Source organism: Bacillus sp. FSL M8-0063 (assembly GCF_038005545.1).
GTDB classification, from domain to species: Bacteria; Bacillota; Bacilli; order Bacillales; family Bacillaceae_G; genus Bacillus_A; species Bacillus_A wiedmannii.
This window is the reverse complement of sequence record NZ_JBBOTJ010000002.1, coordinates 541027-656369: the sequence shown is the minus strand read 5'-3', so window position 1 is coordinate 656369 and position 115343 is coordinate 541027. Positions and strand designations below refer to the sequence as shown.

The 115343-nt window shown below is 36.7% G+C and carries 118 protein-coding genes, 1 tRNA gene, 1 other RNA gene, 1 pseudogene, 1 riboswitch and 1 other annotated feature (2 of these 123 only partly in view); of the genes and pseudogenes, 31 read left to right on the top strand and 90 right to left on the bottom strand.

Annotation, left to right across the window (positions count from 1 at the left end; all coding sequences use genetic code 11):
- Positions 1-1482, top strand: partial view of a methyl-accepting chemotaxis protein gene (locus tag MKX31_RS25805; protein WP_064476253.1) — the 3' portion only. Its footprint begins 210 nt before the window's first position; only the last 1482 of its 1692 coding nucleotides appear in the window; its start codon lies off the left edge, out of view; it ends in the stop codon at positions 1480-1482.
- 117 nt (positions 1483-1599) lie between these two features.
- Positions 1600-1917 carry a metal-sulfur cluster assembly factor gene (locus MKX31_RS25800; protein ID WP_000082523.1) on the top strand — a complete coding sequence of 106 codons (318 nt, stop codon included), beginning with the start codon at positions 1600-1602 and terminating at the stop codon, positions 1915-1917.
- Between the two features lie 42 nt (positions 1918-1959).
- On the opposite strand, the gene nprB is transcribed toward MKX31_RS25800, so the two are convergent.
- From nprB to MKX31_RS25765, 7 genes are all read right to left on the bottom strand, one after another.
- Positions 1960-3609 carry a neutral protease NprB gene (gene nprB, locus MKX31_RS25795; RefSeq protein WP_064476331.1) on the bottom strand — a complete coding sequence of 550 codons (1650 nt, stop codon included), beginning with the start codon at positions 3607-3609 and terminating at the stop codon, positions 1960-1962.
- Positions 3610-3766: 157 nt separating this feature from the next.
- Complete coding sequence (locus MKX31_RS25790) at positions 3767-4462, bottom strand: pirin family protein (protein ID WP_064476252.1); 696 nt, start codon at positions 4460-4462, stop codon at positions 3767-3769.
- 51 nt (positions 4463-4513) lie between these two features.
- A complete protein-coding gene (locus MKX31_RS25785; RefSeq protein ID WP_000845460.1) occupies positions 4514-4924 on the bottom strand; it encodes a MarR family winged helix-turn-helix transcriptional regulator in 411 nt (136 codons plus the stop codon).
- 112 nt (positions 4925-5036) lie between these two features.
- Positions 5037-5471 carry a DUF3920 family protein gene (locus MKX31_RS25780; protein ID WP_000422829.1) on the bottom strand — a complete coding sequence of 145 codons (435 nt, stop codon included), beginning with the start codon at positions 5469-5471 and terminating at the stop codon, positions 5037-5039.
- A gap of 137 nt (positions 5472-5608) precedes the next feature.
- On the bottom strand, positions 5609-6202 hold the full coding sequence (locus tag MKX31_RS25775) for a DedA family protein (protein ID WP_340981683.1): 594 nt from the start codon (positions 6200-6202) through the stop codon (positions 5609-5611).
- Positions 6203-6281: 79 nt separating this feature from the next.
- The gene (locus tag MKX31_RS25770; RefSeq protein WP_064476251.1) at positions 6282-7481 is read right to left on the bottom strand and encodes a cation:proton antiporter; all 1200 of its coding nucleotides are present in this window, start codon (positions 7479-7481) and stop codon (positions 6282-6284) included.
- Entirely contained in the window at positions 7482-7979 is a 498-nt protein-coding gene (locus MKX31_RS25765) for a cation:proton antiporter regulatory subunit (RefSeq protein ID WP_001026069.1), read from the bottom strand. It lies immediately after the preceding gene.
- Positions 7980-8388: 409 nt separating this feature from the next.
- On the opposite strand from MKX31_RS25765, the gene MKX31_RS25760 reads away from it, so the two are divergent.
- From MKX31_RS25760 to MKX31_RS25750, 3 genes are all read left to right on the top strand, one after another.
- On the top strand, positions 8389-9822 hold the full coding sequence (locus MKX31_RS25760) for an alanine/glycine:cation symporter family protein (RefSeq protein WP_064476250.1): 1434 nt from the start codon (positions 8389-8391) through the stop codon (positions 9820-9822).
- Positions 9823-10089: 267 nt separating this feature from the next.
- Positions 10090-10530 (top strand): Dps family protein, encoded by a 441-nt coding sequence (locus tag MKX31_RS25755; RefSeq protein ID WP_001041897.1) that lies wholly within the window; start codon positions 10090-10092, stop codon positions 10528-10530.
- Between the two features lie 511 nt (positions 10531-11041).
- Positions 11042-11239, top strand: coding sequence for a hypothetical protein (locus tag MKX31_RS25750; RefSeq protein ID WP_000656328.1), 198 nt, complete (start codon positions 11042-11044; stop codon positions 11237-11239).
- 107 nt (positions 11240-11346) lie between these two features.
- Here the strand turns inward: MKX31_RS25750 and MKX31_RS25745 are convergent, their stop codons facing one another.
- From MKX31_RS25745 to MKX31_RS25735, 3 genes are all read right to left on the bottom strand, one after another.
- A complete protein-coding gene (locus tag MKX31_RS25745; RefSeq protein WP_088047825.1) occupies positions 11347-11850 on the bottom strand; it encodes a DinB family protein in 504 nt (167 codons plus the stop codon).
- A gap of 411 nt (positions 11851-12261) precedes the next feature.
- A complete protein-coding gene (locus MKX31_RS25740) occupies positions 12262-12543 on the bottom strand; it encodes a hypothetical protein (RefSeq protein ID WP_064476248.1) in 282 nt (93 codons plus the stop codon).
- A gap of 142 nt (positions 12544-12685) precedes the next feature.
- Positions 12686-13264, bottom strand: coding sequence for a TIGR00730 family Rossman fold protein (locus tag MKX31_RS25735; protein WP_255788713.1), 579 nt, complete (start codon positions 13262-13264; stop codon positions 12686-12688).
- A 73-nt stretch (positions 13265-13337) separates the two neighbouring features.
- On the opposite strand from MKX31_RS25735, the gene MKX31_RS25730 reads away from it, so the two are divergent.
- Both MKX31_RS25730 and MKX31_RS25725 read left to right on the top strand, forming a co-directional pair.
- Entirely contained in the window at positions 13338-13661 is a 324-nt protein-coding gene (locus MKX31_RS25730) for a MazG nucleotide pyrophosphohydrolase domain-containing protein (protein ID WP_048528217.1), read from the top strand.
- A gap of 53 nt (positions 13662-13714) precedes the next feature.
- On the top strand, positions 13715-14221 hold the full coding sequence (locus MKX31_RS25725) for a ferritin (protein ID WP_061678977.1): 507 nt from the start codon (positions 13715-13717) through the stop codon (positions 14219-14221).
- A gap of 25 nt (positions 14222-14246) precedes the next feature.
- Here the strand turns inward: MKX31_RS25725 and MKX31_RS25720 are convergent, their stop codons facing one another.
- The 5 genes from MKX31_RS25720 to MKX31_RS25700 all read right to left on the bottom strand — a co-directional run bounded on the left by MKX31_RS25720 (position 14247) and on the right by MKX31_RS25700 (position 20860).
- Positions 14247-14480, bottom strand: a complete 234-nt coding sequence (locus MKX31_RS25720; RefSeq protein WP_242289828.1) for a hypothetical protein — start codon at positions 14478-14480, stop codon at positions 14247-14249.
- A gap of 91 nt (positions 14481-14571) precedes the next feature.
- Complete coding sequence (locus MKX31_RS25715) at positions 14572-15753, bottom strand: NupC/NupG family nucleoside CNT transporter (RefSeq protein ID WP_064476245.1); 1182 nt, start codon at positions 15751-15753, stop codon at positions 14572-14574.
- Between the two features lie 353 nt (positions 15754-16106).
- The gene (locus MKX31_RS25710; RefSeq protein WP_000673848.1) at positions 16107-17288 is read right to left on the bottom strand and encodes a NupC/NupG family nucleoside CNT transporter; all 1182 of its coding nucleotides are present in this window, start codon (positions 17286-17288) and stop codon (positions 16107-16109) included.
- 365 nt (positions 17289-17653) lie between these two features.
- Positions 17654-19096 carry an alanine/glycine:cation symporter family protein gene (locus MKX31_RS25705; RefSeq protein ID WP_064476243.1) on the bottom strand — a complete coding sequence of 481 codons (1443 nt, stop codon included), beginning with the start codon at positions 19094-19096 and terminating at the stop codon, positions 17654-17656.
- Between the two features lie 333 nt (positions 19097-19429).
- Entirely contained in the window at positions 19430-20860 is a 1431-nt protein-coding gene (locus tag MKX31_RS25700) for an alanine/glycine:cation symporter family protein (RefSeq protein ID WP_064476242.1), read from the bottom strand.
- Between the two features lie 300 nt (positions 20861-21160).
- Here MKX31_RS25700 and MKX31_RS25695 point away from each other — a divergent pair, with 300 nt between their 5' ends.
- Entirely contained in the window at positions 21161-21799 is a 639-nt protein-coding gene (locus tag MKX31_RS25695; RefSeq protein ID WP_048542416.1) for an NAD(P)-dependent oxidoreductase, read from the top strand.
- Positions 21800-21843: 44 nt separating this feature from the next.
- Here the strand turns inward: MKX31_RS25695 and MKX31_RS25690 are convergent, their stop codons facing one another.
- From MKX31_RS25690 to MKX31_RS25675, 4 genes are all read right to left on the bottom strand, one after another.
- Positions 21844-25032 (bottom strand): putative mucin/carbohydrate-binding domain-containing protein, encoded by a 3189-nt coding sequence (locus MKX31_RS25690; RefSeq protein WP_149173749.1) that lies wholly within the window; start codon positions 25030-25032, stop codon positions 21844-21846.
- A gap of 550 nt (positions 25033-25582) precedes the next feature.
- A complete protein-coding gene (locus tag MKX31_RS25685) occupies positions 25583-26512 on the bottom strand; it encodes a thioester domain-containing protein (protein WP_064476240.1) in 930 nt (309 codons plus the stop codon).
- A gap of 124 nt (positions 26513-26636) precedes the next feature.
- Positions 26637-27476, bottom strand: a complete 840-nt coding sequence (locus tag MKX31_RS25680; RefSeq protein ID WP_000793574.1) for an aldo/keto reductase — start codon at positions 27474-27476, stop codon at positions 26637-26639.
- 15 nt (positions 27477-27491) lie between these two features.
- Entirely contained in the window at positions 27492-28655 is a 1164-nt protein-coding gene (locus MKX31_RS25675) for an MFS transporter (protein ID WP_176542134.1), read from the bottom strand.
- Positions 28656-29050: 395 nt separating this feature from the next.
- On the opposite strand from MKX31_RS25675, the gene MKX31_RS25670 reads away from it, so the two are divergent.
- The 3 genes from MKX31_RS25670 (at position 29051) to MKX31_RS25660 (ending at position 31492) form a co-directional block, all read left to right on the top strand.
- A complete protein-coding gene (locus MKX31_RS25670) occupies positions 29051-29398 on the top strand; it encodes a winged helix-turn-helix transcriptional regulator (RefSeq protein ID WP_000760478.1) in 348 nt (115 codons plus the stop codon).
- A gap of 430 nt (positions 29399-29828) precedes the next feature.
- Positions 29829-30269, top strand: a complete 441-nt coding sequence (locus MKX31_RS25665; RefSeq protein ID WP_001115312.1) for a DUF1641 domain-containing protein — start codon at positions 29829-29831, stop codon at positions 30267-30269.
- Positions 30270-30313: 44 nt separating this feature from the next.
- Complete coding sequence (locus MKX31_RS25660) at positions 30314-31492, top strand: NAD(P)/FAD-dependent oxidoreductase (protein WP_098111089.1); 1179 nt, start codon at positions 30314-30316, stop codon at positions 31490-31492.
- Between the two features lie 196 nt (positions 31493-31688).
- Here MKX31_RS25660 and tyrS read toward each other — a convergent pair whose 3' ends face one another.
- The 5 genes from tyrS to MKX31_RS25635 all read right to left on the bottom strand — a co-directional run bounded on the left by tyrS (position 31689) and on the right by MKX31_RS25635 (position 37821).
- Positions 31689-32948, bottom strand: a complete 1260-nt coding sequence (gene tyrS, locus MKX31_RS25655) for a tyrosine--tRNA ligase (protein ID WP_064476237.1) — start codon at positions 32946-32948, stop codon at positions 31689-31691.
- A 51-nt stretch (positions 32949-32999) separates the two neighbouring features.
- Positions 33000-33215: a binding site (T-box leader), on the bottom strand.
- Between the two features lie 97 nt (positions 33216-33312).
- Positions 33313-34230, bottom strand: coding sequence for a UDP-N-acetylmuramate dehydrogenase (gene murB, locus MKX31_RS25650; RefSeq protein WP_064476236.1), 918 nt, complete (start codon positions 34228-34230; stop codon positions 33313-33315).
- A 388-nt stretch (positions 34231-34618) separates the two neighbouring features.
- On the bottom strand, positions 34619-35014 hold the full coding sequence (locus MKX31_RS25645) for an SET domain-containing protein (protein WP_000573650.1): 396 nt from the start codon (positions 35012-35014) through the stop codon (positions 34619-34621).
- Between the two features lie 211 nt (positions 35015-35225).
- Positions 35226-36728: a DUF4077 domain-containing protein gene (locus MKX31_RS25640; protein WP_064476235.1), complete on the bottom strand. Its 1503-nt coding sequence runs from the start codon at positions 36726-36728 to the stop codon at positions 35226-35228.
- Positions 36729-36762: 34 nt separating this feature from the next.
- Positions 36763-37821 (bottom strand): endonuclease/exonuclease/phosphatase family protein, encoded by a 1059-nt coding sequence (locus MKX31_RS25635; protein WP_000734839.1) that lies wholly within the window; start codon positions 37819-37821, stop codon positions 36763-36765.
- Positions 37822-38042: 221 nt separating this feature from the next.
- Positions 38043-38102, top strand: a riboswitch (Fluoride riboswitch).
- A 54-nt stretch (positions 38103-38156) separates the two neighbouring features.
- On the opposite strand from MKX31_RS25635, the gene crcB (MKX31_RS25630) reads away from it, so the two are divergent.
- Both crcB (MKX31_RS25630) and crcB (MKX31_RS25625) read left to right on the top strand, forming a co-directional pair.
- Positions 38157-38561 carry a fluoride efflux transporter CrcB gene (gene crcB, locus MKX31_RS25630; protein WP_064476234.1) on the top strand — a complete coding sequence of 135 codons (405 nt, stop codon included), beginning with the start codon at positions 38157-38159 and terminating at the stop codon, positions 38559-38561.
- A complete protein-coding gene (crcB, locus tag MKX31_RS25625; protein ID WP_064476233.1) occupies positions 38558-38914 on the top strand; it encodes a fluoride efflux transporter CrcB in 357 nt (118 codons plus the stop codon). Before crcB (MKX31_RS25630) ends, crcB (MKX31_RS25625) begins: the two co-directional genes overlap by 4 nt.
- A 33-nt stretch (positions 38915-38947) precedes the next feature.
- On the opposite strand, the gene MKX31_RS25620 is transcribed toward crcB (MKX31_RS25625), so the two are convergent.
- From MKX31_RS25620 to psiE, 6 genes are all read right to left on the bottom strand, one after another.
- The gene (locus MKX31_RS25620) at positions 38948-39187 is read right to left on the bottom strand and encodes a DUF3947 family protein (RefSeq protein WP_000980964.1); all 240 of its coding nucleotides are present in this window, start codon (positions 39185-39187) and stop codon (positions 38948-38950) included.
- A gap of 100 nt (positions 39188-39287) precedes the next feature.
- The gene (locus MKX31_RS25615; protein ID WP_080349982.1) at positions 39288-39521 is read right to left on the bottom strand and encodes a DUF3955 domain-containing protein; all 234 of its coding nucleotides are present in this window, start codon (positions 39519-39521) and stop codon (positions 39288-39290) included.
- A gap of 159 nt (positions 39522-39680) precedes the next feature.
- Positions 39681-40874 (bottom strand): MFS transporter, encoded by a 1194-nt coding sequence (locus MKX31_RS25610; protein ID WP_064476232.1) that lies wholly within the window; start codon positions 40872-40874, stop codon positions 39681-39683.
- A gap of 5 nt (positions 40875-40879) precedes the next feature.
- Positions 40880-42427, bottom strand: coding sequence for an ABC-F family ATP-binding cassette domain-containing protein (locus MKX31_RS25605; RefSeq protein WP_149173753.1), 1548 nt, complete (start codon positions 42425-42427; stop codon positions 40880-40882).
- A 436-nt stretch (positions 42428-42863) separates the two neighbouring features.
- Positions 42864-43379, bottom strand: a complete 516-nt coding sequence (gene speG / locus MKX31_RS25600; protein WP_000076834.1) for a spermidine N1-acetyltransferase — start codon at positions 43377-43379, stop codon at positions 42864-42866.
- Positions 43380-43740: 361 nt separating this feature from the next.
- The gene (psiE, locus tag MKX31_RS25595; protein WP_000834706.1) at positions 43741-44145 is read right to left on the bottom strand and encodes a phosphate-starvation-inducible protein PsiE; all 405 of its coding nucleotides are present in this window, start codon (positions 44143-44145) and stop codon (positions 43741-43743) included.
- A 294-nt stretch (positions 44146-44439) separates the two neighbouring features.
- Here psiE and MKX31_RS25590 point away from each other — a divergent pair, with 294 nt between their 5' ends.
- Positions 44440-44997: a cysteine hydrolase family protein gene (locus MKX31_RS25590; protein WP_064476230.1), complete on the top strand. Its 558-nt coding sequence runs from the start codon at positions 44440-44442 to the stop codon at positions 44995-44997.
- Between the two features lie 40 nt (positions 44998-45037).
- Here the strand turns inward: MKX31_RS25590 and MKX31_RS25585 are convergent, their stop codons facing one another.
- Positions 45038-45466 carry an Lrp/AsnC family transcriptional regulator gene (locus MKX31_RS25585; RefSeq protein WP_255449790.1) on the bottom strand — a complete coding sequence of 143 codons (429 nt, stop codon included), beginning with the start codon at positions 45464-45466 and terminating at the stop codon, positions 45038-45040.
- A 287-nt stretch (positions 45467-45753) separates the two neighbouring features.
- Positions 45754-46185, bottom strand: a complete 432-nt coding sequence (locus tag MKX31_RS25580; RefSeq protein ID WP_002008929.1) for an Lrp/AsnC family transcriptional regulator — start codon at positions 46183-46185, stop codon at positions 45754-45756.
- A gap of 166 nt (positions 46186-46351) precedes the next feature.
- Here MKX31_RS25580 and MKX31_RS25575 point away from each other — a divergent pair, with 166 nt between their 5' ends.
- From MKX31_RS25575 to MKX31_RS25565, 3 genes are all read left to right on the top strand, one after another.
- Positions 46352-46933, top strand: coding sequence for a beta-class carbonic anhydrase (locus MKX31_RS25575; protein ID WP_000926488.1), 582 nt, complete (start codon positions 46352-46354; stop codon positions 46931-46933).
- 55 nt (positions 46934-46988) lie between these two features.
- Positions 46989-47438 (top strand): cyanase, encoded by a 450-nt coding sequence (gene cynS, locus MKX31_RS25570; protein ID WP_033657709.1) that lies wholly within the window; start codon positions 46989-46991, stop codon positions 47436-47438.
- Between the two features lie 127 nt (positions 47439-47565).
- The gene (locus MKX31_RS25565) at positions 47566-48846 is read left to right on the top strand and encodes a purine/pyrimidine permease (protein WP_340981678.1); all 1281 of its coding nucleotides are present in this window, start codon (positions 47566-47568) and stop codon (positions 48844-48846) included.
- A 51-nt stretch (positions 48847-48897) separates the two neighbouring features.
- Here MKX31_RS25565 and alo read toward each other — a convergent pair whose 3' ends face one another.
- From alo to MKX31_RS25535, 6 genes are all read right to left on the bottom strand, one after another.
- The gene (gene alo, locus MKX31_RS25560; protein ID WP_149173755.1) at positions 48898-50436 is read right to left on the bottom strand and encodes an anthrolysin O/cereolysin O family cholesterol-dependent cytolysin Alo; all 1539 of its coding nucleotides are present in this window, start codon (positions 50434-50436) and stop codon (positions 48898-48900) included.
- A 489-nt stretch (positions 50437-50925) separates the two neighbouring features.
- Positions 50926-51678, bottom strand: coding sequence for an iron ABC transporter ATP-binding protein (locus tag MKX31_RS25555; RefSeq protein ID WP_063263139.1), 753 nt, complete (start codon positions 51676-51678; stop codon positions 50926-50928).
- Positions 51675-52739, bottom strand: coding sequence for an iron chelate uptake ABC transporter family permease subunit (locus MKX31_RS25550; RefSeq protein WP_064476227.1), 1065 nt, complete (start codon positions 52737-52739; stop codon positions 51675-51677). Before MKX31_RS25550 ends, MKX31_RS25555 begins: the two co-directional genes overlap by 4 nt.
- Positions 52736-53752, bottom strand: coding sequence for an ABC transporter permease (locus MKX31_RS25545; protein ID WP_000042060.1), 1017 nt, complete (start codon positions 53750-53752; stop codon positions 52736-52738). Before MKX31_RS25545 ends, MKX31_RS25550 begins: the two co-directional genes overlap by 4 nt.
- A 19-nt stretch (positions 53753-53771) precedes the next feature.
- Positions 53772-54785, bottom strand: coding sequence for a siderophore ABC transporter substrate-binding protein (locus MKX31_RS25540; RefSeq protein WP_000753430.1), 1014 nt, complete (start codon positions 54783-54785; stop codon positions 53772-53774).
- A gap of 434 nt (positions 54786-55219) precedes the next feature.
- A complete protein-coding gene (locus MKX31_RS25535; RefSeq protein ID WP_064476226.1) occupies positions 55220-55897 on the bottom strand; it encodes a response regulator transcription factor in 678 nt (225 codons plus the stop codon).
- A gap of 551 nt (positions 55898-56448) precedes the next feature.
- Here MKX31_RS25535 and MKX31_RS25530 point away from each other — a divergent pair.
- Positions 56449-57078 (top strand): LysE family translocator, encoded by a 630-nt coding sequence (locus MKX31_RS25530; RefSeq protein WP_103655855.1) that lies wholly within the window; start codon positions 56449-56451, stop codon positions 57076-57078.
- A 338-nt stretch (positions 57079-57416) separates the two neighbouring features.
- Here MKX31_RS25530 and ssrA read toward each other — a convergent pair.
- The 7 genes from ssrA to MKX31_RS25495 form a co-directional block, all read right to left on the bottom strand.
- Positions 57417-57771: a transfer-messenger RNA gene (gene ssrA / locus MKX31_RS25525) on the bottom strand.
- Between the two features lie 125 nt (positions 57772-57896).
- Positions 57897-58364: an SsrA-binding protein gene (gene smpB / locus MKX31_RS25520; protein ID WP_001123922.1), complete on the bottom strand. Its 468-nt coding sequence runs from the start codon at positions 58362-58364 to the stop codon at positions 57897-57899.
- Between the two features lie 248 nt (positions 58365-58612).
- Complete coding sequence (gene rnr, locus MKX31_RS25515) at positions 58613-61045, bottom strand: ribonuclease R (RefSeq protein ID WP_097860409.1); 2433 nt, start codon at positions 61043-61045, stop codon at positions 58613-58615.
- A 142-nt stretch (positions 61046-61187) separates the two neighbouring features.
- Positions 61188-61928: a carboxylesterase gene (estA, locus tag MKX31_RS25510; RefSeq protein ID WP_000761972.1), complete on the bottom strand. Its 741-nt coding sequence runs from the start codon at positions 61926-61928 to the stop codon at positions 61188-61190.
- A 161-nt stretch (positions 61929-62089) separates the two neighbouring features.
- Complete coding sequence (secG, locus tag MKX31_RS25505) at positions 62090-62323, bottom strand: preprotein translocase subunit SecG (protein WP_000557263.1); 234 nt, start codon at positions 62321-62323, stop codon at positions 62090-62092.
- A gap of 94 nt (positions 62324-62417) precedes the next feature.
- Positions 62418-63110 carry an LrgB family protein gene (locus tag MKX31_RS25500; protein ID WP_000078299.1) on the bottom strand — a complete coding sequence of 231 codons (693 nt, stop codon included), beginning with the start codon at positions 63108-63110 and terminating at the stop codon, positions 62418-62420.
- Positions 63107-63475: a CidA/LrgA family holin-like protein gene (locus tag MKX31_RS25495; RefSeq protein ID WP_340981677.1), complete on the bottom strand. Its 369-nt coding sequence runs from the start codon at positions 63473-63475 to the stop codon at positions 63107-63109. Before MKX31_RS25495 ends, MKX31_RS25500 begins: the two co-directional genes overlap by 4 nt.
- A gap of 335 nt (positions 63476-63810) precedes the next feature.
- Here MKX31_RS25495 and MKX31_RS25490 point away from each other — a divergent pair, with 335 nt between their 5' ends.
- Positions 63811-64761 (top strand): nucleoside hydrolase, encoded by a 951-nt coding sequence (locus MKX31_RS25490; protein ID WP_340981676.1) that lies wholly within the window; start codon positions 63811-63813, stop codon positions 64759-64761.
- 50 nt (positions 64762-64811) lie between these two features.
- Here MKX31_RS25490 and eno read toward each other — a convergent pair whose 3' ends face one another.
- The 10 genes from eno to MKX31_RS25440 all read right to left on the bottom strand — a co-directional run bounded on the left by eno (position 64812) and on the right by MKX31_RS25440 (position 74357).
- Complete coding sequence (gene eno, locus MKX31_RS25485; RefSeq protein ID WP_000103948.1) at positions 64812-66107, bottom strand: phosphopyruvate hydratase; 1296 nt, start codon at positions 66105-66107, stop codon at positions 64812-64814.
- A gap of 30 nt (positions 66108-66137) precedes the next feature.
- On the bottom strand, positions 66138-67667 hold the full coding sequence (gene gpmI / locus MKX31_RS25480) for a 2,3-bisphosphoglycerate-independent phosphoglycerate mutase (protein WP_001231145.1): 1530 nt from the start codon (positions 67665-67667) through the stop codon (positions 66138-66140).
- Positions 67664-68419: a triose-phosphate isomerase gene (gene tpiA, locus MKX31_RS25475; RefSeq protein WP_001231042.1), complete on the bottom strand. Its 756-nt coding sequence runs from the start codon at positions 68417-68419 to the stop codon at positions 67664-67666. Before tpiA ends, gpmI begins: the two co-directional genes overlap by 4 nt.
- A 32-nt stretch (positions 68420-68451) precedes the next feature.
- Positions 68452-69636, bottom strand: a complete 1185-nt coding sequence (locus tag MKX31_RS25470) for a phosphoglycerate kinase (RefSeq protein WP_002198882.1) — start codon at positions 69634-69636, stop codon at positions 68452-68454.
- 139 nt (positions 69637-69775) lie between these two features.
- Positions 69776-70780, bottom strand: coding sequence for a type I glyceraldehyde-3-phosphate dehydrogenase (gap, locus tag MKX31_RS25465; protein ID WP_000161234.1), 1005 nt, complete (start codon positions 70778-70780; stop codon positions 69776-69778).
- A gap of 26 nt (positions 70781-70806) precedes the next feature.
- Entirely contained in the window at positions 70807-71835 is a 1029-nt protein-coding gene (cggR, locus tag MKX31_RS25460; RefSeq protein ID WP_001258183.1) for a gapA transcriptional regulator CggR, read from the bottom strand.
- Positions 71836-71970: 135 nt separating this feature from the next.
- A complete protein-coding gene (locus MKX31_RS25455; RefSeq protein WP_064476221.1) occupies positions 71971-72216 on the bottom strand; it encodes a glutaredoxin family protein in 246 nt (81 codons plus the stop codon).
- Between the two features lie 9 nt (positions 72217-72225).
- Complete coding sequence (rpoN, locus tag MKX31_RS25450) at positions 72226-73533, bottom strand: RNA polymerase factor sigma-54 (RefSeq protein WP_222655635.1); 1308 nt, start codon at positions 73531-73533, stop codon at positions 72226-72228.
- A gap of 271 nt (positions 73534-73804) precedes the next feature.
- A complete protein-coding gene (locus tag MKX31_RS25445; RefSeq protein ID WP_222655634.1) occupies positions 73805-74101 on the bottom strand; it encodes a hypothetical protein in 297 nt (98 codons plus the stop codon).
- A 180-nt stretch (positions 74102-74281) separates the two neighbouring features.
- Positions 74282-74357: transfer RNA gene (locus MKX31_RS25440), tRNA-Arg, on the bottom strand.
- 204 nt (positions 74358-74561) lie between these two features.
- Here MKX31_RS25440 and MKX31_RS25435 point away from each other — a divergent pair.
- The 8 genes from MKX31_RS25435 to clpP all read left to right on the top strand — a co-directional run bounded on the left by MKX31_RS25435 (position 74562) and on the right by clpP (position 79147).
- Positions 74562-74768, top strand: a complete 207-nt coding sequence (locus tag MKX31_RS25435) for a DUF1657 domain-containing protein (RefSeq protein WP_000216160.1) — start codon at positions 74562-74564, stop codon at positions 74766-74768.
- A gap of 93 nt (positions 74769-74861) precedes the next feature.
- Positions 74862-75347, top strand: coding sequence for a YhcN/YlaJ family sporulation lipoprotein (locus MKX31_RS25430; protein ID WP_103655914.1), 486 nt, complete (start codon positions 74862-74864; stop codon positions 75345-75347).
- 29 nt (positions 75348-75376) lie between these two features.
- Positions 75377-75853, top strand: coding sequence for a stage V sporulation protein AC (gene spoVAC, locus MKX31_RS25425; RefSeq protein WP_000095399.1), 477 nt, complete (start codon positions 75377-75379; stop codon positions 75851-75853).
- The gene (spoVAD, locus tag MKX31_RS25420; RefSeq protein WP_048563458.1) at positions 75854-76870 is read left to right on the top strand and encodes a stage V sporulation protein AD; all 1017 of its coding nucleotides are present in this window, start codon (positions 75854-75856) and stop codon (positions 76868-76870) included. It begins immediately after the preceding gene.
- Entirely contained in the window at positions 76867-77217 is a 351-nt protein-coding gene (gene spoVAE / locus MKX31_RS25415; RefSeq protein WP_000575919.1) for a stage V sporulation protein AE, read from the top strand. The genes spoVAD and spoVAE overlap by 4 nt, the downstream gene beginning before the upstream one ends.
- Positions 77218-77228: 11 nt before the next feature.
- Positions 77229-77435 carry a DUF1657 domain-containing protein gene (locus MKX31_RS25410; protein WP_064476217.1) on the top strand — a complete coding sequence of 69 codons (207 nt, stop codon included), beginning with the start codon at positions 77229-77231 and terminating at the stop codon, positions 77433-77435.
- 20 nt (positions 77436-77455) lie between these two features.
- On the top strand, positions 77456-78325 hold the full coding sequence (locus MKX31_RS25405; RefSeq protein WP_064476216.1) for a DUF421 domain-containing protein: 870 nt from the start codon (positions 77456-77458) through the stop codon (positions 78323-78325).
- A 240-nt stretch (positions 78326-78565) separates the two neighbouring features.
- Entirely contained in the window at positions 78566-79147 is a 582-nt protein-coding gene (clpP, locus tag MKX31_RS25400; RefSeq protein ID WP_001049163.1) for an ATP-dependent Clp endopeptidase proteolytic subunit ClpP, read from the top strand.
- Between the two features lie 252 nt (positions 79148-79399).
- Here clpP and MKX31_RS25395 read toward each other — a convergent pair whose 3' ends face one another.
- The 25 genes from MKX31_RS25395 to MKX31_RS25275 all read right to left on the bottom strand — a co-directional run bounded on the left by MKX31_RS25395 (position 79400) and on the right by MKX31_RS25275 (position 100812).
- Complete coding sequence (locus MKX31_RS25395; RefSeq protein ID WP_000250305.1) at positions 79400-79648, bottom strand: HPr family phosphocarrier protein; 249 nt, start codon at positions 79646-79648, stop codon at positions 79400-79402.
- A 23-nt stretch (positions 79649-79671) separates the two neighbouring features.
- Positions 79672-80622 (bottom strand): DNA-binding protein WhiA, encoded by a 951-nt coding sequence (whiA, locus tag MKX31_RS25390; protein WP_064476215.1) that lies wholly within the window; start codon positions 80620-80622, stop codon positions 79672-79674.
- A gap of 89 nt (positions 80623-80711) precedes the next feature.
- Positions 80712-81665 (bottom strand): gluconeogenesis factor YvcK family protein, encoded by a 954-nt coding sequence (locus MKX31_RS25385; RefSeq protein WP_000712182.1) that lies wholly within the window; start codon positions 81663-81665, stop codon positions 80712-80714.
- Between the two features lie 3 nt (positions 81666-81668).
- Positions 81669-82550, bottom strand: a complete 882-nt coding sequence (gene rapZ / locus MKX31_RS25380) for an RNase adapter RapZ (protein WP_103655917.1) — start codon at positions 82548-82550, stop codon at positions 81669-81671.
- A gap of 20 nt (positions 82551-82570) precedes the next feature.
- Positions 82571-83029, bottom strand: a complete 459-nt coding sequence (locus MKX31_RS25375) for an NUDIX hydrolase (RefSeq protein ID WP_001190080.1) — start codon at positions 83027-83029, stop codon at positions 82571-82573.
- Positions 83030-83257: 228 nt separating this feature from the next.
- Entirely contained in the window at positions 83258-84064 is an 807-nt protein-coding gene (locus tag MKX31_RS25370; protein WP_000455195.1) for a DUF368 domain-containing protein, read from the bottom strand.
- Between the two features lie 162 nt (positions 84065-84226).
- Positions 84227-85183: a thioredoxin-disulfide reductase gene (gene trxB, locus MKX31_RS25365; protein ID WP_001288065.1), complete on the bottom strand. Its 957-nt coding sequence runs from the start codon at positions 85181-85183 to the stop codon at positions 84227-84229.
- An 85-nt stretch (positions 85184-85268) separates the two neighbouring features.
- A complete protein-coding gene (locus MKX31_RS25360) occupies positions 85269-86780 on the bottom strand; it encodes a tetratricopeptide repeat protein (RefSeq protein ID WP_064476214.1) in 1512 nt (503 codons plus the stop codon).
- A gap of 145 nt (positions 86781-86925) precedes the next feature.
- Positions 86926-87432, bottom strand: coding sequence for an acyltransferase (locus MKX31_RS25355; protein WP_149173758.1), 507 nt, complete (start codon positions 87430-87432; stop codon positions 86926-86928).
- Positions 87433-87507: 75 nt separating this feature from the next.
- Positions 87508-88158, bottom strand: coding sequence for a pyrophosphatase PpaX (ppaX, locus tag MKX31_RS25350; RefSeq protein WP_064476212.1), 651 nt, complete (start codon positions 88156-88158; stop codon positions 87508-87510).
- A 67-nt stretch (positions 88159-88225) separates the two neighbouring features.
- Positions 88226-89038, bottom strand: a complete 813-nt coding sequence (gene lgt, locus MKX31_RS25345) for a prolipoprotein diacylglyceryl transferase (RefSeq protein WP_064476211.1) — start codon at positions 89036-89038, stop codon at positions 88226-88228.
- A gap of 24 nt (positions 89039-89062) precedes the next feature.
- Positions 89063-89992, bottom strand: coding sequence for an HPr(Ser) kinase/phosphatase (hprK, locus tag MKX31_RS25340; protein WP_001127246.1), 930 nt, complete (start codon positions 89990-89992; stop codon positions 89063-89065).
- Positions 89993-90148: 156 nt separating this feature from the next.
- Complete coding sequence (locus MKX31_RS25335) at positions 90149-90529, bottom strand: phage holin family protein (RefSeq protein ID WP_001267307.1); 381 nt, start codon at positions 90527-90529, stop codon at positions 90149-90151.
- A 174-nt stretch (positions 90530-90703) separates the two neighbouring features.
- A complete protein-coding gene (locus MKX31_RS25330) occupies positions 90704-91093 on the bottom strand; it encodes a DUF4275 family protein (protein WP_088047809.1) in 390 nt (129 codons plus the stop codon).
- A gap of 60 nt (positions 91094-91153) precedes the next feature.
- The gene (gene uvrA / locus MKX31_RS25325) at positions 91154-94024 is read right to left on the bottom strand and encodes an excinuclease ABC subunit UvrA (protein WP_142315364.1); all 2871 of its coding nucleotides are present in this window, start codon (positions 94022-94024) and stop codon (positions 91154-91156) included.
- 11 nt (positions 94025-94035) lie between these two features.
- Positions 94036-96012, bottom strand: coding sequence for an excinuclease ABC subunit B (gene uvrB, locus MKX31_RS25320; protein WP_064476209.1), 1977 nt, complete (start codon positions 96010-96012; stop codon positions 94036-94038).
- Positions 96013-96163: 151 nt separating this feature from the next.
- Positions 96164-96601, bottom strand: a complete 438-nt coding sequence (locus MKX31_RS25315) for a DUF4362 domain-containing protein (RefSeq protein ID WP_064476208.1) — start codon at positions 96599-96601, stop codon at positions 96164-96166.
- 45 nt (positions 96602-96646) lie between these two features.
- Positions 96647-97267, bottom strand: a complete 621-nt coding sequence (locus tag MKX31_RS25310) for a hypothetical protein (protein WP_088047807.1) — start codon at positions 97265-97267, stop codon at positions 96647-96649.
- Positions 97264-98025 (bottom strand): MerR family transcriptional regulator, encoded by a 762-nt coding sequence (locus MKX31_RS25305; protein WP_142315359.1) that lies wholly within the window; start codon positions 98023-98025, stop codon positions 97264-97266. The genes MKX31_RS25310 and MKX31_RS25305 overlap by 4 nt, the downstream gene beginning before the upstream one ends.
- Positions 98026-98125: 100 nt before the next feature.
- Positions 98126-98353 carry a hypothetical protein gene (locus tag MKX31_RS25300; RefSeq protein WP_064476205.1) on the bottom strand — a complete coding sequence of 76 codons (228 nt, stop codon included), beginning with the start codon at positions 98351-98353 and terminating at the stop codon, positions 98126-98128.
- 16 nt (positions 98354-98369) lie between these two features.
- Complete coding sequence (locus MKX31_RS25295; RefSeq protein ID WP_098111078.1) at positions 98370-98762, bottom strand: ATPase; 393 nt, start codon at positions 98760-98762, stop codon at positions 98370-98372.
- A complete protein-coding gene (locus MKX31_RS25290; protein ID WP_064476203.1) occupies positions 98759-98980 on the bottom strand; it encodes a hypothetical protein in 222 nt (73 codons plus the stop codon). The genes MKX31_RS25295 and MKX31_RS25290 overlap by 4 nt, the downstream gene beginning before the upstream one ends.
- A gap of 18 nt (positions 98981-98998) precedes the next feature.
- Positions 98999-99388 (bottom strand): hypothetical protein, encoded by a 390-nt coding sequence (locus MKX31_RS25285; protein ID WP_098103016.1) that lies wholly within the window; start codon positions 99386-99388, stop codon positions 98999-99001.
- A gap of 11 nt (positions 99389-99399) precedes the next feature.
- Entirely contained in the window at positions 99400-99597 is a 198-nt protein-coding gene (locus tag MKX31_RS25280; RefSeq protein WP_000538364.1) for a helix-turn-helix transcriptional regulator, read from the bottom strand.
- Positions 99598-99789: 192 nt separating this feature from the next.
- Positions 99790-100812: a YeiH family protein gene (locus MKX31_RS25275; RefSeq protein ID WP_064476201.1), complete on the bottom strand. Its 1023-nt coding sequence runs from the start codon at positions 100810-100812 to the stop codon at positions 99790-99792.
- A gap of 151 nt (positions 100813-100963) precedes the next feature.
- Between MKX31_RS25275 and MKX31_RS25270 the strand changes: the two genes are divergently transcribed.
- The 4 genes and pseudogenes from MKX31_RS25270 to MKX31_RS25255 form a co-directional block, all read left to right on the top strand.
- A complete protein-coding gene (locus tag MKX31_RS25270; protein WP_088047802.1) occupies positions 100964-101857 on the top strand; it encodes a LysR family transcriptional regulator in 894 nt (297 codons plus the stop codon).
- A 51-nt stretch (positions 101858-101908) separates the two neighbouring features.
- Positions 101909-102277, top strand: a complete 369-nt coding sequence (locus tag MKX31_RS25265) for a MerR family transcriptional regulator (protein WP_064476199.1) — start codon at positions 101909-101911, stop codon at positions 102275-102277.
- A 4-nt stretch (positions 102278-102281) separates the two neighbouring features.
- Positions 102282-102821: a flavodoxin family protein gene (locus tag MKX31_RS25260; RefSeq protein WP_064476198.1), complete on the top strand. Its 540-nt coding sequence runs from the start codon at positions 102282-102284 to the stop codon at positions 102819-102821.
- Between the two features lie 16 nt (positions 102822-102837).
- Positions 102838-102915, top strand: a pseudogene (locus tag MKX31_RS25255) (macrolide transporter); the annotation flags it as partial.
- A 115-nt stretch (positions 102916-103030) separates the two neighbouring features.
- On the opposite strand, the gene MKX31_RS25250 reads toward MKX31_RS25255, so the two are convergent.
- The 10 genes from MKX31_RS25250 to hpf form a co-directional block, all read right to left on the bottom strand.
- Positions 103031-103342, bottom strand: a complete 312-nt coding sequence (locus MKX31_RS25250; RefSeq protein ID WP_000637523.1) for a heavy metal-binding domain-containing protein — start codon at positions 103340-103342, stop codon at positions 103031-103033.
- A gap of 65 nt (positions 103343-103407) precedes the next feature.
- On the bottom strand, positions 103408-105123 hold the full coding sequence (locus MKX31_RS25245) for an ABC transporter ATP-binding protein (protein WP_340981670.1): 1716 nt from the start codon (positions 105121-105123) through the stop codon (positions 103408-103410).
- A 228-nt stretch (positions 105124-105351) separates the two neighbouring features.
- Entirely contained in the window at positions 105352-106536 is a 1185-nt protein-coding gene (locus MKX31_RS25240) for a PDZ domain-containing protein (protein ID WP_142387439.1), read from the bottom strand.
- Positions 106537-106797: 261 nt separating this feature from the next.
- Positions 106798-108234, bottom strand: a complete 1437-nt coding sequence (locus tag MKX31_RS25235) for a S41 family peptidase (protein ID WP_080349976.1) — start codon at positions 108232-108234, stop codon at positions 106798-106800.
- 118 nt (positions 108235-108352) lie between these two features.
- Positions 108353-109246 carry a permease-like cell division protein FtsX gene (ftsX, locus tag MKX31_RS25230; RefSeq protein ID WP_000645020.1) on the bottom strand — a complete coding sequence of 298 codons (894 nt, stop codon included), beginning with the start codon at positions 109244-109246 and terminating at the stop codon, positions 108353-108355.
- A complete protein-coding gene (ftsE, locus tag MKX31_RS25225) occupies positions 109236-109922 on the bottom strand; it encodes a cell division ATP-binding protein FtsE (RefSeq protein WP_000594325.1) in 687 nt (228 codons plus the stop codon). The genes ftsX and ftsE overlap by 11 nt, the downstream gene beginning before the upstream one ends.
- Before the next feature lie 314 nt (positions 109923-110236).
- A complete protein-coding gene (cccB, locus tag MKX31_RS25220) occupies positions 110237-110560 on the bottom strand; it encodes a cytochrome c551 (protein WP_064476196.1) in 324 nt (107 codons plus the stop codon).
- A gap of 438 nt (positions 110561-110998) precedes the next feature.
- Positions 110999-112097, bottom strand: a protein-coding gene (gene prfB, locus MKX31_RS25215; RefSeq protein ID WP_096001656.1) for a peptide chain release factor 2 whose coding sequence is annotated in 2 segments (ribosomal slippage) — positions 110999-112024 and positions 112026-112097 — 1098 coding nt in all. Because the reading frame shifts where the segments join, the coding sequence is not laid out codon by codon here.
- 144 nt (positions 112098-112241) lie between these two features.
- Positions 112242-114749: a preprotein translocase subunit SecA gene (secA, locus tag MKX31_RS25210; protein WP_000579393.1), complete on the bottom strand. Its 2508-nt coding sequence runs from the start codon at positions 114747-114749 to the stop codon at positions 112242-112244.
- Positions 114750-115024: 275 nt separating this feature from the next.
- A protein-coding gene (gene hpf / locus MKX31_RS25205) for a ribosome hibernation-promoting factor, HPF/YfiA family (RefSeq protein ID WP_000671193.1) crosses the window boundary here: on the bottom strand, positions 115025-115343 show its 3' portion. The gene runs 224 nt beyond the window's last position; 319 of the gene's 543 nt are visible here — the last part of the coding sequence; its start codon lies off the right edge, out of view; its stop codon occupies positions 115025-115027.

The window sequence follows — 115343 nt, the reverse complement described above, 5'->3', positions numbered from 1 at the left end:
TTATTACAACATGATCAAGTCGAATTAGACAAGTTTAATGAGATGAGTAAACGTCTGGAGGATTCAAAAGATAAACTTCTTTCTAATCCAAATGTTTCTCAGTCCATGAAAAATACAATGGAATCAGGATCGACTTGGAGAAAATTTATTGAAGAAAAAGTTTTCACTCTTGCAAAAGAACAAAAGTGGGAAGAGGCTTTACAAGTAGCTTATGCAGAAAATGGTACTGTTTATAAAGTAATTGGTGACTTCACAAATTACAGTAATGAACAAGCTAAGTTACGTGATCAATCTATCAAAAAAATTGATCAATCTTCACTACAAATTGAATATGTTGTCTTCTTATCACTTGTTATTTGTATTATCGTAGCTATGATTCTTGCATGGTGGTTCTCTGGTAAACTTGTAAAACCAATTCAACAAATCGATAGTAAACTAAAAGAATTATCATCTCAAGAAGGTGACTTAACAGCCCGCCTACAAGTAAATAGTAACGATGAAATTGGTACGATTGCAACATCATTTAATAAAATGTTAGAAAACCTACAACATATCATCAATCGTGTTCAAAAAACATCCGTGGAAGTACAAAATGCTTCTGAAAATATGCTAGAAAAGACGAATATATCACGTGAGGCAACAATAAAAGTTCAAAGCACGATGTCTAGCTTAAATGCAAGTATTCAATCGCAAACTGCTAGCATGGAAGAAAGCTCAACTGCAATGGATGATATGGCAGTAAGCGTTCAGCGTATTGCTGAATCAGCTTCATCTGTAACTGAACTTGCTGTAACTACATCGGAACAAGCTAATGATGGAAGTACTGTTATTCAAAAATCCGTTTCACAAATGACAACGATACACGACGCGGTAAATGCTACGTCAGAAGTGGTCGAACGTCTAATCACCCACACGAAATATATTGATACAGCTGTACAATCTATTTCTAATATCGCAGAACAAACAAACTTACTTGCTTTAAATGCATCTATCGAAGCAGCTCGTGCTGGCGAACAAGGAAAAGGTTTCGCTGTCGTAGCTGACGAAGTTCGAAAACTTGCTGAACAATCTAAAACAGCGGCAACGGATATTAACCAATTACTACATCAAATTCAACAAGACACTGAAACTGCTAGTTCGATGATGTCACAAGGCCGTTCTGAAGCATTTGAAGGCATTCATGTCATTCGTGAAGCTGGCAATTCTTTCACAACGATTGTGGAACAAGTAAATAAAGTATCTACTCAAATGCAAGACATCTCAGCAACTGCTGAAGAAATGGCTGCAAGCGCTGAAGAAATGAACGCTTCACTGAATAACATCGCTTCTATTTCGACTGAAGTGTCTAGTGAAACAGCGGCAACAGCACAATCTGCTGAGAAAAAAGTCACTACAATGAATGAGATGACACAAACTGCTAAACAAATGAAACAAACAGTTGAAGAATTAGATCAACTCGTATCTCATTTCAAAACTGAATAGCTTTCAAAAAATATTCCTCTTTCAAGAGGAATATTTTTTTGAGCTCATTCCCTGCATTATATATATATATCCGTTATAATGAGAACCGATATCATTAATATGTAGGGGGTGCTACACATGTCACAACAAGCATTTGAAGAAAAGTTATATGCAAACTTAGAAGCTGTTATTGATCCTGAACTAGGTGTTGATATTGTTAATCTTGGATTAGTTTATGACGTTACAGCAGATGAAAATAATAATGCTGTCATTACGATGACGATGACTTCTATTGGTTGTCCAATGGCTGGGCAAATTGTATCAGACGTAAAAAAAGTATTATCAACGAACGTACCTGAAGTCAATGAAATAGAAGTAAATGTCGTTTGGAATCCGCCCTGGTCTAAAGAACGCATGTCACGTATGGCGAAAATCGCATTAGGTATTCGCGATTAAATAAAGAAAGACCTGACATCCTAGTCAGGTCTTTTTCTCTTATTATTTTACGCCTACTGCATCATAAGCTTTCGTTACAGCTTGTACAGCTTTAGAGTTTTTACCATATAAATCTTCAGCTGACTGCAGAGCAGCTTGACGCATCATCTTAAAGTCAGAGTTTGCAGTTAAGTATTTCGTAAGAGCACGGTAATAAATTTTTTCTGTCGCTTCACGGCCTACTCCAGTTACTTTCACACCGTAATGCTCTCCGCCATCAGATACTAAATATGCAGCTTTATTGTTAATACTACTGTTAATATGAACGCCACCATTATCAGCTGTTCCAGTGTAGCGTTTATTGTAATGATCTGGGTAACCTTCACCTGGTTTTAATGGATTTGGAATAGATGCTGGATCTTTCAGAGAACGAAGTGCATCACCAGGTTTTCCAGGTGTATAAATGTCAGCACCTAAATCCCAGCTCTTCTTCTCAACCATGACACCCATAATATCAGATAACGATTCATTTAACGCACCTGACTCATTTTTATAAACAAGGTTTGCTGTATGTTCAGTTACAGCATGCGTTAATTCATGACCGATAACATCTAATCCAGCAGATAATGGAATAAACGTCGTACCGTCTCCATCACCATACATCATTTGTACACCGTTCCAAGCTGCGTTATTCCAGCTTTCTCCGACGTGAACAGTAGAAATAAGCTTCGCACCTTTATCATCGAAAGAGTTACGATTAAATGTCTTTTTGTAGTAATCATATACTTTTCCTGCATTTACATGCGCATCAACCGCTGCTTTATCTTCGAAGAACTTAGATTTACTCTCAACTTCTTCTCCTGTGTATCCAAGCCATTGTGAGAATAAGTTAAACAAGTTTTCATCCATATTTTCTGCATCAAATGTATGAACACCTTGTCCTCGTTTACCATCAAACAAGTTGAACGCTCCTGTTTTCTCATCTTGAGCAATTTCAAATGATTGTCTATCGCCTAATACTCCGTAACCAAATCCTGTAATGTGATCTACAGCGTTATATTTCTCAATCACATTTCCATTCGTTGCATCAACAAAATAATGCCAGTATCCTGGAGCTGGTTTTGAAATCGATGCTTTAACTAAGTATGCAAGATAGTACTTCCCATCTTTTTCATACACAAATAAATCTTTTTTCACACCGTCATAATTCTTTACTTTACCAACTTCTTTTTCAATATCTGCCTTTGCAATCGTTTCAGCTTGCTCTGCACTAATATTTGCAAACGCAGGAATATTTTTATCCTCTAAATTCGGAATAACTTGTCCGAAGAATGCTTTTACATTATTTTCTTTATCTAGTGTAACAGTCTGATCTGAACCATACACAGGAATATTATTATGTTTTTCAACTAACTTCACATGTGTCGTACCAGATTCAGCATCTTTTTCCTCCCCAACGACATTGAAGTGTTTATCAATATTTCCTGCTAATTTAAACATATCTTTCTTACTCTCTAAATATTGAAAGACCGTCTCTTTTTTATCTAGTCCTTCTGGTGCTTTCCATTCTTCACCTATGTATGCAGGTGTTTTAAATTCTTGATGATATTGAATTTTTTGTTCTTCTGCTTTCGTTGTCGTTGCTCCAAATGTTCCAAATCCCCCGGCTATAACAGTTAACGCTAATGCTGATGAAATGACTTGCTTTTTCACTATAACATTCCCCATTCCCATAAAGATTTTTGACACTTTTATACAATTCTTATTTTTCGGGCTAATACCTTTTTCTAAATATTGAGAAAGTTTTTTTCTGACAATTCCACTCAAAAAAAGAGGACATCAATTCGATGTCCTCTTTTCCATAAACGTTCTATTGTCTTTTCAATTCGATTGCTAAATAGTGTGATTGCTCTTTCGCTTCAATATGAATATCTTCTACTGCTTCTGCTGCATCACGCATAACAAGATTTTCACCATTTATTACACTACTCCCTTCAATTTGTACAAGGTACAATTGACGGCCTTCTTGCACCGGGAAATGAATTTCTTTTCCAGCATCTAACGATAAAGAATATAAATTCGCATCTTGGTGAATACGAATTGGTGCCTCTCCTTCTACTGGAGATACCATATGGAACCATTCATTTTCACGCTTGCTCCAATCAAATGTAAACTCACCATAGTTTGGTTTATGATCCGCACGATCTGGTAAAATCCAAATTTGTAATAAACGTAGTGTTTCATTTCCTAAATTATGCTCGCTATGAAATACACCTGTGCCAGCACTCATATATTGAACATGTCCTCGCTCAATTGTTCCGCGATTCCCCATGCTATCCTCATGTGTTAAAGCACCATCTACAACGTACGAAATGATTTCCATATCGCGGTGCGGATGCATATCAAAACCAGTTTGTGCCGCTACTAGGTCATCATTAATTACACGCAATGCTCCAAAGTTCATGTTATTCGGGTTATAGTAATTCGCAAAGGAAAAATGAAAATGTGTATTTAACCAACCGTGATTTGCTCTTCCCATATTTTTATGATCAACTTTTCTAAACATATCCTTCACCTCATATTATCTCGAATTCAAGATTTATTTTAAAAATTTTTCTCACTGTAATTTTTTTAGTAATTGTAATAATTGATGTTGTTCTTCTACATTTAAATTTTGAAACTGCTCCGCTTGGAACGTTTCTTGAGGCGGGACGATTTCTTCATATAAAGCTTTTCCCTTTTCTGTTAACGAAATATATTTTGTAGTACCTTCTTGTTCACGATGAATCCACTCCAGCTGCTCCATTTTATTTAATAGCTGCGTGATATTTCCCTTCGTAACAAATAGTTTATTTCCGAGCTCTTGCTGCGTTAGACGATTATGTCCTCCAACTTGAGCTAGCACATCAAACTGAGCGGCAGATACATTCCATTCTTTCAAATGCTGATTCGTCTCACGAATACTTTTGTTATAAAAACGTGATAAACGAAACCATAATAGTAATCCGAGTCTATCTTCTGTCTTCATTCTATCACCTCGCTCATTTCATACCATTAGTTTAGAACTAAACTTCATAAAAGTCAATCACTTACTTTTAGTAATCAACAAAGAAAGCACAGTGCCATTTCTCCACTATGCTTTACATTAACTTTCTATTTTTATATTCATCTAACTTCCTCTCCGCGAACTTTCTCGCATCTTTCTCAATCCATCTATCTTCGTACACTTCACTTCCAACATACAATACTTCTCTCTTATGCTGCATCGCATGACGAAACTCATGCAGTAGTGTTTTGAGCACCTGCTCGTACTCTTCCCACATACAAACAAAAATTAATTGTTTTTCTTTATGATAAAAACCACCTACTGGGAATAAGAATTCCTCTTCTTCTTCTCCTAATGATAGAAGCACATGATTCGCATCACACGTATCACAAAAAACAACTGGTGTTTTACATACTTCAATCAGTGAAAACAAATCATCTCTAAGCCTTTTGACATCCCAAGGAAGCTCCGAATCCAACACATACCAATTCTCAACTTGTTGATATACATTTTGAAACTGGAGTTCCATTTCTCTATAATCCCCTTTCCAAACTCCCTTTTCCTATATGTATGCCACAATATGTAAAATATTAAACCTACTCTTTCCCCTTTCGAAAAATGACAATAAAAAAAGAATCTATGTCAGCATAGATTCTTTTTACGTAATCACTTTTTTTTCATCATTTTTTTTAATACAAAGTAACCAATTGCACAAACAATAGCTGCAAGTGCAAAGTATTTCACATATGGCCCAGCTACTTTATTAATACTTTCCCACTCTGTTCCTAATTTAAAACCTAAATATACAAATACAATTGACCATGGAATAACAGCTAATGTAGTTAGCATAATAAACTTAGCATGTGACATTTTCGCAATACCCGCTGGTATCGAAATAGCATGACGCACAACAGGAATAAAACGCGCTGTAAAAATAACACCAGTTCCGTAACGATTAAACCAATCTTCAGCATAATCAATATGTTTCTTTTGAATTAAAATATATTTTCCATATCGCTCAAGGACGGGTCTTCCTCCGTACCGACCGATCCAATAAATGAATAGTTGTGCGATTACACCACCAATTGTACCGAACGCGACAGCGCCCCAAAACGTAATGCTTCCTGTTGATACTAAATAACCTGCATAAGACAATACGATTTCACTCGGAATAACCTCTAACATCAATCCAAGCATAATTCCCCAATAACCAAGTCCTTCTAGAAAAACTAAAACGGAATGAATCAACTCTCCTAACATCATGTACCTCTCTTTACTGTTTTCATTGCAAAAAATAAAAGTACAAGCAGTAAATATCTTGTACTTTTATTTTTAAAAATTAGTTAGTCTTCGTATCCCACTTAAAGATTCTATTTAAAAATTTATATACATTCTTTGACTCTTTCGTCAGAAGTGGACCTAAGATGGATAGTATAAGCACGTATAGTGCCGAGAATGGTTTCAAGACTGACATTAAACCACCGGCGATGCCGATATTGGCCATAATGATGGAGAATTCTCCTCTTGAAACGATTGTTAATCCAATATTTGTTGACGCTTTATGAGATAATCCAGCTTGTCGCCCTGCAATCATTCCTGCAACAAAGTTTCCGATGATTGTAAGAAGGACAGCACCTAACGTTAACCATATCGCTCCGCCTAATGAAAACGGATCAATGCTTAATCCGAAACTGAAGAAGAAAATAGCTCCGAAAAAGTCTCTAAATGGAACAACGAGATGCTCAATTCTGTCACTATGCTCTGTCTCAGAGAAAACTAATCCTAAGAGAAGTGCTCCAATTGCTTCAGCAACGTGAATTGTTTCCGAGAAACCTGCAATAAAGAATAAAGAAGCAAATACTACAATAATGAAAATTTCATCCGAACTAATATTGAGCAATTTATTTAATAACGGCGTCGCTTTTCTAGCTACAATAAAGAATAGAAGCATGTATCCTAAAGCAATCCCAATTGAAGTAAGAGCACCTAGGAAGGAAGCATGATCCCCTAGAACTAAACCAGAGACAACTGATAAATATACAGCAAGGAATATATCTTCAAACATAATAATTCCTAAAATTAATTCGGTTTCATTATTACCAGTTCTTCTTAAATCCACTAACACTTTAGCAACGATAGCACTAGAAGAAATCGTAATAATACCCGCAATAATTAAGATTTCTAGTAAAGGGAATCCCATTATAAACCCGTATAATAATCCAAGTGAAAAGTTAATTAAAATATAGATTGTTCCGCCAATCGCAATGGAACGTCCAGATTTAATTAGTTTTTTCATCGAAAACTCTAGTCCTAGGTAGAACAGAAGGAACAGAACGCCAATCCGTCCAAGGAAGGAAATTACACTCGCACTTTCAATAAATTTGAGATCAATAACACCTATTGTCGGTGCATGCGGTCCTACTAACATTCCAAGAACAATTAGAAAAGGAATTACTGAGAATTTAAACTTCCCAGCAATTACCGCCGCAATTGCTACTAAAACTAAAGCTGTACCAACTTCAAAAATTAACGTATCCATCTAGTCAGTCCCCCTATTCGAAAGTAACTCATTAATAATTTTTTTAATTTCTTCTCTCTCACCTGAAACTACAAGCATATCGCCTTCTTCAATTACCGTTTCTGGTCCTGGATTGAACAGCTTTTTCATATTCTTTTTCATAACTGCAATAATCGTTACGCTATATGTTTTTCTTATTTCAAGGTCGCCAATTGTTTTTCCGATTGCCGGAGCTGCATTCTCCACTTTAAACCACTCAATTGCTAAACCTTCAAAGACCATCTCAACATTTTCTAATGCTCTAGGTTTGTATACCATTCCACCTAATATTGCTGCAATTTGTCTCGCCTCTGAGTCACGTAATGAAATACTTGAGATACTTTCTTCATGATCTGAATCAAAATGATACATTTCTCTACGCCCATCATCATGAATGACAATCACCATCTTTTCGTTACCTTTCGTAACGATTTGAAACTTATAACCAATACCCGGAAGTTCACTTTCTCTAATATTCATATTTAGCTCCTCCATAACTTCTTTATTTTAATTTTCTGTTTTTCTGTCTTTTGTTCATCCAATCAATTTTAGAAATTCTAACCATTCAGGATACCTATGACTTGGAAATCTTTTATTGTAATAATAAGTGGCTCCTAAAAAGATACTTAAAGATGTAATGATAAAAAATATATTACTTCTCATTTTCAAACTCTTAAGGCTTATATTCAATAAAGATTCTTCTTTCAAATTATCCCCTCTTTCTCGTTTTAAATTTAGTTTTTTAAAATGTAAATAATTCTAAAAATATTACGATGTAACATAATCATAACACAAAATGCGTTTATGTAACATAATTTTTTAGAAAAATTGATTCTCGTATATTTTTTGCATATAATTTTCTTATTACGGAAAAAAGGAAGTGTATTATATGGTTGATATCTTTAGCAGATTCCTTGAGGTAACGAATAATATTTTATGGTCATATATTCTTATTGCAATGCTAATCGGCTTCGGTCTTTATTTCTCTTTCAAATTAAAATTCGTCCAAATTACTCATTTCGGTGAGATGGTCAGTTTAATTAGTAAAGGGTTTAATCGAAAAGAAAAAAAGAAAGATAGCATCTCTCCATTCCAAGCATTTTGCTTAAGTGCAGCGGCACGTATCGGTATCGGAAACTTAGCTGGTGTAGCATTAGCCATTTCAATGGGTGGACCCGGCGCAATATTTTGGATGTGGTTTATCGCTATCCTTGGAGCAGCTACTAGTTTCGTAGAATGTACGCTCGCGCAAATTTATAAAGTAAAAGATGGAAGCAGGTTCCGTGGTGGACCGGCATATTACATGGAAAAAGGATTAAACAAACGCTGGATGGGTGTTTGGTTTTCACTTCTTATTACAGTTGCGTACGGATTAATTTTCAATTCTGTACAAGCAAATACAGTAACAATAGCGTTTGAAAATGCTTTTGGACTAGAGCGAACGATCGTAGGAGCTCTATTAGCTTTATTAGTTGCAGTTATTATTTTTGGTGGTATCAAGAGCATTTCACGTATTACAGAAATGATTGTCCCTCCAATGGCGATCATTTATATCGGTGTGGCTATTTTTGTCGTAATTAACAACTTCAATATGTTACCAAGCATTTTTACAGAAATATTTAACAGCGCATTCGGTTTAGACCAAGCTATCGCTGGTGGTATTGGAGCAGCAATCAAATTCGGAATTCAGCGCGGTTTATTCGCGACAGAAGCAGGTATGGGTAGCTCCCCTAACGCAGCAGCAACATCAGATGTATCTCACCCTGTAAAACAAGGACTTGTTCAAGCATTAGGTGTTTTCGTAGATACATTCTTAGTATGTACATCAACAGCGTTTATCGTATTATGTTCTGGACTTTACAAAGGATCGACTTTAGAAGGTATTGAATTAACACAACGAGCATTAAGTTCACAAATTGGACCGTGGGCAAGCACTTTCTTAGCGATTATTATTTTCCTATTCGCTTTCAGTTCTTTACTAGGAAACTACTATTATGGTGAAACAAACATCGCATTCATTAAAGAAAGCAAAACATGGTTACTGATTTATCGTGTTGCAGTTGTCGGAATGGTGTTCTTCGGATCTATCGCTGCCCTTCAAACGGTTTGGAGTTTAGCTGATTTCTTTATGGGACTAATGGTATTCACAAACTTAATTGCCATCTCATTCCTTAGCAAGTTTGCATACGCAGCCTTAGTAGACTATATAAAGCAAAAGAAACAAGGAAAAGATCCTGTCTTCATTGCAAGTTCTATCCCTGGTTTACAGAATACAGAGTGCTGGGATGGACAGGATATAGAAGAGAAGCAAAAGGCTGTATAACAATTAAAAGCGGAGGTGACTTGCTCAGAACAATCGGTCACCAGAGCTGGATAACATCTAAAAGCCAAAGCGGCTCTTTTAGAACAAGAGCTATATATCAAACAAAATCCCTATTACTCCACAGTAATAGGGATTTTTATTTATAACAGTTCATAATTTGTTCAAATTAATTCCAGCAAAAGGGTTGATTTATATCAATTACTAGATTATAATAATTATAAATTAGTAATTGATATAACATAACAACTCAAAAGGAGATTGATCATAATGAACAAACAAGTAATCGAAGTATTAAACAAACAAGTAGCAGACTGGAGCGTTTTATTCACAAAATTACACAACTTCCATTGGTACGTAAAAGGGCCTCAATTCTTCACATTACACGAGAAATTCGAAGAACTTTACACAGAATCAGCTACTCACATCGACGAAATTGCAGAACGCATTTTAGCAATTGGTGGCAAACCAGTAGCAACAATGAAAGAATACTTAGAACTATCTTCTATTCAAGAAGCAGCATACGGCGAAACTGCAGAAGGAATGGTTGAAGCAATCATGAAAGACTACGAAATGATGCTAGTCGAACTGAAAAAAGGCATGGAAATCGCTCAAAACTCTGATGACGAAATGACATCTGACCTACTACTAGGCATCTACACAGAACTAGAAAAACACGCTTGGATGCTACGTGCGTTCTTGAATCAATAATAGAACTAAAAGCGGAAGCGGCTTGCTCAGAATCGCAGGGCATTGGAGCTCTCGACCTTGAAGCGCTTTTTGCTTCGAGCGAGAGAGCGAAATGACCGGAGATTCTAGCTGCTGGAGCTGGATATCACCTAAAAGCGGAAGCGGCTAGAATCGCAGGGCATTGGAGCTCTCGACCTTGAAGCGCTTTTTGCTTCGAGCGAGAGAGCGAAATGACCGGAGATTCTAGCTGCTGGAGCTGGATATCACCTAAAAGCGGAAGCGGCTCGTTCAGAGTCGCTTTTTTTCTATGGAGTGGTCGCACATATCAGTACATGAAATTTATATCAGCGATTTTCCCAATATATCGACTTACCGACAAATCACGACAATATTAGCACCTCTCTCCTCTACTTTTATCAATATATTACAATCTCTTTTATGTTAATATACAGGTAACACCCTTTAGTAAAATAGATCCAAAAAAGCTTTTCCATATTCATCATTTACTACTTAAATGGCGGGAGTGGTTCAGTTGAAAGACTACTTAATTAGAGCATTTTTTGCGTTAATAACAGTTGGGATTGTCTTACTTATAGCTAATATTTTCAATATACGTGTCGAGGTGAAAGACTATGCTTTCCTCGTTGTTGTAGCAATTGGTGGCGGCTGGGGTGGCTGGTACCTGTATAAGAAACAAAATAATAAAAGTGATAAAGGCATTCCGAAGTAATATGGAATGCCTTTTTTGTATAATACACAATTAAGCTTAAATCACTAATAAAAGCCGTCCACAAAAAACATCATATAAATTCATACTCTATGGTAAATAAAAAAAATTCATTTTGAATATAGAAATAGTCCAAAATCCTGCATAACAGAGGTATGACCCATTTGCCGCAACATTGTGGCTATATTCCCACGGTGATATGCTCCGTGGGTGACGACGTGTAGTATTGTTTCAGAAACCGTCGTATCCAGGTACCCAGCATATGGATTATCAACCTCAAACACTTTTTCATAATCTTGTTGACTACTTAAAAGTTCTTTATATCTTTTAGATAATTCATAAAAACTAGTTTCCATTTCCTCAATATTTTTTGTTTCCAGCTGTTCTTTCAATTGATCTGTGTGTACCATTGCATCACTCATGCTTTTACCAGAAATAATCTCGAGCCAGGCTAAATCTGTAAGGTATATGTGAGACATTACTTTTGCCACCGAAGAAAAACCACTATTAACTTCCTTATGGAAAATGTCTTGCGGTAGTTCTTTTAAGCGATTTAAAATAACTTCATTTGCCCATAAGTGGTAGTTATACATTTTTAATACAGCACGACCCATGCTCATTTCTCCTCCAATTTTCATTTTAATGATTAGATTATGATACATAGCTGATTAAAAATTCATAAAGGATTACATCTATAAAATTTATTCTGATTTCGATTAAAAAAACCTCTATTAACTTCATAAAAAACATTCCCTATCTTCCACAATCTGCCCCTTTAACGGAACAGTTCTATGTCACTCAATAATTCCTTACTTACCTTTTATTCAGATGTTCTTTTTTTAGTCAGCAAAACATACCTCCATCTATACTTCCACTCTTCCAACGATTTCACATCTCACTATCAATATATTTAACCAGATTAAAAACACATACCTTTTTACGATAAAAAAGACATGTGTTTCCAAAAATCTATATAAAAATCAAAATGATAAAGGCATTCCGAAGTAATATGGAATGCCTTCTTTTTATTGCCGTCTATAATAAATAATAAAATTCAAACCGCTAATACAACCAATTGCAATAAACATGCTAAAACTCTGTACATCACCAGCTAGACTATACTCATCAACGATAAACCCAGACATAAACAACGTTATCGCGGCCACACCGATACACAATATCGAAATAAGCCAAAGCGAAAATTCATTAATTAGCTCTTTCTTCTGTGTTGAAACAATTAGCATAACAAGAATAGATGCTGCTAAAATATTTTTAAAAACAGGACGTAAATACACAAACTCCTCCATCTATTTCTCCTTTTCCAAAAACATTACATCTTAACATTAACATTAACATTAACATTAACATTAACATATTTAACCGAATTAAAAACACATGCCTTTTCAAGATAAAATGACATGTGTTTCCAAAAACATCTATAAAATTGTATTATGATAGCTGCTTCCACTTCGTTCCTAAAACAGGACGCTCATAATTTTGGATTGCATGAATTAGTTTATCTGCCGTCTCAGCTGAAACGATCAACTCTTTATTTGATGGATTCATAAATCCTTCTTCTGCTGCACGTTCAACCATTTGCAAAATTGGCCCATAAAAGCCTTTTATGTTCAATAAACCAACCGGCTTATTATGTATACCAATTTGTGACCAACATACTACTTCAAATAGCTCTTCAAACGTTCCGTATCCGCCTGGTAATGCAATAAAAGCATCCGCAAGCTCTGCCATTTTCGCTTTGCGCTCGTGCATCGTTTCTACTTCAATTAATTCTGTTAGCCCTGTATGAACAATTTCTCCTCGGAATAGACCGCGTGGCATAACACCTGTTACACGTCCGCCTAAGCGAAGAACTTCATTTGCCACTTCTCCCATTAATCCAACGCAAGAACCACCGTATACAAGCTCATAATCGTTCTCAACAAACATTTTTCCTAACGCTACTGCCTGCTCTTTAAATTCTGGTCTCTCCCCTAAGTTGGAACCTGCAAACACACAAATCTTTCTCATTCCTACACCCCGAAACTATATATTGTTATGATACAATGAACATTGTACAACATATTGAAGGGATGAGGAAGAAATGGATATCGTCGCATTTCAAAGATGGGTGGAGGAATTTTACGAAAAACGAAGCTGGTCACAGTATAATTCCTTTATTCGCTTAAATTTCTTAACAGAGGAAGTTGGAGAAGTTTCACGCGTTGTTCGCGCCATTGAAATTGGTCGTGATCGTCCTGACGAAAAAGTGAAAACAGAAGAAGAGCTAAAACAGGAACTAAAAGAAGAACTTGGTGATGTACTATCTAACCTTATTATTCTTTCACAAAAATATGATTTAGACTTACAAGACATTATGGAAGCTCACGTCACAAAGCTTTCGAAAAGGTTCGAGACATCAAAATGAGAATATTATCAATTATGGTATAATATTCTTGTCACAATACTAAGGGGGATTTTATGTTATCTAAAAAATTGCACGACGCATTAAACGATCAAATGAACTTTGAATTTTACTCTGCCCACGCTTATATGGCAATGGCTGCTTACTGTACATCTGAGAGCTATGATGGATTCGCTAACTTTTTCCTTGTACAAGCTGAGGAAGAACGTTTCCACGCAATGAAGCTTTATAACTACATTAACGACCGCGGTGAGCGCGCTATTGTTACTGGATTTGATAATCCGAATAACGAATATGAATCTGTACTGAACGCTTTTGAAGTGGCACTTGAGCACGAGCGTGAAGTAACGAAGCGTATTTACAACTTATCTGATATCGCTTGGGATGAGCGTGAGCACGCAACAATTACCTTCTTAAAATGGTTCGTCGATGAGCAAGTAGAAGAAGAAGCTTCATTCGATAGCATCATCCAAAAATTAAAACGTATTACAAGCGATTCAAACGCACTATTTATGCTAGATGCTGAATTAGAGAAACGTACATTTACGCCTCCTGCTGAATAGTATTTCAATCACCTTAATGAATGTATTAAGGTGATTTTTTTATTTCTTCTCTAAGCTTAATAACCTTAGCCACATCCTTCTTATAAAGCGCTGAAACCTTTTCAACAAAATCACTATGAGTAAAAGTCCCATCCCCTTCTTCTACTATACTTAAATACCCATGTATGAATTTCAAAAAGGTTCTAGCATCTTCACCAGTTAATTGATCAATGTTCTCCATAATCTCATCAAACTCCCTTAAACTATCCCGTTCTTTCAACTTAATCCCCCTCTCTATATTATTTATCATACCAAAATAAAAAAGTCGTTCATCCCTCTAGGCGAGAGATAAACGACTTCGTTTGTTTTTATTAAAGCATAACCCCAACGATAATCGCTGATAATATACTTACTAACGTTGCACCGTATACAAGTTTTAATCCGAATGAAGATACAACGTTTGCTTGTTTGCCATCGATACTCTTCGTTGCACCTGCGATAATTCCGATTGATGAGAAATTCGCAAATGATACAAGGAAGATAGATAAAATACCTACTGTACGAGCTGATAAATCACCAGCTACTTTTCCAAGGTCAAGCATTGCAACAAATTCGTTCGTTACTAATTTCGTTGCCATAATTTGTCCTGCCGTTAGCATCTCAGATGTTGGGATACCCATTACGAATGCTAATGGTGAGAAGATATATCCTAAAATGCTTTGGAATGTGATTCCGAAAATTGAATCAAACACACCGTTAATTGCTGTAATTAATGCTACGAAACCGATTAACATCGCCGCTACTGTTACAGCGATAGAGAAACCAAGCATAATATATTCGCCTAACATTTCAAAGAATGTTTGTTTTTTATCTTCTTGTAATTCTAAAATATCGTCCTCTTCTTTCACTTCATATGGATTAATGATATGAACGATAATGAATCCGCTAAATAAGTTTAATACAAGTGCTGTTACTACATATTTTGGATCAATCATTTTCATGTAAGAACCGACGATTGACATCGATACTGTTGACATTGAAGATGCACAAAGTGTGTATAAACGATTTTTCGGTAATTTGCTTAGTTGATCTTTTACTGTAATGAATACTTCACCTTGACCAACAATTGCGGCTGCTACTGCATTATATGATTCTAGTTTTCCTAAGCCGTTAATTTTACTTAATACGAAACCGACTGCACGGATGATAATCGGTAAAACTTTAATATGTTGTAAGATCCCGATTAATACTGCTAAGAAAATAATTGGTAATAATACTGTTAAGAAGAATGGTGCTTGTCCATCATTTGCTAAACCACCAAATACGAAATTAACCCCTGCTTCCGCAAATTTTAAAATAGCGCCAAACCCATCTGCAATCCCTTTTACTAATACAAATCCGACCTTTGTATTTAGTAAGAAATACGCAAGTACCAATTGGATGACAAGCATAAGTGCAATTGGTTTATATTTAATTTTCTTACGATCTGAACTGATAAGGAACCCTAGTACAAATACTACAAGTAAACCGACTAGAAACATTACGATCTTCATATGTGAATCCTCCACTTCTCCCACGAGTTATCGGTCGTATAACGTATAACGAATGACGTCTGACCATTTGTGTTAAAAAAATTTAAAACCCCTAAATACTATTCAACTTTTATCTAAAATCAGTAAGCGTTTACATAAATTGCAATTTATAAAAGGTAGCCTCTTCTCTCCTACCATACTTGAAAGTCTGAAATTGATACCACCTACAAATCAAATTGTAAGCGTTATCTAGTCGAAATGCAATATAAATTTAAAAAGATTTTTATATGTTAATATATTCCTAAATAATTGGTTTTTTCATGCAGATTTACCATAAAAAAATAGCCCTAGCTATGAGCTAGGGCCATCTTTGTTTATAACATAACACCAACGATAATCGCTGATAGAATACTTACTAATGTCGCACCGTACACAAGGCGTAGACCGAATGATGATACAACATTTGATTGGTTTTCATCGATACCTTTCGTTGCACCTGCGATAATTCCGATTGATGAGAAGTTCGCAAATGATACAAGAAATACAGAAAGAATACCAACTGTACGAGCTGATAAATCACCAGCTACTTTTCCAAGATCCAGCATCGCAACAAATTCGTTTGATACTAATTTTGTTGCCATAATTTGTCCCGCTGTTACCATCTCTGCTTGCGGGATACCCATTACGAATGCTAATGGTGAGAAAATGTATCCTAAAATAGCTTGGAATGTAATACCGAACATGGAATCAAACAAGCTATTAATTGCTGTAATTAATGCTACGAAACCAAGTAACATTGCCGCTACTGTGATTGCAATCGTGAAACCAAGCATAATATATTCACTTAGCATTTCAAAGAATGACTGTTTTTTCTTATTTTCTAATTTCAGTGTATCTTCTTCTTCTGTAATATCGTACGGGTTAATAATATGAATAATAATGAAACCACTAAATAAATTTAATACAAGTGCTGTTACTACATATTTCGGTTCGATCATTTTCATATAAGAACCTACGATTGACATTGATACTGTCGACATGGAAGATGCACATAATGTATATAAACGATGTTTTGGGATTTTACTTAATTGATCTTTTACTGTAATAAATACTTCCGCTTGCCCAACAATGGCAGCCGCTACTGCGTTATATGATTCTAGTTTTCCTAGACCATTTACTTTACTTAGCGCAGTACCAATAGCACGAATAAATATCGGTAAAATTTTAAAGTGTTGCAGAATTCCGATTAAAACGGCAAAGAATACGATTGGTAATAACGCTGTTAAGAAGAATGAAACCTCTCCTTTATTAACAAGACCGCCAAATACGAAAACGATTCCAGCTTCCGCATATCCAAGAAGCGCGCCAAATCCATCTGAAATTCCTTTTACTAAAATATAACCAACTTGCGTATTTAATAAGAAATAACTTAACGCTAGCTGAATAACAAGCATAATTGCGATTGGTTTATACTTAATCTTCTTTCGATCGGCACTTATAAGAAAACCAAGTACGAACACAACGAGCAATCCTACAAGAAACATAACAAACTTCATTAATAAAATCCTCCATTTAACTCTTCATTAACGTTGAACGTCTGACCACTTGAAATAAGAAATAATCCGAACTTTCCATTTCTCCTCTAAAACCTTCAATCGGATAGGAAAGATCATAAAACCTCTTGTTTCAAAGGCATTTTCCATTCTAACACAAATCACAACTCATATCCGCACTTTTCTTAAAAAAAATACATTTTATTATAAAGCATTCATGAATGTTCGTCTTTTACATTATATAGCGAAACTTTAATCAGTGTCATCCCCACTAATTATTAGCCCGTATCAATCGAGAGTTTTACTGTTCACAAATAGCGGAATAAAACAAAAAAATGAGCATCAAGTTTCACTTGATGCTCACCTCATTATACTGCTTTTTCTTTATCAGCTACTGCTGGCTTATCCCAGCACTCTGTATTGCTCAAACCTGGAATAGACTCCGCATAGAACACTGGATCTTTTCCTTGTTTCTTTTGCTTAATATAATCTGATAACGCTGCAAAAGCGTACTTAGAAAGGAATACGATCGCCACTAAGTTAATAACAGCCATAATCCCCATAAATAAATCTGCTAAATCCCAAACGATTTGAATTGTTGCTACAGATCCTAAAACAACCATACCAAGTACAGCAATGCGGTATGCATTTAATAACACTTTACTTCCATTTAAGAATTCAATATTCGTTTCACCATAGTAGTAGTTACCTACTAATGAACTAAATGCAAACAAGAAGATTGCAACTGCTACAAATATAGAAGCCCACGGTCCGATATGTTGACTTAATGCTTGTTGCGTTAATTGAATTCCGTTTAAATCAGCCGCTCCAGGCACATCTGATAATAAAATGATAAATGCTGTACAACTACAAATTAATAATGTATCTGTAAATACCCCTAAAGTTTGAATGAAACCTTGTTTAACTGGGTGCGTTACGTTTGCAGTCGCAGCTGCGTTCGGCGCACTACCCATACCTGCTTCATTTGAGAATAATCCACGTTTTACCCCTAGTAAAATCGCAGCTCCTAATCCCCCACCTACTACTTCTTTAATTCCGAAAGCATGTAAGAAAATTTCTTTAAATACATACGGAATTGCCGTAATGTTTGTTACAACAACGAATAATGCCACTGCTACATATATAATTGCCATTACTGGAACAATCATTTCAACCGCACGTGCAATACGTTTTACTCCGCCGAAGATAATGATTGCAAGTAAACCAGCCATAAACAGACCTACAAACTTACCATCTGTGTTAAATGCTCCATCAAAAGCCGCTGCTACTGTGTTTGACTGCACAGCGTTGAAAATTAATCCGAAACTAACTGTTATTAGAACAGAGAAGACAACTCCTAGCCAGCGTTTCTTTAAACCCTTTTCCATATAATAAGCTGGACCACCACGGAATGCATTCCCATCTTTTACTTTATAAATTTGCGCTAATGTGCTCTCTACAAATGCAGAAGCACCCCCAATTACCGCAATTAACCACATCCAAAATACTGCTCCTGGTCCACCTGCTGAGATTGCGATAGCTACACCAGCTAAGTTACCAGTACCTACACGAGAAGCTGTACTCATACAAAAAGCCTGGAACGACGATACACCACTCTTCTCTTTTTGTTCTTTCCTCGTTTTCGAACTTGCCCCGTCCCCAAGCAATCGAATCATTTCACCGAAGTAACGAACTTGGACAAATTTCACACGAAATGAAAAGTAAAGCCCTAACCCAATTAACATCGCAATAATGATATATGACCAAAGGACATTATTTACATCCCCAATTACCTTAGCTAAAAAATCCATAATTGCATTGCCCCCTCTTCCTAACAATAAGAAAATTATATTCTAAAAACTTTTAGTAATCAAGAACTTTATGTTAGGTTTTATGACATGAGCACGTTAAACTTCTTAACATATATGTTTTTTTTACGTAAAAATATAACCAGTACGTGCATTTATCCAATACTCAATCACTCATCACATTCGACCGGTCATGCTTTTAAGACAGTGCGTTCTCTACAAATAACGAGAATAATGAACAAACAAAATTATATTAATAATTCCCTCTCACTCTTTTCATCATTCACTACAACAAAAAAGACGAGCATCGATTTTATCTCGACGCTCGCCTTTTCATTACACTGCTTTTTCTTTATCCGTTACCGTTGGCTTATCCCAACACTCTGTATTCGTTAAACCAGGAATAGAATCTGCACTGAAGACTGGATCTTTCCCTTGTTTCTTTTGCCTTACATAGTCTGCCAAAGCAGCATATGCAAATCGGCCAAGAAGCGTAATCGCAATTAAGTTTGTGATTACCATTAGTCCCATAAATAAATCCGCCATATTCCATACAACTTGAAGTGTAGCAACAGAACCGAATAATACCATTGCAACCACCGCAATACGGTAAATTGTTAACCAAGTTTTACTTTGTTTAATGAATTCAATATTCGTTTCACCATAATAGTAGTTTCCTAGAAGTGAACTAAATGCAAATAAGAAAATAATAATCGCTAAGAAGCTACTTGCCCACGAACCGATTTGTGAACTTAACGCCACTTGCGTTAATTCAATACCTTCTAAATTCGTTGCCTTATATGCACCAGAACATAGTACGATAAATGCTGTTGATGTACATACTAAAAATGTATCTACTAATACTCCAATTGTTTGAATAAATCCTTGTTTCGCTGGATGTGTTACATCCGCTGTTGCTGCCGCATTCGGCGCACTACCCATACCTGCTTCATTCGCAAATAATCCGCGCTGAATACCATATTTCATCGCAGCACCAATACCGCCACCTACAGCTGAATCTAAACCAAATGCACCTTTAAAGATTTCTGTAAACATGTCCGGTATTAAATAATAATTTTTAATAACAACGAAAACTGCTACTGCAATATAAATAAGTGCCATTGGTGGAACGATCATTTCCGACATACGCGCAATACTTTTCACACCGCCAAAAATAATAACTGCCACTAATGCAGCTAATGCAATCCCAACAATGTAACGCTCAATACCAAATGCATTTTTAAATGCTAAAGTAACTGTATTCGCTTGTACGGAGTTAAAAATTAAACCGTAACTAATTGTAATTAGAATAGAGAACCAAATCCCCATCCAGCGTTTATTTAAACCTTTTTCCATATAATAAGCAGGACCACCACGGAAGCCACTGCCATCTTTTATTTTATAAATTTGCGCAAGCGTACTTTCCACGAAACTTGAAGACGCTCCGACAATCGCAATAACCCACATCCAAAATACCGCTCCAGGTCCTCCCATAGAAATAGCTAACGCTACACCGGCTAAGTTCCCGATTCCAATACGAGCTGCTGAACTCATACAGAACGCTTGGAAAGAAGATACACTACCTTTTTTACGCGTCTTTCCAGTTAATCCATCACTCATTAGTCGAACCATTTCCCCTAAATGAGTAATTTGTACGAATTTCAATTTAATAGAAAAATAAAGACCTAAACCAATTAACATTGCAATAAGAATATATGACCAAAGAATTGTATTCGTTGATGAAACAAATTGCTCTAAAATATTCATACAATTAACCCCTCCTTTTCTCCATAAAACGAATTATATTTAAAAAACATTTAAAAATCAACATTTTTCGACAATTTGCAATTTCCAAATATTAGCCAGACACGAAGTAACAATATCTTTATGACTCTCCTCCCTCTAACTGTGCATACTAAAATAAAAAGTAAATCTACAAACTATCCCATTGACAAAAACACCAACCTGTAACTATAATGATTACATCAGGTTGTAACAAACCTTATTACAACAAATTCATTTACTTTCAGATATACACTTTAACAAAACACTTTGGAGGGATTTATTATGAAAATCGGAATCATCGGAGCAACTGGTAAAGCAGGAAGTCGTATTTTAAAAGAAGCATTAGATCGCGGACATGAAGTAACTGCAATCGTAAGAAACGCTGCAAAAATTACAGAAGAAAATATAAAAGTTTTAGAGAAAGATGTATTCGCTCTTACATCTAATGACCTACAAGCATTTGATGTAGTTGTAAATGCATTCGGCGCTCCAGCAGGAGAAGAACATCTTCACGTAGATGCAGGAAACGTACTAATTGAAGCTATGAAAGGTGCACCTAACACAAAATTACTTGTAGTTGGCGGCGCTGGAAGCTTATTTGTAGACGAAGAGAAAACAACGCGTGTATTTGATACGCCAGGTTTCCCAAATGAATACCTTGCAACAGCTCAAAACCAAGGTAAAAACTTAGAAATTCTGCAACAAACAAACGATATTACTTGGACATTCATCAGTCCTTCTGCACTATTCGCATTAGGAAAACGTACTGGTTCTTATACAGCTGGACAAGACAATCTTCTTGTTAACGCAAAAGGTGATAGCTACGTAAGTTACGAAGACTTCGCAGTTGCAGCACTTGATGAAATCGAAAATCCAAAACACGTAAACGAACGCTTCACAGTAGTTTCTGAAGCTGAGTAATAAAAAAAGCTCGTAAAACATAATGTTTTACGAGCTTTTTCTTATTATTGCACTTGTTCTAAGCCATTTGGAGTAATCTTGAAAGAAATTTCTTTAAACTTTTTCTTATCTCCTTTTCCTACTAACTCACTATTTTTATACCAAATTAAACGACCTAATTCGGCATGATACACTTTCACTACATCTCCATACTGGAATGAAGTTCCATTTACTTGCTCAGCAAAATTCTTTGAAGTTTCTTGTCCTTCTGCTGTTACATGTTTTTTCCCCATTCCGTTTTGATCATATAGCGTAATTCCCATATATAATTCATTCTTAAAGTAGCTATGAATTTGTTCATTTGTATACGTCACATGTAGTTTCTTATCGTCATGATTTACCGTTACAATAGAACGGATAACGTCACTAAGCCCTTGGTATACAAAACTGTCTCCATACGTTACTTCTAATGCTACTTCTGTTACTTGCTTATTTCCAAAACGATCTTTCGTTTCTACTTTCACTGTTTGCTGACCAATTTTTGTCGTATCTGGTTTCCCTACAAAACCTACCACTTCTCCATCTTTTACTTCAACAAATTTTTTCGCGTCTAACTTTTCAACATCTGTTCCGACTACTACTTGTTGCGGTTTCGCTGTTACTTCTTGCAACATATCCATTCTCTCAAAGCCTTTTTCTGTCACTTTGAAGAATAGTTCTTTTGCCCCTTTTTTCTCACCTTGACCAGTAAGGGTATTATTTTGATACCATTTCAAACGATCCGGTTCTGCGTGGAATACTTTTACTACATCTCCATACTCGAATTGCATACCATTCACTTGCTTCGCAAAGTTCTCTGATGTTTCTTGTCCCTCTGCTGTTACATGTTTTTTCTCTTTTCCATCTCGATCGTATAACGTGATACCCATGTATAACTCTTTATTAAAATACTCATGAATCTCGCTATCCATATCAGTCACATGGAATTTCTTCTCTTCGTGCTTTAAAGTTACAATTGAAGCAATATCATCGCCATATCCTGCGTATACAATACTATCTCCATAAACCACTTCTACAGGTACCTCTGTCACTTGCTTATTCCCAAAACGATCTTTCGTTTCTACTTTTACTGTTTGCTTTCCGATCTTCGTTGTATCAGGATTCTCCACAAACCCGACTACTTCTCCTTCTTTTACCTCAACAAAGTTTTTCACATCTAACTGGGCAATGTCCGTTCCGACTACTACCATTTGTGATCGTGCCGTTACTTCTTGCAAACCATCTTTTAATTCAAAGCCTTGCGGAGTAATTTTAAAGAATTTCTCTTTTTTATTTTTAGCTTTCCCTTGATCTACAAGTTCGTTATTTCGGTACCATTTTAAACGACTCGGTTCTGCATGGAATACTTTTACTACATCACCATATTCAAAATTCAATCCATTTAGTTCCATCGCAAATCGTTTTCCACTTTCTTGCCCTTCTGCTGATACACTTTTCTTTTCAATCCCATTTTGATCATATACTGTTAAACCTATATATTTTTCTTTATCAAAAAGGTAATGTATTTCATTACTAATAAAAGCGACATGTAATTTTTTTTCATTGTGACGAAGCTCCACTGTCGACATTACATCATTTGAAATTCCTTGAAAAATCATACTGTCACCATAAACAGCATTGACTGGAACAGTAATTAAATTTTCATTCCCTTTTTCATCCTCAATTTCTACTAACACTTCCTGTTTTCCACTCTCTAATTTAGACCATATAATCTTACCTGTTACTTTTACATTCTCACCTAAATTTTGAACAAGTTTACCCGCTTGCTCTTCATCAAAATTGGTACCAACTACAAGGTTTTTTACCTCATTAGCAGGTTCACCATACGGAACTTTATACGGTTCAACTTGCTTCTCGCGAATATCATTACTATCTGTAGCTTTCCATATTTCTTTTTCTAATTTAGGTAAATTTAATTTTTCTATTTTTTCTCTAGTCTCATCACTTGGAGTTAATCCCCATTCTTTAAAGAAAGGAACTAAATTTTGTCCTGCCACTTTTGATGTCATATAAACAAACATTTGCTTTTTCTCTTCATCAGAAGTAGGCAATTCCTCCTTAGGTAACATACGATAAGCTTGATGCAGTCTCGGATAAAAATGTTCTCCGTAAACAACATTTAATTGCCAAAACATTGTAAGAGGATCAAATTCATCAATTATTCTTTCTTCTATAGGTTTCTCTAAGTACTCAAATGACTTTTTATAGTGCCCATCCATTTCTAATTCATTTCCTAATGCTTTTTGCACCATTAAAGAATAAATATTGACTGTTACTTCTCCAATAGCATCCCAATCCCAAGGACTTTGCTGATGTAGATGTCCAACTTCATGCCATGGTCCCCAGCCATCCTTTTCAAGCACTTCTATATCTAAAACTCTATTCATTGCGCTTGGAATATATCCTGTATGATAATTTGTTGCAAACATAAAATCATCTTCAGCAGGCTTCCGTTTTTCAACAAACTGAACATAATGAATTGGAGATTTCGCGAGTCCAATTCCACCCTCTGATAAACCAGCTACTGCATTTTCTATTCGAATAATCTTATCATGCAATTTCATTAACTCTATCGGGCTTGTGTTTTTCATAAACTTTTGTATAGAGCTCGGACTAGCAGTAACTAAACTCCGCTCACCTTTTAATTCAACCGCATAAGGATCTTTATATTTCTTTAACATTTCATCCCAATCTTTTTTCGTATGCTTACCTAAAATAAACAAAGGAAAATGGCTACCACCCTTCGTAACTGAAGCAGTTACCTCACCTTCGTTATTCATATTGTAAAAATATAAAATACCACCTCTTGGCGATGAAATAACGTTTTTTCCAGGTTTTAAATCAAATTTTTCAGGTGCCTCTTCATCATAAGATCTCGTTCCTATGAAAGCTTGAATAGACTGTGTTCCTTTTATTTCAACTGTAATTTTTTCATTTGCCGCTGCATAAATTCCAGTCGGTTCATTAACAGAAAGATCAAAAGTTACTTTTAATCGTTCTGTTTCCTTGTCTATATCCCCTTTTCCAGGTACCTGGAACGTCCTTTGCTCAAATTTGTTCTCTTCCAAATTCCCACCTTTAACCTCTTCTAAAGGTGCTGCATATCCTTTCGATGCTTCGAAAGCTACTGGCGATAATAATGTAGATATACATATTCCAGCTACTAATACCCTACTCGTCTTTTTCTTCGACATAATCTGTGTCCCCTATTCCTTTATTTAGAGAAACTATCCTATATATTCACTTAATAAGACATCCTATTATTTTTATAAAAACATTTAACGAATAGACTAACACCTCGCACACCTGTATCAATTACTACCGCATTCCTCTCAATGTATTCGCTTTCTTACATTATAAAATTTTTATGTACTGTATCCCCCTCACTTCTCTCTACATAAAAAGAGAATAGTAAAAGATATATTTCAGTATTGTCATCTATACATCTAAAATTGTGAATAATAATAGAATCTTACATTTTCTTCATATATGACCATCAATAGGTAGTTTTTCCAACTGAATTTTACACGCTTTCTACTTTGTTTGATAGCCTTTCCAATCAGAATAATGTTACGATTTTGTGAATACAATCTATTAATTGTAACGTTTGAATTTTAGTATATTTATATTATTTCTAAATAGAGTTCAAACTGTATAAACAGTAATTTTATCCCGCATTTAATTTTTTCAATATAATTTTATCAGCCATATAAAAAAGCACTGGCACAAGCCAATGCTTTTTCATTATCTCTTTTGATTCGGTTTATGTGGTTCATTTGGAGTATGTGGTTTATTATTATCATGACCATTTGTTGTTTTCCAACTTACCGATAACTCCGGACTTGTTTTTTCTTCACTACGCTCAAGTAATACAACTGCATTTTGAATAGTCGGTGTCCCTTTATGTGCAATCCCTTGTAACTTTGTTAAATTCCCTAATACTTTAAAGCTAAACCCACCAGCTGGTGTTTGTTTCGGAATTAAGATGCGGAACTTTTCTCCTACATTAAATTCCGTTTTTGCTTCGCCCTTTTCATTTACAAATTTCGCGCCTTCTGGTGCACCTGTTGCTTGCACTTTATATGTTCCGCTTTTCGCATTTGTTTCTACTGTATATAAACCTGTTTCAAAGAAATCATTTTTCAACACTGCTTGTTGCTCTTCTGACGGCACGACACTCATCGTAATTTCTTGTAATTCTTCACTAGCGCTTGCCTTTGCAACGATATCTTTCGTTACCTTTTCTACATTTTTATTTCGAAAATCTAAATCATTAATATCAATTTGTTTTAACGCATTCCATACTGCAAGCTGCGTTGCATAATGCGCTTCTCTCCAATCAGAAACACCTAATTCTTGTGGGCTCTTTTGTGGATATCCATTTAATAGTACACGATACACATTAATATCCACTTTCCCCATTTCCGGTAAATCTTGACCGCTTGGAGATTTCAAATCTACATTTAAGCAAAAGGCAATTTTACCATCTGCTGTTTTAATAAGCTCTGTTCGAATTGGTTTCTTCTTTGACTTACTATAACTCCAATCCATTTCATACTTTGTATGATCCATAACTTCCGCGAATGCTTGTTGAAGTGGAAATAATAAGTTCGCAAATACAAATAAAACACTCAAAAAAGCGGCCATTAGCTTGAAAGATCTTTTTATATTCATGTTTACAACCCCTTATGAAATAACAAATTTTCTTCTGTTTATTATTTAGTTAGAAACTTTTTTTATGCATAAACAAAACAAAAAAGAGTGCAAACTGTTTGCACTCTTTCTCTCCACTATAAGTTTAGAAATCAAAGTTATCAGGATCTGGACCAACACGATGATTTTCATTTAACGCATCGATTTTCTCCATATCTTCTTTCGTTAATTCAAAGTTAAACACATCAGCGTTTGCAATGATACGGTGTTCTTTCGTTGATTTCGGAATTGTGATTACTCCATTTTGAAGATCCCAACGTAAAATAACTTGAGCTGTCGTTTTACCGTGTTTCTCAGCAATTGCTTGTAATGTTTCGTTATCTAACAATTGACCTTGCATTAATGGTGACCATGCTTCCATTTGAATACCTTGTTCTTTACAGAAAGCTTGTAATTCTTTTTGTGTCAAACGAGGGTGGTATTCTACTTGGTTAATCATTGGCTTGATTTCCGCATCTTTCATTACATCTTGTAAGTGATGAACTTGGAAGTTACTTACGCCAATTGCACGTACGCGTTCTTCTTTATAAAGTGTTTCTAATGCTCTCCACGTATCTTTGTATTTCCCTTCTACAGGCCAATGAACAAGATATAAGTCTAAATAATCTAGCTCTAATTTTTTTAAGCTCTCTTCATATGCAGCAAGTGTCGTTTCATATCCTTGATCTGCATTCCACACTTTTGAAGTAATAAATAAATCTTCTCGAGAAATCCCTGCTTCTTTTATACCAGCACGAATTCCTTCTCCTACAGCTTTCTCGTTTCCATAAATCGCAGCTGTATCGATACTGCGGTATCCTGCTTTAATCGCCGATTTTACAGCTTCTACAAGTTCTGGTCCATCTTCTACTTTAAATACACCTAAACCGAACCAAGGCATTTCTACACCGTTATGCAATGTTGTTGTACTTTGTAAATTTTTCATTATATTTTCTCTCCCTTATTTCACTTGATCTCTTTTTTCTAATGTCATACTCCACGCTGTTAAAATTACAGCACCTACTACCATAATGCCTCCTACCCAGGCCGTATGAATTAACCCTAACGAGTTCGTTACAATACCGCCCAAGTAAGCACCAAGAGCAATTCCTGCGTTAAATGCTGCAATGTTAATCGCTGATGCCACATCAACAGCACTTGGAACAAATCTCTCAGCCAAGATAACGACATACACTTGTAGCCCTGGAACATTCATAAACGCAAATAGTCCCATAAAAATAATTGTGATGAGTCCAGCGACTTTAAATGGCGCTGTAAATGTTAAAACAAATAATACAATTGCTTGAATAAAGAACATGTAAAATAATGCTCGAATCGGATTATGATTTGATAATTTCCCGCCAACCATATTCCCAATCGCAATTGCAATTCCGTACACTAACAAAATAATTGTAACGGTACTTGATTTAAATCCTGTTACTTCTTGTAATAGCGGAGATAAATACGTAAATGTTACGAATGTCCCCCCGTACCCTAATGCAGTAATAGTAAATACAAGTAATAGTCTTCCATTCGTAATCAGTTTGAATTGATCACGAAATGATACGGATGTACCTTTTTTCAAGTTAGACGGAATCAGCATACTGTTAGCGATTAAGGCAACGATTCCAATTGCCACAATTACCATAAACGATGCTCTCCAACCAAATTGTTGACCGATAAATGTTCCAATCGGTACACCTGTAATGGTCGCAACAGTTAAACCAGTAAACATAAATGCAATTGCACTTGCACGTTTATTCTCTGGTACAAGCGCAGCCGCAATTGTGGATCCTATCGACATAAAAACACCATGCGCAAACGCAGATACAACCCTCGCGATAAGTAACACAGTAAAACTTGTTGCCACTGCCGCAATTCCATTACCAATAATGAAAATAATCATAATCCACATTAATAACGTCTTTCGCGACATACTAGCTGTTAACGACGTTAATACTGGGGCACCAAACGCTACTCCTAATGCATATAAAGAAACGGTTAAACCCGCTGTTGTAACAGAAACATGTAAATCCTCTGAAATAGATGGTAATAAACCGACACTAATAAATTCGGTTGTACCAATTCCAAACGCACTAATTGCTAGTGCTAATAAAGCAAACATACTTCTTCGATTCGTCTGTACCGCTGAAGAAGATACTGTATATGAATTCAATTGAACTCCTCCTTAATGCGAGAAATCCAATCATAATAGTGTGATAAAAAGGCCTTTTTATCTTCTACAAACATAACTTTACTGCTGATATATGCTATTATGAATGGCTTCACTCTTTTTTTGAAGAACGCACTTTAAAGTACGATAGGTACCAAAAAGTAACATAGGCACTTTTTAGTACCGTACTACTCATTTCCCTCTTACATATGCTATTATGGAACATATTCAACATGATAAAAAGTACGTACTTTAAAGTGCTATAGGTACTTTTTAGTAACATTTAAATTATTTAGCTTCTTTTGTTGGAGAACTGCAATCTATATTCATCAAAGGAGATTTTTTATATGAAGAAATATAATATTCCCGTTGAAGCGACTTTAGAGGTTATCGGCGGAAAATGGAAAGTCGTTATTCTTTGCCACTTAACGAAAGGTACAAAGAGAACGAGTGAATTAAAACGTCTCATGCCTGGTATTACACAAAAGATGTTAACACAGCAATTACGCGAATTAGAAGAAGACGGAGTTATTCAAAGAAAGGTATACAATCAAGTACCACCGAAAGTAGAATATTCTCTTACAGACTACGGTTGGTCTTTAGAATCCATTCTCGATTCTCTTTGTACTTGGGGCGAATGCCACCTTGAAAAAAGCGGTAACACATCGATGCTAATTACAGAAGGTGAACAATAAAAAAAGGAAAAAATGAACATAAATTTGTCCATTTTTTCCTTTTTTTATTTATATATACGTACATTTCCTACCTTATCAAAATAATTTATGCGCTTTCACGCCTTGTCAGTACTACGTTATACGCTTAATATCAAATAATTAGGAATCATTTTTATGTTAACATAGGTGTATATAGTATATAATATAGGATATATATTATATACACTTTCCGATAAAGGAACTTTCCATTATGCGGACAAGCCATGTATCGGACAGTTCATAAATAATAGGTAGGACATTATGGTTTTGGATTTATGATTTCAGCTGACTTGCTGGCATAAATTTAAAGGCATTTTATTGTGCTTTGTGAAACTTTGTATAAAGTTTCGCAAACGTTTACTATCTTACCTATCAAAAATAAGAGTATTGCTATCGTAAAGGAGAATTGGAGATGCCAGAAACTATGACTCAAACAAAGCCAGAACAAGAAACTGTACAAATTTCTGCTAGCCAAGGACAACTTGATGTACTTGATCAGTTGTTAAAACCTGAGGTACAAGAATCATTAACAACACTAGTAGAACAGCTTCCAAAATTAACTGAGCTTGTTAATATTTTAACTAAGTCTTATGACTTCGCTCAAACTGTTGCTACTGATGAAGTATTAAAAAGCGACACTGTTAGTGCAATCACAGAGCTTGTAGAACCTGTAAAAGATACAGTGAAAGGCATGGCTGCAACTGCTATCGAAGCGAAAGATCGTGCTGACGAAAGCAACGAAGTTATCGGCCTGTTCGGTCTATTAAAATTACTAAAAGACCCACAAGCACAAAAAATGTTCCGCTTTGTGAACGCATACCTTCAAATTAGTGCAGAACGTAACAATAAATAATTTAACTTATAACAACAATTAGTAAAGACGGGGGATATCATACTATGTCAAAACAAATTGTCATCTTAGGCGCTGGTTATGGCGGTCTTCTTGCCGCTTTAAACGTACGTAAATATTACAGCAAATCAGAAGCACAAGTTACAGTGATTAACCAATACTCAACACACCAAATCATCACTGAACTACACCGCCTTGCAGCTGGTAACGTTGCTGAGCAAGCAATTGCAATGCCACTTACAAAGCTTTTCAAAGGTAAAGACATCGATCTTAAAATCGCAACAGTTGAGTCATTCTCAGTTGATAGCAAAGAAATTAAACTAGCTGGTGGCACTACTTTATCTTACGATGCACTTGTAGTTGCTTTAGGAAGTAAAACTGCTTACTTCGGTATTCCAGGACTAGAAGAAAACAGCATGGTATTAAAATCTGCTGCTGATGCAAACAAAATCTACAAACACGTTGAAGACCGTATTCGTGAATACGCAAAAACGAAAAACGAAGCTGATGCTACAATCGTAATCGGTGGTGGCGGATTAACTGGCGTTGAGCTAGTTGGTGAGCTTGCTGACATTATGCCTAAACTTGCAAAAAGCCACGGCGTAAATCCAAAAGAAGTTAAACTTCTTCTTGTTGAAGCAGGTCCAAAAATCCTTCCAGTATTACCAGACCACTTAATCGAACGTGCAACTACTAGCCTAGAAGCACGCGGCGTTACATTCTTAACAGGTCTTCCTGTAACAAACGTTGCTGGCAATGAAATCGACTTAAAAGACGGTCAAAAACTTGTTGCTAACACATTCGTTTGGACAGGCGGCGTACAAGGTAACCCATTAATCGGTGAATCAGGTCTTGAAGTAAACCGTGGACGTGCAACAGTTGATGCATACCTACAATCTACTTCTCACAAAGACGTATTCGTTGCTGGAGACAGCGCTGTTGTCTTCGCTCCAGACGGACGTCCATACCCACCAACTGCACAAATCGCTTGGCAAATGGGTGAGTTAATTGGATACAACTTATACGCAGCACTAGAAGGCAAAGCATTCGAAGAGTTCGCACCTGTAAACTCTGGAACACTTGCTAGTCTAGGACGTAAAGATGCTGTTGCTACAATTGGAGCAAGCAATACTCCACTTAAAGGCTTACCAGCATCATTAATGAAAGAAGCAAGTAACGTTCGTTACTTATCACACATTAAAGGTCTATTCAGCTTAGCTTACTAATCTGAATATAAGCCCGAATCATGCCCTGCATGGTTCGGGCTATTTTTATCCGTAACATTCTCTACTTACTTATATTCGGCAAAGAATTACTATAACCCTTTTCAATTATCTAAATATACTGACTTTTTTGTGTCGAAATTGTGTATATGAAAAGAGTGAAAGCATCTTTCTTACTTCCACTCTTCCACAAAAATTATTATCCCAATTTCACTAAGCTGTAGTTCTTCTTCCCTTTACGAATAATAATAAATCGTCCATCAAATGAATTTTCTACAGTAACATCTGTACCCACATCCATTACTTTTTCACCATTCATCGAAATAGCTCCATTATTAATATCTTCACGTGCTTGTCGTCTAGATGGTTCAATCCCTAAATCAACTAGCCATTCTACGATGTTTTTCGTCTCCTTTGAAGACTGGAATGTTGGCATCTCTTTAAAGCCTTGTTCAATTTCATCAGCTGTTAACGATTTAATATCTCCGCTAAATAACGCTGCTGTAATCTTCTCAGCTTGCAGTAGTGCCTCTGCTCCATGAACGAATTTCGTCATTTCTTCCGCTAATACTTTTTGCGCTTCACGTTTATGAGGCTCTGTTTCTACCTTCACTGCCAATTCATCAATGCGCTCTTTCGTTAAGAACGTAAAGTATTTCAAGTATTTCACTACATCACGGTCATCTGTATTCACCCAGAACTGGTAAAATTCAAATGGTGTTGTTTTTTCAGGATCAAGCCAAACCGCACCACCTGCAGATTTACCAAACTTCGTACCATCTGATTTCAATAATAATGGAATCGTTAATCCGAATACCTTCGCTTCGTGCCCTTCTAACTTACGAATTAAATCTAAACCACTCGTAATATTTCCCCATTGGTCACTACCACCAATTTGCAGTTGAACATCTTCTTTCGTGTATAAATGATGGAAGTCCATCGCTTGCAAAATTTGGTACGTAAATTCTGTGAAAGAAATACCTGTATCTAAACGACTGGCTACAATGTCCTTCGCTAACATGCTATTAATGCTAAAGTTCTTCCCGTAATCACGTAAAAACTCAATAATGTTTATTTCATGTGTCCAGTCGTAGTTATTTACCATCTTCACTTCGCTATTTCCGCCAAAATCAAATAGCTTTTTCATTTGCGCTGTTAACGCATCCACATTATGCTGAACTACTTCTAACGTTTGAAGTTGACGTTCTGATTGACGTCCGCTCGGATCACCAATTGTTCCTGTTGCCCCACCAATTAAAATAACTGGATGATGGCCAGCTAACTGGAATCTCTTCATCATCATAAACGGAATCAAATGTCCAATATGCATACTATCACCAGTCGGATCAACTCCGCAGTATAGTGAAATCTTTTTCTCTTCTACTAGCTTACGTAAACCTTCTTCGTCCGTCTGTTGATTAATGGCACCGCGCCATTCTAATTCATCAATAATATTCATCTTTTTCATCCCTTCTACTTTTTTGAAAACAAAAAGTCCCTATGTCTATGACATAGGGACGATTATTCACCGTGTTACCACCCAGTTTGTATAAATAGCATAGCTACTCATACCACTCTTAGCAATAATATCGATTGCCAATCCGCTTAGCATTACCTAAGATACTCCAGAGTGTAATTCGCAAGTTTGTTTGTGCTAGGTTCCAGCAACCCCTAGCTCTCTCGTTAACAGTGACAAACTGCTACTGGGCTCTTTCAACGTATATTATTTGTTAAATTATTAGCCATTATATTGAATTAAAAACAAATTGTCAACAATACCCAAATGTTATTTTAAAATAATTCACATTTTCATACGGATTTCGTTACTCTTTATCTTCTCCAATAATCCTTACTTCTCGCTCTAACTTCACGCCAAATTTCTCTTCAACGGTCTTTTGTACAAAATGGATTAAATCAATGTAATCTTGTGCTGTTCCGTTATCAACATTCACCATAAATCCAGCGTGTTTTAAAGAAACTTCCACTCCGCCAATTCGCTTACCTTGTAGACCTGATTCTTGAATCAATTTACCAGCAAAGTTATTTGGTGGGCGCTTAAATACACTACCACATGAAGGGTATTCTAAAGGCTGTTTTGATTCACGTTTAAACGTTAAATCATCCATTTTTTCTTTAATTTCTTCACGCACACCTTCTTGAAGCTCAAATCTCGCTTCAAGAATAATGTAATGGTTGTTTGCAAATACACTCTTACGATATCCAAATTCAAATGCTTCTTTCGTTAAAGTACGTAGCTCTCCATCACCTGTCATTACGACAGCTTCTGTTAATACAAACGATACTTCACCGCCGTAAGCACCAGCATTCATATATAATGCTCCGCCAACTGAACCTGGAATACCACAAGCAAACTCAAGACCCGTTAAATTATGATCTAATGCAATACGTGATACATCAATAATTGCTGCACCACACTGTGCTACAATCGTCGTTCCTGTTACAGTCACACCTGTAATGTGAATTAAACTTACTATAATCCCGCGAATTCCACCGTCTTTAATAATGACATTCGATCCATTTCCTAAAAACGTAACTGGAATATTATATTCGTTAGCATATTTGATAACTTCTTGAATTTCATCATAATTCGTCGGCGCAACGAACACATCTGCTTTTCCACCAACTTTAATATGTGTATGATTCTTTAACATTTCATCTTGTTTCACATGACCTTCAGGCAATACCGTACTTAAATATTCATAAACCTCTTGCATATTCATTTTACGATTCCTCTATTTCTATATTCTTTTTATCCCGTTATACGGGCCCATAATATCCCCACATACATGAACGAACCTAAAGTGGTGGATACAGTGTACCCAAAATCAATTCGAGACACCTATAAACCTCTTAATTTATAAGAGGTGCCACTCATATTAAAATATATATTGCATAATAAAGCAACCCAAATGGGCTACTAAACTTGACATGTCATCAGAAAGACAACAATTTGTAAAATATATTACTTTTTCAAAACACTATCCTTCAGTATCTTACTATACCATACGAAAATAAAGTGGTATTTTTTTGTAACCTTTACTTTATTTTCATCAATAAAAAAGATGCTTTTACATAGGTAAAAGCATCTTTTTTATTACTTATTATAATTTACTTTTCGTTCTCTTCTTTTTCCTTATCAAACCATAATAGCTCATCGTCATCAACTTCACCATTATAATTGATTAGAATCTCTTCTCCCGCTTTTATATCTTTGTAAGCAAAGAAGTTAAACGTATGATTCTCGAAGACAATATCATACGTTGCATTCGGATTATATGCATGATTAAATAACATGCCGTATCCTAAAAGGAATGCCGTATGATTTACCCCATACTCAAATGCGTAGTCAGCAAGTAACGTTTTCTCAATGTGTTCATGCTGTTCATTCGGATAAGAGATAACTGGTGCTGAGTGAATCAACTCACCCTTTTTAATATCACGAGTTGCAAATACCCCTCTATTAAATTCTCCATCACTAAGTTCAGAAGTCTTAACTTCGATCATATGCGTCACCTATATAATTCTTTCTTTGAAGTATTTTATTCCGCTATTTGCGGGGTTCAACTAATAATCAGTAGCGTATAGCCCCACTAATTAAAGTCTCACTTTATCTCCTTAAGCTTGGCAGAAAACGCGCAGAAAAGCAATTAAATTACTATTAAGTATTCGTTTAAATGAAAAAAGAGCACACATGGTGTGCCCTTTTCAAGAGATATTACTTTTCTAAAATATCTTCTAGTAACTTCACTTGCTCGCTAACAGTATGTAACGTCTTCACCGATATATCATTTCGATGTTTTTCTTCTTCCACACTTGCTAACACTTCTTCCGTAGCCGCAGAAGTTTGCTGAATTACATTAGAAGCATGTGTAACATCCTTTACGATATTCGTCGTTTTAACCTGCAAGTTTTCTTGATGACCAACAATCTCTCTCATTACATCATTAATTGCATCAATAAACTTCCCTAAATCCGTTACATTTGTTAAAACACTTGCTAGCATTTCATTACATTCTTCTTGTACTTTTTCTGATTTCTCTACCTGCACTTCCACTTTACTTGCTTGATTACTAAACTCCTTCAAAATACCTTGAATTCTCCCCGCAGAACGATTCGATTCTTCGGCAAGCTTTAATACTTCATTCGCTACAATAGCAAATCCTTTTCCATGCTCTCCTGCTCTTGCAGCTTCTATATTTGCATTTAAAGCTAGCAAACTCGTCTGACTTGAAATATTCGTTATTACATCTACAATTTCGTTAATTTGCTTCGACTGCATCATTAAATCTCTAAATATAATTCCTGATTGTGAAACAACATCATTTAAACTTCTCATATTCGCTTCAAAATTTCGTAAAGTATGTACACTACCCTTTGAAATCTCTAAACTTTCATCAACACGAATCGATGCACCTCTTACTTGAGAAATGATTTGTTCAATATTTCCTTCCATATCATTCAATACTTCTACTGAACGATGCATCATCTCTGATTGTGATTGAGTACCAACTGCCACCTCTTCAAAAGCAAAATTAATTTCACTCATCGACTCCATCGATGTATTCATATTTTGTCTTAAATGATTGAAATTACTATCTAGTTTCACAACAGTTTCCTCAATAAGTCTTTGAGTCTCTTCTAGCTCCTGAGCTTTCCTCATCACTTCTTGCTTCTCATCACTTAAACGAGCTAGCAGATTAGAGCCAATCTTCGTTACGCCCCACATAGCGATCGTTACGATTGCTAACAAGCTTGCGAAGTTTGCAGCTTCAGATGCCGCTGTATAAGCAAAAAATTGCTCCGGCCAATAACTACAAAGAATAAATGTGATAACAACCGCCACTCCGCCAAGAATGATAACGAGACGTTCACTTAAATAAATAAGTGAAACTGCTAGTGTAAAGTAGATCATTTGAAACACAGCCGGACTTTCGTTAAAAGCTTGTACCATAATGAAAGACATAATAAGCAACATAAATGTCATGATATATTTATACATCGCTTCCATGCTTTCTATAAAAGTAAGAAGCGTTCCAAATACAACAACTGAAATGCCACAAACCCAAAACGCTATTGCTCTCTCTGTAAAAATATATCCGTAATACCCAATCGCGATTATTCCAAGAAAGAAACTACAAATCGTAATGAACAGCAATAAATGATTTTTCTGTGATTCTTTCTCAAGGTTAGAAAAACAAGTTCTCTTTAACCACTCCATATATGAAGCCCCACCTTCTACTTATACATATCGATTACTTCAGCTTAAATACCGCACTTACTGGGTTATGATCGCTATTTTCAAACTTTAAATCTTTCCCTTGTACATTTACAATTTCCACATTCGGTGAAACGATAAAACCATCAATAATCGTGACGAAGTTTTCACCCTCCACATATTTCTTCACATCATCTCTCACCGTCATAACAGACGGATCTACAGCCCACTTAAAGCCACCATCAGTAAAGTCCTTTGGTAACTCTACTAACCACTCTGGGCGCTCTTTCACAAACTTCGGATCACTTAACTGAGCGTTCGAAAGTAATTGATTCCAATCTCCGCCCATTATTACGTAATCACCATTTTCATAATGCTTGTTCATATATTCTTTTAAAAACTCTACTTGCTGTTTTCTAATTTTCCCGCCTTCATCATACGCAGACAAATGTAAATTTACGAGTCTCACAAACTTCCCATTATTAACAGGTATTTTATGCTCAACAATCGCTCGATCTAAATCAAACAAACGCTTTGGCCAAGGCTCCATTCCAGGAAGTTGGAACCTCTGCGCTGTTTGGACTGTATATTTAGAAAACGTACTTAGTCCAGCCTCCGCATATCCCATTGGACTTGTAATTGGTACAGGGACCCATTTTGTATCATAGTTCTTTCCGAACGACGAAGCATAATCAGGTAATCCTTTTTTCAAAAATTCATGTCCATTTACATCAAAAGATCGCAGTGATTTTATATCAACCTCTTGTAATAACGTAAAATCACTATTCTCATTTTGTAAAAACGAAAGCATATTCTTTAAATTCGTTTCCGTTTGCTCTTTACTACTTGAACCAGATCTCTTTCCACCATCCATAAAGAAGTCTTGATCCTTATCTAATCCAGCATAGCCAATATTAAATGTTGTAACTTTAAATTCATTTCCAAGCGCTAACACGCGTTCCTTATTATTCTCCACCTTCAAACTTATAACATTAGCCGGCTGTTCTTTTGTAAGTGTCATATACGCTAAAAAACCACCTACAACTCCCAATCCTACTAAAATACATATAAGTACTATTTTTAATAATTTTTTCAAACGAACGACTCCTTTTCTAAAACTACCAATTTTACTTTTCTTTATTTTCAGTTAACTAAAAACAAATGACAGACATAAGAAACATTTTATCACATCAAAAACCTTATATCACTATATTTAGTTTATAAACAGAAGTTCCCTATCTTAAAGCATCACATACATACAAAACAGCTCCACTTCTTCACTGGAAATTCTACGCAATTTTTAGTACACTATATGTAATAATTATAGGCGATGGAGTTCGCCATAACTGCTGCTTAGCTAATGACTCCTACCAGTATAACTACTGGTAGGAGTCTATTTTTTTGAGCAAGCTATTTAAAGAGGTGAAGAAATTGATTTATATTATCGTTGGCATAGCCGGTATATTAGGAGCCCTCTCTCGTTATTATTTAGGTCTTACTATTCATACTTCATGGCATCATTCATTTCCATTAGCTACGTTACTTATTAACTTAGCCGGCTGCTTCTTATTAGCGTGGCTAACTACGTATATCGCTCGAAGAAATATCTTGCCTTCAGAAATTATCACAGGCGTTGGAACTGGATTCATCGGTTCCTTTACGACGTTTTCGACATTTAGTGTAGAAACTGTGCAATTAATCAATCATTCTGAATGGAATACGGCTTTCTTATATGTATCATGCAGCATACTTGGTGGACTCATTATGTCTGGTCTTGGCTATACATTAGGTGATTTCTTACTTAAGAAACATCTTACGAAAGGTGATCACTTATGATGGAAGCTTTATTAGTGGCAACTGGAGGTTTCTTCGGTGCTATTACACGATTTGCAATTAGCAATTGGTTTAAAAAAAGAAATAAAACTTCCTTTCCAATTGCTACATTTCTCATTAATATAACAGGGGCGTTTTTACTCGGATATATAATTGGCAATGGCGTCACTACAGGTTGGCAATTATTATTAGGTACTGGATTTATGGGTGCCTTCACGACATTTTCAACATTTAAACTAGAGTCCATTCAGCTCTTCAATCGTAAAAACTTTTGCATACTATTTCTATATTTAAGTGCTACTTATATAATCGGTATCCTTTTTGCATTCCTTGGAATGAAGCTAGGCGGAATATAAAAAAAGAAAGCGACTCTTATCAGTCGCTTTCTTTCATAAGAAGTATGTCCCGCCATATGGAATGGAGAATAAACCCGCTGGATGCACATCGTAATGTACAATTTGCATCGGAGGCTGTGAGTACGACATATACTGCCCTTGCATCATTTGTGCAAAATATGCTTGCTGCTGCATTTGAATCGCTTGATTCACAGCATGAATTGTCCCCTGTGCTCCTGCCAGTGTAATAGCTGCTCCCACTTGTCTACCACTATAAAAATAATGATTCATCATGATTCAGCTCACTTATTATTTTTCTTCCATATAGTATGTTTCTATTTCATGGTGAGTGTTTTGTCCCGATTAATGAATCCCTCACTACTTAAACTTCATTTTATCTATTACTTTTTTTCAGCTTTGAAGTAATAAATCCAAATAGTAATACACCAATACCACTCAAGAACAATACATAACTTATCGGTACTAAGAAAAAGAAAGGTTCTTCAAGGAATCCATTCGCTCCCACTTTACTGTTTGAAGCATGTATAGCTAAAGAAATGATCGCTAAAATCATGAAAGAAATAGCTACTACGTATTTATTTATCATTTCACATTCTCCTCTATTCATATAATTACCCTTAGATTATTAACATCATATTACCTAAAACAAAATCATTCGTCAATAATTTTTTATTGTTTTACAATAAAAAATTATTGATTATTATAAATAGAAAAAGGTTTATGAAGCACCTTAAATCGCCTCACAAACCTTTTCAAACATAAATATTTACACTTCAAACCTCTTGCTTACTACAACATAAATCGCACACAATAGCACGAATATCCCAGCATAAATTAACAAAATTTCTACACTAAACATATCAGCCAATGGACCAAATATTATCATTCCTAAAGGAAACGCGCATGAATTAGCGATTTGTACAAGACTAAACATTCGTCCGTGCATAGAAGGTTCTACTTTTTCCTGCAATAACACGGTAACCGGTGTATTGAAGCACGGCATTGTTATACCAATTAAAAAGTTAAATACTAAATACACAATAAATACCGGAGCAATCCCTAGTCCAATCATAAGCAGTCCATACAACGCACAAGCTAGCGCTGTTGTATGCATACGATTACGGAAACCACCCCATGCCGCAATCAATACGCCACCAGCTGCCGCCCCCGCACTAAAAGTCATCTCACTAGCAGTAAGTCTCCACATTTCTGCACCGAAAGAACGAGTTACCATTAAAGGTGTTAAAAAGGCGGCTGGACTTATTAAAATCATGACAATGATTAATAAAAAGAGTAGCCTCTTAATAAATACATTTTCTTTTAAGTAAGCAAAGCCTTCTTTTATACCTTGTAAATTAGATTTTTGCTTACTCTCTGTATTCACATGTCTCTCCACTTGAATGATAAACATAATACTAATTCCAATCATAGCCGTAATAACATCAATAAAAAATGTCGTTTCAATGCTAGCAATAGAAAGAATTGCAGCACTTGCTGCTGGAGAAAGAAACATAATTAAAGATGTAATACCGCTATTTATCCCATTTACTTTCATAAGATAATCTTTCGGAACGATTTGTGGGATTAACGCATTCACAGCTGGCGTTTGTACCCCTGTCCCAGCTGAACGAATGAGTAGTACTATAAAAAGTAACCAAATACTTTTATATCCTGTTAAAAATAAAACTGCTAAAACTAACGTAGCAATTGCTATACTCCCGTCCGATAACATAATCATCTTTTTACGGTCGTAACGATCAATCCAAACACCTGCAAATAAAGATATTGCAATTTGTGGTAGGAATCCGCAAACAGTTGAAATGGTCAACATTAACCCTGACGATGTTGTTAAGGTGATATACCATATAATCGCGTATTGCACGAGAGAGGAACCGAACAAAGAGATCGTTTGAGCGGTCAAAAATAAAATAATTTTCTTTTTCCAATCATTTCTACTCATATGTTTCACACCCCCTTAACTAATCCTGTCTCTATATTAAAAATACTATCTGCCCAATCAAGATAAAAACTTGCTTCGTGAGATACGAGTATAATGCTACCTTTAAACTGAATGAGTGCCTTTTGCAAAGCTCCCTTCGCTTCTGCATCTAAATGATTTGTCGGCTCATCTAAAATTAAGAAATTACAAGGTGATAATAATAATCCGCATAATTTAACCTTTGATTGTTCACCACCACTCAACGTACGAATTTCTTGTGAAACATGAGTATCCTTCACACCACATGCAGCTAAATGATGACGTATCTCCTTCACGTTTAGTTTAGGAAACTGTTCTGAAATAATTTGCAGCGGCGTTAAAGAATCGTTGCTCCAATTCAGATCTTGCTCATAATATCCAATCTTTATTTGCTCTGAGAAGTGAAATTCTCCGGCAATACTAGAAATAGTTCCAACGATTGTTTTTAATAAAGTAGATTTCCCTACTCCGTTGAACCCTGTAATAACAAGTTTTTGCCCACCCATCACTGAAAAATTCAATTTTGCTAAGAGAGCAAAATCGTAACCAACTTCAAGATTATTTACTTCCAGAACTGTCTGAACCGAAATAGGAAGTTCCTGAAAATGAATAGACGGTTTATGAGTAAAACTTGGTGGCGCAATTTTTTCCATACGTTGCAACTGCTTTCTACGTCCTTGTGCTATTTTTGAATTCACTCCAGCAATATTTCTACGAATATACTCTTCCGTTTTTTCAATTTTCTTTTGCTGTGCATAGTATTGGCGCATATAATCTTTTCGCAAATGCTCCTTTTGTCTTACAAAATCTGAGTATTTGCCGTAATACTTCTTCACCGTTCCAAACTCTATATCACATATGCAAGAAGTCACTTTTTCTAGAAAGTCAAAATCATGTGACACGACAATAAACGCCCCTTCAAAATTCACTAAATAATTAGCAAGCCATTCAACATGCTCTTTATCAAGAAAGTTTGTCGGTTCATCTAGTAATAAAATAGTAGGCTCTTCTAATAAAAGCTTTGCTAAAATTACCTTTGCCCGTTGTCCTCCGCTTAATTCATCAATAACACGATCCATCCCAATCGCATCAATACCTAAACCGGCTGCCACCTTATTTATTACGCTGTCTACTGAATAAAAATCACGAGCCTCAAGCTGTTCTTGTATTTCAGCTGCTTTCAATAGTTGATTCTCATCTCCAGTCATCGTACTTTCTTCATATAACTTATTCATTCTCTTTTCCATTTCAAACAAATCATAAAAGGCTCGCTTTGCATATTGTGAAATGGTATAGCTCCCATCAATTTCTGCATATTGATCAAGATGTCCAATTTGAATATTAGGTTGCCACTTAATGCTCCCCTTATCAGAAATAATTTCCCCCACCAATATTTTCATTAATGTGCTTTTCCCTGCACCATTCTGTCCAACAATCCCCATATGTTCCCCTTTATACAAATCAAAAGAAGCATTTTCGTATAATACTTTATCTATAAAACTATGTGATAAACGTTCAACTTTAAGTAAACTCATTTTTATTCCTCTTTTCCTGAAATTAAAAAAAGCAGAGAGATAGCGTCATTCGACACTAGCCCTCTGCTTCGTGGTTTTTCCCATACTACTCCAATTTACAGTAAAAGCTCATTGGAATAATATACACAAAGGGCCATAGACAAAGCATTGTCTATGGCCCCTTAATCTATTTTATACATCAACTGAAAAACCATAACCAAATAAGCATAGATAAACTATACTTTTTTAGAAAAGTTATTCAGTCGATGAATATAGGGATTTATGCCCCTTGATTAAGCTCCGTACAACGCTTCACCGTATACATTTGTGCGGAGCAAAGTTTTCTAATGAGTTTTACAAATTTTATATAAAGCATGTTCTGCACCTTCCTTAATACTTAAAAGGGATTTTAGCATACAGTTTTACGAAGCGTCAACATTACCTCCAAATCATTCAACTACTTATTTTTAAAATATTCCTTCTGGAACATACACATTCTTATCGCATTATGATAGTTACCATCAACGAAAAACTCGTCTAAAAGCTCGCCTTCCACTATAAATCCAACCTTTTTATACACATGGACTGCTTTCTCATTTTCTTTATCCACAACTAAATAAATCTTATGCATATTTAATACAGAAAAAGCGTAATCCATCGCTAAACGCGTCGCTTCTGCTGCGTAGCCATGCCCTTGATAATTAGGATCAATAATAATTTGGAATTCAGTTCTTCGGTGAATATAATCGATTTCCACTAATTCGACCAATCCAACCATCTCATTATTTTTCTCAACGATAAACCGGCGTTCACTTTGATCATGTATATGTTTATCGTATAAATCCTGCAGCTCCACAAATGCCTCATACGGCTCTTCAAACCAATACGACATAATATGGGCATTATTATTAAGTTCGTGTACAAACTTTAAATCTTCCCGTTCTAAAGGACGTAACTTCAATTCCTGACTCATTGTTATAACCTCCAAGTAAAAGAAACCTCTTCACTTAATTTCTCAATTTTTTTCAATTTCAAACGCCCTATTTACATTGTAAACTTTCAAGCCACTTGAAGGTCAAGACATAAAAAGTTAGTGCAAGCTACGCCTGCACTAACTGACCCTAACGACGAAAAACCTATTAAAGTTGCTAATGCCCCAATTCCACAAATCTTTTTTGCTCTTGAATTCCCCAAAAATTTATTAAACATGAATCACATCACTCCTTTTTAGATTTCCTTATTACAAAAACATGATAAACTAATATAAAAATTTCATGTCGAAATTTACAACTTATTAACGAAAAAATGAAAAATAGCGCAAACTTATGTCTGCACTACTCTTTTCTCAAATCTCTCATATTCGATATGTATAAAGCAATAACTAAAACAAGAATGGATCCCGCATATAACAACGTCTCCATCGGTTCCTCATGAGATACAATAATTAATCGAATTAAAGCCGTAATTCCGATATAAATAAAATAACGTAACGGAAAATGATAATTCGACTTAAAATACTTAATAATCAATGCGATGAACTCGAAGTATAAGAAGTAGACGATAATACTTTCAACCAATTTATACGATGTATACTCCTTTTCCGAAAAGATATACTGCACAAATGTGATTGTCTCATTCACTAAGAAAATCGATAACACAATGGATAATATAATTAAAGCTATATTTAATATCCATTGCAAAACACTAGCTATAAGATGATCGATATTAAACGACTTCATTTTATCTTTAAACTCCCCTTCGTGTAAGTACGCATTTATTATAGCAAAATTATACTAGCAAAAGTGTTAAATCAAATATGATCGTCCTCTTTCACTATCACTTCACCATCCTGATATTTACGCTTAATATAGCCGTTTCCCCAATCTTTACTTTGTATCTTTTAGCTTTTTCACACTGAAACTATATGCGTCAAAATCGTTTCATGACATTATTACCTGCACATACCTACACTTTATATAATAACGGTACAGTACAAACAACGTACTGTACAAATATATGTGGGGGGATTAACTATGAACGAAGCGTTACTATTAATCGACATGCAAAATGATTACTTTGAAGGCGGCAATATGGAATTGCATCAACCTGAAAAAGCCGCACAAAAAGCGAAAGAAGTCTTGAAAGTATTTCGTGAAAAATATAACACAGTTATTCACGTACAACATATTGCGAACAATGAAGGAGCTACTTTCTTCTTACCTGAAACAGTAGGTGTTCAAATTCATGATGATGTACAACCGATTGCTAACGAAAGAGTCATACAAAAACATCATCCTAATAGTTTTTTAAGAACCAATTTATTTGAAACATTAAAAAAAGAAAAAATAGATCAACTAGTCATTTGCGGTATGATGACTCACGTATGTATTGATGCAACAGTACGTGCTGCCAGTGATTTAGGATTTCAATGTGTTGTAATTGAAGATGCTTGTACAACAAAAGATTTAGAATTTCAAGGAAATCTAATCCCCGCAGTACACGCTCATCAGTCATTCATGAGCGCATTAGAGTTTGGTGATATTTATGCAAAAGTCATGTCAGCAAACAGTTTTATAAACAAAAATAAATAAAGAATTCCATTTCCATATAAAAAAAGAAAGGATAAATATCTTATTCTTTCTTTTTTTCAATTGTCTTAATGACAGTATTTATACGATAATCACCATAATGTAAAACATCTGCAAGAGTCTCTTCTAATTGTTGATGTGAAGATGTGTGAAGAATCATGATATAACAGCCATCGCCACTTATACGATACATTTCAGTAATTACGTCCGTTTTTTCAAAAAAGGTTTGAATTTGATTATGATAATGTGGTGCATGCAGAAATAGTGTAACAAACGTCATAATAGCCCCTTCTAACTTAGCCCTATCGATATCTATCGTATATTTTTGAATGACACCTGCCTCTTCTAATTTATTAATTCGTTTCCCAACAGCCTGGCCAGTCAAATGTACTCTCTCTCCAATTTCCTTCCAGTTCATTCTAGCGTTTTCTTGTAGTAACTTTATAATTTTAAAATCTGTTGAATCGAACATGGACATCCCCTTCCTATAAGAATCCCTTCTATAAGATCTTCATTTCCCCTACAATTCATCTCAAAAAATTTTACAATACAATCAATTAACTCTATTAGAAATTACATTATTGTTAACGGCTTTCCTTCTTCCTTACAATATATTTTTTAACAACTTTAAAAAGCCTTACTACAAATAAATTGTAGTAAGGCTCTGACTATTTAAGATAAACATGAAACGACTTCATTATCTCTATACAAATAAAGTTTAGCAAATAATGTTGCCATCCCCTCCAAGGAAAAGAAACCTTATTTCAACTTTCCTATTGATAAGTTAACACGATAATTCCCGTATTTTAATAGTCGTCCTAGAAAGTTATCTAAGTCTTCATTGGACGCAAAATGTGTTTTTAATAAATAACACCCCTCACCACTTATACGGTGTACTTCAGAAATCCCTTCTTCTCCTTGAAAGAAATTCATAAACTCTTGGTGATTAGCTGTTGTTACGAACAAAGTAACAAATGCAGTCACTACTTGTCCTAATTTGATTCGGTTTATTGCAATTGTATACTGTTCAATAATCCCTAAATCCTCTAATCTTCGAATTCGATTTCCTACGGCCTGCCCCGTCATATGTATTTTTTGGCCAAGCTCTTTCCATTGTATTCTTGAGTTTTCTCCTAATAATTTCAGTATCTCAAAATCTGTTTGATCAATGATATAAACCAATCCTTTCACCGTGAAAGTAGAAAGCCCGAAAGTGTTTCGCCAACTTATTCTGCTTATCAATACAATTCACTATACTTAGTTTATCCTCTTACATCACATTATTTATCAGTTATATTTACTTATAACACAGAGGACGCAACAAAAAATACATCTAGATTTAAAGGAGGTTACAAATATGTTATTACAAGAAATTCTATCGTTCAATGAACAATTTGTAGAAAATAAGGAATACGCTCCTCGTGAAGCGACAAAAATGCCTAAAAAACGTATGGTTGTTGTTTCTTGCATGGATGCTCGTTTAATTGAGCTACTTCCAAAAGCTTTAGATATACACGATGGTGATGCAAAAGTCATCAGAAATGCAGGTGGTAAAATTGCTTCTGCTTTCGATAGTGTTATGCAAAGTGTTGTCGCGTCAGTATACGATTTAAATGCAGATGAAATCTTCCTTATTGGACACCATAGATGTGGTGCGAGCCAAACGAATCCAAAAGGAACACTTCAAAAAATATTAGATCGTGGAGTAGCTTCACCAGAAATTTTATCAGCGATTGAATATGCTGGTGTTGACCTTAAAAAATGGTTATTCGGATTCGATGATGTTTGCGATTCAACACAAGCTAATGTTGATTTAGTAAGAAATCACCCACTTATTCCAAAAGATGTTCCTGTACACGGTTTAGTTATTGATCCACATACAGGGAAATTAGATGTAGTGGTAGATGGATATAAAGCATTACATGGTGAAACAAAATAATTAATATTACTTACACGAAGGGAAGTTATTAGATATGAAAAGACAAGTATTAGATATGAATCGACCGGAAGCTACAAAAAAAATTTTAGAAGCAAAAATTGCAAAAGGTTTAACATGGGAAGAAATTGCAAAAGTAAGTGAAAACTCTGAGACTTGGGTTGTAACAGCGTTATTAGGACAAGCTACAATGACACGTCCAGAAGCAGAAAAAATCGGTAAACTATTAGAATTAGATGAAGAAGTAGTTCAAGCATTAACAGTAGTTCCACTTCGCGGCCAAGTAATGGAAATGCCTCCTACTGACCCGATTGCATATCGTTTATATGAAATGATGTTACAATATGCACCAACTATTAGAGAGTTAATCTTAGAAAAAGCGGGCGAAGGTGTAATGAGTGCGATTAACTTCAACCTAGGTGTGGATACACAAGAAGATCCAAAAGGTGGCGATCCTCGTATCGTGATTACACTTAATGGGAAATTCTTACCATTCCGTACATGGTAATTAATTAAAAATCTATCTATATAATTAAAATAATTTTATAGATTTAATAAATCCATCCTTTTTAATCTAACTGTGTAGAAAGGATGGATTTTTACTATGATATTCTTTTTCGGCAAAGGAGAATAATATGAATAAAAAACACTTTGATACGAGTTTTAGTATTCTACAATGGTTTGTGTTTCTATTAGCAAATGCAATTGCATTACCTATCATTATTGGTGGCATATTCCATTTACCAATAGAAGATATCTCAACATTAATGCAGCGGACTTTTTTAGTCGTGGGAGTAAGCTCGTTTCTACAAGCGTGGTTTGGGCATCGCTACCCCATTGCGGACGGGCCAGCCGGTTCATGGGTAAGTATATTTGTCATATTGGGACAAGTTGCTATGCATCAGGGACAAAGCGCAAAAGACGTGTTGCAACTTTTAGAAGGCGGATTAATTATTGCAGGTATATTACTCTTCGTTCTTGGTATAACAGGGCTTGTTCATCGAATCTTACGTTTATTTACACCCTTGGTTACAGGAACCTTTCTTTTAATATTATCTCTTCAGCTTAGTGGTGTGTTACTAAAAGGAATGATGGGATTACAAGGACCTGCAACTCATCCTGACTATACAACAGCTACTATTGCGCTCTTTGTTTTTGCCCTTATTACTTTCTTATCAATTAAAGGGAAAGGATGGATGAAAAGTTACGCTGTGTTACTTGGAATTTCATGTGGTTGGCTTTTGTATGCAGTATTAGGAAAATCATCTCATATGCCTTCACATACAACGCTAGTCAAGTTACCAGCGATATTTGCTTGGGGCACACCTAGATTCGATATTGGAATGACTCTAACTGCGACTTTATTTACCTTTCTTTTAGTTGCAAATACAATTGCTGCTATTTCGGCTGTAAAACAAGTGGCTCCCCTATCTAAAGAAAATGAAAAGCAAACACTGAACCGTGGTGTATGGGTCGGAGGTATATCACATATTATCTCATCATTGTTCTCTACAATTGGAATTGTACCATTACCTGCATCAGTAGGATTTATTCAACTAACAGGTCAAAAAAAGGTGAAGTCGTTTCTTATAGCAAGTCTTATATTAGCAGGTATTTCTTTCATCCCCTCAATTGTAAACTTTATATCCTTGCTACCAGGTCCTATTGCTAATTCTGCACTTTTAGCTACATTTGTCCAAGTAATAGGCATTTCATTTCAATCCATTTTACGTGAAAAATTAAAGCAACGCCGATTAACTATATTAGGAATTTCATTATTAATCAGTTTGGGAATAATGTTTCTTCCAGAAAGTGCATTTAGCGGAGTTCCTTCTTCCTTACAATATGTTTTAAGTAACGGATTACTCGTAGGTACTATGATCGTTATTTTGCTAGAGCAGTTTTGGAAAGAGTAAAATTTGTGACTAAGTAAAAAAGCGCCCTGATTACAGGGCGCTTTTTTATACCTAATGACTAATACTAGCCGTTGGGTATAATGTTGTTCCTCCAATTGAAACTTTTATTTCATTTGTTAATGGAACATTTTGTTCATTAATAATTGTTCTCCACCATTCCCATGCAAGACCAGTACATTCTCTAGCTACGATTTTTATATTTTTTGAATTTGGTGGAAGAGGGATAACTGTAGAGTAATGAGCTGTTTTGTCTCTGCCGCTACCATCCCATGTTTTATGTGTTAGTACTTCTTTCCCATTTTGATCAAATGTGAATTCATCCCAAGATACATCAAATTGAGCAACGTAAGCACCGTAATGATCAAGTTTCATTTTAGCACTTGAATATTCTGTAGTTGTCGTCTCAATATAATCTGTATTGTTATGAACAGCAGCAGTTGCATTATCTTTTAAGAAAGTGCTTGTATATGAAATTGGATATGCTGGATTTTTAAGACTTAATTCAGCATTATCTTTAATGATATTTCGGATTTCATTGAAATCTTTAGTAACAACCTTGTTATGCTCTTTCGCATCTCCGCCTAATACTACAGCAGTAAAGGTACTTTCTTCAAAAATATCTTTATACTGTCCACTCGTTTCGACGCTGTTATTCTTAAGTAAGGCTTTAAAAGCAGCTTGTACATCTTTACTCTTAGATGTTGTTTCTAATTTTACATAAACAGTTCTACCATAAGCTACATTTGAAACCATAACAGGTGGAGCCGAATTACTTATACCTTTACGAGTTAACTCACCAAAAGTAACACTATTATCAAAAAGATCGGATGGATTGTTAGGTAGTTCAGCACTTACGGTATAAAATATTTGCTTATATGCCGCTACCATCACTTTCTTCTCTCCATTTGCAACCGCATTAAAATCGATGTTTAGACTGTTATCGAGATATTTAGCGTTAACGTTAAGGGCACTTGCGATTTGTGATTTACTATAAACCATAGATTCTGTATACTGCATTCTTGCAGGTAACGTATGTGTTTTAGAATACTTTTCATTCCAAGTAGATACTAAATCATCTACTGCTCCAGCCACATTACCATATGTCGGATTTTGGACAGTAATTGTATTTTCTTTTCTCATGCCAGGTAAGTCTATACTAATATTCAAAGGCTTTCTCTTAGCCACTAATAAACTCGGTTGATTGTCTGCAAAAGCTTTATTTGCAAGTTGTACCGCTCCTGGATACGTACGATTCACCACAGAATCAATAATCGAAATATCGACTGGTGAAGTTGTAAGTGATTTTTTCTCGCGTTCCACTACTACAAATTTACCATTTGAATTGATACTTTCTTTCGGAACAAAACTCTCTACCTTATCACCATTTACAGCTAAAACTTCTTGATTATTATATTTAAGATTTGCTATGCCAGTATCAATGCCACTAGCATTTTTGATTACATCAGTTGCATTACCTACTTGTGTTTCTGCGAAGGAAATAGATGAATAATTAATAGTGCATAAACTAACTAATAAACATGTAAGGAATTTTCTTCTTTTAGTGTTTTTCTTAATATTCAGAAAAATCACCCCGTTCTTTTTTTAGTAAGATATGATAATGATTGATAAATGATAGCTAACTAATAAACTTACATAAATGCTTTTAAAAGTTCTTGAATTAACGGGATTACGCCACCTACAAATTTCAAAACTGCCATTGCGATTTCCATATTATTTCCTCCTTTTTCTTGCTACGATAATGTGATTTATCTTTATGCCCTCATTATAGTGACCCCTTACACTTTTATCAATACACTCTGATATGCAATATTACATATAAAAAACCAAGCTGAATTCTTTTAAAAAGTTATACAGAGATATTTTTTCGTTTGGTACATACTTGAATAGGTGAAGCATTCCTTTGCATTTTATGAGTAATTTACAAGTTTATTGTTTGAAGCATCGCAGGACCGGAAGTAATGAAATACCTGTGGGACAGAGCTATCATCGGCAATTGCATAAAAAAAGCTGCTGCCTATAAAATATAGACAGCAGCTTTTTTACATACTCATTTTGTAACTAATAAACAGCGATGGGCCCATAAGGACCTTTAATAATTTCTATTTTTGTTTCAAAAATATCTGTCAAAAGTGTTGGGTCCATAACCTCTTCTACTGTTCCAAAAGCAGCAATTTGTCCATCTTTCATAGCACAAATTTTATCAGAGTATTTAGCTGCAAAATTTATGTCATGCATAACAGTCAAAATTGTTCTTCCGAATTCATTAGCTGCACGTCTCAAATGCTCCATCATTTGAACAGAACGAGCAACATCAAGGTTGTTCAGAGGCTCGTCCAAAAGCACATATTCAGTCTCTTGGCACAATACCATCGCTACATATGCCCTTTGTCTTTGACCACCAGAAAGCTCATCTAAATATCTATTCTCTAAACTAGTTAAATCTAAGAAATCGATATATTTAGAAATAATAACCTCATCTTCTTTAGTTAATCTTCCCTTTGAATAAGGAAAGCGCCCAAATCCAACTAGTTGTCTAATAGTAAGCCTCGTTACAAAATGATTTTCTTGTCGCAATATAGTCAAAATTTTTGCTAAGTCTTTTGATTTGGATTCAGAAACATCCATATTCGCTACTTGAATTTGGCCTTCATCCATATCTAAGAGTCTTCCAATCATCAATAGTGTCGTAGACTTTCCAGCACCATTTGGTCCAATTAAAGAAGTAAAGCCCGCTTTTGGTATTTCAATATCCAAAGGTCCTATTTTTACCTTATCAGTATAGAACTTTTTAACATTATCAATTTTTATCATAAAGCCCTCTTCCTTAAAACAATAGTTAAGAATATGATTCCACCAAATAATTCAATAATAACTGAAACTACACCTTGAGCATTGAATACATGATACATTAAAAAGTATGCACTCGTCATTATCAAAAATCCTATTGCAAAAGCCATTGGAAAAATATATCTATGATCATAAGTTGACGCCGCCTGATAACTCAAAGTTGCTACTAAAAAGCCGTAGAAAGTAAGTGGCCCAATTAGAGCTGTTGAAATGGACATCAAAATAGCAACTAATACAAGCGTATAAATTACACTAGGTTGATATTTAACCCCAAAGGAAGTAGCAACATCCTTTCCAAGTGATAAAATATTCAACTTCTTAGAATGAACAAAAATTAATACCGCTACAATTATAATCATAGGAATTACAACAGGAAAATATGCAGGATCTGCATGATTAACAGAACCAAATAATTTCGCTTGTAAAATATCAAACTCTGAAGGCGCAAGTAGCTTTCTCATAAAAGTTGATACGGAATTCAGTCCAGTACCAATAATAATTCCAACTAAAAGCATAAGTTGTAAATTCCCGTATTTACCGGAAAGTAACCATCCATAAAGTATCAAACTCATCAAGACCATAGCAACAACTTGGAATAAAAATGATCCAATTCCATTAAAGTTTATTAATGCACTAGCACCAAAGAAGAATATTGTACTCGTATGAATTGCTGAATAAAGTGATTCGAAACCTAAAAGCGAAGGAGTAATAATCTTATTGTTCGTAATAGATTGGAAAGCAACTGTCGACAAGCTATGGCAAACTGCAGCAATAATCATCGCAACAATAGCTATTATCCTTCTCTTAACAACTGGGATAAAAGAAGGTGAATCTATCGGAACTGGATTGTTATAAACTAAAAGTCCATATGAAGAAAGGAGACCTAAAGCAATCAATGTTATCAGTACAATCCAATAACGTCTTGCTTCCTTCTTAGAACGAAAAGCACTAGCTGATCTACTTTCATTATGAAGGCTAGAATCGATTTCGACATTTTCTTTATTTTTATAGTCTAATGTGATCATCGTAGCCTCCTTGGTTTTCTTCGTCTCAATAAAATAGTAATAAACACGACTGCTCCCACTGTTGCAAGTATTAAAGAAACAGGTACTTCAAAAGGCTTTATAATTGTTCTAGAAATGATGTCACAGGTAGTTATTGTCCCCATTCCGATCACACATACCCAAGGTAAATTACTCCTAAGATCATCCCCTCTAAACATGGAAACAATGTTTGGAACAATTAATCCCAAGAAAGGTAAGTTTCCAATAACAGCTGCAACAATTCCAACTGCAACAGAGATAAGGCCAGTCCCAAAAAGAACAATTCTATTGTAATTAACTCCAAGGCTTGTTGCGACATCTTCTCCTAGCCCAGCTAAAGTCAATCTATTAGCATACATAAAAATAAGCAAAGTAACGATAACAATTAGCCATAAATATTCATATCTTCCCACCTGAACGGTAGCAAATGAACCTACGAACCAAGTTTCAATACTTTGCGTCATTTGAAAAAGGAGTCCCAAAAAAGTAGACACTGCAGAAATAACTGCTCCAAGCATCAATCCAATAATAGGGACAATTAAAGACGAACGAAGTTTAACTCTTCTTAAAAACAGAAAGAAAATCATAGTTCCTATAAAAGAAAAAATGATTGCACCAGTCATTCTTTGAACTAAAGTCGGGGCAGGAAATAATAAATATACAAAAAGCAGGCCTAAGCCTGACCATTCAATAGTCCCCGTTGTAGTAGGTTCAACAAAACGATTCTGTGTAATTAATTGCATTACGAGCCCTGCCATCGCCATTGCAGCTCCAGTAAGCATTAATGCAACTGTTCTCGGAACACGAGTGATGAAAAACATCTCCATTCCGTCCTCTTGTCCACGTATATCATAAACTCCAGTAAACAGTGATATAATCCCTAAAATTATAACAACTATAATCGCTATTATAAAAGGTTTTGTCCATATTTTATTGTGATTATAAAACTGGGGTTGAGAAATATTCTCAACCCTAGAAATCATATTTTTTGACACTGTTTCGTACTCCTTTACACTACTTAGCTAAAGTTTTTGCGATATTTCCAAATAACTCTATATAAGTCTCAATTGATTCATTTGTGTAAGTATCTGCTGGTGCATAAATAACTTGTTTTTTAGAAACAGCAGTTGTGTTTTGAAGAGCAGGTGATTTAGAAATAACATCTTGAGCAGGAGCTGAAGTAGCAGCATCAGATGTTGCAGCATCACGATCTAATACGAAAAGCCAATCAGGATTTGTTTGTGCAATAGCTTCAACAGAAACGTCATCACCTTTATGACCTGCAGTAGAATTAGACACTTCTAGTGCTGGAGTCCAACCGAAAATTTCATACATTGGTCCCCAAACGCGACCAGAGTGAGGCGCAGCAAAACCAATATTCCCACCAGTAACGATAACACTCATAACTTTATCTTTTCCATTATAAGCAGATTTTGCATTTTCAATAGATTTATCAAAATCAGCTACTAATTTTTTAGCCTCTTTATCTTTATCAAAGATTTTTCCTAAAGAAATTGTAGAATCTTTAAGTCCTTTTACTAAATTTTCTCCAGGCTTAGTAGCTTTCTCAGAAACATCAACATTAAGATCAATAACAGCTGCATTTGGCACTAATTTTTTGATTTCTTCGTAATGGCCAGCAAATCTTTGACCAACGATTACAAGGTCAGGGTTTGCCGCTGCTATAATTTCAAGATTTGGTTCGCGGTGATTCCCAATATTTTTAACTGAATCATCTTTTTTATATGCTGAATCTGCAGGCATTACATCCTTTGGAGCAGCCGCTAATTTAATTCCCCAATCAGCTAAAGTTTCAAAAGTTCTATTATCTAAAGCAACTACATTCTTTGGATTTACAGGGACTTTAACAGTTCCATGTGCATCAGTAATTTCAACCGTTTTTGGCTTATCACTACTATCACCTTTATTAGCTTTCGAAGTTTCCTTACCTGAATCTGAGCAAGCTACTAACATTAAAGTGAAAATCGCTAGAATACTTACTAATTTTAAAAGCATAGTTTTTTTCATACGTATACTCCTTATTATGTAATTTAGTTCGAAAATGATGACGTCCATAGATTGAATTAGATAGTAACTGCTATTCACCTAAACCAATATTGATAATCATTTTCATTTGAATATCCTGTTAATTAGTATAGTCATTAATTCTGTGAAAATCTTGTGAATGGTGTGAGTTAATAGAATTAAGCATACTTTGTATACGAAAAGTAATATGTGCAGTCAGGCGTGTTGATTAACCTTTATTTTACAGAGAATACATGAGAAAATCTTGATTTTCTTTTCAAGTAGGTACTTGCATTAGATACGGTCGCGCTAGAATCTTCCCCTCCACACTAACCAAATATATGAGCACCTTATAAACCATGATCCATTGCCTGATAGAAATATTCTAGTTCCGTCTTTTAATATTTCACAGAAACTATTTTATTATCTTATTTTTATCATTCAACCATTGAATAGCCTCTGCCATGTATCGTTTGAATATATCTGTCTTTCTTCTCGCACTTTAACTTTTTTCTTACATACCCAATATATAAGTCTACTACATTTGGATTTACTACTACGTTATATCCCCAAACCTGATTCAAAAGCATTTCACGGCTCAATATTGTATTTTTATTCTTGATTAAAAATACAAGTAAATCGTACTCGCGCTTCGTAAGCGAGAGATTTTCGCTACCTTTTTTCACAATATTGCTAGATGCATCAACAAAGAGATCTTTAAACTGAAAAAAGTTTGTCTCATTTTGCTGAGTATAGTCAGTTCTCCTTAAAATAGCTTGAACCCTTGCTACTAATTCTTCTTTCGCAAATGGTTTTCTAATATAATCATCTGCTCCTGCTTGTAGCCCTGCTATGCAATCCTTACTAGAAATATTGTCGGTCACAATAATGATCGGTGTCGTTTTAACAATTCGTATTTGTCTACAAATTTCTGGCCCCGATATACTTAATGAATCCCAATCCAATATGATAATATCCCAATCTTGTTCATATACTATATTTAAACCTTGGTTTTCATTGTGAAGTTTTAAAATGAAATAGCCCTCTTGCTTTAGACCGCTTACGATTTTCTTCGCAAAAGACCGTTCATTCTTAATTACTAACACCTGCTTCACCGATGGTTCACCTCTACTTCAATATAACTTAGTTAGATAAAAAATTATCTCAAAAAAACATTTTAAAATTTATAAATATGAACCCCCTAAAAAAGGCCATTGTAACAGCTTATTAGGAGAACTCTATATAATCTTACAATAAATATGAATAGAAACACAAAGGATATGAAGATTTAAATACATATTATGTAATCATTAAAGGTAGCTATAGTATCTACCTGTTTATCGTCAATAACTATTTCTTCATTTTCTTTTTCAGGGGTACCACCCTTCCCTCATCAACTTAAACATTTTATATAACTACAAAACAAAAAGAACCATAAGCTTGCCACAAAAAATAGTAGTGGTCCATCTCCAACATTTAAAATCAAATATTTTTCATTGGGAATATCTTGTTGTTTTAGACTATAGAATAAAGTATTAGACCATTAAAAAATGGTTGTAAGCTGAAAAGGTATTAATCTTTTTGATTAAATAAAAAATACTTTTGTTTTTCTTTTATTTACTTTAATATCAATAAGGGCACCAAAAAAATAGATAGAGGTGCTAAAATGTACGGAATTATTAATTATGAAGTGTTTTTACTAACAGGGATTTTATTAAATTTAATTCCTGGTGCGGACACCATGTATATTGTGGGAAGAAGTATTTCACAAGGCAGAAAAGCAGGTGTGTATTCTGTTTTTGGTATTATTACTGCCTCTTTAGTTCATACGTTATTTGTTGCTTTTGGTTTATCTATTATACTTACAAAATCCGTTGTATTATTTAACATCATTAAGATTATTGGTGTTATCTATCTCGTATATCTAGGGATTAAAATGGTACTTGATAAGACGAATGTAGATTTCCAAGCTTCATCCAATAAATTAAACATTAGAAAGATATATATACAAGGGCTTTTAACAAGTCTTACGAATCCAAAAGTCTCTTTATTCTTTATTGCGTTTCTTCCGCAATTTATAGATACAAAGGCTTCAGGTCCTATTCCCTTTATCATTTTAGGACTTACTTTTACAGCCACTGGATTATTGTGGTGTTTATTTGTGGCTTATTTCTCTTCATATGTTACAAAAAAACTAAGAGGAAACCAAAAGGTAGGAATGATTCTAAATAAGGTAACAGGAATGATTTTTATTGGTATGGGGTTAAAGTTGCTTCAAACGAAAGCTCCTCAATGAACCTGAATAACATAACAATGCCCCCTTCTAAGAAATGTTATATCGGGTTTAAACCAATTCCTATATACTAAAAAGTCCCTTCAGAATTTGAAGGGGCTTTTTAATATACCTGTCTTGATGATACGATTCACTCTTTATTGAAAAAAATGAGTGTAAATTGAGTCTGCTATCAAATAATTACTGTTAAAATAGATATTTCTTGCTGTTAGGAATAGTCGATGTATCTATTTGTATAGAGAAAGCATATCTTTGCCGCAAACAAAAAGAACCATAACCTCGCCAATCTGGCAAAGTTATGGTTCATATCATACAAAATAAAAAAACCACCAAATATGTATTGGTGGAGACGGTGGGAGTCGAACCCACGTCCAAAAATATCGGCACTTAAGCTTCTACGAGTGTAGTCGATATATTAGCATTTCGCGAACTCTTCGGCCTATCGACAGGCTTCCAAGTTGCTAGTCTGATTGTTCTCTTCCTTCGCCCTCAGACGGCGAACTCCGGCGTAGTCCACTTAGTTTGAGTCCCTTACCCTACCACATGGACGATGGAGGGAGGAACCTTTAGTGCAATTAAGCAGCTAAAGAAAGATTGTTTTGTTTGCCAATTATAGGCTTTGACGTTTTAACGAGGCCGATCCCCTCGACTCGCAACCTAAGCTCGAACTATCCCTGTCGAATCCGTAACGTCCCCATGATAAAAATGGAGCATACGAAGAAATATCGTGATAGCTACTAAGAGCTGTTTTTCAATGTGCAACAATCTTACATAAGTTATTATAACATACGCGCGTCGTTTTACAAATGTAAATATCTGTATTACATCTTTTGACGATCACGGAACGCGCGTGCAATTTCACGTTTTGCTTCTTTCTCTTTTAAATCGTTACGCTTATCATATTGCTTTTTACCTTTTGCTAAACCAAGTGCCATTTTCGCGAATCCATTTTTTAAATAAATTCTAACTGGAACTAATGCATAGCCTGTTTCTTTTGAAGCACCCGTTAACTTCTCAATTTCTTTTTTATGAAGAAGTAACTTTCTCGTGCGAAGCGGATCATGGTTGAAACGATTCCCTTGCTCATATGTACTAATATGCATATTATGTACCCATACTTCACCATTATGTACACGTGCAAACGCATCTTTCAAGTTCACGCGTCCAGCGCGAATCGACTTAATTTCAGTTCCTTGAAGGACAAGCCCTGCCTCGTATGTTTCTTCGATGAAATAATCATGAAATGCTTTTTTATTTTGTGCAATAACCTTACCTGTACCCTTTGGCATATAACGTCCCTCCTCTATTTTTACTATTGTAACAAATGTTAATAAAAAGCGAAAGTGGCTCGCTCAGAATGTAAGGTGGATGGAGCTTCTGACCTTGAGGCGCTCTTTGCCTCTCGGGAAGAAGCGAAGCCGCCGAACATTCTAGCCACTGTAGCTGGATTCCAACAAAAAGCGAAAGTGGCTCGCTCTCAAGCCACCAATAAAAAAGAAAAAGCCCCGCTTTTCATCAAAGCGAAGCCCTCCTTTTCTTACTTACGCTTTTTCTTTTTCTTCTTGAACCCTGGTACATTTTCGAAGAATGCTTTTTTCTTCTTACCGTTACCATCTTTTTTCCCTGGCTGACTAGCGGACGTGGAAGTGGAAGCAGAAGCTGATCCTCTTCCTTTTCCTTTGCCACCACGGTCGAATTTTCTACCTGTACCACGTTCTCCGCCGCGCTCATCACTGCGTTCGCTACGTCCACCGCGTTTCTTTCTGCCTGTTCTTGGCTGTTCGATAACGACTGGACGATCTTTGAACTTACGACGAGGCGTCCCTTTCATGCCAACGATTTCAAAGTCGATTGCACGCTCGTCTTTGTTTACGTTAATAACGCGAATTGTAATTTCGTCTCCGATGCGGAATACGTTACCTGTACGTTCTCCGATCATTGCGAAATGTTTCTCGTCATAACGGTAGTAATCATCCGTTAAGTAGCTAACGTGTACAAGACCTTCAATTGTATTTGGAAGCTCTACGAATAAACCGAAGTTTGTTACAGAGCTAATCATACCGTCATACTCTTCACCAATCTTATCAACCATATACTCTGCTTTTTTCATTTCGTCTGTTTCACGTTCTGCTTCAACAGCACGACGTTCCATATTAGAAGAATGCTCTGCAATTTCAGGTAAGTTTTCACGCCATTTTGCTTGTGTTTCGTTGTCGACTTTACCGTTAATAATGTATTCACGAATTAATCTATGAACGATTGTATCTGGGTAACGACGAATTGGTGATGTGAAATGTGTGTAGAACTCAGTTGATAAACCGAAATGTCCTAAGCTATCCGCATCGTAACGCGCTTGCTTCATTGAACGAAGCATTACTGTTGAAATAACTACTTCTTCAGGCTGTCCTTGAACCATTTCAAGAATTTGTTGCAGCGCACGAGGATGTATTTCATTCGCACGTCCTTTTACTGCATATCCGAAGTTTGTTACAAACTCGAAGAAACGTTCCAGCTTATCTTCTTTCGGATCTTCATGGACACGGTACATGAATGGTACGTTCATCCAGTGGAAATGCTCTGCTACTGTTTCGTTCGCAACAAGCATAAATTCTTCAATTAACTTCTCTGATACAGAACGATCACGCATGACAACATCTGTCGGTTTACCTTCTTCGTCTACTAATACTTTCGCTTCTTTAAAGTCAAAGTCAATTGCACCACGACGCATACGTTTTTCACGTAAAATCTGTGCCAATTGACCCATCTCTTTAAACATCGGTACTAGCGGCTCATAGCGTTTGATTAACTCTTCGTCCTCATCTTCTAAAATGCTTCTTACGTCAGCATACGTCATACGCTCTGTCGTTTTAATCACACTTTGGAAAATCTCATGCTTTACAACATCACCTAAGTTGTTGATTTCCATTTCACAAGATAACGTCAGACGGTCTACTTTCGGGTTTAACGAACAAATACCGTTAGATAGACGATGCGGAATCATCGGAATTACACGGTCAACAAGATATACACTCGTTGCTCTTTCCGCTGCTTCTACATCAATTGGAGAACCTTCTTGAACGTAATGACTTACATCCGCAATATGAACGCCAAGCTTGTAGTTACCGTTCTCGAGCTTCGTTACTGTAACAGCGTCATCTAAATCTTTCGCATCTGCACCGTCAATCGTTACGATCATTTGGTCACGCAGGTCACGGCGATCTTTTAAATCTTCTTCTGAAATCGTTTCTGGTACACTGTTTGCATGCTCCATCACTTCTTCAGGGAATGCTAAAGGTAGATGATGTTTATGAATAACTGATAAAATATCTACTCCTGGATCATTTTTATGACCTAGAATTTGAATAACTTCACCTTCTGCACTTAAACGATTCTCTGGGTAACTCGTAATTTTCACAACTACTTTATGGCCTTCTACAGCACCCATTGATGCACTTTTCAAGATAAAGATATCACTCGTCCAGCGCTTATTGTCAGGTATAACAAATCCAAAGTTTTTCGATTCTGTATATGTACCAACTAGTTCTTTTGTGCCGCGCTCTAAAATACGTACAATTGAACCTTCTTGGCGTGATCCACTTGATTGTGCGCTAACACGCGCTAATACTGTATCACCATGAAGTGCACCGTTTAACTCTGTAGGCGGGATGAAAAGATCATCATCTCCCGTTTTCTTCTCTTCTGGTACAACGAATGCAAAGCCACGTGCATGTCCAATTAATTTACCGCGTACTAAATTCATCTTTTCAGGAAGACCGTAACGGTTACTACGTGTGCGAATAACAAGCCCCTTCTCTTCCATCATTACAAGTGCCTTTACAAAATCTTTAAAGCCCTCAGACCCTTCAATTCCAAATGCCTCTTCTAACTCTTGTATTGTTAACGGTTTATACGCTTCTTCTCTCATAAATAATAACAACTTATCAATATTTTCTTGTATGATTTCTTCCAAGCAGAAATACCTCCTTTAAACCCTTATATTATTTAGTGTATCCGAAAGACTGGGGATGTATAAAGCGAAACTTTAATACTCCCCTAATGATTTTTACAGTTTTCACAAAAAATTCCTTATGAAAAAAAGAGGCAACTAGATCTTACCAATCTAGTTGCTCCAAGAAGTTATATACATCCTCATGTAGCTCGTCACGTTGCTTATCAAGTGTAATGACATGCGTAGAGTCTTCATACCATTTAATGTCTTTTAACGTAGATTCTACACCGTTATAAATAATGTTAGCACTATCTGTATTAATCATTTCATCATGACGTGCTTGTACAACAAATGTCGGTGCATAAATCATATCCACATTGTTACGTACGTCAGCAATTAATTGTTGTAATGCTTTTAATGTATTCATCGGTGTCTTTTGGAATTCCAACATTTCTTGTTCGATTTGCTCTGGTGATTTTTGCTCACGGTTTTTATATTCGCGGGCATATGCCAATATACCTTGGTACATCGTTTCTTCACTCTTAATATACATTGGTGCACACATTGGTACTACACCTAAAACAGGTACTGTATAACCTAATTTTAAAGAAAATACGCCGCCAAGTGATAATCCAACAACAGCAATTTTCTCAAAGCCTTTATCTTTTAAAAGCTGATATGCCTCCATTACGTCTTGCCACCAATCTTCAGGACCTGTATGAACAAGCTCTTCTGGTGGTACACCGTGCCCTTTATAAATTGGCGCATGACAAGTGTAGCCTTTCTTCTCTAAGAAACGCCCTAACATACGTACATCAGCTGAGTTTCCTGTGAAACCATGTAGTAATAAAACAGCGCGGTCTCCACCCTCAAATGTAAATGGTTTCGGAGATGCTAATTTCATCATGTACTTCTCCTCTTTCTCTTCTGTAATCTAGTCGTATTCTTTCTATATCTAGTGTACCATATTTATATTTCTATAATCTAATTAGAAACATCTTTCAAATAGCAAAATAAAAAAAGAAGAACCATTAGTACATCTTACTAACGCTTCTTCTTTCAATTCTATAAATTTAAGTACGTAACAGCAATTGTTAATACGAAGAATAGAACAGCTAAAACAATTGTAATACGGTTTAATACTGCTTCAATTCCACGTGCTTTTTGCTTACCAAATAATTGCTCTGCACCGCCTGAAATTGCACCTGAAAGGCCTGAGCTATTACTAGACTGCATAAGTACCATAACAATCATTAAAATCGATACAATAATAAGTAAAACGGATAATAACGTATGCACTTGGCGTACCTCCTACAAAGATTCAGTTATTTTAACTGTAGCATAAATCCTATAGAAAAGCGAGAGCTATAGAGTCGCTCTCGCTTTTCTTCTATTACATAAACATCATTGCAAATAACGGCCCGAGCAAACATGTCAAAATTGCTGTTAATGTCATTGTTACCGATCCAATAACACCTTCATGTTCATTATTTTTCATCGCTCTCATTACACCCATAATATGAGAAGCACATCCAAATCCGATACCTTTACCAACTGAGTTTGTAACACGGCTCCATTTTAATAAAAGTGGGCCAGTAATCGTTCCAGTAATACCTGCGATAACAACGAAAGCTGCTGTTAATGAAGGTACACCACCAACTTGCTCTGAAACACTCATCGCAACTGGCATTGTCACCGATTTTGGTAAAGAAGATAAAATTAAGCTTTTATCTGTTCCCATAAGTGATGCAATGGCAAAATCACTGGCGATTGCAACTGTTGTTCCTACTAATACCCCGCCGGCAATCGGTACAACATATTTTTGCAGAACGTGACGTTGTTTATAAAGAGGAATTGCAAATGCTACAACACCGGGCCCCAGCAGTTTTGCAATCCAGCCACCACCGCTTTCCATATAATGTTGATATGGTATATCAAGCATGATAAATAAGAAAGCCATTAATCCTGTTGCTACAAGCATTGGAATGGTGAATGGTGTTGGAAATAATTTATAGATTTTTTTAGATAATTGGTATAATAGCACCGTAAAAAGAACCCAACCGATTCCGATTAATATTTGGCTCATCTCGACTCTCTTTCCTTTCTATTCGCAAGATATTGTCCTGTATGTCCTGCGACAATAATAATTAAAAATGTACTCGTTACAATTGTAATGAAAAGAGAAATTCCTTTACTCATAAAAAAAGCACCGTAATTCATTAGGCCAAGCGTTGGCGGAATTAATAAAAACGGCATAATAGCAACGAGTGTTTCTGCTCCTAAATCGAACCATTTCACTGGAAGGACTTTTAGGCTAAGTAAAACAAGTAAGAGGAACATTCCAATCAAACTTCCTGGAATCGGAATATTTAACACTTCTTGTACCCAATTTCCAACCATATAAAAAACGTAAAGAGCTGCAATTTGGACAAGAATCTTTGTAAATTTCATGTTCATCATCCCTCATGTTTATACGATCTTCTCTTAATATCTTTATCATAGTATAAATTGTAAAAAGCTGCAATTTATCAACTTGACAGCAAAAACAGCCTATGTTATACGCTTACAGCCTTGATATGACTGCATTTCTAAACAAAAATTAAGTCAAAAACCTTGACCTAATATAAAAAGTTTTTATTTTCTGAATTTGTAACGTTGTTATTTCAATAAAATAATCTTTTTATCCTTAAGCTTACATATATATAAAGTGAAACTTTCATTAGTGGCGGTTTTCTTCCTCCCCACAATCGGACTTTTACGGGATAAACAAGATAGGTGGTGAGCATATGCCAAAAAAAGTTCTTATTTTTTGTGATCCTGGGATTGATGATACGATGGCTCTCCTCTTAGCATTCTTTATCGATGAAATAGAAATCGTCGGTATTGTTGCTGATTACGGCAATGTCCCAAAAAAAATGGCCGTACAAAACGCTCATTTTCTTAAGAGCGAAGCAAAGGATAGAAATATCAAGATATTTGGTGGTTCAGAACGTCCACTTACTGGTGCCCCTCCAGCTTTCTTTACGGAAGTACACGGGAAACAAGGGCTCGGGCCAATTATTCCAAAGGGACATGTGACTAACGGGGAGATGGAGAATTTTTTCGAAGTTATTCCTCTTATTGAACAGTATAAAGATGAATTAATCATTGTAAGTTTAGGAAGACTTACCTCCCTAGCAATTTTATTCATTGTATGTAAACAGCTCATGAAGCAAATTACATCTTACTACGTAATGGGCGGCGCCTTTTTACATCCTGGTAATGTGACCCCTATTTCCGAAGCGAACTTTTATGGCGATCCTACTGCCGCTAATATAGTCCTTCAATCCTCACCTAACATGTACATCTATCCATTAAACGTCACTCAGTATTCCATCATTACACCAGAAATGGCTGAATACATTGAAGCAAAAGGAAAAGCCCCACTCGTCAAACCGTTATTCGATCATTATTACTACGGCTATTATAAAGACGCCTTACCGCATTTAAAGGGGAGCCCCTTCCATAACACAATGCCAATACTCGCTTTACTTGATAACTCTATGTTTACGTATCACAAGTCACCTATCGTTGTCATGACAGAATCTTATGCACAAGGAGCAAGCATAGGAGAATTTCGTTCTTTAGGAGAATCTAAGCCATTTATTGATTGGCCGAGTCATCAAATCGCAATTGATTTTGATTATAACCGCTTCTTTAAATATTTCATGTCACTTATGACGGGTGAGCAATTTTAGCATAAAAAAACAGACCGTGATTTCTCACGGTCTGTCGTTATTTTCTACAATTATCGTTTAATGTTGTAGAAAGATTTGATACCATCGTAAACAGCGATTTCGCCTAGTTCGTCTTCGATGCGTAATAATTGGTTGTACTTAGCAATACGGTCAGTACGGCTCATAGAACCAGTTTTGATTTGGCCAGCGTTAGTTGCAACTGCGATGTCAGCGATTGTAGCATCTTCAGTTTCACCAGAACGGTGAGATACAACTGCTGTGTAACCAGCACGTTTAGCCATTTCGATAGCTTCGAAAGTCTCAGTTAAAGTACCGATTTGGTTAACTTTAATTAAGATTGAGTTAGAGATACCTTTTTCGATACCTTCAGCAAGTTTTTGAGTGTTAGTTACGAATAAGTCGTCACCAACTAATTGTACTTTATCACCGATACGCTCAGTTAATAATTTGTGACCATCCCAGTCGTTTTCGTCTAAACCATCTTCAATAGAGATGATTGGGAAGTCTTTGCAAAGCTCTTCGTAGAAATCAACCATTTCTGCAGAAGTTAAGCCAGTACGGCCTTCGCCTGCAAGGTCATATTTACCAGTTTCTTTGTTGTAGAACTCAGAAGAAGCAACGTCCATTCCTAAGAATACGTTCTCGCCAGCTTTGTAACCAGCTTTTTCGATAGCTTCGATGATTACTTCTAATGCTTCACGGTTAGAACCAAGGTTTGGAGCGAATCCACCTTCGTCACCTACTGCAGTGTTAAGACCTTTGTCATGTAATACAGCTTTAAGTGCATGGAATACTTCAGCACCCATACGGATTGATTCTTTGAATGTTGGAGCACCAACTGGTAAGATCATGAACTCTTGGAAGTCTACGTTGTTATCAGCGTGAGAACCACCGTTGATGATGTTCATCATTGGAGTTGGTAATTGTTTTGCATTGAATCCACCAAGGTAACGGTATAATGGAAGACCTACGAAGTCAGCTGCTGCGTGAGCTACTGCCATAGATACACCAAGGATAGCGTTAGCGCCTAGTTTACCTTTGTTTGGAGTGCCATCTAATTCGATCATAGCACGGTCGATACCAGCTTGGTCAGTTACGTCGAAACCAACGATTTCTGGAGCGATTGCTTCGTTAACGTTGTTTACTGCATTTAGAACACCTTTACCAAGGTAACGAGATTTGTCACCGTCACGTAATTCTACTGCTTCGTGCTCACCAGTAGATGCACCACTTGGTACGATAGCGCGTCCGAAAGCGCCGCTTTCTGTGTAAACTTCTACTTCTACAGTTGGGTTACCACGAGAGTCAAGGACTTCGCGAGCATAAACATCAATAATTGTTGACATAATAAATTCTCTCCTTTTTATATAAGCAAATTATTTAATAATTGTTTTACCTGTCATTTCTTTCGGTTGTTCCACATTTAAAAGCGTAAGCATTGTTGGAGCGATATCTCCTAAAATACCACCTTCACGAAGCTCTACATCATTTTTTGTAACGATGAAAGGAACCGGGTTAGTTGTATGAGCTGTCATTGGTCCTCCATCAGCAGTTAACTCCTGATCAGCATTACCATGGTCAGCAGTAATAAGTGCTACACCATCTTTTGCAAGAATCGCTTCTACAACTTTTCCTAAACATTCGTCAGTTGCTTCTACTGCTTTAATTGTTGGTTCCATCATCCCAGAATGGCCAACCATATCACAGTTTGCAAAGTTAAGAATGATAACATCATGTTTATCATTTTCGATTTCATTTACTAAAGCGTCCGTTACTTCGTAAATGCTCATTTCAGGTTTCAAGTCATACGTTGCAACCTTCGGTGAGTTAATTAAAATACGCTCTTCTCCTGGGAATTCAGCCTCACGACCACCGCTAAAGAAGAATGTAACGTGCGGATACTTTTCAGTTTCCGCGATGCGAAGTTGCTTTAATCCCGCTTGCGCAACAACTTCACCTAATGTGTTATCAAGGTTCATTGGCTTGAATGCCACGTAACCATCTACAGTTTCACTGAAATGTGTCATACAAACGAATTCAGGAATGTGAGGTACTTTTTCACCACGATCGAACTCACGGAAGTCTTCGTTTGTAAATACACGAGCAATTTGAATTGCACGGTCTGGACGGAAGTTATAGAAGATAACTGCATCATCATCATTGATTGTTGCAACTGGCGTGTTATCTTCGTTAACAATTACAGACGGCAATACGAATTCATCGTAGATACCATTTGCATAAGAGTCTTCTACACACTCTTCTGCTGATTTATAAGTAGGGCCTTCACCATTCACCATAGCACTGTAACATTTTTCTACGCGATCCCAACGCTTGTCACGGTCCATGGAGTAATAACGACCAGAGATAGTCGCGAATTGTCCTACTCCTGTTTCTTTAATTACTTCATTTGTTGCATCGATATAACCTTTTGCTGTTTGTGGTCCAACATCGCGGCCGTCTAAGAATGCATGGATATAAACTTTCTCCACGCCTTCTTTTGCTGCTAAGCGAAGAAGAGCAAACATATGGTTCATGTGACTGTGCACACCACCATCAGAAAGTAAGCCGAATAAATGAAGAGCAGTACCTTTTTCTTTTACGCTTTTAATTGCATTTTGGAAAGTTTCGTTCTGATCGAACTCACCTTCACGAATTGCAACGTTTACGCGTGTTAAGCTTTGATATACGATGCGGCCTGCACCGATATTTAAGTGACCAACCTCAGAGTTACCCATTTGACCTTCTGGAAGACCTACTTCCTCACCACAAGCTGTAAGCGTTGTGTGAGGGAATTTGTTCCAGTAACCATCAAAATTAGGTTTCTTAGCTTGTGCTACAGCATTCCCGTGAGTTTCTTCACGTAGTCCGAAACCATCAAGAATGATTAAAGCTGTTGGCTTTCTCATTTTACCGCCCCCAGAAGACCTAAGAACGAAGCAGGCTCTAAGCTAGCACCGCCAACTAAAGCGCCGTCGATGTCAGATTGTGCCATATACTCTTTAATGTTTTCTGGTTTTACGCTACCGCCGTATTGAATACGAACAGCTTCTGCAGCTTCTGGAGAAACAGCTTCTGCAACAACTTTACGGATGTGCGCACATACTTCGTTTGCATCTGCAGAAGAAGAAGATTTACCTGTACCGATAGCCCAGATTGGCTCATAAGCGATAACAGTTGCTTTAACTTGCTCTTCTGTTAAACCTGCAAGTGCTTTTGTCACTTGACCTGCTACTAGATCAAATGTTTTTCCGCTTTCGCGCTCTTCTAAAGTCTCACCACAACATACAATTGGTGTTAAACCATGTTCAAATGCTGCAAGAGTCTTTTTGTTTACTGACTCGTCTGTTTCAGCAAACATTTCACGACGCTCAGAGTGGCCAAGTACTACGTAGCCTACTTTTAAGTCGCTAAGTGCTACTGGGCTAATTTCGCCAGTGAATGCACCATTTTTTTCGAAGTGCATGTTTTGTGCACCTACTTGTAAATCAGTTCCTTCAGTTGCTGCTACTAAACGCTCTAAGAATAGAGCTGGAGAGCAAACTACTGCATCAACAGCTGAAGCTGCTGGGATTTGACCTTTAACTTCCTCTACGAAGCTAACTGCTTCAGATAGAGTTTTATTCATTTTCCAGTTACCTGCGATAATTGGTTTACGCATGCTTTGCACCGTCCTTTTTCTTTGGCTGCTACTTATTTGTCGTTAAGACAAACTACACCTGGAAGCTCTTTACCTTCCATGAATTCTAATGACGCACCGCCGCCAGTAGAAATGTGGCTCATTTTATCAGCCATACCGAATTTTTCAACAGCTGCTGCAGAGTCACCACCGCCGATAACAGAGTATGTATCTTCTGCATCTGCTAATGCTTGTCCTACTGCTTTTGTACCTTCTGCGAATGGAGTCATTTCGAATACACCCATTGGTCCATTCCATACAACAAGCTTAGAATTTTTAATTACATCTGCATAAATTTCACGTGTTTTAGGACCGATGTCCACGCCTTCCCATGTAGAAGGAATAGAGTCGATACCTACGATTTGAGTTGTTGCAGTTTCAGAGAATTCCTCTGTGATTACAACATCAACTGGCATGTAGAAGTTTACGCCTTTTTCTTTTGCAAGTTGCATAAATTCTTTAGCTAGTTCAATTTTGTCGTTTTCACATAGAGATAGACCAATTTCATGACCTAAAGCTTTAACGAATGTGTAAGCAAGTCCGCCACCGATGATTAAGTTATCTACTTTGTCTAATAGATGACGAATTACACCGATTTTATCTTTTACTTTCGCACCACCAATGATAGCTGTGAATGGACGTTCTGGGTTAGAAAGTGCTTTTCCAAGTACATCTAACTCTTTTTCCATTAATAGACCAGATACTGCTGGTAGGTAGTCTGCGATACCTGCTGTAGAAGCGTGAGCACGGTGAGCTGCACCGAATGCATCATTTACGAAGATATCAGCAAGAGCTGCAAATTCTTTCGCAAGTTCTGCATCGTTCTTTTCTTCGCCCGCATAGAAACGTACGTTTTCAAGAACTAATACGTCGCCTTCGTTCATTGCTGCAACCATTTCTTGTGCAACTGGTCCGAATGCTTCGTCTGCTTTTTTAACATCTTTACCAAGAAGCTCGCCTAAACGTGCTGCTACTGGAGTAAGACGTAATTCTTCTACTGCTTGACCTTTTGGACGGCCTAAATGACTTGCTAAAATAACTTTCGCACCTTGCTCTACTAAATATTGAATTGTAGGAAGAGCTGCACGGATACGAGTTTCATCTGTAATTTTGCCTTCTTTCATAGGTACGTTGAAATCAACGCGGCAAAATACACGCTTACCTTTTAAATCTACGTCACGAATTGATTTTTTGTTCATTGGATTTCCCTCCGACTACTAGTTAGGATTGACAAAACCCACTCAAAAGCTTAACACATTTGCTTTTAAAACGAAAGAAGAGAGAGAGGGAACAAACCCTCTCCCTCGTTTTGTCATTGATTACTTATATAATTAAGAATTAAAGACCTTTAGAAGTCATGTATGCTGCTAGGTCTACTACACGGTTAGAGTAACCAGTTTCGTTATCGTACCAAGAAAGTACTTTAACCATGTTACCTTCCATTACCATTGTAGATAATGCATCGATTGTAGAAGAAGCTGTACATCCGTTATAGTCGATAGATACTAATGGCTCTTCGCTGTATCCAAGGATACCTTTTAATTCGCCTTCAGCTGCTGCTTTGAATGCTGCGTTTACATCTTCAACTGTTACTTCTTTGTCAAGTTCAACAACTAAGTCAACAAGAGAAACGTTAGCAGTTGGAACACGTACAGCGCCACCGTTTAATTTACCTTTAAGTTCTGGTAATACTAATGCTACAGCTTTAGCTGCACCAGTAGATGTTGGGATCATGTTTTCAGCTGCTGCACGAGCACGACGTAAATCTTTGTGTGGTAAGTCTAAGATTTGTTGGTCGTTAGTGTAAGAGTGAATTGTTGTCATCATTCCGCGTTTTACGCCGAATTTTTCGTTTAATACTTTAGCGAATGGAGCTAGACAGTTTGTAGTACAAGAAGCGTTAGATACTACGTTGTGGTTAGCTGCATCGTATTGTTCGTGGTTAACACCCATAACTACAGTGATATCTTCGTCAGAAGCTGGAGCTGAGATGATAACTTTCTTAACTGATCCACCTAAGTGTTTTTCAGCGTCTGATTTTTTAGTGAAACGGCCAGTAGATTCTACTACTACTTCTACTCCGTAGTCGCTCCATGGTAATTGAGCTGGGTCACGCTCAGCGATAACTTTAATTTCTTTACCGTTAACAACGATGCTGTTTTCGTTAGCAGATACTTCTGCATTTAAAGTTCCGTGAACTGTGTCATATTTTAAAAGGTGAGCTAATGTTTTAGCATCTGTTAAGTCGTTGATTGCTACTACTTCTACCTCAGAGTTGTTAAGAGCTGCGCGGAATACGTTACGTCCGATACGTCCAAATCCATTAATACCAATTTTAGTCATTTGAATTTCCTCCTTGGGGGATTATATTAAAGGGTAATACCCTTTGTTAACTGTTTTGCTGCACCTTCATCTGTAATTAGAATTGAAGTGTGCCCTTGTTTAATTACAGCCTGTATTGCCTTTGCCTTTGAAGAACCTCCAGCGACTGCAACAACGTGAGATACATGTTGTAAATCCTCAAGTTGCATACCAACTGTTCTTACTTTATGAACAACATTTCCTTGTTCATTAAAGTAGTAACCGAAAGCTTCGCCTACTGCTTCGCTTGCTTGAATCTTTAACCAATCTGCTTCTGAAGTATTTCTGCGACGTGCCATTGTTAACGCATCACCTATTCCATGAATGACGATATTGGAAGATCGAATCAACTCAAGAACTTCTTTCACGGAAGGCTCTGTCACAATAGACGCATATGCTTCGCTACTAACATGGTCTGGAACATACAATAAGCGATAATTACTCATCGTATTTTGCGCCATCTTGGCACAAATGGTATTGGCTTCTAATTCGACGCCCTCTCCAATTCCACCACGCGCTGGGACAAATAGCATATGTAAATCTTTGCAATCAAGCTGCATCATGTCCGCAGCAGCAGCTAGCGTAGTTCCTCCAGCCACAGCAACGATATTATTCGCTGTCAGACGGTCTTTTATACAAGTCACACAAGCACGGCCCATCTCCAGTTTGACCCACGGCGATTCATCACTATCACCAGGGACAACGAAAACTTCATCCAAGTCTAATGTTTCCTTAAGTTGCTTTTCTAAAACCTTTAACCCGGAAATTTCTTTCATAAAGTCTTCCAAAGCAAGAACTAAAGCTGTTCCTTCTTCTGTCAAAGTCATTCCAGAAGAAGCGACGTGAACTAAGTTTTGTTCTTTCAAAACTTGGACTTCACTTCGCAATACTCGTTCTGTCATACCGAGACTTGCTGACAAGTTTCTTCTTCCAATAGGCTGCATGAGCCTAATGTATTGAAGAATTTGCATTCTCGTTTGCATAACAGGTAGCAGATCAGGTAATAATTTTTTTGTGTTCTGAATCCATGAGCGCATATCTTTTCTCCTCACTACATTGGTTCATTTTCCCTAGTGGTCACTTTGTGTCCCGTAGTGACATTTTATGTCCCACGTAGGTTAAAAAAATAATCCCTGCTACGTGTATTATTGTAACAGGAGATAGAAACTTATTCAACTCTTAACTGCATTGTTTATATAGTTTATTATGACACCTTTGTGAATGTTACCATATTCTACCTGTTTCCCGCCTATTTCTACAACCGGAATCATTAAATGATACTTCTCCAAAAGGTCATTATCTTCATATATATCTATTTCCTCGATTTGAAAAGAATATTCACATTGTACTTCCTGTAAAACTTGTTTCGCCTGCACGCAAAGGCCACAATCTTTTTTTGTATACAGTACAACTTTCATATTCTTCACCTATCCGATCGTTTTTCGTAATGATGAAGCTGGAATGTGCATTTGTTCTCTATACTTCGCCACTGTTCTTCGAGAAATAACGATTTCATGCTCTTCTTCTAATAATTTTGAAATCTTTTGATCTGAAAGTGGCTTTTTCTTATTCTCCGCCTCAACAAGCGTTTGGATAAATCGTTTCACACGCTTTGTAGAAACTACTTCATCTTCAGTAGTCGAAACAGCATTACTAAAGAACGATTTCATCTCAAATAAACCATGTGGTGTTTGCACATATTTATTTCGCGTTGCACGACTAATTGTAGATTCATGCACACTTAACTCTTCCGCTACCTCTTTTAAAGCAAGTGGCTTTAAATGTTCTGGACCTTCCCAGAAGAAATCACGTTGTTTTTCCATAATAATAGTCATCACTTGCAGAAGCGTTTGTTTTCTCTGTTTTAAACTGCGCATAATCCACTGCACATGCTGATACTTTTCTGAGACGTAAGATGCTACTTCACTTTCACTATTATTCAGAAGCGCACTATACTCAGAATGAATTTCAATTCTCGGCATATTTCTCTCGTTCATTTGTAAAACGAGACGATCACCATCTTTTTTCACCGCCATATCAGGCACAATATAAAGTGGTTTATCAGAAGAAAACGCAAGACCTGGTTTCGGCTGTAATGACGTAATACAGTTCACCGCCGATTGCAATTCCTCATTACTACACTTCAACACTTGGACGAGCTTTCGCCAATCTTTCTTCACGAAATAAGCAAATTGATCCTCTATAACCTCTTCCGCTAATCCATTCCGTCTTTGTAAGCGCTTCAATTGCAAAGTTAGACATTCCTGAATATTACGCGCTCCTACCCCTGCTGGCTCGAGCGATTGGACAAGCTCTACAGAGCGGTCGACTACATGAATTGGTGCGGAAAGGAGATCCGCTAACTCTTCGTTCGTTTCTTGTAAATACCCATTTCCATCCATGTTCATAATAATGAAAGAAGCTATTTTTCGCTCTTCTTCTTCTATTTTATAATACTGTATTTGATTTAATAAATGTTGCTGAATCGTTGTTGAATCCACACTGTAGATTTCCATCTGATTCTCGACTTGTTTGCTGGTACTTTTACTTGTGTTAGAGCTCTTTTTCTTCTCCCTCTCAAAACCACCTAACTCAATAAGGGGATTCTCTAACGATTGCTCATACAAAAACTCCGATAATTCTTGTACATTATACTGGAGCATTGTAATCGCTTGCCTTAACTCTTGTGTCATTGCCAAACGTAAGCTTTGTTCTTGTAAAAGACTTGCCTTCAAACTAATCTCCCCCTTGTTTCTATTGTACAATAAGTTTGGTAAAAGGAGAATGCTATCACAGACACCCATTCCAAAATATTATTAATTTATATGTATTAATGAGATTTACAACTTACAACCGAAATTTGAATAATATTGAAAGAAAATAATAGCGTGATAAAAATTATTACCACATACTAATAGTAAATCTTATTACTAGATATAACAAGTATTAATAAAAAGGTCTGCACTTATATTTGTAAGTGCAGACCTTTTTATGCAGATAGATTCATTATGCTTCGTTAAATATAACATCCCCTTCTTCAGCAGGCCATTCACCTTCTAATTCCATGTCGTCTAACATCATTTCAGCCGTAAAGACAATCGCTATTAAATCCTTATGGTAGTCTCCGCTAGGCAAATAGTGACTAGGTCCAAAACAATCCCTATCAATTTCTTTATAGTGCAATTCCATATTTAACATGAATTTCAACATTTCATCGCCTGTAATTTCACCAGAATCAGATACAGCAACGGTTCTACGTTCGTTATCCCCTAAAACGCTTAAATTCCCACTAATTTTACGCACCTGCAATCCCCTCATACTATAAGTTTTAAATAATTTTAGTATAAACTCATTGCAGAATTAACAGAAGTACCTTGTAAGCCCATAACAAAAACCCCCTATACACGATTATTTCTAATCACATACAAGAGGTTGTTTTAAATTTATTATTCATTTTCAACACGGAACACCAACAATAAAAAACGCGCCCAGAGGGATTCGAACCCCCGGCAGACGTGGTACCGGAAACCACCGCTCTATCCGACTGAGCTATGGGCGCATGATTATAAAGACACTTCATTTTCTTTCCATAATAATAGCAATAAAATCCATCTAAATCAATAAAAATATCCCCGTAATCCTTTATGCACCTTAGTTAGTAGTATATTAACTAAACACTCTCTCCTAAATTTTCCAATCATAAATTCACCCCAACTCACAAATTATAATCTTTGAATTGATATTCCAAAGGGGGCTTCATTCAATGACTGTAATTACAAAACTAAAGCAAACTGTTTCTGGATTAAAAAGTGCACAAGCTAGCTTAGAGGGATTCGCTCTTGATACGGATAACCAACAAGCAAAGCAACTTTTCCAAACAGCTGCAGAGCAAACGCAAACGATTATTGATTCTTTAAACCCACGCGTTGAAGAAGTCCAACAAGAAGAACCACAATACTCACAGCAATAACAGATTCGTCATGCTGTGAAATAGAAAAAGGATGATATGCAGTCATCCTTTTTCTATCACATTACATATTGCAATAGAAATGGAATGATAATCATGCGAAAACTCGGCCTCATAACCGCGTTATTTGCCCTTCTATGTAGCTCTTTTGCCGGATGTGATAATAGTCCCTTAGATAAAAAAGTGAAAGAAGAAGCAAAACGAACGGAGAAAGAAAAAGGTCCCAAACTAACAAAGACGAGTACGGAATCCTTTAATCAATCTATATCACAAGGTGCCAAGAAAAGTGCTCTCGCTATGGATGAAATTATAAAAAGCACCGCAGTGAATTCAAATTTAGATCTCTACATAGCAGTTACACCTGAGCATCACGAAAGGTTTGGGCTAAAAGCTTTGCGTAAGAAGCTTCAAAAGCAGCTAAGTGATGAGCATCCTACTTTCGATGTTCGTGTAAGTACTGATAAAAAAATCTTTATGTTACTCGAAAAGCTTGAGAGCAAAATTAAGAAAAAAGAAGTATCTAAAGACGAGATCAATAAGCAATTAAAACTCATTGGGAAAAAAATGGAGTCTAACACTTAACGCTTTTTAATAGAAAAGGAAGGATCGCAATGTCTAGTAAAGATAAGAACTTAACCCCTGTGCAACAAGAGTATAAAAAATTCGAGCAAGAACGCGAACCGAAGCGCCCTGTCTTGAAAAATTGTATTAAAGCCTTTTTCGTCGGTGGTTTTATTTGCTTCATCGGACAACTCATTTCTACGTTTTATATCACATATTTTGATTTCACTGAGCGTTCAGCAGGAAATCCGACAGTCGCAACTCTCATTTTCATTTCCATGTTACTAACTGGATTCGGTATATACGATCGGTTTGGACAGTTTGCCGGAGCAGGCACAGCTGTACCTGTCACTGGATTTGGTAACTCTGTTATTGCCGCATGTATCGAACACCGAACGGAAGGGTTCGTCCTTGGTGTTGGTGGTAACATGTTTAAATTAGCTGGATCCGTTATTTTGTTTGGTGTATTTTCGGCTTTCGTCATCGCACTTATTAAAACGATTCTCGTTCAATGGGGAGGGCTATAAATGTTACAAGGACACCGAACGTGGGTATTTGAAAACAAACCAGTTATTATTTCGACAGGAGTCGTTGGCGGACCATTTGAAGCGAAAGGGAAAATCCCAGAAGACTTCGATATCCTTCATGAAGATTTATGGCTCGGACAGGATTCCTATGAAAAAGCACATAAAATTTTATTCGAAGAAGCTTGTAGCCGAGCTACTGAAAAAGCAGAACTTCGTAAAGATGATATCCAATTCGTACTTGCAGGAGATTTAATTAATCAAATTACTCCTACAAGCTTTGCTTGTCGTACACTCGGCACTCCTTATCTTGGATTATTCGGTGCTTGTTCTACTTCTATGGAAGGTTTAGCACTTGGGGCAAGTATCGTAAATGCAAAAGGTGCAAAATATTTATTAACTGGGGCATCAAGCCATAACACCGCGGTAGAAAAACAATTCCGCTATCCAACTGAATACGGCGGTCAAAAGCCTCCTACCGCACAATGGACAGTAACCGGGGCAGGCGCGGCTATTTTAAGTGACACTGGACATGGTCCTAGGGTAACATCTGCAACAATCGGACGAGTGGTTGATATGGGACTAACGGATCCGTTTAATATGGGCGGTGCGATGGCTCCAGCTGCCGTCGATACAATTGAAGCCCACTTGCGCGAACGCCAAATTGATGCCTCTTACTACGATTTAATCGTAACAGGCGACCTAGGACATGTCGGACGCGAAATTGCTTATGACTTACTACATAAACACGGAACAAAAGTGACAAGCGAACAGTTTCAAGATTGCGGGCTACTCATCTATAGAGAAGGACAACCTGTCATAGCTGGTGCTAGCGGACCAGGATGTTCTGCAACAGTTGTATACGGTCATTTATTAAACCGAATGAAAAGAGGAGAGTTCAAAAAAATACTTGTCGTTGCGACAGGCGCTTTACTATCTCCACTTACATTCCAACAAGAAGAAACGATTCCATGTATCGCTCACGCCGTTTCGATTGAATTTGGAGGTGTAACGCAATGATTTTTTTCTGGGCTTTCGTCATTGGCGGACTCATATGTGTAATCGGCCAACTTATGTTTGATGTTGGCAAGCTAACACCCGCTCATACAATGGCAACACTCGTTGTTGCCGGTGCTATACTGGACGGATTCAACCTGTATGAACCATTAATCGACTTTGCTGGAGCCGGGGCAACTGTACCTATTACAAGTTTCGGTAATGCCCTCGTTCACGGCGCAATGGAAGAAGCTGCAAAACACGGCATCGTCGGTGTCATTACGGGAATGTTTAAAGTAACGAGCGCGGGTGTATCCGCAGCTATTATTTTCGGCTTTATTGGCGCATTGCTGTTCAAACCGAAAGGATAAGAGGTGTTTGTATGACAGTTATCGCTAGCGTTAAAACCTGCCTTGCTAGTGTAAGGGGCGCTCAAGCAAGTTTAAGCTCCCTTTCACTAAATTCACAGGACGCGGAATCAAAACGCTTATTTCATGAATGTATGTTAGAAATGGACAGCATCATCGCTGATTTACAGAATAGAGTTTCAGTATTAGAACGCGAAGAACCTCAATATAAAGGGTTTTAAGTAGACTGGAGGAAATGACTATGTCTCACCTGCCTGAATGGACACTTGTCATCCTTCGCTCTGTATTCATATTAATTATTTTATTCACTATTACAAAATGCTTAGGAAAAAGACAAATCTCTCAACTTTCCTTTTTTGAATACATAGCGGGAATGACAATCGGTGATATCGCTGCTCAAATATCTACAGGGCTTGATCAAAAGTTTTTCCATGGTGTCTTTGCCATACTTATTTTCGCCTCGGTACCTTTTTTCGTTGGAATTCTTTCCTTAAAAAACAAAACTGCTAGAGACTTTTTTGAAGGAAAGTCTACCGTTTTAATAAAGGACGGCAAAGTACTTGAGGATAATTTAAAGAAAGAGAAATATACAAGTGATGAATTACTTGAACTTCTTAGAGGAAATGGTGCATTCAGTATAGCTGAAGTCGAATTTGCTGTCTTAGAACCGAGCGGAGAATTAAATGTATTATTAAAGAAAGATTCTCAGCCACTTACAGCAAAAGACATCGGGTTAAAAGTACCTAATGAAAAAGAACCGCAAACTGTTATTATGGATGGCAATGTCTTAGATGAACCTCTATCCTCTAGTGGACATAACCGTGCTTGGTTACATTCTGAACTAGAAAAGCTCGGTGTTGTTATTGAAAATGTCTTTCTCGGTCAAGTGGATTCATACGGACAACTTACTATCGACATTTATAATGACAAACTACAAATGCCTTCTCCTCAAAACAAGCCTTTATTATTAGCATCTTTAAAAAAATGTCATGCTGATCTTGAACTATTTTCCCTAGAAACAAAGTCGAAATCAGCAAGCGAAATGTATAGTAAAAACGCGAAACACATCGAAAAGATTTTAAATAAAGTAACCTATCTTTTAAAAGAATAGATATCGAAAGAACGCTTCAGTAAAAAGGCGTTCTTTTCTTTTTTCTACAACTTTCATGACGTTTAAATTTATGTAATTCGGTTATGATGTTGAAGATACATAAGCAGGGAATTTCAAAAACATAGCGAATAATTCATGGTACAACTACATATTTTTTTGATTTAAAGTGGTTTCGTTTGACCTTTATTGACCATAATTGTATTATAAGACTAAGAAAGCTTTAGAAGGAGGAAATAACAGATGAATTTAATTCCTACAGTAATTGAACAAACAAATCGTGGAGAACGCGCTTACGATATTTACTCTCGACTATTAAAAGACCGCATCATTATGCTTGGTAGTGCAATTGATGACAACGTAGCTAACTCAATCGTTTCCCAGCTTTTATTCTTGGAATCTCAAGATCCAGAAAAAGATATTCACATCTACATCAATAGCCCTGGTGGTTCTATCACAGCAGGTATGGCAATTTACGATACAATGCAATTTATTAAACCACAAGTATCAACAATCTGTATCGGTATGGCTGCATCTATGGGTGCATTCTTACTTGCAGCAGGTGAAAAAGGAAAACGTTATGCACTTCCAAACAGTGAAGTAATGATTCACCAACCACTTGGCGGAGCACAAGGTCAAGCGACTGAAATCGAAATCGCTGCAAAACGTATCCTATTCTTACGTGAAAAACTAAACCAAATTCTTGCTGACCGCACAGGTCAACCACTTGAAGTACTACAACGCGACACAGACCGCGACAACTTCATGACAGCTGAAAGAGCTCTAGAATACGGCTTAATCGATAAGATCTTTACAAATCGTTAATAACTAAAGGTGGAAGCGGCTCGTTCAGAATCGCAGGGTGTTGGAGCTTTTACATCCGAGACGCTTTTTGCCTCGAATGTAAAAGCGAAACAACCGGAGATTCTAGCCGCTGGAGCTAGATAGATCTAAAACGAAAGCGCCCTCTTACAGGGCGCTTTTTTATAATTAAACCTCCGCACGTGCGCCCTACATACCCGCCCCCCAACAACAAACAACAAAACAAAAAAGCTATCGCACATGCGCGATAGCTTCTTATTGTATATATGCAGCTAATGCTTCTAAAGCTTCTTCTGCATCTGAACCTTCTGTTGTAATTGTTATCATGCTACCAGTTCCAATTGCTAAGCTCATAATCCCCATTATGCTCTTTGCATTCACTGTCTTTCCATCTTTCTCGATGAAGATATCCGCATGAAAGCGATTAGCCTCTTGTACAAACAACGCAGCCGGACGTGCTTGTAAACCGTTTTTTAATGAAACCTTAACTCGTTTTTGAACCACAGCTCCATTTCCCCTTTAACCTCTTATTTTTTTGCTACCGTTTCCCCCGCGCGTAATTTCTCTGCAATCTCATCGATTTTACGCAAACGATGATTAATACCCGATTTACTAATTTTCCCCCCGGATACCATCTCGCCTAACTCTTTCAATGTTACATCTTGATAATCTCTTCGTAATTGTGCAATTTCTCGCAGTTTATCTGGTAATATATCAAGACCAACCGTCTCATCAATATAACGGATATTTTCAATCTGCCTTAGCGCTGCACCAATTGTTTTATTTAAATTGGCTGTTTCGCAGTTCACTAAACGATTTACTGAATTACGCATATCACGAACAATTCGAATGTCTTCAAATCTTAAAAGTGCATTATGAGCGCCTATAATATTTAAAAACTCCGTAATCTTTTCTGCTTCTTTCAAATACGTAATGTACCCTTTTCTTCTTTCCAACGTCTTACTATTTAAATCAAATCCGTTCATCAATTCACATATAGCATCATTATGTTCCTTATATAACGAAAAGACCTCTAAATGATAAGATGATGTTTCTGGGTTATTTACTGAACCACCTGCTAAAAATGCACCGCGTAAATACGATCGTTTACAACATTTCTTCTCAATCAATTCTTGTGATATATTTCGAATCAACGAAAAGTCGTCTCGAACAATATGAAGATCAGCTAATATTTCGCGAGACTTCTCAACAAGCCGCACAATATATACATTATTTTTCTTCAATCGCATTTTTTTACGAACAAGTAATTCTACCGTCACGTCATATCCTTTTTTCAAAAGCGTATAAATCCTTCTTGCAATTGCCGCATTCTCCGTTTGAATATCGATAGATAGACGACGATTTGAAAAAGAAAGCGATCCGTTCATTCGAAGTAACGCTGATAATTCTGCTTTCTCACAGCATTCCTTCATCTCAAGATTCGTTAGCTCTTTCTTTGTTTCTGATGCAAATGACACAGTCAACACCTCCTTATACGATTACTTTGGAACAAAAATCTTGTCCTATATGAAATGATGAGCGTTACCTCAAAAGAGGCAACGCACATCTACAAGAGTGAATATAAAATAGAAGCTAGTTTTAATGTATCGTGCCTTACAACACGATCATCATACTTCGCTAATTGATCTTGAATGACATCAATATTGCTCTCTGTAAAACGCTCTTCATCTACTACAACTGGTGCCGACATTTCTTCCTCATATAACTGACGTAATTCACAAGGAATATCACGGTTATTTACAATTGCAGTATCGATAAATGGTTTACCTAAATGATCATGTAACGCCTGCACATGGTCAAACGCAGTATATCCCATCGTTTCACCAGCTTGCGTCATAACATTACACACATATACCTTCTTCGCTTTTGCAGCAAGAACAGCGTCCCCGATTTTGTTAACAACTAAATTCGGTAATATACTCGTATACAAACTTCCTGGACCAAAAACAAGTAAATCAGCTCGTTTAATTTCAGCCAACGTTTCATGTAACGGCTCTACATCTTCTGGAGTTAAAAAGACGCGGTTAATCTTCTTCCCGGAATAAGGAATCTTTGATTCACCTGTTACAATTTCTCCATCTTCTAGTTCCGCATGAAGTACCGCACTTTGGTTCGCTGCCGGTAACACACGTCCTCTGACATTTAACACTTTACTCGTTTCCGTAATCGCATGGAAGAAGTCTCCTGTAATCGAGGTCATACCCGCTAATAATAAATTTCCTAACGCATGACCTTTCAGCCCGTCTCCCGTTGTGAAACGATGCTGAAATAAAGCTTCCACCAGCGGCTCTACATCTGATAACGCAACAAGTACGTTACGAATGTCACCTGGGGGTGGAATTTCGAGCTCATCACGTAATCTACCTGAACTGCCACCATCATCAGCGATTGTAACAACTGCTGTAATATCAACCGGATATTGTTTTAATCCTCGTAATAAAACAGAGAGTCCAGTACCGCCTCCCATGATAACAATTTTAGGTTTTCTCTCTTTTTTCATCCCTTAATGGCCCTTTCTCTTCTCCACATCACGATGAGATACATGAACGCTATACTCTGGTTTCAAATGTTTCCCAAGGTATTCTGTAAGCGTAACAGAACGATGCTGTCCACCTGTACATCCAATTGCAATTACAAGTTGACTCTTGCCTTCTCTTTTATAATGAGGCAGCATGAAAGTAATAAGATCCATCAATTTTTCTAAAAACTTATGTGTCTCATTAAATTTCAGTACATACGATGAAACTTCTTCATCTAGTCCTGTTAATGGCTTCATATGTGGAATGTAATATGGATTTGGTAAAAAACGAACATCAAATACTAAATCGGCATCAATTGGAATACCGTACTTAAATCCAAATGACATAACATTTACACGAAACGCTTGCTCAGTTTCAGTTGAAAACAGATGAACAATTTTTTCACGTAATTCTTTCGGTTTTAAATCCGATGTATCCAGCACAATATTCGCTCGTGCCTTCATATCAGTTAATAAGCCACGCTCCATCTCGATTCCCTTTAACGGCAAACCAGTTGGTGCAAGTGGATGCGAACGTCTCGTTTCTTTATAACGAGTTACAAGCGTGCCATCTTTCGCATCTAAGAATAAAATATGAGGAATAATCCATGTACGTTCTGATAAATCATCAAGTGCTCCCCATAAATGTTCGAAAAACTCTCGGCCACGTAAATCAACGCCAAGTGCCACTTTATTCATTTTCCCTTTTGAATCCGCCATAAGCTCAATAAACTTCGGCAATAACATCGGTGGTAAATTATCTACACAGAAATATCCTAAATCTTCAAAACTTTGTAAAGCTACTGTCTTTCCAGCTCCAGACATTCCTGTAATAATTACCATTTTTATATCATTATTCTCTGTCATCGTATCCTCTCCTTGACGGTTTAACTCGGATCTAATCGATATGAAAGCAACTCAAAATCTGGGGTATATACAAATGTACCGTAGATTATGCCATTTCCTTTAATTAAATAATCAATAATGTGATAATCTCCTGGTGCCATTGCTAAATCATCAATTTTGTCAAATGTATGCCAACCAATGATGCCTTCTTCGCTCTCTAGTTTGTTTTCTCCTGCAAAATCTGTCGCTAAAAAGGAGAACATCATCCATTCAGAAACAACTTTATCACCTTCTTGGATGACAAAGGTGAAGACCCCTTTTAACGCTGGGTTCTTTAAATAAATACCTGTTTCTTCACGATACTCGCGAACAACGGAATCTCTTACTGTCTCACCACGCTCCATTTTCCCGCCTGGTGCAACCCACCAATTTCGGCGAGGTTTTTGGAGTAAGAGTACTTCATTATCTCTAATTAACACACAGTTTGTCACTCTTTGCATGTTTCTTCACCTCAGCTACTTGCAGTAAATTTCTCACTGCATACTCATTTCATTATACTATCAAAAACAGTTTGCTACAACGAAGGAGCCAGTCCTCTTTCGCTAAGCACATGCTACTCAACAATTTTAAAAAAGCTTTCTAGAACAAGCAATGTAAATGCCTAGACTTTCAATGAATAGCATAAAAAATCCCCTTAACGATTTTTATCGCCAAGGGGATTAAAGTCCTTATTTCTTACCGAAATAAGTAACAATCGCAAATCCTAAAATAAAGGTAATAATTGAACTTATAATTGAAAATCCTCCAGTTGGAATACCAGGGAACACAATTACAATCGAGCCGATAACAAGTCCAATAATTGCCGCAAATGTCATACTTTTATAACGATCTAACAAGAAACTAATTCCTTTACTACTTACAACAAACCCCGCCATAACACCAGCACCGATAACTACGATTAAAGGTAAGTTCAGTGTAGTTAAAGCATTAATTGCTGTCGGATACACACCAATAATTAATAAAATAAATGATCCGCTAATTCCAGGAAGCAACATAGCCATACTAGCCATCCAGCCCGCGAAAAATAAACCAATTGCATTTAAAATTGTTAACGTCGTAATTGGATCTGCTGCCTTATCTGGTTTAAAGAAAGCTGTGATCGCAACAAGAATTGCTGCAACTATTAATAAAACAATGTGCTTACCTTTAAACGACGACTTTGCATCAGCTTCTCTCATTAACATCGGTAATATACTAATAATTAAACCGAGGAAGAAAAATTGAGTCGGTTCATAATGATTTGCAAGTAAATATTTAATAACGTGGCTTAACGTTAAAAACGCTGCTGCCACACCAGCTGCAAGGGGAATTAAAAAGCCTAAATGTTTTTTCCATTCGCGACTAAAGAATCCACTAATTGCCGCAAGCAATTGTTCATAAATCCCTAACACAACAGCGATTGTACCGCCGCTCACACCAGGAATTAAATCACTAACGCCCATACAAAATCCACGATATATATTACGCCATTCCATACTGAATAAATTCCTCATTTCTTATAGTGATTTTTCCGTAAAGTCCAGTATATCAATAAGAAAGCTTATAATCTTAATATTTTTTGACAAAACTTTGACATTTTCATAAAAAAAGAAGAAAGCTCCTATTGGTAGCTTTCTTCTCAAAAGGCATATTATCCCTTATTTTTCTGATACAGTTTTTAGTTCTTCTAATAATTCTTCTACATAATGTTGAGCACTTTGTGCTGCGATACTACCATCACCTGTTGCCGTTACAATTTGACGTAGCATTTTTTCACGAACATCTCCAGCTGCGAAAATACCAGGAACTTTCGTTTCCATACGCTCATTTGTTTCAAGGTAACCATTTTCATTTGTAATACCTAGTTCAACAAATGGTTTTGAAAGTGGTAACATACCGATGTATATGAATACGCCGTCAGTTTTGACTTCTTTCTCTTCTCCACTGTTTACGTCTACAAGTGTCACGCTTCCTACTTTACCATTTGCATCGTTAATTTCTTTAATAGTGTGATTCCAAATGAAATCTACTTTCTCGTTTTGGAAAGCACGATCTTGTAAAATTTTCTGTGCACGAAGAGTGTCACGACGGTGAACGATTGTTACCTTTGATGCGAAGCGTGTTAAGAACACACCCTCTTCAACAGCAGAATCTCCACCACCAATAACTACAAGTTCTTTTCCTTTAAAGAAAGCCCCATCACATACTGCACAATATGATACACCACGGCCGCCAAGCTCTGTTTCGCCTGGCACACCAATTTTTTTATATTCTGCACCGCTTGCAACGATAATTGCACGTGCTTTATATTCTTTTTTACCAGCAATAATTGTTTTGTATTCTTTACCATCGATGACTGCTTTCACATCACCGTATGCATATTCAGCACCAAATTTCTTCGCATGCTCAAACATTTTATTTGATAAGTCTGGTCCTAAAATGGACTCATAACCTGGGTAGTTTTCTACATCTTCTGTGTTTGCCATTTGGCCACCTGGAATACCACGCTCAAGCATTAATGTGCTTAAATTCGCACGAGATGTATATACTGCAGCTGTCATACCAGCTGGTCCTGCACCAATAATAATGACATCATAAATTTTTTCTTCTGACACATCATTCACTCCTATTCATTCCTACACAATTAAGTTACCCTCATTATACTGTTAGCATCATTTTTTTCCCAATGATTTGCTTACCCTATGTGTGCGTACGCTTAACAGCCTGCACATACTTTCGAACAGTCGCTACAGATACATTATATACATCTCCAAGCTCCGACTGTGTCATCTTATTTCCTTGTTCGCCGCGCACAATATATTCAACCGCAGCTGACCAGCCGTATACATTTGTAAAAACTGCCCCAGATGTATATAAACGTATGAACGTACAAAACCAAAATTGTAAACACTCTTCGATTAATTCATCATCTTTTTTCGTATAATTATATAAAGCATCCGCAATTTGCGCGCACTGTTCAAATTGCTGTAAATCCGCTGGAATGCTCTTATGGCTATTAAGTAAAAAGAAATACTTTGCAAGTTGCGATACGATTGGAACACCGTTTTTCGCCTGCGTTACATCAAAGAAGAATCCCACCTTCTCTGGCGTTGACAATTCATTCATTAAATATAAAGCTAGCATTTGTTCCTCTAGCGTCGCACTTTGTTGAAATGATTTTCGTAATTCTTCAAATAATACGTTTTGTCCTTCATCTGCTAAATTCAGCGCATTCCACGGTTCTTTTCCCTTTTTATCAGGGTGCAATTCTACAACATGCTGCCACATTTTTTCAGCTACTTGCTGATCTTTCACCATATAAGCAGAATATGCAAACCAATAATAAAAACTAACGTCTCCCTCGTATCCTTGACGCTTTAATACTTTGAACCATTTATATGCAGGCTCAAAATGACCAATTGTTGCAAGTGTCGTTCCTAGTTTCAAACGATGCTCGAACGAAATCGGATATACTGAAACTAACTGCTCCGCTAACGCTTCTACTTGTTTATGCTCTCCAATTGAATATAGGAAAATAAGCGTATTACAAAGCGCATGTATATTACCAGGATTTTTCTCTAAAATCATTTCCGTTAACTTCAGAGCTTTATCTACATTACCAGATTGAAAATGTGCAATGGCTAAATTATTATGACCCGACCAAAATTCCGGATAATCTTTTGTAACAATTTCTAATGTAGCAATTGCTTCTTCCAATTGTCCGTTACGAATATAACGATTCGCTTCTTCCTGCATAACAATTAGATCATCTTCATCCTCAATCTCTTCCTCGCCCATCGCTTCTTCTTCCATAATTTCAAGTAATTCTAATGTATCTTCTACAAATTCCTTCTCTTCTGCAACTTCTAAATAGCGATCCGCATACTTTTTCGCCTGCTGAAATAGCCCCATATATGCATAATTATTTGCAATAAAATAATAGCATTGTTCAAGTTCTGGATTAGATCTAACAAGCTTAAAGAAGATTTGATTCGACTCTTGATATTCACCAGCCTCAGATAATACTGTTGCTAATTGACATAAAATAAACGGCTCCTTCTCACTTTGTGCCGCTCTTCGAAAATATTTAATTGCATCTTGCAATTTCTGCCCTTTGTAAGCCCTCATCCCTTTTTTATAAAAGAATTCCGCTAATTGATTAAAAGAGATAACTTGTCCGTTCTCCTTATATATTCCTTGATTTTTCCCCATATATCCTCCAGTTTTTTGTTTTCTTCGTTCACACATTCTTCTATCTATAAGTATAAACGATTCCGTAAAAAACAAAACAGTATATTATACTCAATTATTTCCTTTTTATTCATTAAAAAAGAAGAGAAATGTTACATTTTTAGCATCAACCTTCTCTAGCATCCATTTCTTCTTTCGTATAAATAACACGCATTGGATTTCCACCCACGAAAGCACCACTTTGGACATCTCTATGAACAAGTGTGCCAGCTGAAATAATCGCGCCATCCCCAATTTTCACACCTGGTAATATAGTCGTATTTGCTCCAATCATCACTTCATTTCCTATGATGACCTCTCCAAGTCGATATTCGCGAATTAAATATTCATGTGCTAAAAGCGTTGTATTATAGCCGATAATCGAATTCTCTCCCACAGTTATCTTTTCTGGGAACATAATATCCGGCATTACCATAAGCGCAAATGATGTTTTCTTTCCGACTTTCATCCGTAAAAATGTACGGTACAACCAATTCTTGACGGATAAAAATGGTGTATAACGCGCAATTTGGATAATAATAAAGTTCTTCATTACCTTCCAAAAAGACACTGTTTTATACACATTCCATAATGAATTTTCTCCCGAAACAGGATAGCGCGTTGTCCGTCGCACTTAACTCGCTCCTCTACTAAAAAGTGAAACTGTAAGTTAATAGGGAAATACACCCCCACTAACTTACTTGGACCTTTATAAACGGTTCATATTAGACAAAATTGGTAGCAAATCACTCATTTTATCTAGCATAAAGTCCGGCTTGTAAGCCTCTAAATATGCTCTACCTTTCAACGTCCATGAGACAGCAGCTGTTTTCGTACCCGCATTTTGTCCACCAACAATATCATGATGGTTATCCCCAACCATCAATGCTTCTTCCGGTTTCGCATCTAATAACTCAAGCGCTTTTTGAAGTGGTTCTGGATGTGGTTTCACATGCTCTACATCATCAATTGTCACGACAACATCAAAAAATTCATCAAGCTTTGATAACCTTAATCCCATCTCAACTGTTTGTCTCGCTTTCGTTGTAACAATACCAACTTTATAGCCTTGCTTCTTCAACTCTTGAACTGTTTCATATACAGTTTCATATTCTTCCACTAATTCATCGTGATGATCATGGTTAAATTGACGATAACATGTAATCATCTCTTCAACCTTGTTGTCATCAATCTTGCTGAAAGTATCATGTAAAGAAGGGCCGATAAATGGCAATACATCTTCACGCTTATATTGATTTGGATAATATGTATGTAACGTATGTAAAAAAGAAGAAATAATAAGTTCGTTTGTATTAATTAAAGTTCCATCTAAATCAAATAACACTGTATTTATTCTCATTGCCTTAGTCCCTTCTCTTTCCTGAATATGAAAGAAGCAGCACCTTATAATAAGATGCTACTTTTCTCTAATTTTCCGAATATCTTTTATCAGCTTGCCCCATTTTTCGTCTCACAATAATGAAAATAATAGAAATAACAACAAGTCCAATTGACATTACTTGTGCGATACGAAGTGGTCCTAACATTAAACTATCTGTACGTAAGCCTTCTACGAAGAAGCGCCCTATTGAATACCAAATTAAATATGTGAAGAATAATTCCCCGCGTCGTAAATTCACTTTTCGTAATGAAAGTAATAAAATGACACCTGCAAAATTCCATAATGATTCATATAAAAACGTTGGGTGATAGTACACACCCTCAATATACATTTGATTAATAATGAAATCCGGTAAATGAAGTCCTTCTAAAAACTGTCTCGTTACTTCATCACCATGCGCCTCTTGGTTCATAAAGTTTCCCCATCGACCAATTGCTTGTCCTAGTAAAATACTTGGCGCAGCAATATCAGCCAACTTCCAGAATGAAACCCCGCGTCGTTTTGCAAAAAGAATTCCTGTAATAACAGCCCCGATTAAACCACCATGAATCGCCAAGCCACCTTGACGAATATTAATAATTTGACTCGGGTTTTGCGCGTAATATTCCCATTCAAAAATAACATAGTACATTCTCGCAAATAGAATAGCGATCGGTACTGCAATTAATACAAGGTCAACAAATGTATCTTTTGGAATACCTAGCCTTTCTCCCTCGCGAGTTGCTAGCCAAAGACCTAATAGCACACCCGTACCGATAATAATCCCGTACCAATAAACAGGAAACGGCCCAAGTTGGACAGCTACGCGGTCAAGCTGTGGTACAGAACCTAACAGCATATGTATGACCTCCCTCTCCAAAGTTTACTCCTGATTTCCTAACTCAATCGCACTCATTAATCGTTCAGAGAACTGTTGTGCTGCATTGACTCCCATACGTTTTAAACGGAAGTTCATCGCTGCTACTTCAATAATAACAGCCAAGTTTCGACCAGGACGAACTGGAAGTGTAATCTTTGTAAGCTCTGTATCAATAATCTTCATCTTCTCTTCATCAAGACCTAAGCGATCGTAATTTTTCTTTTGATCCCAAATTTCAAGATTAATAACAAGTGTAATACGCTTATAATTTCGCACTGCCCCTGCACCGAATAACGTCATCACGTTAATGATACCTAGACCACGAATTTCTAATAAATGCTCAATTAAATCTGGTGAGCTTCCGACTAACATGTCTTCATCTTCTTGGCGAATTTCTACACTATCATCCGCAACAAGGCGATGACCACGTTTTACAAGCTCAAGAGCTGTCTCACTTTTACCGACACCACTTTGACCTGTAATTAAAACACCAACACCGTAAATATCTACTAACACACCATGTACAGCTGTTGTTGGTGCTAACTTACCTTCTAAATAATTAGTTAAACGACTTGATAATCTTGTTGTCGTTTGAGAAGAACGTAATAAAGGCATACCTGATTCACGCGATGCATGCAGTAACTCATCTGGTACATCTTGATTACGAGTTATAATAATACATGGCGTCTCCTCAGTACAAAGCGCTTTCATTCTCTCTTGCTTTTGCTCTGACGTTAATGTGTCAAAGAACGTAAGCTCCGTCTTTCCAAGAAGCTGCACACGATCAGCTGGATAATATGTGAAAAATCCTGCCATTTCAATTCCAGGTCGTGATAAATCACTTGTATCAATCGGACGATGAATTCCTTCTTCACCACTTATTAACTCCAATTGAAATTGTTCAATTAAATCTTTTGTCCTTACTTTCGGCATATGTATAAACCTCCACTCCGCTGCGGGTTCAGTCTCATTTGATGTAAAATTCCATTCTACCGGATATTGTACCATTTTTTTCTGGAAACAAGAAATACGGTTTCTAATAAATAGAAAAAAACATTTCATATACATCATGAAATGTTTTTCTTTTTGTCATTTTCTCTTTTTTTCATACAGTGGCTCCACAATTGCCTTTTCAATAATCATATTAAAAATTGAAATACAAATTGCCGCTACAATCGCTACACCGAATCCTGATATATTAAATGCATCTCCTAATAATGAATCTGCTATTTTTAACGTAATCGCATTAATAACAATTAAGAAGAACCCGAAAGTTACAAGAGTAATTGGTAGCGTAATTAAAATTAAAAACGGTTTTACGAACACATTTAAAACAGCCAAGATAATACTCGCAATAATTGCAGTTTGTATATTTGCTACGTAAAACGCGTCTGGCGCAATCCCTTTTAAAAGTCCCGATACAGCGATTAACACAACGCTATTTACAAGAAGTGATACAATCCATCTCATTTTCTTACACATCCTTTTGACATATATATTTCATCATACGCTAATAGATAAGAAACGCAAGTATCATACAAACACTTATATCAACTTATTCTATTCTCCATGCTTGTATACCTACTAACATTCCCTCGCAAAATAAGGACCACACCATCTATGTTCATGAGTTTTTACAAAAGTTCAAGTGAACTCTTTATCTACAATATAAATATCGCCTTTATACATATCGTCCCTCTCACACAATATATCCTCCATATGTAATAAACTCGTATCTTTTATTAGCAGTACATCATCACAATGTTGATAGAATATGTAACAATTCTTTTTCACTTCATTATGAAACGCGTTCTCCGCTTCTTCACCCTCTAAACACTTCTTTTTCTCATAACTAAATATGTGCCAAAGATACCCACATGCATACTTATCTCCATACAGGAAAATGTCTTCTTTTTCCTCATCACTTAAATGGTTTGCAAAATGACCCTCCCAGCGTTTGCGAAAATAAACACCCCAATTTTGAAACTCTCTTACCTTCATATTTTTCTTTCTTAAAATATCTACAAACTCCATTTTCTCCCCCTATGAACGAAAAACCGAGTGTCATTCCCACTCGGTTTTTTAGTAATACACTTATTGCGATAATTCTACTTCTTTTATTTTCTCTTTCATTCTTGCTTTATCACGAACTAAAATATCTTTTAAATACTTACCTGTATACGAGCGCTCTTCTTTCACTACTTGCTCTGGCGTTCCGGAAGCAACGATTTGTCCACCTTTGTCTCCACCTTCTGGTCCAAGGTCAACGATATAATCAGCTGTTTTAATTACATCTAAATTATGTTCAATAACAAGAACTGTCTCGCCACTTTCAACAAGGCGTTGCAAAACTTCTAGAAGACGCGCTATATCATGTGCATGTAAACCAGTCGTTGGCTCATCTAAAATATATAACGTACGCCCTGTAGAACGACGGTGTAATTCAGAAGCTAATTTCACGCGCTGTGCTTCTCCTCCAGATAACGTCGTAGCTGGCTGTCCTAATTTCATATAACCAAGCCCTACATCTACAAGCGTTTGAAGTTTACGCTTAATTTTTGGGATATTAGCGAAGAACTCTACTCCATCTTCAATTGTCATCCCTAACACTTCAGAAATGTTCTTATCTTTATACTTCACTTCTAACGTTTCACGGTTGTAACGTTTACCGTGACAAACTTCACACGGAACGTATACGTCTGGTAGGAAGTGCATTTCAATTTTAATAATTCCATCACCACGGCACGCTTCACAACGTCCACCTTTTACATTAAAACTGAAACGTCCTTTTTGATATCCACGCACTTTCGCTTCATTCGTTTGTGCAAACACATCACGAATATCATCGAATACACCTGTATACGTCGCTGGATTAGAACGTGGTGTACGCCCGATTGGCGATTGATCAATATCGATTACTTTATCTAAATGCTCAAGACCTTTAATTTCTTTATGAGTACCTGGCTTCGCTTTCGCTTTATATAACTTTTGCGCTAATGATTTATATAGTACTTCATTAATCATCGTACTTTTACCGGAACCAGATACACCCGTTATCGCTACAAACGTACCAAGCGGGAATGACATCTTTGCATTCTTTAAGTTATTCTCTTTTGCACCGATAATTTCCACTTTACGTCCGTCACCTTTACGTCTTTCAAGTGGAACCGGAATAAACTCTTTACCGCTTAAATACTTCCCTGTTAGCGAATTATCATCTTGCATCACTTCAGCTGGCGTCCCCGCTGATACAACTTGACCACCATGAATACCTGCACCAGGTCCGATATCAAGTAAATAATCAGCAGCCATCATCGTATCTTCATCATGTTCAACGACAATTAACGTATTACCTAAATCACGCATCTCTTGCAACGTACGAATAAGACGATCGTTATCGCGCTGATGTAAACCGATAGAAGGCTCATCAAGAATGTAAAGTACGCCAGTCAGACGAGAACCGATTTGCGTCGCTAAACGAATACGCTGCGCCTCACCACCTGATAAAGTTCCTGCAGCACGACTTAACGTTAAATAATCTAACCCGACGTTCACTAAGAATCCAACGCGCTCCTGGATTTCTCTTAAAATTAAATGAGCAATTTTTTGTTGCTTCTCCGTTAGCTCTACATTCGAGAAGAATTCCTGTACTTCTTGAACAGAATACTTCGTTACATCAGCAATCGTTTTATCACCAACGAAAACAGCTAAACTCTCAGGCTTTAAGCGTCCACCTTTACACTTCGGACAAGCTTGCTCTGCCATATACTTTTCCATTTGCTCACGGACATAATCAGAACTCGTTTCACGATAACGACGTTCGATATTTGGAATAACACCTTCAAATAAAATCTCATTTTCCTTTACTTGACCAAATTCATTTACATAGCGGAAATAAACTTTCTCTTCACCGCTTCCGTACAACACTTTATCAAATAAATCTTTCGGTATATCTTTCACAGGCACATCCATATCAACGCCGTAATGATTACATACAGATTGTAAAAGCTGTGGGTAATATTGTGAGCTTGTCGGTTCCCAAGGCGCAATCGCATGTTCATTTAATGATAAATCCCAATTCGGAATGACAAGTTCTAAATCTACCTCTAACTTTGAACCAAGTCCATCACAAGAAGGACACGCCCCGAATGGACTATTGAATGAGAACATGCGCGGCTCTAATTCTCCGATTGAAAAGCCACAATGCGGACAAGCATGATGTTCACTAAATAGAAGTTCCTCTTCTCCCATTACATCAATTAACACTCGGCCCCCGCCAAGCTTTAATGCACTTTCAAGTGAATCCGCAAGACGGCTTGCAATCCCTTCTTTTACAACAATACGGTCAATTACAACTTCAATGGAATGCTTCTTATTTTTATCTAACGCAATATCTTCAGATACATCAAGCATTTCACCATCAACACGTACACGAACATATCCTTGCTTCTTAATGTCTTCAAGCACTTTCACATGTGCACCTTTACGCCCAGAAACGATAGGAGCTAAAACTTGTAATTTCGTACGTTCAGGATATTCAAGTACACGGTCTACCATCTGCTCTACTGTTTGTGATGTAATTTCAATACCATGATTCGGGCAAATCGGCGTACCAATTCGTGCGAATAGTAAACGTAAATAATCATAAATCTCCGTTACCGTTCCGACAGTTGAACGTGGATTACGACTCGTTGTTTTTTGATCGATTGAAATCGCTGGAGATAAGCCTTCAATTGTATCCACGTCAGGTTTATCCATTTGTCCTAAAAACTGGCGCGCATACGCAGATAACGATTCTACGTATCTGCGTTGCCCTTCTGCATAAATCGTATCAAACGCTAATGATGATTTCCCTGAACCAGACAATCCCGTCACAACAACAAGCTGATTTCTCGGAATGGTTACATCAATATTTTTTAAGTTATGTGCTCTAGCACCTTTTACGACAATAAAATCCTTGCTTATGCTCACTCTGTTCACCCTTCCGCTTTTAATTCTAATAGTAAATCTCTTAATTCAGCTGCACGCTCGAAATCTAACGCTTTTGCTGCTTCTTTCATCTCTGCTTCCATCTTCGTAATTGTCTTTTCACGCTCTTTTTTCGTCATCTTCTTGGCTGGTACTGCTTCATATGTTTCCGGCTCTTCAGCAGCTGTCGTTGCACGGATAACATCACGCACGCCTTTTTGAATCGTTTTCGGCGTAATACCATGCTCTTTATTGTAAGCTTCTTGTATAGTACGACGACGTTGCGTTTCTTCAATCGCAATTCCCATCGATCTCGTTATACGATCTGCGTACATAATAACGCGGCCGTTTTCATTACGTGCCGCACGACCAATTGTTTGAATTAATGAACGCTCCGAACGCAAGAATCCTTCCTTATCAGCATCTAAAATAGCTACAAGTGATACTTCTGGAATATCTAATCCTTCTCGTAATAAGTTAATACCGACCAGTACATCAAACTTACCAAGGCGAAGGTCACGGATAATTTCAATACGTTCTAACGTTTTAATTTCAGAGTGAAGATAGTTTACTTTAATTCCTACATCTTTTAAGTAGTCTGTTAAATCCTCTGACATTTTCTTCGTTAAAGTCGTAATTAATACACGTTCATTTTTTGCAATACGATCTTGAATTTCTCCTAATAAATCATCAATTTGCCCTTCAATTGGTCGTATATCAATTGGTGGATCTAAAAGCCCTGTTGGACGAATAATTTGTTCTATTACCTCCGGTGCCTGCTCTAACTCGTACGGTCCTGGCGTTGCCGAAACGTAAATAACTTGATTCGTTTTCCCTTCAAACTCATCAAACGTAAGCGGTCTATTATCTAAAGCTGATGGCAAACGGAACCCATGATCCACAAGTACTTGCTTACGTGCTTGGTCCCCGTTATACATCGCTCTTACTTGCGGTACTGATACGTGTGACTCATCCATAACAATTAAGAAATCTTCCGGGAAATAGTCTAATAACGTATACGGTGTTGCACCCGCTGGACGAAGTGTTAAATGACGGGAATAATTTTCAATACCTGAGCAAAAGCCCATCTCACGCATCATTTCTAAATCATAACGTGTACGTTGCTCTATACGCTGCGCTTCTAACAACTTGCCATTATCATTTAATTCCTTTAAACGCTCTTCTAATTCTTTTTCGATATTTTCAATAGCGACCTTCATCTTTTCTTCACGTGTAACGAAGTGAGATGCTGGGAAGATTGCTACATGATCACGTTCTGCTAATACTTCACCTGTTAACGCATTTACTTCGCGAATACGATCTATTTCATCGCCGAAAAATTCAATTCGAATACAATGCTCATCAAGTGATGCCGGGAAGATTTCAACTACATCTCCGCGCACACGGAATGTACCACGCTTGAAATCAATGTCATTACGCCCATACTGCACATCAACAAGTTCACGAAGCAATTGATTGCGGTCCTTTTCCATACCAACTCGAAGCGAAACAACTAACTCGCGGTATTCTTCTGGAGAACCTAAACCATATATACACGAAACACTCGCAACGATAATAACATCGTCTCTTTCAAATAAGGAAGACGTTGCTGAGTGACGCAATTTATCGATTTCATCATTAATCTGCGCATCTTTTTCAATAAAAGTATCTGTTTGCGGCACATACGCTTCTGGCTGATAATAATCGTAATAACTAACAAAATACTCCACTGAATTGTTAGGGAAAAAATCTTTCAGCTCACTATATAACTGTCCTGCTAACGTTTTATTATGAGCCATGACAAGTGTTGGCTTCTGCACTTCTTTAATGACATTTGAAATCGTAAATGTCTTACCCGTTCCTGTCGCCCCAAGCAACACTTGCTTTTTCTTTCCACTATTAATTCCCTCTACAAGCTTCTCTATAGCTACCGGCTGATCACCTTGCGGGGAATACGCTGAGATAATTTCAAATTGATGTTCCAAGTAAAATCCGACCTCCTCATAAAAATCTGTATTATTATTTTACCACGAATGCCCATAAAAAACCTAAAAAAACGAACAGATATTCGGTAAAACTTTCGACAATATATACATAGAAAAAGGAAGGAGTCAAAACTTCCTTCCTCTACTAACTCTATTTTTTAGGTACATATAATAAATCATATCCATTGCGCCCATTTTCATTCACACAGTCTATTAACCTATAAGCTGTTTGTGATTCACGCTGCTCTTTAACAATCCTTTTACAGTTATCTTTATGTAACCCTTTATCCTCACCAGCAAATTGGTCTTTTCTATTATCTGACACATAAAGTATATCGTTCTCACTATGCTCTAGCGTTTGAAAGATCGGGTCACCTTCATGGGTATACTGTACAATCCTTATTTTATCAACCTTCCCTTGGTCAACATTCAAAATGAATTTTTCAAATTTATCTAGATTGGAAATTCCCGCTCTCTTTACAATGACATCATTCTTCCTATCAATTTCAATGTTAGGTTGTGAGCATGCTACTAAGCTAAAGAAAAAGAGAAATAGACATATAAAACCACTTCTTTTTCCTATTGTCATCCTCTCCTATAAAAATTCTTTGTATACCGCAAAAGCTACTTTCCTCTACGAAAGTAGCTTCTCTTTTCCTTTCTCTTTCTTCGGAAAAATCACATATGAAAATGAAATAACTGTATCCACTAAAAGTATAATCGCCCAAACTTGACTAACGCGACTAGCTGGTTCATTTAAAACAATCCCAGTTTCTAACCAATTATGCCATTGGTCAAACGGGACAAAACCGTACAGAAAGAAAAAGAAAATATGCACAACAATGAATAAAACAAGATGCAATACCAAATTTTTTATTTCCTGCTTCGCATAGGCCATACCTGTTAATTCTATATGTTCTTCAATAATAGGCGCTGGTTCATTCCGCCATTTCGCAACTAGCTTTTGCGCAAATATATCAAGCTTCTTCAAATCCTTTTTCCCGTAGAAAACTGCATACAATAAAATAATTACAGTAATGATTTGAAAATTAGAGAACTTCCCTGTTTGATAATAGTCCACTACCCCTAATGTTAAAATAAATACTTCATTTACGAGGAGTACAATCCCCATAATAAAGCTCGCTTTCTTCAAACGGAATCCGTAACGGAGTAAAAAGAAGCCGATAGCCGATAACCAAAATACAATCTCTGCCCCAATTAAAAAATACCAACGATATTCTGCAAGTATACTCATTTATCCATCTCCTTTTCATCATATATACGAAAAGCTTCATCCATATATAATAAAAGTTCTTCTTCAATTGGATACATGCTCATTTTCTGCGAATCTTCCTTCGATTTTCTAACTTCCCATAACTTATCTAAAAATGCTTCATCACCATTAGCCATTTCTAAACACTTCTGCATTAATCTCTTCGTTGCCTCTTGTACCTCATCACTCGCGGCTTCTTTGCCGTCTTTCATAAAAATACGTAATTGCTTTAATAAATCTACCCATTCTAAAACATTCGGATCTTCTTCACTCATATTTGGCAAGTTATGAAGCAATTTTTGTTCTTCCTTTGAAAATACTTCATTTTGAAATATTTCACGTATGCGAGACGACTGTTTCGAAAGCTGGATAAGTTCAAACATAACTTTCCAATCGAGCTCTCCCTCCACATCCACCGAATAAACAACTGCTTGTAAAACACGCTCCATTCGATTGAATTTCTTTTTTTCTTCCTGTACAAATCGAAGTTGTTTTTCAAGTGAATCCTTTAAATTAAGCTCATCTTTTACTAACATATTCGCAGATTCTTTTAACGAAAATCCCATTTCCTTTAAAAATAAAATTTGTTGCAGCCGTATTACGTCAGCTTCACTATATAAACGATGCCCGCCTTCTGTTTTCCCGCTCGGCTTTAATAAATCTATTTGATCATAATAACGTAATGTACGTACTGTTACCCCTGTCTCTCTCGTCAATTGTTGTATGGAAATCACTACCATCACCTCTTCCCCTTCATTATAAAAGATGACGTTACGTCACTTTCAAGTCTTTTGTAAAAAAAATACAAAAAGCTGTTTATACTCTTCGTATAAACAGCTTTTACGGGAATAATCCTTTTTGTACAGCACGCCCACAAAATAAAATAAGTGCTCCAACAACAACACTCGTTGCTGTTTTATGATAATGAGCTGAAACTAATAAATAATATGATAAACCGACAGTACCAATCATAATACAAACGCTTGGCACTGGATTACGAGAGAAGTTCTGCATTCCCCAAAACAAAGCAAAAATAGCCGTAGCGACACATAATACCGGTAATCCCATCCCAGTTCCCCTTTTTCTATCTATTCCTTGTTGCTAACACACTCATCGATGCCATACTTATTAATAAACCAAAAATAGCAATATATAATAACTCATTTACATGTACTGCTTGCCTATCTAAATGCTTATTTACACAAAGATACACAATGAACAGGAAAATGAAGCTTGTAATACAAATCGTAAAATACGACTTCATCTTATTCACAACTCGCTCATCAATCGACGGAACTCCCTCTTCTTTCAAACGCTTCTGTTCTCTATATTCCGAAATACTATATAAAATGACTAGTGCTACATTCGATATGAAGATCGTTCCCCACGAAATACTTAAAATCATTAAACTCGCATTTAAAATAAGACCCGCTAAAAATAAACTTCCTATAAACCGTATAACATCTTGCTTACTCATACATGATCAACCTCTTTTTGATTTCTATATTTCCACTTCGGCCAATAGTTCACAAAGAAATAAACAAACTGCCCTAGTACAAATAAAACAAACGGCATACCAGCATTTCCATCAACAATTAAATTATATAAACTCCATATCGCTAAACTAATCGTAAAAAATAACCCTACATATTTAAACGCTTTATCTGACTGGAATCTCTCAAACTCATCTTGCATTTTTCATTCCTCCTATCTCTATGCTCGTTTCCCTATCATGACTCCTATGATGAGACTACCCGCAAATAAGGAACTACATATCATAAATATTTCTTGCACTGGTATAACAGCTCTGCCTATTGATTTACTCGCAACAATATAAACAATAAGCAATAGAAACGCGAATACAAATGAGACATTTACATATTTTTTTATATTTTCATTTACTCGCTCATCTATATCTGGAAGTTCTTCTTTTTTATACTTACGCTTTTTGTAATACGCATACACTATCAAAAATACAATTGCTAAAACGTTACTCACTACGAGCGGTAAAATTGGTATAGCCGGATTCATAATATGAACTACAATGTCTCCCAAAAACAACCCAATAGTCGCACCAATCAATAACTTTTTAGTATCTTCCATTTTTTCTCCCCTTACTCTAGCGTAAATATTTCCTCCACCTTCACCCCAAAATATTTGGCGATTTTTAGGGATAACTCTAGACTCGGGTTATAATGATGGTTTTCAATCGCCACAATCGTCTGCCGTGTCACCTGCATCGCCTTTGCCATTTCAACTTGCGTTATATGATTTTGCTTTCTTAACTCTTTTATTTTATTTTTCACACCCATAGGCTCCACCTTCGAAAGTAAAGATATCTTTACAAATTTTAGTAAAACATTTCACTGAACACCTTCTCTAACCAAGTACAAGAGTAATTCAATTTATATCAGCGATTTTTTAAATATATCGACATCCGTAGCACTATAATCATAAGAAAAAAGCTGTCCCAAAATATCTTTTGGAACAGCTTCTTCGTCCTACTACATAAATCCTAATGCATATACAAGAACGTATCCAAGAATAGAAAGGCAAACCGAGCCGATCAGCCCCGCCACGAATGCCTTACTTCCTAACTTACGGAACGTTTTAAACTCTACATTTAAACCAAGCCCCGCCATCGCCATTGCAATCAGCATGTAAGCAATGACAACAATATAGCCGGCAACAACTTCTGGTATAACCCCGAGCGAATGCACTGCACTCATCGCTAAAAATCCGAAGATGAACCACGGAATTGGAAGATCGCGCCACGATTTTTTTTCCTCGCTACCTTCACTCTTACCAAACCATAATCCAATTAAAATCGCTACTGGCACAAGCATTGCAACGCGCGTTAATTTCACGATAACTGCGATGTCTACAGCCGTACTTCCTCCTGGTGCCGCAGCTGCGATGACATGGGCGATCTCATGCAGCGTGGCACCTGAGAATACACCGTAACCGTACTGTGAGAAGCCAAGCACTGGGTATAATAGCGTATAAATAAGTGTAAATATTGTACCTAAAATTGCAATAATCGCTGCCCCAACTGCCGTTTCTTCATCCTTCGCTTTCACTTGCGGTGCAATTGCCACGACCGCTGCCGCACCGCAAATTGCTGTTCCGCACGCTGTTAAAATTCCGAGTTTCTTTTCTACTTTAAATACTTTCGTTAGTCCATATACAACGAAAATCGTAAATGCAATAACAACCGCAGCGATGACCAATACTTTCGGCCCTGCCTTCGCAATATCAACAAGATTTAACCGCATTCCAAGTAAGATGATCCCAAAGCGCAGCAACTTCTTACTCGCAAAGTTCGTCCCGGCAATCGCATCATGAGGAACTCCAATTGCTGCACGCCAAACCATCCCAATTAGAATAGCAATTACTAATTGTCCCATAATATTTAAAAATGGAAGCTCTGCTAAATATTTCGCAGCAATTGCGATTAATAGTGTAATCCCAATTCCTTGCGAAAATCCAAAGCCCTTCTTCTTTTGTATAACAAGTGTTTGTTCCACTTTGAACCACTCCAATAATCGTATTGGAACATGCATGTTCTTTCTACTTACATTATAAGAGAGTTTCTATAATAAGTTTAATATCAATATTAAATCTCTATCATCAGAAATACTTATGATAAGATGATAGAAAAAGAAAGGAGCCCATTACATGAACGTAGACATTTTAAAAATATTTGTTACTGTCGTTGAACAGAAGCACTTCTCCCGTGCAGCAGAATTATTAAACCTTTCACAACCTGGCGTAAGTATGCATATACGCAACTTAGAAAACGAATTTGGCACCACTCTTATTCAGCGCTCCCCAAAGCACGTCCAAGTGACGGAGGCTGGAAACATACTATATATACATGCAAAGCAAATGCTCTCTCTTTACGAAGAAGCCAAACAAGAAATTAACGAACTACATAACGTTGTAACAGGAACTCTTCGCATCGGTGCTAGTTTCACAATTGGCGAATACTTACTTCCAAAAATACTGGCTAACTATGCGAATGAAAATCCACACGTCGAAGTTCATACCTTTATCTCAAATACAGAAGACGTTTTACAAAGCCTTCGCTCTAATCAAATCGATATCGGCTTAGTGGAAGGGCAAGTGGTATACGCCGACGTTGACGTTGAAACGTTTATGCAAGATGAAATGAAGCTCGTCGTCCCTCCAAATCATCCACTGCTCTGCACAAATGAAATAAATGAAAGTACACTCCAAGATCAAGTATGGGTATTAAGAGAAAGTGGTTCTGGTACACGCGCTTATAGTGACCGCTTTATTCATCAACACCATTTGAAAATGAAACGATTCTTTACATTTAGTAGTATCCAAAGCGTAAAGGAAGCAGTTAGTGCCGGGCTTGGCATCGCTATACTTTCTGATTGGACTGTACGAAAAGAGCTACTGGCAAAAGAGCTATTCCACGTCGAAGTTCCAAATGAACAACTAATTCGTCCATTCTCCATCGTGCGCGGCAAATACTTCATCCTGTCTAAAGCCATTCAGGTGTTTTTAAATCATGTAGACTCTTTTGCGAAAAAACAGCATTGACCTTCACATTAGTGTGAAGGTTTACAATACATGTAAAAGGAGTGAAACACATTGCGAATTGGAGAGTTATCAAAAGAAACCGGGGTTAGCGAAAGATCACTAAGACATTATGAAGAAAAAGGATTACTCCCTTCTAAGCGCCTCGCAAATGGCTACCGTGATTTTGATGAAGGTGCCATCGAAAAAGTGGAGCTTATTCAAATGTACTTACAAATTGGCTTAAATTTAGAAGAGACGGCAAGGATGCTGCGCTGCCTCGAAATAGAGCCGCACCTGTACGAAAATCCTTGCAGCAGTATCCTTACGCTTTATGAAGATAAACTTAATGAAGTAACGAAGCAAATCTCATTACTTTCTAGCATTCAAACGAATTTGCAAAAACACGTTTCACTCCTAAAACAAGCAAATGAAAAGGGATGATTACATGTTTGTTATACATGGCAGTTCAAGACAAAACGGAAATACAGAGGCTTTAACACATATGATGATAGAGGGCATTGAAACAGAACAAATTTACTTACGAGACCATACAGTCCATCCTATTACAGACCAACGTCATGATGCAGAAGGATTCCAAGCTGTAAACGATGACTATCAACATTTAATTGAACGCATGCTAGAGCACGACACAATTATCTTCTCTACACCACTATACTGGTACGGAATGAGCGGTCATATGAAAAACTTCGTCGATCGCTGGTCACAAAGCTTGCGTGATACATCTCTTCATTTCAAAGAGAAAATGAAAGGCAAAAAAATGTATGTTGTCATCGTTGGCGGAGACAACCCGAAACTGAAAGCATTACCGCTTATTGCTCAATTCCAATATATCTTTGATTTTGTTGGTTCTTCATTTGAAGGTTATGTTATTGGGGATGCAAATGGACTGGATGAAATTAAAAACGATGCTGAGGCGCTGGCAAAAGCACAATTGTATAATGATAAATTCAAAAATAGTAAATAGAAATTAGTTTGACAAAAACGATGACATCACATCTCTCGAACAAGAATACGAAACATTATTAGTTCAAATCCGAAAATGTAAAGAAGCGCTCTAATGTCTTCCCTATATATCGACAAGGCCTTCCGCATTTCCCAAGAAATATTGAAACTTCGACATAGAATAGCATTAATAAAAGTGAAAAAGCCGTGCATCAGCACGGCTTTTTCACTTTAAATACGGACGGCAGTCCCGCTCACTGCAACCATTAGCATTCCTTCGCGAACTACTTCGTAATCCACGTCGATACCAACAATTGCATTTGCATTTTTTTGTCTTGCGAAAGTTTTCATCTCTTCCATTGCAATGTCGCGCGCTTCTTTTAATTTACTTTCATAAGCGCCCGCACGACCGCCGACAACATCACGGACAGAGGCGAAAAGGTCACGAACGATATTCGCGCCCATAATCGCTTCTCCATTGACGATATCGATATACTCAATAATTTCTTTTCCTTGAATTGTAGACGTTGTTGTTACAATCATGCTTCATAGCCTCCCATATAAGATTTTCACTTACTTATGGTGCACTAATTCAGCAGAAATTATATTTACGAACTGAACTGAGCTTCGTATAAACGGCTATATCCTCCGCCTTGCTCAATTAGTTCCTCATGTGAACCTTGTTCTGCAATACCATCTTTATTTACAACGACGATACGATCTGCATTTTTAATCGTTGCAAGTCTGTGAGCGATAACTAATGTTGTACGGCCGACAGATAGTTCAGCAAGTGATTTTTGAATCGCAAGTTCCGTCTCTGTATCTAATGCGGAAGTCGCTTCATCTAATATTAAAATTGGCGGGTTTTTCAAGAACATACGAGCAATCGCTAGACGTTGCTTCTGTCCACCAGAAAGTTTCACACCACGCTCACCAATAACCGTATCTAAACCGTCTGGTTGTGAGTAAATTAAGTCTTCTAACTGTGCACGTTTTACTACCTGCCAAATTTCAGCTTCTGACGCCTTTAAGTTTCCGTAAGCGATATTTTCACGAATTGTTCCTGAGAATAAGAACACATCTTGCTGCACAATTCCAATTTGCTTACGAAGTGAAGATAACGTCATATCTTTCGTATCAATACCATCAATTTGAATCGATCCTGACGCTTGTTCATAAAAACGTGGTAATAGACTACATAACGTCGTTTTTCCAGCTCCTGATGGTCCTACGAAAGCAACAGTTTCACCTGCATGTATTTTCAAACTAATATCATTTAAAATCGGTTCTTTATTTTCATATCCGAATGTAATGTTGCTATATTGAATATCACCATGTACATGTTTAACTTCCATTGCATCTTTAGAGTCTACAATATCTGGCTCTGTTTCAAGAAGCTCTACATATCTCTTAAAACCAGCGATCCCTTTCGGATAGCTTTCGATTACCGCATTAATTTTTTCAATTGGGCGGAAGAAAATATTCGTTAATAGAACGAATCCGATAAATCCACCGTACGTTAATTCACCTTGCAGAACAAACCATGTACCGCATATTAAGACGAAGAGCGTTACGAGACGCATGAGCATATAACTAATCGATGAATTTAACGCCATAATTTTATATGCCATTAATTTCGTTGTACGGAAACGAGCATTGTTTACAGCAAATTGATCTTTCTCAAACCTTTCATTTCCGAATGCTTGTACAACACGGATACCACCAACGTTATTCTCAATACATGCATTAAAATCAGCAACGTCTGAGAATAAACGTCTAAACGTACCTGTCATTTTTTTATTGAAGTAAAGTGCCAACCATAATAGGAATGGAATAACGAAGAACGTTAATAGCGCTAACTTCCAGTTGATCATCATCATAAATGAGAATGCCCCAACTAAAGTCATAACAGCGATAAATAAATCTTCTGGTCCATGGTGAGCAATTTCCCCAATTTCCATTAAGTCGTTTGTAAGACGTGAAATTAAATGACCTGTTTTATTATTGTCAAAAAATCTGAATGATAGCTTTTGAATGTGATCAAATAATTTCTGCCTCATATCCGTTTCAATGTTAACACCAAGCATATGTCCCCAATATGTAACGACATATTGTAAGCCTGCATTTAATATATACACTGCAAGTAAACCGAAACAAGCCCATAAAATAAGCGTCCAGTTTTGTCCTGGCAATAACTTATCAATAAATTGATTTACGATAAGCGGGAAGCCAAGTTCTAGTAACCCTGCGACAACCGCGCAAGAAAAGTCGAGTATAAATAAACCTTTATACGGTTTATAGTAAGAAAAAAATTTACGTAGCATATCTTACCTCCATTTTCCAAAATTAAAACACCCTCTAAATGATAACCATTATCAAATAATTATTCAAGTTATCCGTCTATGAAACTAAAAAGAATGTTTGCGATAGTTGTCGTTTTTTTCCGGAAAGTCGATATATTTGAATAATCGCCGATACAAATCCTATTTACTACCCATTCCGCCCCCCACAACAAAAAAAGGTATCACCACAAGGTGATACCCTTTCTTCTATTACATCGCTTCCGAATCCCACTCATGCTCCTGCTGAACAAACACAATTCCTAATTCGTGATGTCCTCCGGCGTATAATGCCGTTTGAGCAAGACGAAGCTCTCCATTTGTATCTAATACTTCTAACTTACAAAATGCTCCTGTCGTCTTCGTTTGAAGCGCATCATAAAATTCCTCAGCGCTTCCTGGAATGACTCCATTTACTTTCGTAATTACTTCTCCAGGCAGTAAATTCAGCTCTGCCCCAATTGTATTCGGGATTGTATCTAATACAACAAGCCCATCATTACGTGCAGCGAAGTAAGCCGGTCTTGTCTCATCCGCAATTTTTTCTTGCATGGAAATTGTGAAACGCCCAAGCATTGCGACTCCCATTGCGATAATGGCAAGTACGTGCCACCAATAACTTGCGATTCCTAAAACAAGTACAATTCCTGCTAATCCGTAGACCCGTCTTCCTGTAAATAATAAAGCTTCCGTTGGCTCATAACTTCTAATCTTTCTCATAAATCCAATTAAAAATGGAACGAGGAATAAAGAATAGGTATCAGAACCGATTGAAATGACAGGCCACCATGAAATAAACTGCGTTACTGCATCACCTGGTACAAGAATAAAAATAGGCACGATCCATAAACGCTTTGATTCGTGTAAACCAATCTTTAGCCCACGCTTACCCTTCTTAATCTTCGGCGTAGAATATCCTACTGCATTTTTAGAAATCAACAAGCCCTCTACAATAAGCATGACGCCTAGTAAAATAGCAAGAGATACAATCGTACTCTCTTCACCTTCTCCAAGCTGTAAGAAGGAAACTGGTAGCTTAGAAGATAATAGAACGCATACAATTGCGATACTAAATGTATAAGCTGCTGATAAATATCGATACATAGCAGTTAATCCAAATAATAACGTCCAAAGTAAGATGACCCATAAGCTCGCTTTGGAAACGACAAGGCCAAGTCCAATTGTAATAATAGATACGATTAATCCGTATCCAACTCCCGCAAATAGAGATGTTCGCAGTTCAAACCAAATATCATAAACTTTAAAGGAAAAATCCTTTCGTTCTCGTAACATACGTAAGTATCCAACGAAGATACTACTTATTAAAAATACATAGACAGCAGGGTGTAAGAAAAAACGTCCAACTGCCCGCATTATTTCAAAAATCCATGCCTCCACGAACCCATTCACCACCATTTATATCATTCTTTCTTTTTATATTATCATAACTGGACAAACGTTTGTTTAACACAAAAAAATACAGGCAGCAAACTGCCTGTATTTCTTTTTATCCCGCTTTAATGGGCAGTAAGACCCCCACCTCAAAATTCAGCGAAAGCAAAGAATTTAGGTGGGGGATCAACTGCCCATTAAAGTCCGATTGGTTCAACTAATAATCAGTGGGGGATGAAGAAAACCCCCACTGATTAAAGTTTCACTTTATTTCGCTATTAATTTTAATGCGGACTGTAATTGTAAATCATTTTCTCCAGAACGGATTTTTTCAATAATTTTAGTTTGAATCGCCTCAGCTGTCTTTTTATCCAGCTGTCCCGTCGCTTCCATCTCATTCGCATTTTGGAATGCTTTCAGCGCTGATTCTGTCTCTTTACTAAAGTATCCATCTTCACGCCCCGGTACATATCCTAAACTCTTAAGCATTTCTTGCGCGTGTTTTACTTGCACATCATTTGAATTGTATGAAAGTGTTTTTTCAATTTGAATTGGTGTCGCATGATAATAATCTGGTTGCTTCACTTCTACTGTTGGCGCGATTCCTTTTTTATGAATCCAGTTTCCATCCGGTGTTAACCATTTAAACATCGTTAATTTAATATTGCTACCATCTTTAAATGGAACGGCTTGCTGAACAGTACCTTTACCAAACGTTTTTTCACCAATTAAATCGTATCCTTCTCCCTCTTTTAGCGCACCCGCTAAAATCTCTGAAGCAGAAGCACTTCCGTTATCAATTAATACTGAAATTGGATATGGCTTTTTCTCTTTCAGTTCCGTAGAGAATTTCTTTTTCTCACCATTTCGTTGCTCTACTTGTAGCATCGGCTTTTTATCCGTCATAATTTCCCCTAGTATCTCTTCTACACTATTTAAGTAGCCACCAGGATTACCACGCACATCAATAACTAAGCCTTTTATATTTTTCTTCTCTAACTCTTTTAACTGATCCTTAAATTCTTTCGCCGTATTTTCAGCAAAAGAAGTAATTTGCATATAACCGATATCTTTTCCACTCTCTTGTTTCACAGAACTAAACACTGTGAAGATTGGAATTTTTTCACGCTTAATTTTAAATACAATCGGATCAGCTACTCCTGCACGCTTAATTTCAATCGCGACAGTCGTTCCTTTTTTACCACGAATCTTTAATACTGCTTCTTCACGTGATAAATCTTTCACACTATTTCCATCTACAGATAAAATTTGGTCATTCGGTTTAATTCCAATCTTTTCTGCCGGTGAGCCTTTAATTGGAGATACGATAATAAGCTTACCGTCCGTTTTGTTCACCTCAGCCCCGATCCCCTCTAACTCAGGATCAAGTGATTCACTAAACTGTTTAGCCGTTTCTTTATCCATATACGTGGAATAAGGGTCCTTCAGCGTAGACAACATGCCTTGTATTGCACCTTCGACTAACTTGTCATCCTTCACGTCTTCCACATAACGTGAATCAATTAGTGCATACGCCTCATTAATTTTTGCCAAATTCCCTTGCGCGGTGCTAGCGTTTCCACTCGAAATTGTTTGCGTTACTTCTGCTGGGTTAACCCCAAATAAAGACATACCTGCAAACATTCCGCCAGCACCAATTAAAAATGCAACAACCATTCCAATAATTGCAACTCTACGTTTCAATGCGGAATTCCCCTTTCCAAAACACACAGGTGGTGTAGCAAAAGGCATCACACAGTGTGTGATGCCTTTACCTATTTCTACTATATGATAAGCTTGTACGAATTATGTTTGCAACTTTTTATACTTTTAAGAAGCGACGAATTGACATTACACTTCCCCACATACCGATTAAAGCCCCGATTAACACTAGTAAACCAGCTAATTGGAATACGAAAGGACTGTATGGTAGAAGTTCGAAAATTGTTCCGCCAAGTTTTTCGTTAAACACACTTTGTAGTGAATTATACGTAACTAGAATTAAGCCAATTGGAATAATTGATCCTAATACTCCTAGGAATAATCCCTCTAATAAGAACGGCCAACGAATAAACCAGTTTGTTGCACCTACCAGTTTCATAATTTCGATTTCTGTACTACGAGCATAAATTGTAATTTTAATTGTATTAGAGATTAAGAACATTGCTGTGAATAAAAGACCAGCAATTAACGCAATCCCGATATTACGTCCTGTTTTTACAGTATCAAATAATTTTTCAACTTGGCCTTTACCGTATTGAACATTACTTACAAATTGCATTTTCTCAATCTTTTTCGCGATTGTCGCTGTATCTGTTGGTTCTTTTGCTTTTACAATGAATACGTTTTTAAGTGGGTTATCTTGTTCAAATAACTCAAACGTTTTTCCGCTATCACCTAAGCTTTTAATTAAGCGTTTTAGCTCTTCTTCTTTAGAAGAATATTTAATAGATTCTACTTTCGCAATCTTACTCATATCATCTTCTAATTTCTTTTGATCAGCTTCTTTTGCTGCTGGATCAATGTGTACACGAATTTCTACATCTTGCTCTACTTTCGTCGCAAAATGGTTCATATTCATTATCGCTGTTAAAAAGACACCTACAAGTAATAATGTAACTGTTACTGCACTAACAGAAGCAAATGTCATCCATCCGTTACGTGATAGATTCTTTACACCTTCTCGCAAATGTCGACTAAGGGTCTTAGCCTTCATATCCGTATCCTCCCTCAATCTCATCTCGAACAATTTTTCCGCCTTCAATCGCGATTACACGATGACGAATTGTATTTACGATATCTGAGTTATGTGTCGCCATAACAATCGTTGTACCACGCTCGTTAATACGCGTAAAAATCTTCATAATATCAAGAGCTGTTTCAATATCTAAGTTACCTGTTGGCTCATCGGCAATTACAACCTTTGGTCTATTAACAATTGCTCTCGCAATCGCAACACGTTGCTGCTCTCCGCCCGAAAGTTCACTTGGTAGTGCGTCTGCACGATCCTCAAGACCTACAAGACCTAAAACTTCTGTTACACGCTCACGAATGGCTTCTTTTTCTTCTTCAATTACTTCTAAGGCAAACGCAACATTCTCATATACCGTTAACTTAGGTAGTAATTTAAAATCTTGGAAAATTACGCCTAATTGACGACGGAAATATGGAACATCTCTTTCTGCTAATGTTTCAATAACAAGTCCATTTACATTAATCGATCCTGTAGATGGCTTCTCTTCACGATACATCATTTTAATAAATGTAGATTTCCCGGCTCCACTCGGTCCAACTACGTATACAAACTCACCTTGTTTAATGTTAACTGTGAGACCAGCAATGGCTTTCATACCATTCGGGTACTCCTTATAAACATTCGTCATTTTTATCATTATTTATCACCCAATACTTAATGATTTTTTTCGAAATACTTTTCTGTACATCTGAAAATAAAAACTTTATTCTCACTTAACCACTCTTGTTGAAGGTAGCTTCCATTCATGCTTTTTATTAGCAGCGCTACTCTATGTAATATATTTCAGCAAAATTCTACAAACCCCATTGTAACATCAAACGGTTTCCAGTTCGGATACATTTTTGTTACAGTTATGTTACACTCCAGAAAAAGGAAACGAGTCGTCATAGTTCTTACCCAAAATCATTTTGGGATAAGATTATATAACCAACTCGTCCATTTTATCCTTTTTTATTTATGTTCAGCTAACCAATCAGCTACTTTTTTCGCATCTTCACCTTGAATGATTCCTGGTGACATAGAACCGCGACCTTTTTCAATAATCTTTTCAATCTCTGCTGCATCATATTTCTGCCCCACTTTTCGTAAATCCGGTCCAGTTGCTCCCGATAAATCTTTCGCGTGACAGCCTATACAACTTTTTTGGTAAATTTGCTCTGCGCTATCTGTGCTTGCAGATTGTTTCGAAGGCTTACTCTCTTCTTTATTTCCACATGCTCCTAAAGCAAAAACGACTGATGTTCCTAACGCAATAGCCAACAATTTCTTTTTCACTTCTATCGCTCCCCATTGTTGATATTCTTTTCATTCCTAACACACTCATTTTCATTATAAGCATTATCTTTATATAGAAAAACTAAGGTATATTTCATATTTTTCAAAAAAACAGTAAGAACCCTGATAATATAAAGCTTTCATAAGTTGTTTCAATTCTGTGAACAACTTAAAAACTTCTATAAAGAATTCTTGTTGAACAGAAAATCAGAAAAGTTCTGTTAAAGTCTTACTCTATTGCCGCTCTGTTTTACTATTCTCTACTTTTTACAATACAATATACAACATTGTATGCTACATATAATCCCATCAAAAAGAGAAGTTGTCGTTTCCAACTTCTCTTCCTCTTTACTTCATCTATAGAAATAAAATCAAATTCTTTATCTCCTCGACTATCCTCAGCATACGCCAACAACTTTGTTGGCTTTTTTTCGCTTATTAGATGCGAGAACGTAAGTAAGCATCAATAAATGGATCAATTTCTCCATCCATAACCGCTTGTACGTTACCAACCTCTGTATTTGTACGGTGGTCTTTCACAAGAGAATACGGGTGGAATACGTAAGAACGAATTTGGCTACCCCATCCGATTTCTTTTTGTTCACCGCGAATTTCATCTAACTCCGCTTGTTGCTCTTCTAGTTTCTTTTGATACAATTTCGCTTTTAACATTTTCATCGCGTGCTCACGGTTTTTAATTTGTGAACGCTCTGACTGACATGTTACAACTGTGTTTGTTGGTGTATGTGTAATACGAACTGCTGAGTCTGTCGTATTAATATGCTGTCCACCTGCACCACTTGCACGGTACGTATCAACTTTTAAGTCTTCTGAACGTATTTCGATTTCAACTTCATCATTGAACTCAGGTACAACTTCACAAGATACGAACGATGTATGACGACGGCCTGAAGAATCGAATGGCGAAATACGTACAAGACGATGTACACCTTTCTCTGCCTTTAAATAACCGTAAGCGTTATGACCTTTAATTAATAAAGTAACACTCTTAATACCAGCTTCATCACCTGGTAAGTAGTCAACCGTTTCTACTTTAAACCCACGTTTTTCAGCCCAACGTGTGTACATACGTAATAACATAGAACCCCAGTCTTGTGACTCTGTTCCACCAGCACCTGGGTGTAATTCTAAAATAGCGTTATTTTTATCATAAGGATCGCTTAGTAGTAACTGAAGCTCATACTCATTCATTTCTTGAATTAAGCCTTTCACTTCAGATTCAAGTTCCTCATGTAAATCTTCATCATACTCTTCTTTTAAAAGCTCATGTGTGATTTCTAAATTTTCGAATGTCTCATCTAACTGACGGAACTTTCCAACCATCTCTTTCAGTGCATTAGCTTCGTTAATTACAGCTTGTGCGCCTTGTTGGTCATCCCAAAATCCTGCACCCATCATTGTCTCTTCTAACTCTGCAATTTGTTTCTCCTTAGTAGGAAGGTCAAAGAGACCCCCTAAAAGCCGCTAATCTCTTAGCCATTTTCTCTAATTCTTGTCTAATTTCTACTAATTCCATTTCCTTCACCTCTATGTAATTGCTGTTACTTTCTTATGAAAACAAGGGAAACTCTCTCCACTTATGACGGAGAGAGTTTAATCTTTCTTAATTATACATTTTTGATGTAAAATTTTGCAAAGCAATCTGGGCTATCGCCCTGTATTACTTCCCGATACCACAGCAGTTTTTATATTTTTTGCCGCTACCACATTTACATAAATCGTTGCGGCCTACTTGGTCACCTTTTACAACTGGTTTTTTCTTCGCCTCTTCGCCATCACTAGATGGATGAACAGCTTCACCTTGAACAACTTCTTGACGCTCTAAGTTTTGTTCAATTTCAGCTTTCATAATGTAACGAGAGATTTCCTCTTCAATAGAAGCAATCATTGACTCGAACATTGCGAATCCTTCCATTTGATACTCACGAAGTGGATCAATTTGACCGTAAGCACGTAAATGAATACCTTCACGAAGGTGATCCATCGCATCAATATGCTCTGTCCATTTCGTATCTACTACACGGAATACAACAACTTTTTCAAACTCACGCATTTGCTCTTCTGGCAGAAGCTTTTCTTTGTCGTTGTAACGCTCTATTAATTTCGCGATAATTGGCTCGCTCATTTCCTCTGGAGCAAGACGACGTAACTCTTCTTCTTTTATATCGCCTTCTTGCAGAAGGTTTGTATTTAAGTAGTCAACAAGACCTTTAATGTTCCAATCTTCTTCAATTTCCTCTTGTGTATGAAGCGCAACAGCACGTTCTACTGTAGATTTCATCATACCTTCAATAATACTGCGTAAGTTCTCAGAATCCATTACTTCTTGACGCTGTTTGTAAATAACTTCACGTTGCTGACGAAGTACATCATCGTACTGCAGTAACTGCTTACGTGCATCATAGTTATTTCCTTCTACACGTTTTTGCGCAGATTCTACCGCACGAGAAACCATTTTACTTTCAATCGGCTGTGAATCATCCATACCAAGACGATCCATCATCGCTTTCATATTGTCAGAACCGAAGCGGCGCATTAGTTCATCTTCCATAGACAAGTAGAACTGCGTTACACCAGGGTCCCCTTGACGACCAGCACGACCACGTAACTGATTATCAATACGACGGCTTTCGTGACGCTCTGTACCGATAACTGCTAGACCAACGTTTTTAATATCGTCTCCAAGCTTAATATCCGTACCACGACCAGCCATATTCGTCGCAATCGTTACAGCACCTTTCATACCAGCTTCTGCAATGATATCTGCTTCTCGCGCATGGTTTTTCGCATTTAAAATGTTATGGCGTACACCTTTACGTGTTAACATTTTTGAAATAAGCTCTGACGTTTCAATTGCAACTGTACCAACAAGAATAGGTTGCCCTTGTTTATGACGATTTACAATATCCTCAACAACTGCATTGAATTTGCCTTCCATTGATTTGAAGATTAAATCAGCACGGTCATCACGAATAATATCTTTGTTCGTTGGAATTACGATAACATTCATATTGTAAATACTACGGAATTCTTCTTCTTCCGTTTTCGCTGTACCAGTCATACCAGATAACTTTTCATACATACGGAAATAGTTCTGGAACGTAATTGTTGCGAGTGTCATACTTTCATTTTGAATTTCTACGCCTTCTTTTGCTTCAATAGCTTGGTGCAAACCTTCGCTATAACGACGACCTTTCATAAGACGACCAGTGAATTGGTCTACAATTACGATTTCGCCTTCTTGTACAACATAATCTGTATCAAGGTGCATGACAACGTGTGCACGAAGCGCCTGATTAATATGGTGAAGAAGTGCGACATGTTTTAAATCGAATAAGTTTTCAATATGGAAAGCTTTCTCTGCTTTCGTAATACCATCTTCAGTTAACATTACATTTTTCGTTTTCACATCAAATGAATACTCTTTTTCATTTTCTAATGTACGAACGAATGCATTTGCAAACATGTATAGCTCTGTTGATTTTTGAGCTTGTCCCGAAATAATAAGCGGCGTACGTGCTTCATCGACTAAAATAGAATCGACTTCATCGATAATAGCAAAATGAAGTGGACGCTGAACGCACTGTTCTCTATATAAAACCATGTTGTCACGTAAGTAATCGAATCCAAGCTCATTATTTGTGCTATACGTAATATCAGCAGCATAAGCCTCTTGTTTCTCTTCGCGTGACATACTGTTTAAGTTAATTCCTACTGTTAAGCCAAGGAACTCATGAAGTTGTCCCATTTCGCTCGCATCACGTTGTGCTAAGTATTCATTGACCGTAACAACGTGAACACCTTTTCCTGTTAAAGCATTTAAATATACAGGTAATGTAGATGTTAACGTTTTACCTTCACCCGTTTTCATCTCAGAGATATTCCCTTCATGTAAGGCAATACCACCCATTAACTGCACACCATACGGACGCATTCCAAGAACACGAGTCGCAGCTTCGCGAACAACTGCAAAAGCTTCAGGAAGTAGATCATCTACTGTCTCACCTTTTGTTAAACGTTCTTTAAATTCAAGCGTCTTTCCTTTTAATTGCTCATCTGTTAATGGCTTAATAGATGATTCTAATGCATCAATTTGCTCAACTGTCTTCTGCATACGTTTAATTTGGCGTTGATTTACATCAAATACCTTTTTTAAAATACCGATCATAGGAAATACGCTCCTCTTTTTTATTAAAATAAAACTTCCGATTGTTTTTCTTTTTCTCTATTACAATCAGTCGTTGTAAAAATCAAATGTATGTTATGCCAATTTTTCTCCTAATTAAAAAAACTAAAATGTATATACCTAATGATAATTGTAACACTTGTCTTATAACTATGACAACAATCGGCCGAATGTCTCGTTCTAAATTAAGGAAACTTTTTAAAAAAATCTATTTTCAGCAAAAAAAGCGCAGCCATTTCGGCTGCGCTTTTGAATTATTATTTAGTTTCGATTAAACCATATTTCCCGTCTTTACGGCCATATACAACATTAGTTTCATTTGTATCAGCATTTGTGAAGACGAAGAAATTATGTCCTAGCATATCCATTTGTAGGATCGCTTCTTCAACGTCCATCGGTTTTAAATCAAATCGCTTTGTACGTACAAGTTCTAATTCATCCTCTTCTACCGCATCCAGAACAGCTACTGCTTCTGGAAGGATAAAGTTCGTTTTCACAGAACCTTTCTCACGTAACTTACGATTTACCTTTGTTTTATGTTTACGAATTTGTCGCTCAAGTTTATCAACTACTAAA

Coding starts and splice junctions, on each gene's coding strand:
- MKX31_RS25800 (WP_000082523.1), top strand. CDS start 1,600: ATGTCACAACAAGCATTTGAAGAAAAGTTATATGCAAACTTAGAAGCT.
- MKX31_RS25790 (WP_064476252.1), bottom strand. CDS start 4,462: ATGTTTAGAAAAGTTGATCATAAAAATATGGGAAGAGCAAATCACGGT.
- MKX31_RS25785 (WP_000845460.1), bottom strand. CDS start 4,924: ATGAAGACAGAAGATAGACTCGGATTACTATTATGGTTTCGTTTATCA.
- MKX31_RS25780 (WP_000422829.1), bottom strand. CDS start 5,471: ATGGAACTCCAGTTTCAAAATGTATATCAACAAGTTGAGAATTGGTAT.
- MKX31_RS25775 (WP_340981683.1), bottom strand. CDS start 6,202: ATGTTAGGAGAGTTGATTCATTCCGTTTTAGTTTTTCTAGAAGGACTT.
- MKX31_RS25770 (WP_064476251.1), bottom strand. CDS start 7,481: ATGGATACGTTAATTTTTGAAGTTGGTACAGCTTTAGTTTTAGTAGCA.
- MKX31_RS25765 (WP_001026069.1), bottom strand. CDS start 7,979: ATGAATATTAGAGAAAGTGAACTTCCGGGTATTGGTTATAAGTTTCAA.
- MKX31_RS25760 (WP_064476250.1), top strand. CDS start 8,389: ATGGTTGATATCTTTAGCAGATTCCTTGAGGTAACGAATAATATTTTA.
- MKX31_RS25755 (WP_001041897.1), top strand. CDS start 10,090: ATGAACAAACAAGTAATCGAAGTATTAAACAAACAAGTAGCAGACTGG.
- MKX31_RS25745 (WP_088047825.1), bottom strand. CDS start 11,850: ATGGGTCGTGCTGTATTAAAAATGTATAACTACCACTTATGGGCAAAT.
- MKX31_RS25740 (WP_064476248.1), bottom strand. CDS start 12,543: ATGGAGGAGTTTGTGTATTTACGTCCTGTTTTTAAAAATATTTTAGCA.
- MKX31_RS25735 (WP_255788713.1), bottom strand. CDS start 13,264: ATGAGAAAGATTTGTGTGTTTGCAGGTTCCAACTTAGGGGAGAGACCA.
- MKX31_RS25730 (WP_048528217.1), top strand. CDS start 13,338: ATGGATATCGTCGCATTTCAAAGATGGGTGGAGGAATTTTACGAAAAA.
- MKX31_RS25725 (WP_061678977.1), top strand. CDS start 13,715: ATGTTATCTAAAAAATTGCACGACGCATTAAACGATCAAATGAACTTT.
- MKX31_RS25715 (WP_064476245.1), bottom strand. CDS start 15,753: ATGAAGATCGTAATGTTTCTAGTCGGTTTACTTGTAGTATTTGTACTA.
- MKX31_RS25710 (WP_000673848.1), bottom strand. CDS start 17,288: ATGAAGTTTGTTATGTTTCTTGTAGGATTGCTCGTTGTGTTCGTACTT.
- MKX31_RS25705 (WP_064476243.1), bottom strand. CDS start 19,096: ATGGATTTTTTAGCTAAGGTAATTGGGGATGTAAATAATGTCCTTTGG.
- MKX31_RS25700 (WP_064476242.1), bottom strand. CDS start 20,860: ATGAATATTTTAGAGCAATTTGTTTCATCAACGAATACAATTCTTTGG.
- MKX31_RS25695 (WP_048542416.1), top strand. CDS start 21,161: ATGAAAATCGGAATCATCGGAGCAACTGGTAAAGCAGGAAGTCGTATT.
- MKX31_RS25690 (WP_149173749.1), bottom strand. CDS start 25,032: ATGTCGAAGAAAAAGACGAGTAGGGTATTAGTAGCTGGAATATGTATA.
- MKX31_RS25685 (WP_064476240.1), bottom strand. CDS start 26,512: ATGAATATAAAAAGATCTTTCAAGCTAATGGCCGCTTTTTTGAGTGTT.
- MKX31_RS25680 (WP_000793574.1), bottom strand. CDS start 27,476: ATGAAAAATTTACAAAGTACAACAACATTGCATAACGGTGTAGAAATG.
- MKX31_RS25675 (WP_176542134.1), bottom strand. CDS start 28,655: ATGTTTGCTTTATTAGCACTAGCAATTAGTGCGTTTGGAATTGGTACA.
- MKX31_RS25670 (WP_000760478.1), top strand. CDS start 29,051: ATGAAGAAATATAATATTCCCGTTGAAGCGACTTTAGAGGTTATCGGC.
- MKX31_RS25665 (WP_001115312.1), top strand. CDS start 29,829: ATGCCAGAAACTATGACTCAAACAAAGCCAGAACAAGAAACTGTACAA.
- MKX31_RS25660 (WP_098111089.1), top strand. CDS start 30,314: ATGTCAAAACAAATTGTCATCTTAGGCGCTGGTTATGGCGGTCTTCTT.
- tyrS (WP_064476237.1), bottom strand. CDS start 32,948: ATGAATATTATTGATGAATTAGAATGGCGCGGTGCCATTAATCAACAG.
- murB (WP_064476236.1), bottom strand. CDS start 34,230: ATGAATATGCAAGAGGTTTATGAATATTTAAGTACGGTATTGCCTGAA.
- MKX31_RS25645 (WP_000573650.1), bottom strand. CDS start 35,014: ATGATCGAAGTTAAGACTTCTGAACTTAGTGATGGAGAATTTAATAGA.
- MKX31_RS25640 (WP_064476235.1), bottom strand. CDS start 36,728: ATGGAGTGGTTAAAGAGAACTTGTTTTTCTAACCTTGAGAAAGAATCA.
- crcB (WP_064476233.1), top strand. CDS start 38,558: ATGATGGAAGCTTTATTAGTGGCAACTGGAGGTTTCTTCGGTGCTATT.
- MKX31_RS25620 (WP_000980964.1), bottom strand. CDS start 39,187: ATGATGAATCATTATTTTTATAGTGGTAGACAAGTGGGAGCAGCTATT.
- MKX31_RS25615 (WP_080349982.1), bottom strand. CDS start 39,521: ATGAATAGAGGAGAATGTGAAATGATAAATAAATACGTAGTAGCTATT.
- MKX31_RS25610 (WP_064476232.1), bottom strand. CDS start 40,874: ATGAGTAGAAATGATTGGAAAAAGAAAATTATTTTATTTTTGACCGCT.
- MKX31_RS25605 (WP_149173753.1), bottom strand. CDS start 42,427: ATGAGTTTACTTAAAGTTGAACGTTTATCACATAGTTTTATAGATAAA.
- speG (WP_000076834.1), bottom strand. CDS start 43,379: ATGAGTCAGGAATTGAAGTTACGTCCTTTAGAACGGGAAGATTTAAAG.
- psiE (WP_000834706.1), bottom strand. CDS start 44,145: ATGAAGTCGTTTAATATCGATCATCTTATAGCTAGTGTTTTGCAATGG.
- MKX31_RS25590 (WP_064476230.1), top strand. CDS start 44,440: ATGAACGAAGCGTTACTATTAATCGACATGCAAAATGATTACTTTGAA.
- MKX31_RS25585 (WP_255449790.1), bottom strand. CDS start 45,466: ATGTTCGATTCAACAGATTTTAAAATTATAAAGTTACTACAAGAAAAC.
- MKX31_RS25575 (WP_000926488.1), top strand. CDS start 46,352: ATGTTATTACAAGAAATTCTATCGTTCAATGAACAATTTGTAGAAAAT.
- cynS (WP_033657709.1), top strand. CDS start 46,989: ATGAATCGACCGGAAGCTACAAAAAAAATTTTAGAAGCAAAAATTGCA.
- MKX31_RS25565 (WP_340981678.1), top strand. CDS start 47,566: ATGAATAAAAAACACTTTGATACGAGTTTTAGTATTCTACAATGGTTT.
- MKX31_RS25555 (WP_063263139.1), bottom strand. CDS start 51,678: ATGATAAAAATTGATAATGTTAAAAAGTTCTATACTGATAAGGTAAAA.
- MKX31_RS25550 (WP_064476227.1), bottom strand. CDS start 52,739: ATGATCACATTAGACTATAAAAATAAAGAAAATGTCGAAATCGATTCT.
- MKX31_RS25540 (WP_000753430.1), bottom strand. CDS start 54,785: ATGAAAAAAACTATGCTTTTAAAATTAGTAAGTATTCTAGCGATTTTC.
- MKX31_RS25530 (WP_103655855.1), top strand. CDS start 56,449: ATGTACGGAATTATTAATTATGAAGTGTTTTTACTAACAGGGATTTTA.
- smpB (WP_001123922.1), bottom strand. CDS start 58,364: ATGCCAAAGGGTACAGGTAAGGTTATTGCACAAAATAAAAAAGCATTT.
- estA (WP_000761972.1), bottom strand. CDS start 61,928: ATGAAATTAGCATCTCCGAAACCATTTACATTTGAGGGTGGAGACCGC.
- MKX31_RS25500 (WP_000078299.1), bottom strand. CDS start 63,110: ATGAGCCAAATATTAATCGGAATCGGTTGGGTTCTTTTTACGGTGCTA.
- MKX31_RS25495 (WP_340981677.1), bottom strand. CDS start 63,475: ATGAAATTTACAAAGATTCTTGTCCAAATTGCAGCTCTTTACGTTTTT.
- MKX31_RS25490 (WP_340981676.1), top strand. CDS start 63,811: ATGCCAAAAAAAGTTCTTATTTTTTGTGATCCTGGGATTGATGATACG.
- eno (WP_000103948.1), bottom strand. CDS start 66,107: ATGTCAACAATTATTGATGTTTATGCTCGCGAAGTCCTTGACTCTCGT.
- gpmI (WP_001231145.1), bottom strand. CDS start 67,667: ATGAGAAAGCCAACAGCTTTAATCATTCTTGATGGTTTCGGACTACGT.
- tpiA (WP_001231042.1), bottom strand. CDS start 68,419: ATGCGTAAACCAATTATCGCAGGTAACTGGAAAATGAATAAAACTCTA.
- MKX31_RS25470 (WP_002198882.1), bottom strand. CDS start 69,636: ATGAACAAAAAATCAATTCGTGACGTAGATTTAAAAGGTAAGCGTGTA.
- gap (WP_000161234.1), bottom strand. CDS start 70,780: ATGACTAAAATTGGTATTAATGGATTTGGACGTATCGGACGTAACGTA.
- cggR (WP_001258183.1), bottom strand. CDS start 71,835: ATGCGCTCATGGATTCAGAACACAAAAAAATTATTACCTGATCTGCTA.
- MKX31_RS25455 (WP_064476221.1), bottom strand. CDS start 72,216: ATGAAAGTTGTACTGTATACAAAAAAAGATTGTGGCCTTTGCGTGCAG.
- MKX31_RS25435 (WP_000216160.1), top strand. CDS start 74,562: ATGACTGTAATTACAAAACTAAAGCAAACTGTTTCTGGATTAAAAAGT.
- MKX31_RS25430 (WP_103655914.1), top strand. CDS start 74,862: ATGCGAAAACTCGGCCTCATAACCGCGTTATTTGCCCTTCTATGTAGC.
- spoVAC (WP_000095399.1), top strand. CDS start 75,377: ATGTCTAGTAAAGATAAGAACTTAACCCCTGTGCAACAAGAGTATAAA.
- spoVAD (WP_048563458.1), top strand. CDS start 75,854: ATGTTACAAGGACACCGAACGTGGGTATTTGAAAACAAACCAGTTATT.
- spoVAE (WP_000575919.1), top strand. CDS start 76,867: ATGATTTTTTTCTGGGCTTTCGTCATTGGCGGACTCATATGTGTAATC.
- MKX31_RS25410 (WP_064476217.1), top strand. CDS start 77,229: ATGACAGTTATCGCTAGCGTTAAAACCTGCCTTGCTAGTGTAAGGGGC.
- MKX31_RS25405 (WP_064476216.1), top strand. CDS start 77,456: ATGTCTCACCTGCCTGAATGGACACTTGTCATCCTTCGCTCTGTATTC.
- clpP (WP_001049163.1), top strand. CDS start 78,566: ATGAATTTAATTCCTACAGTAATTGAACAAACAAATCGTGGAGAACGC.
- MKX31_RS25385 (WP_000712182.1), bottom strand. CDS start 81,665: ATGAAAAAAGAGAGAAAACCTAAAATTGTTATCATGGGAGGCGGTACT.
- rapZ (WP_103655917.1), bottom strand. CDS start 82,550: ATGACAGAGAATAATGATATAAAAATGGTAATTATTACAGGAATGTCT.
- MKX31_RS25375 (WP_001190080.1), bottom strand. CDS start 83,029: ATGCAAAGAGTGACAAACTGTGTGTTAATTAGAGATAATGAAGTACTC.
- MKX31_RS25370 (WP_000455195.1), bottom strand. CDS start 84,064: ATGGAATGGCGTAATATATATCGTGGATTTTGTATGGGCGTTAGTGAT.
- MKX31_RS25360 (WP_064476214.1), bottom strand. CDS start 86,780: ATGGGGAAAAATCAAGGAATATATAAGGAGAACGGACAAGTTATCTCT.
- ppaX (WP_064476212.1), bottom strand. CDS start 88,158: ATGAGAATAAATACAGTGTTATTTGATTTAGATGGAACTTTAATTAAT.
- lgt (WP_064476211.1), bottom strand. CDS start 89,038: ATGCTGTTAGGTTCTGTACCACAGCTTGACCGCGTAGCTGTCCAACTT.
- hprK (WP_001127246.1), bottom strand. CDS start 89,992: ATGCCGAAAGTAAGGACAAAAGATTTAATTGAACAATTTCAATTGGAG.
- MKX31_RS25335 (WP_001267307.1), bottom strand. CDS start 90,529: ATGAGATGGATTGTATCACTTCTTGTAAATAGCGTTGTGTTAATCGCT.
- MKX31_RS25330 (WP_088047809.1), bottom strand. CDS start 91,093: ATGGAGTTTGTAGATATTTTAAGAAAGAAAAATATGAAGGTAAGAGAG.
- MKX31_RS25315 (WP_064476208.1), bottom strand. CDS start 96,601: ATGACAATAGGAAAAAGAAGTGGTTTTATATGTCTATTTCTCTTTTTC.
- MKX31_RS25310 (WP_088047807.1), bottom strand. CDS start 97,267: ATGAGTATACTTGCAGAATATCGTTGGTATTTTTTAATTGGGGCAGAG.
- MKX31_RS25305 (WP_142315359.1), bottom strand. CDS start 98,025: ATGGTAGTGATTTCCATACAACAATTGACGAGAGAGACAGGGGTAACA.
- MKX31_RS25300 (WP_064476205.1), bottom strand. CDS start 98,353: ATGGGATTACCGGTATTATGTGTCGCTACGGCTATTTTTGCTTTGTTT.
- MKX31_RS25295 (WP_098111078.1), bottom strand. CDS start 98,762: ATGAGTAAGCAAGATGTTATACGGTTTATAGGAAGTTTATTTTTAGCG.
- MKX31_RS25290 (WP_064476203.1), bottom strand. CDS start 98,980: ATGCAAGATGAGTTTGAGAGATTCCAGTCAGATAAAGCGTTTAAATAT.
- MKX31_RS25285 (WP_098103016.1), bottom strand. CDS start 99,388: ATGGAAGATACTAAAAAGTTATTGATTGGTGCGACTATTGGGTTGTTT.
- MKX31_RS25280 (WP_000538364.1), bottom strand. CDS start 99,597: ATGGGTGTGAAAAATAAAATAAAAGAGTTAAGAAAGCAAAATCATATA.
- MKX31_RS25270 (WP_088047802.1), top strand. CDS start 100,964: ATGAACGTAGACATTTTAAAAATATTTGTTACTGTCGTTGAACAGAAG.
- MKX31_RS25260 (WP_064476198.1), top strand. CDS start 102,282: ATGTTTGTTATACATGGCAGTTCAAGACAAAACGGAAATACAGAGGCT.
- MKX31_RS25250 (WP_000637523.1), bottom strand. CDS start 103,342: ATGATTGTAACAACAACGTCTACAATTCAAGGAAAAGAAATTATTGAG.
- MKX31_RS25245 (WP_340981670.1), bottom strand. CDS start 105,123: ATGCTACGTAAATTTTTTTCTTACTATAAACCGTATAAAGGTTTATTT.
- ftsX (WP_000645020.1), bottom strand. CDS start 109,246: ATGAAGGCTAAGACCCTTAGTCGACATTTGCGAGAAGGTGTAAAGAAT.
- ftsE (WP_000594325.1), bottom strand. CDS start 109,922: ATGATAAAAATGACGAATGTTTATAAGGAGTACCCGAATGGTATGAAA.
- secA (WP_000579393.1), bottom strand. CDS start 114,749: ATGATCGGTATTTTAAAAAAGGTATTTGATGTAAATCAACGCCAAATT.